The sequence below is a fragment of the Pseudonocardia sp. DSM 110487 genome, from assembly GCF_019468565.1.
GTDB lineage: Bacteria > Actinomycetota > Actinomycetes > Mycobacteriales > Pseudonocardiaceae > Pseudonocardia.
The window spans coordinates 9883247-9996951 of sequence record NZ_CP080521.1; the positions used below are offsets into that span (position 1 = coordinate 9883247).

113 protein-coding genes and 2 tRNA genes (2 of these 115 running past the window's edge) are annotated in these 113705 nt (G+C 72.0%); 51 read left to right on the forward strand and 64 right to left on the reverse strand.

Going from position 1 to position 113705, the window contains the following annotated elements; all coding sequences use genetic code 11:
* The 8 genes from K1T35_RS46155 to K1T35_RS46190 all read right to left on the reverse strand — a co-directional run.
* Positions 1-197: the beginning of a helix-turn-helix domain-containing protein gene (locus K1T35_RS46155; protein WP_220263284.1), read on the reverse strand. 625 nt of this gene lie to the left of the window's left edge; the window shows 197 of its 822 coding nt (coding positions 1-197); it begins with the start codon at positions 195-197; the stop codon falls past the left edge of the window.
* 215 nt (positions 198-412) lie between these two features.
* Positions 413-489: transfer RNA gene (locus K1T35_RS46160), tRNA-Thr, on the reverse strand.
* Complete coding sequence (hpxZ, locus tag K1T35_RS46165) at positions 480-932, reverse strand: oxalurate catabolism protein HpxZ (protein ID WP_220257943.1); 453 nt, start codon at positions 930-932, stop codon at positions 480-482. Before hpxZ ends, K1T35_RS46160 begins: the two co-directional genes overlap by 10 nt.
* Positions 929-2500, reverse strand: coding sequence for a regulator (locus K1T35_RS46170; protein WP_255621382.1), 1572 nt, complete (start codon positions 2498-2500; stop codon positions 929-931). The genes hpxZ and K1T35_RS46170 overlap by 4 nt, the downstream gene beginning before the upstream one ends.
* Complete coding sequence (locus K1T35_RS46175) at positions 2497-3177, reverse strand: cysteine hydrolase family protein (protein WP_220257944.1); 681 nt, start codon at positions 3175-3177, stop codon at positions 2497-2499. Before K1T35_RS46175 ends, K1T35_RS46170 begins: the two co-directional genes overlap by 4 nt.
* A complete protein-coding gene (locus tag K1T35_RS46180; RefSeq protein ID WP_220257945.1) occupies positions 3174-3890 on the reverse strand; it encodes a cysteine hydrolase family protein in 717 nt (238 codons plus the stop codon). Before K1T35_RS46180 ends, K1T35_RS46175 begins: the two co-directional genes overlap by 4 nt.
* On the reverse strand, positions 3887-5236 hold the full coding sequence (gene atzF / locus K1T35_RS46185; protein WP_220257946.1) for an allophanate hydrolase: 1350 nt from the start codon (positions 5234-5236) through the stop codon (positions 3887-3889). Before atzF ends, K1T35_RS46180 begins: the two co-directional genes overlap by 4 nt.
* Positions 5237-5300: 64 nt before the next feature.
* Positions 5301-5993, reverse strand: coding sequence for a GntR family transcriptional regulator (locus K1T35_RS46190; protein WP_220257947.1), 693 nt, complete (start codon positions 5991-5993; stop codon positions 5301-5303).
* 130 nt (positions 5994-6123) lie between these two features.
* On the opposite strand from K1T35_RS46190, the gene K1T35_RS46195 reads away from it, so the two are divergent.
* Positions 6124-6828: a class I SAM-dependent methyltransferase gene (locus K1T35_RS46195; protein WP_220257948.1), complete on the forward strand. Its 705-nt coding sequence runs from the start codon at positions 6124-6126 to the stop codon at positions 6826-6828.
* On the opposite strand, the gene K1T35_RS46200 is transcribed toward K1T35_RS46195, so the two are convergent.
* Complete coding sequence (locus K1T35_RS46200; protein WP_220257949.1) at positions 6819-7943, reverse strand: epoxide hydrolase family protein; 1125 nt, start codon at positions 7941-7943, stop codon at positions 6819-6821. The two genes, K1T35_RS46195 and K1T35_RS46200, sit on opposite strands and share 10 nt — an antisense overlap.
* A gap of 55 nt (positions 7944-7998) precedes the next feature.
* Here K1T35_RS46200 and K1T35_RS46205 point away from each other — a divergent pair, with 55 nt between their 5' ends.
* The gene (locus K1T35_RS46205; RefSeq protein WP_220257950.1) at positions 7999-8970 is read left to right on the forward strand and encodes a YafY family protein; all 972 of its coding nucleotides are present in this window, start codon (positions 7999-8001) and stop codon (positions 8968-8970) included.
* Here K1T35_RS46205 and K1T35_RS46210 read toward each other — a convergent pair.
* The 6 genes from K1T35_RS46210 to K1T35_RS46235 form a co-directional block, all read right to left on the reverse strand.
* Positions 8931-9119, reverse strand: coding sequence for a hypothetical protein (locus K1T35_RS46210; protein ID WP_220257951.1), 189 nt, complete (start codon positions 9117-9119; stop codon positions 8931-8933). The genes K1T35_RS46205 and K1T35_RS46210 overlap by 40 nt on opposite strands.
* A 106-nt stretch (positions 9120-9225) precedes the next feature.
* Positions 9226-11979: a LuxR C-terminal-related transcriptional regulator gene (locus K1T35_RS46215; RefSeq protein WP_220257952.1), complete on the reverse strand. Its 2754-nt coding sequence runs from the start codon at positions 11977-11979 to the stop codon at positions 9226-9228.
* Between the two features lie 32 nt (positions 11980-12011).
* Positions 12012-13163, reverse strand: coding sequence for a DNA polymerase III subunit delta' (locus K1T35_RS46220; RefSeq protein ID WP_220257953.1), 1152 nt, complete (start codon positions 13161-13163; stop codon positions 12012-12014).
* Positions 13160-15184: a dTMP kinase gene (locus tag K1T35_RS46225; RefSeq protein WP_255621383.1), complete on the reverse strand. Its 2025-nt coding sequence runs from the start codon at positions 15182-15184 to the stop codon at positions 13160-13162. The genes K1T35_RS46220 and K1T35_RS46225 overlap by 4 nt, the downstream gene beginning before the upstream one ends.
* A 119-nt stretch (positions 15185-15303) precedes the next feature.
* The gene (locus tag K1T35_RS46230; RefSeq protein ID WP_220257954.1) at positions 15304-15564 is read right to left on the reverse strand and encodes a hypothetical protein; all 261 of its coding nucleotides are present in this window, start codon (positions 15562-15564) and stop codon (positions 15304-15306) included.
* 360 nt (positions 15565-15924) lie between these two features.
* Entirely contained in the window at positions 15925-18288 is a 2364-nt protein-coding gene (locus tag K1T35_RS46235; RefSeq protein ID WP_255621384.1) for a transglycosylase domain-containing protein, read from the reverse strand.
* 150 nt (positions 18289-18438) lie between these two features.
* Here K1T35_RS46235 and K1T35_RS46240 point away from each other — a divergent pair, with 150 nt between their 5' ends.
* The gene (locus K1T35_RS46240; RefSeq protein ID WP_220257955.1) at positions 18439-18798 is read left to right on the forward strand and encodes a WhiB family transcriptional regulator; all 360 of its coding nucleotides are present in this window, start codon (positions 18439-18441) and stop codon (positions 18796-18798) included.
* A gap of 43 nt (positions 18799-18841) precedes the next feature.
* Here the strand turns inward: K1T35_RS46240 and K1T35_RS46245 are convergent, their stop codons facing one another.
* Both K1T35_RS46245 and K1T35_RS46250 read right to left on the reverse strand, forming a co-directional pair.
* Positions 18842-19993, reverse strand: a complete 1152-nt coding sequence (locus tag K1T35_RS46245) for an ArsA family ATPase (RefSeq protein ID WP_220257956.1) — start codon at positions 19991-19993, stop codon at positions 18842-18844.
* Positions 19990-21018 (reverse strand): ArsA-related P-loop ATPase, encoded by a 1029-nt coding sequence (locus K1T35_RS46250; RefSeq protein WP_255621386.1) that lies wholly within the window; start codon positions 21016-21018, stop codon positions 19990-19992. Before K1T35_RS46250 ends, K1T35_RS46245 begins: the two co-directional genes overlap by 4 nt.
* A 157-nt stretch (positions 21019-21175) precedes the next feature.
* On the opposite strand from K1T35_RS46250, the gene K1T35_RS46255 reads away from it, so the two are divergent.
* From K1T35_RS46255 to K1T35_RS46270, 4 genes are read left to right on the forward strand one after another with little or no spacing between them, the layout of a single operon-like run.
* Complete coding sequence (locus tag K1T35_RS46255; protein WP_220257958.1) at positions 21176-21355, forward strand: DUF4177 domain-containing protein; 180 nt, start codon at positions 21176-21178, stop codon at positions 21353-21355.
* A 4-nt stretch (positions 21356-21359) separates the two neighbouring features.
* The gene (locus K1T35_RS46260) at positions 21360-21824 is read left to right on the forward strand and encodes a RidA family protein (protein ID WP_220257959.1); all 465 of its coding nucleotides are present in this window, start codon (positions 21360-21362) and stop codon (positions 21822-21824) included.
* Positions 21821-22387 (forward strand): hypothetical protein, encoded by a 567-nt coding sequence (locus tag K1T35_RS46265; RefSeq protein ID WP_220257960.1) that lies wholly within the window; start codon positions 21821-21823, stop codon positions 22385-22387. Before K1T35_RS46260 ends, K1T35_RS46265 begins: the two co-directional genes overlap by 4 nt.
* Before the next feature lie 32 nt (positions 22388-22419).
* Entirely contained in the window at positions 22420-24507 is a 2088-nt protein-coding gene (locus tag K1T35_RS46270) for a hypothetical protein (protein ID WP_220257961.1), read from the forward strand.
* Positions 24508-24541: 34 nt separating this feature from the next.
* Here K1T35_RS46270 and K1T35_RS46275 read toward each other — a convergent pair whose 3' ends face one another.
* Positions 24542-25048, reverse strand: a complete 507-nt coding sequence (locus K1T35_RS46275; protein ID WP_220257962.1) for a DUF488 domain-containing protein — start codon at positions 25046-25048, stop codon at positions 24542-24544.
* A 64-nt stretch (positions 25049-25112) separates the two neighbouring features.
* Positions 25113-25508 carry a RidA family protein gene (locus K1T35_RS46280; protein WP_220263287.1) on the reverse strand — a complete coding sequence of 132 codons (396 nt, stop codon included), beginning with the start codon at positions 25506-25508 and terminating at the stop codon, positions 25113-25115.
* A gap of 97 nt (positions 25509-25605) precedes the next feature.
* Here K1T35_RS46280 and K1T35_RS46285 point away from each other — a divergent pair, with 97 nt between their 5' ends.
* Positions 25606-26580: a YafY family protein gene (locus tag K1T35_RS46285; RefSeq protein ID WP_220257963.1), complete on the forward strand. Its 975-nt coding sequence runs from the start codon at positions 25606-25608 to the stop codon at positions 26578-26580.
* Between the two features lie 57 nt (positions 26581-26637).
* On the opposite strand, the gene K1T35_RS46290 is transcribed toward K1T35_RS46285, so the two are convergent.
* Positions 26638-27528, reverse strand: a complete 891-nt coding sequence (locus K1T35_RS46290) for a Gfo/Idh/MocA family protein (protein ID WP_220257964.1) — start codon at positions 27526-27528, stop codon at positions 26638-26640.
* A gap of 972 nt (positions 27529-28500) precedes the next feature.
* On the opposite strand from K1T35_RS46290, the gene K1T35_RS46295 reads away from it, so the two are divergent.
* Positions 28501-29289, forward strand: a complete 789-nt coding sequence (locus tag K1T35_RS46295) for an NUDIX hydrolase (RefSeq protein WP_220257965.1) — start codon at positions 28501-28503, stop codon at positions 29287-29289.
* On the forward strand, positions 29286-30074 hold the full coding sequence (locus tag K1T35_RS46300) for an MBL fold metallo-hydrolase (RefSeq protein ID WP_220257966.1): 789 nt from the start codon (positions 29286-29288) through the stop codon (positions 30072-30074). The genes K1T35_RS46295 and K1T35_RS46300 overlap by 4 nt, the downstream gene beginning before the upstream one ends.
* 14 nt (positions 30075-30088) lie before the next feature.
* On the opposite strand, the gene K1T35_RS46305 is transcribed toward K1T35_RS46300, so the two are convergent.
* The 3 genes from K1T35_RS46305 to K1T35_RS46315 all read right to left on the reverse strand — a co-directional run bounded on the left by K1T35_RS46305 (position 30089) and on the right by K1T35_RS46315 (position 32928).
* A complete protein-coding gene (locus K1T35_RS46305) occupies positions 30089-31327 on the reverse strand; it encodes an MFS transporter (protein ID WP_220257967.1) in 1239 nt (412 codons plus the stop codon).
* A 527-nt stretch (positions 31328-31854) separates the two neighbouring features.
* Positions 31855-32529: a Crp/Fnr family transcriptional regulator gene (locus K1T35_RS46310; protein WP_220257968.1), complete on the reverse strand. Its 675-nt coding sequence runs from the start codon at positions 32527-32529 to the stop codon at positions 31855-31857.
* Between the two features lie 147 nt (positions 32530-32676).
* Positions 32677-32928, reverse strand: coding sequence for a hypothetical protein (locus tag K1T35_RS46315; protein ID WP_220257969.1), 252 nt, complete (start codon positions 32926-32928; stop codon positions 32677-32679).
* A gap of 171 nt (positions 32929-33099) precedes the next feature.
* Here K1T35_RS46315 and nth point away from each other — a divergent pair, with 171 nt between their 5' ends.
* Genes nth through K1T35_RS46335 form a run of 4 tightly spaced genes read left to right on the forward strand, consistent with a single transcriptional unit; the run spans position 33100 to position 36488 of the window.
* On the forward strand, positions 33100-33945 hold the full coding sequence (gene nth / locus K1T35_RS46320; protein ID WP_370645546.1) for an endonuclease III: 846 nt from the start codon (positions 33100-33102) through the stop codon (positions 33943-33945).
* On the forward strand, positions 33942-34580 hold the full coding sequence (locus K1T35_RS46325; protein WP_255621388.1) for a TlpA disulfide reductase family protein: 639 nt from the start codon (positions 33942-33944) through the stop codon (positions 34578-34580). The genes nth and K1T35_RS46325 overlap by 4 nt, the downstream gene beginning before the upstream one ends.
* Positions 34577-35272, forward strand: a complete 696-nt coding sequence (locus K1T35_RS46330; RefSeq protein ID WP_220257970.1) for a CoA pyrophosphatase — start codon at positions 34577-34579, stop codon at positions 35270-35272. The genes K1T35_RS46325 and K1T35_RS46330 overlap by 4 nt, the downstream gene beginning before the upstream one ends.
* Before the next feature lie 19 nt (positions 35273-35291).
* Positions 35292-36488, forward strand: a complete 1197-nt coding sequence (locus K1T35_RS46335; protein WP_220257971.1) for a MarP family serine protease — start codon at positions 35292-35294, stop codon at positions 36486-36488.
* A gap of 234 nt (positions 36489-36722) precedes the next feature.
* On the opposite strand, the gene K1T35_RS46340 is transcribed toward K1T35_RS46335, so the two are convergent.
* The 3 genes from K1T35_RS46340 to K1T35_RS46350 all read right to left on the reverse strand — a co-directional run bounded on the left by K1T35_RS46340 (position 36723) and on the right by K1T35_RS46350 (position 39172).
* Complete coding sequence (locus K1T35_RS46340; RefSeq protein ID WP_220257972.1) at positions 36723-36917, reverse strand: DUF397 domain-containing protein; 195 nt, start codon at positions 36915-36917, stop codon at positions 36723-36725.
* Positions 36918-36938: 21 nt separating this feature from the next.
* Positions 36939-37781, reverse strand: coding sequence for a helix-turn-helix transcriptional regulator (locus K1T35_RS46345; protein ID WP_220257973.1), 843 nt, complete (start codon positions 37779-37781; stop codon positions 36939-36941).
* Between the two features lie 110 nt (positions 37782-37891).
* On the reverse strand, positions 37892-39172 hold the full coding sequence (locus tag K1T35_RS46350; protein ID WP_220257974.1) for an adenylosuccinate synthase: 1281 nt from the start codon (positions 39170-39172) through the stop codon (positions 37892-37894).
* Between the two features lie 169 nt (positions 39173-39341).
* Between K1T35_RS46350 and K1T35_RS46355 the strand changes: the two genes are divergently transcribed.
* From K1T35_RS46355 to urtE, 6 genes are all read left to right on the forward strand, one after another.
* Positions 39342-39965 (forward strand): hypothetical protein, encoded by a 624-nt coding sequence (locus tag K1T35_RS46355; protein ID WP_255621389.1) that lies wholly within the window; start codon positions 39342-39344, stop codon positions 39963-39965.
* 137 nt (positions 39966-40102) lie between these two features.
* Entirely contained in the window at positions 40103-41362 is a 1260-nt protein-coding gene (gene urtA / locus K1T35_RS46360) for an urea ABC transporter substrate-binding protein (protein WP_255621390.1), read from the forward strand.
* Between the two features lies 1 nt (position 41363).
* Positions 41364-42248 carry an urea ABC transporter permease subunit UrtB gene (urtB, locus tag K1T35_RS46365; protein ID WP_220257976.1) on the forward strand — a complete coding sequence of 295 codons (885 nt, stop codon included), beginning with the start codon at positions 41364-41366 and terminating at the stop codon, positions 42246-42248.
* Positions 42245-43318 (forward strand): urea ABC transporter permease subunit UrtC, encoded by a 1074-nt coding sequence (urtC, locus tag K1T35_RS46370; RefSeq protein WP_220257977.1) that lies wholly within the window; start codon positions 42245-42247, stop codon positions 43316-43318. The genes urtB and urtC overlap by 4 nt, the downstream gene beginning before the upstream one ends.
* On the forward strand, positions 43318-44094 hold the full coding sequence (urtD, locus tag K1T35_RS46375; protein WP_220257978.1) for an urea ABC transporter ATP-binding protein UrtD: 777 nt from the start codon (positions 43318-43320) through the stop codon (positions 44092-44094). Before urtC ends, urtD begins: the two co-directional genes overlap by 1 nt.
* Positions 44094-44786 carry an urea ABC transporter ATP-binding subunit UrtE gene (urtE, locus tag K1T35_RS46380; protein WP_220257979.1) on the forward strand — a complete coding sequence of 231 codons (693 nt, stop codon included), beginning with the start codon at positions 44094-44096 and terminating at the stop codon, positions 44784-44786. Before urtD ends, urtE begins: the two co-directional genes overlap by 1 nt.
* Positions 44787-44828: 42 nt before the next feature.
* Here the strand turns inward: urtE and K1T35_RS46385 are convergent, their stop codons facing one another.
* Positions 44829-45536 carry a hypothetical protein gene (locus K1T35_RS46385; protein WP_220257980.1) on the reverse strand — a complete coding sequence of 236 codons (708 nt, stop codon included), beginning with the start codon at positions 45534-45536 and terminating at the stop codon, positions 44829-44831.
* A 122-nt stretch (positions 45537-45658) separates the two neighbouring features.
* Between K1T35_RS46385 and K1T35_RS46390 the strand changes: the two genes are divergently transcribed.
* From K1T35_RS46390 to K1T35_RS46430, 9 genes are all read left to right on the forward strand, one after another.
* A complete protein-coding gene (locus K1T35_RS46390; RefSeq protein WP_220257981.1) occupies positions 45659-45961 on the forward strand; it encodes an urease subunit gamma in 303 nt (100 codons plus the stop codon).
* On the forward strand, positions 45961-46305 hold the full coding sequence (locus K1T35_RS46395; protein ID WP_220257982.1) for an urease subunit beta: 345 nt from the start codon (positions 45961-45963) through the stop codon (positions 46303-46305). The genes K1T35_RS46390 and K1T35_RS46395 overlap by 1 nt, the downstream gene beginning before the upstream one ends.
* Entirely contained in the window at positions 46302-48017 is a 1716-nt protein-coding gene (locus tag K1T35_RS46400; protein ID WP_220257983.1) for an urease subunit alpha, read from the forward strand. Before K1T35_RS46395 ends, K1T35_RS46400 begins: the two co-directional genes overlap by 4 nt.
* Positions 48017-48694, forward strand: coding sequence for an urease accessory protein UreF (locus tag K1T35_RS46405; protein ID WP_220257984.1), 678 nt, complete (start codon positions 48017-48019; stop codon positions 48692-48694). The genes K1T35_RS46400 and K1T35_RS46405 overlap by 1 nt, the downstream gene beginning before the upstream one ends.
* Positions 48684-49385: an urease accessory protein UreG gene (ureG, locus tag K1T35_RS46410; RefSeq protein WP_220257985.1), complete on the forward strand. Its 702-nt coding sequence runs from the start codon at positions 48684-48686 to the stop codon at positions 49383-49385. The genes K1T35_RS46405 and ureG overlap by 11 nt, the downstream gene beginning before the upstream one ends.
* The gene (locus tag K1T35_RS46415) at positions 49385-50164 is read left to right on the forward strand and encodes an urease accessory protein UreD (RefSeq protein ID WP_220257986.1); all 780 of its coding nucleotides are present in this window, start codon (positions 49385-49387) and stop codon (positions 50162-50164) included. Before ureG ends, K1T35_RS46415 begins: the two co-directional genes overlap by 1 nt.
* A 4-nt stretch (positions 50165-50168) precedes the next feature.
* A complete protein-coding gene (locus K1T35_RS46420; RefSeq protein WP_220257987.1) occupies positions 50169-50909 on the forward strand; it encodes a GntR family transcriptional regulator in 741 nt (246 codons plus the stop codon).
* 30 nt (positions 50910-50939) lie between these two features.
* Positions 50940-51659: an aspartate/glutamate racemase family protein gene (locus tag K1T35_RS46425; RefSeq protein ID WP_255622789.1), complete on the forward strand. Its 720-nt coding sequence runs from the start codon at positions 50940-50942 to the stop codon at positions 51657-51659.
* A 133-nt stretch (positions 51660-51792) separates the two neighbouring features.
* A complete protein-coding gene (locus K1T35_RS46430; RefSeq protein ID WP_220257989.1) occupies positions 51793-53262 on the forward strand; it encodes an NCS1 family nucleobase:cation symporter-1 in 1470 nt (489 codons plus the stop codon).
* On the opposite strand, the gene K1T35_RS46435 is transcribed toward K1T35_RS46430, so the two are convergent.
* The 4 genes from K1T35_RS46435 to fbaA all read right to left on the reverse strand — a co-directional run bounded on the left by K1T35_RS46435 (position 53241) and on the right by fbaA (position 56608).
* On the reverse strand, positions 53241-53903 hold the full coding sequence (locus K1T35_RS46435; protein WP_220257990.1) for a 1-acyl-sn-glycerol-3-phosphate acyltransferase: 663 nt from the start codon (positions 53901-53903) through the stop codon (positions 53241-53243). The genes K1T35_RS46430 and K1T35_RS46435 overlap by 22 nt on opposite strands.
* A gap of 159 nt (positions 53904-54062) precedes the next feature.
* Positions 54063-55163, reverse strand: a complete 1101-nt coding sequence (locus K1T35_RS46440; RefSeq protein ID WP_255621391.1) for an aromatic acid exporter family protein — start codon at positions 55161-55163, stop codon at positions 54063-54065.
* 3 nt (positions 55164-55166) lie between these two features.
* Complete coding sequence (locus K1T35_RS46445; RefSeq protein WP_220257991.1) at positions 55167-55580, reverse strand: DUF3151 domain-containing protein; 414 nt, start codon at positions 55578-55580, stop codon at positions 55167-55169.
* Entirely contained in the window at positions 55577-56608 is a 1032-nt protein-coding gene (gene fbaA / locus K1T35_RS46450) for a class II fructose-bisphosphate aldolase (protein WP_220257992.1), read from the reverse strand. The genes K1T35_RS46445 and fbaA overlap by 4 nt, the downstream gene beginning before the upstream one ends.
* Positions 56609-56734: 126 nt before the next feature.
* On the opposite strand from fbaA, the gene K1T35_RS46455 reads away from it, so the two are divergent.
* From K1T35_RS46455 to K1T35_RS46470, 4 genes are read left to right on the forward strand one after another with little or no spacing between them, the layout of a single operon-like run.
* Positions 56735-57313 carry a SigE family RNA polymerase sigma factor gene (locus K1T35_RS46455; RefSeq protein WP_255621392.1) on the forward strand — a complete coding sequence of 193 codons (579 nt, stop codon included), beginning with the start codon at positions 56735-56737 and terminating at the stop codon, positions 57311-57313.
* A gap of 24 nt (positions 57314-57337) precedes the next feature.
* Positions 57338-57565: a hypothetical protein gene (locus tag K1T35_RS46460; protein WP_220257994.1), complete on the forward strand. Its 228-nt coding sequence runs from the start codon at positions 57338-57340 to the stop codon at positions 57563-57565.
* An 18-nt stretch (positions 57566-57583) separates the two neighbouring features.
* Positions 57584-58225 (forward strand): DedA family protein, encoded by a 642-nt coding sequence (locus tag K1T35_RS46465; RefSeq protein WP_220257995.1) that lies wholly within the window; start codon positions 57584-57586, stop codon positions 58223-58225.
* Between the two features lie 51 nt (positions 58226-58276).
* Positions 58277-58969, forward strand: a complete 693-nt coding sequence (locus tag K1T35_RS46470; protein WP_255621393.1) for a DedA family protein — start codon at positions 58277-58279, stop codon at positions 58967-58969.
* A gap of 74 nt (positions 58970-59043) precedes the next feature.
* Here K1T35_RS46470 and K1T35_RS46475 read toward each other — a convergent pair whose 3' ends face one another.
* Positions 59044-60108 (reverse strand): glycoside hydrolase family 76 protein, encoded by a 1065-nt coding sequence (locus K1T35_RS46475; RefSeq protein ID WP_220257996.1) that lies wholly within the window; start codon positions 60106-60108, stop codon positions 59044-59046.
* Positions 60109-60722: 614 nt separating this feature from the next.
* Between K1T35_RS46475 and K1T35_RS49550 the strand changes: the two genes are divergently transcribed.
* Together K1T35_RS49550 and K1T35_RS46485 are read left to right on the forward strand one after the other, a co-directional pair.
* Positions 60723-60887, forward strand: coding sequence for a helix-turn-helix domain-containing protein (locus K1T35_RS49550; RefSeq protein WP_255621394.1), 165 nt, complete (start codon positions 60723-60725; stop codon positions 60885-60887).
* Between the two features lie 13 nt (positions 60888-60900).
* Positions 60901-61539: a DJ-1/PfpI family protein gene (locus K1T35_RS46485; RefSeq protein WP_220257997.1), complete on the forward strand. Its 639-nt coding sequence runs from the start codon at positions 60901-60903 to the stop codon at positions 61537-61539.
* Positions 61540-61609: 70 nt separating this feature from the next.
* Here K1T35_RS46485 and K1T35_RS46490 read toward each other — a convergent pair whose 3' ends face one another.
* Together K1T35_RS46490 and K1T35_RS46495 are read right to left on the reverse strand one after the other, a co-directional pair.
* A complete protein-coding gene (locus K1T35_RS46490; protein ID WP_220257998.1) occupies positions 61610-61993 on the reverse strand; it encodes an NUDIX domain-containing protein in 384 nt (127 codons plus the stop codon).
* 104 nt (positions 61994-62097) lie between these two features.
* A complete protein-coding gene (locus tag K1T35_RS46495) occupies positions 62098-62778 on the reverse strand; it encodes an HAD family hydrolase (RefSeq protein ID WP_220257999.1) in 681 nt (226 codons plus the stop codon).
* Between the two features lie 304 nt (positions 62779-63082).
* Here K1T35_RS46495 and K1T35_RS46500 point away from each other — a divergent pair, with 304 nt between their 5' ends.
* Positions 63083-63376, forward strand: a complete 294-nt coding sequence (locus tag K1T35_RS46500; RefSeq protein ID WP_220258000.1) for a hypothetical protein — start codon at positions 63083-63085, stop codon at positions 63374-63376.
* 151 nt (positions 63377-63527) lie between these two features.
* Positions 63528-63935 (forward strand): DUF4262 domain-containing protein, encoded by a 408-nt coding sequence (locus K1T35_RS46505; protein ID WP_220258001.1) that lies wholly within the window; start codon positions 63528-63530, stop codon positions 63933-63935.
* Between the two features lie 38 nt (positions 63936-63973).
* On the opposite strand, the gene K1T35_RS46510 is transcribed toward K1T35_RS46505, so the two are convergent.
* Positions 63974-64642: an RNA methyltransferase gene (locus tag K1T35_RS46510; RefSeq protein ID WP_220258002.1), complete on the reverse strand. Its 669-nt coding sequence runs from the start codon at positions 64640-64642 to the stop codon at positions 63974-63976.
* A gap of 680 nt (positions 64643-65322) precedes the next feature.
* Between K1T35_RS46510 and K1T35_RS46515 the strand changes: the two genes are divergently transcribed.
* From K1T35_RS46515 to K1T35_RS46530, 4 genes are all read left to right on the forward strand, one after another.
* Positions 65323-66648: a ferric reductase-like transmembrane domain-containing protein gene (locus tag K1T35_RS46515; protein WP_220258003.1), complete on the forward strand. Its 1326-nt coding sequence runs from the start codon at positions 65323-65325 to the stop codon at positions 66646-66648.
* A 48-nt stretch (positions 66649-66696) separates the two neighbouring features.
* Entirely contained in the window at positions 66697-67767 is a 1071-nt protein-coding gene (locus K1T35_RS46520) for a DUF4142 domain-containing protein (RefSeq protein WP_220258004.1), read from the forward strand.
* A gap of 148 nt (positions 67768-67915) precedes the next feature.
* Positions 67916-68863 (forward strand): hypothetical protein, encoded by a 948-nt coding sequence (locus tag K1T35_RS46525; protein ID WP_220258005.1) that lies wholly within the window; start codon positions 67916-67918, stop codon positions 68861-68863.
* 205 nt (positions 68864-69068) lie between these two features.
* A complete protein-coding gene (locus K1T35_RS46530) occupies positions 69069-69920 on the forward strand; it encodes a hypothetical protein (RefSeq protein ID WP_220258006.1) in 852 nt (283 codons plus the stop codon).
* Between the two features lie 7 nt (positions 69921-69927).
* On the opposite strand, the gene pyrE is transcribed toward K1T35_RS46530, so the two are convergent.
* From pyrE to clpB, 4 genes are all read right to left on the reverse strand, one after another.
* Positions 69928-70497 carry an orotate phosphoribosyltransferase gene (gene pyrE / locus K1T35_RS46535; RefSeq protein ID WP_220258007.1) on the reverse strand — a complete coding sequence of 190 codons (570 nt, stop codon included), beginning with the start codon at positions 70495-70497 and terminating at the stop codon, positions 69928-69930.
* A complete protein-coding gene (locus K1T35_RS46540) occupies positions 70494-71267 on the reverse strand; it encodes an SDR family oxidoreductase (RefSeq protein ID WP_220258008.1) in 774 nt (257 codons plus the stop codon). The genes pyrE and K1T35_RS46540 overlap by 4 nt, the downstream gene beginning before the upstream one ends.
* A gap of 20 nt (positions 71268-71287) precedes the next feature.
* Complete coding sequence (locus K1T35_RS46545) at positions 71288-71944, reverse strand: hypothetical protein (RefSeq protein WP_220258009.1); 657 nt, start codon at positions 71942-71944, stop codon at positions 71288-71290.
* Between the two features lie 126 nt (positions 71945-72070).
* Positions 72071-74686 carry an ATP-dependent chaperone ClpB gene (gene clpB / locus K1T35_RS46550; RefSeq protein ID WP_220258010.1) on the reverse strand — a complete coding sequence of 872 codons (2616 nt, stop codon included), beginning with the start codon at positions 74684-74686 and terminating at the stop codon, positions 72071-72073.
* 249 nt (positions 74687-74935) lie between these two features.
* On the opposite strand from clpB, the gene K1T35_RS46555 reads away from it, so the two are divergent.
* Together K1T35_RS46555 and K1T35_RS46560 are read left to right on the forward strand one after the other, a co-directional pair.
* Positions 74936-76168 (forward strand): 26S protease regulatory subunit, encoded by a 1233-nt coding sequence (locus tag K1T35_RS46555; protein ID WP_220258011.1) that lies wholly within the window; start codon positions 74936-74938, stop codon positions 76166-76168.
* A 10-nt stretch (positions 76169-76178) separates the two neighbouring features.
* On the forward strand, positions 76179-77204 hold the full coding sequence (locus K1T35_RS46560) for a tetratricopeptide repeat protein (RefSeq protein WP_220258012.1): 1026 nt from the start codon (positions 76179-76181) through the stop codon (positions 77202-77204).
* 52 nt (positions 77205-77256) lie between these two features.
* Here K1T35_RS46560 and K1T35_RS46565 read toward each other — a convergent pair whose 3' ends face one another.
* Positions 77257-78027, reverse strand: a complete 771-nt coding sequence (locus K1T35_RS46565) for a pyridoxamine 5'-phosphate oxidase family protein (protein ID WP_220258013.1) — start codon at positions 78025-78027, stop codon at positions 77257-77259.
* A 120-nt stretch (positions 78028-78147) separates the two neighbouring features.
* Between K1T35_RS46565 and K1T35_RS46570 the strand changes: the two genes are divergently transcribed.
* Positions 78148-79317, forward strand: coding sequence for a globin domain-containing protein (locus tag K1T35_RS46570; protein ID WP_220258014.1), 1170 nt, complete (start codon positions 78148-78150; stop codon positions 79315-79317).
* Positions 79318-79376: 59 nt separating this feature from the next.
* Here K1T35_RS46570 and K1T35_RS46575 read toward each other — a convergent pair whose 3' ends face one another.
* Genes K1T35_RS46575 through K1T35_RS46590 form a run of 4 tightly spaced genes read right to left on the reverse strand, consistent with a single transcriptional unit; the run spans position 79377 to position 83423 of the window.
* Entirely contained in the window at positions 79377-80186 is an 810-nt protein-coding gene (locus tag K1T35_RS46575) for a TauD/TfdA family dioxygenase (protein WP_220258015.1), read from the reverse strand.
* 35 nt (positions 80187-80221) lie between these two features.
* Positions 80222-80995: an ABC transporter permease gene (locus K1T35_RS46580; protein ID WP_220258016.1), complete on the reverse strand. Its 774-nt coding sequence runs from the start codon at positions 80993-80995 to the stop codon at positions 80222-80224.
* On the reverse strand, positions 80992-81927 hold the full coding sequence (locus K1T35_RS46585) for an ABC transporter permease (protein ID WP_220258017.1): 936 nt from the start codon (positions 81925-81927) through the stop codon (positions 80992-80994). The genes K1T35_RS46580 and K1T35_RS46585 overlap by 4 nt, the downstream gene beginning before the upstream one ends.
* A complete protein-coding gene (locus K1T35_RS46590; RefSeq protein ID WP_255621395.1) occupies positions 81924-83423 on the reverse strand; it encodes an ABC transporter substrate-binding protein in 1500 nt (499 codons plus the stop codon). Before K1T35_RS46590 ends, K1T35_RS46585 begins: the two co-directional genes overlap by 4 nt.
* Positions 83424-83605: 182 nt before the next feature.
* Between K1T35_RS46590 and K1T35_RS46595 the strand changes: the two genes are divergently transcribed.
* Positions 83606-84871, forward strand: coding sequence for an MFS transporter (locus tag K1T35_RS46595; protein WP_220258019.1), 1266 nt, complete (start codon positions 83606-83608; stop codon positions 84869-84871).
* 219 nt (positions 84872-85090) lie between these two features.
* Here K1T35_RS46595 and K1T35_RS46600 read toward each other — a convergent pair whose 3' ends face one another.
* The 11 genes from K1T35_RS46600 to K1T35_RS46650 all read right to left on the reverse strand — a co-directional run bounded on the left by K1T35_RS46600 (position 85091) and on the right by K1T35_RS46650 (position 97289).
* Positions 85091-85528 (reverse strand): heat shock protein transcriptional repressor HspR, encoded by a 438-nt coding sequence (locus K1T35_RS46600; RefSeq protein WP_220258020.1) that lies wholly within the window; start codon positions 85526-85528, stop codon positions 85091-85093.
* On the reverse strand, positions 85525-86718 hold the full coding sequence (gene dnaJ, locus K1T35_RS46605; RefSeq protein ID WP_220258021.1) for a molecular chaperone DnaJ: 1194 nt from the start codon (positions 86716-86718) through the stop codon (positions 85525-85527). Before dnaJ ends, K1T35_RS46600 begins: the two co-directional genes overlap by 4 nt.
* Before the next feature lie 32 nt (positions 86719-86750).
* Entirely contained in the window at positions 86751-87440 is a 690-nt protein-coding gene (gene grpE, locus K1T35_RS46610; RefSeq protein ID WP_220258022.1) for a nucleotide exchange factor GrpE, read from the reverse strand.
* Between the two features lie 73 nt (positions 87441-87513).
* Complete coding sequence (gene dnaK, locus K1T35_RS46615) at positions 87514-89379, reverse strand: molecular chaperone DnaK (protein WP_220258023.1); 1866 nt, start codon at positions 89377-89379, stop codon at positions 87514-87516.
* A 156-nt stretch (positions 89380-89535) separates the two neighbouring features.
* A complete protein-coding gene (locus K1T35_RS46620) occupies positions 89536-89964 on the reverse strand; it encodes a hypothetical protein (RefSeq protein WP_220258024.1) in 429 nt (142 codons plus the stop codon).
* Positions 89965-90023: 59 nt separating this feature from the next.
* Complete coding sequence (locus tag K1T35_RS46625) at positions 90024-91043, reverse strand: C40 family peptidase (protein ID WP_220258025.1); 1020 nt, start codon at positions 91041-91043, stop codon at positions 90024-90026.
* 15 nt (positions 91044-91058) lie between these two features.
* The gene (locus K1T35_RS46630; RefSeq protein WP_220258026.1) at positions 91059-91655 is read right to left on the reverse strand and encodes a hypothetical protein; all 597 of its coding nucleotides are present in this window, start codon (positions 91653-91655) and stop codon (positions 91059-91061) included.
* Positions 91645-93585, reverse strand: a complete 1941-nt coding sequence (locus tag K1T35_RS46635) for a hypothetical protein (protein WP_220258027.1) — start codon at positions 93583-93585, stop codon at positions 91645-91647. Before K1T35_RS46635 ends, K1T35_RS46630 begins: the two co-directional genes overlap by 11 nt.
* Complete coding sequence (locus K1T35_RS46640; protein WP_255622791.1) at positions 93585-96431, reverse strand: ATP-binding protein; 2847 nt, start codon at positions 96429-96431, stop codon at positions 93585-93587. The genes K1T35_RS46635 and K1T35_RS46640 overlap by 1 nt, the downstream gene beginning before the upstream one ends.
* Before the next feature lie 145 nt (positions 96432-96576).
* On the reverse strand, positions 96577-97029 hold the full coding sequence (locus tag K1T35_RS46645; protein WP_370645547.1) for a hypothetical protein: 453 nt from the start codon (positions 97027-97029) through the stop codon (positions 96577-96579).
* The gene (locus tag K1T35_RS46650; RefSeq protein ID WP_220258030.1) at positions 97029-97289 is read right to left on the reverse strand and encodes a hypothetical protein; all 261 of its coding nucleotides are present in this window, start codon (positions 97287-97289) and stop codon (positions 97029-97031) included. Before K1T35_RS46650 ends, K1T35_RS46645 begins: the two co-directional genes overlap by 1 nt.
* Before the next feature lie 431 nt (positions 97290-97720).
* Here K1T35_RS46650 and K1T35_RS46655 point away from each other — a divergent pair, with 431 nt between their 5' ends.
* Positions 97721-100150, forward strand: a complete 2430-nt coding sequence (locus K1T35_RS46655; protein ID WP_255621396.1) for a (Fe-S)-binding protein — start codon at positions 97721-97723, stop codon at positions 100148-100150.
* Between the two features lie 577 nt (positions 100151-100727).
* Here the strand turns inward: K1T35_RS46655 and K1T35_RS46660 are convergent.
* Both K1T35_RS46660 and K1T35_RS46665 read right to left on the reverse strand, forming a co-directional pair.
* Positions 100728-101582 carry a hypothetical protein gene (locus tag K1T35_RS46660; RefSeq protein WP_220258031.1) on the reverse strand — a complete coding sequence of 285 codons (855 nt, stop codon included), beginning with the start codon at positions 101580-101582 and terminating at the stop codon, positions 100728-100730.
* 77 nt (positions 101583-101659) lie between these two features.
* Positions 101660-102550 carry an AraC family transcriptional regulator gene (locus K1T35_RS46665; protein ID WP_255621397.1) on the reverse strand — a complete coding sequence of 297 codons (891 nt, stop codon included), beginning with the start codon at positions 102548-102550 and terminating at the stop codon, positions 101660-101662.
* A 146-nt stretch (positions 102551-102696) separates the two neighbouring features.
* Between K1T35_RS46665 and K1T35_RS46670 the strand changes: the two genes are divergently transcribed.
* On the forward strand, positions 102697-103326 hold the full coding sequence (locus tag K1T35_RS46670) for a class I SAM-dependent methyltransferase (RefSeq protein ID WP_220258032.1): 630 nt from the start codon (positions 102697-102699) through the stop codon (positions 103324-103326).
* A 7-nt stretch (positions 103327-103333) separates the two neighbouring features.
* Here K1T35_RS46670 and dcd read toward each other — a convergent pair whose 3' ends face one another.
* A complete protein-coding gene (gene dcd / locus K1T35_RS46675) occupies positions 103334-103915 on the reverse strand; it encodes a dCTP deaminase (RefSeq protein ID WP_220258033.1) in 582 nt (193 codons plus the stop codon).
* 20 nt (positions 103916-103935) lie between these two features.
* On the reverse strand, positions 103936-105054 hold the full coding sequence (locus tag K1T35_RS46680; RefSeq protein ID WP_220258034.1) for a UDP-N-acetylglucosamine 2-epimerase: 1119 nt from the start codon (positions 105052-105054) through the stop codon (positions 103936-103938).
* A gap of 183 nt (positions 105055-105237) precedes the next feature.
* On the opposite strand from K1T35_RS46680, the gene K1T35_RS46685 reads away from it, so the two are divergent.
* A tRNA-Gly gene (locus tag K1T35_RS46685) sits at positions 105238-105308 on the forward strand.
* A 349-nt stretch (positions 105309-105657) separates the two neighbouring features.
* On the opposite strand, the gene K1T35_RS46690 is transcribed toward K1T35_RS46685, so the two are convergent.
* On the reverse strand, positions 105658-106140 hold the full coding sequence (locus K1T35_RS46690; RefSeq protein WP_220258035.1) for a GNAT family N-acetyltransferase: 483 nt from the start codon (positions 106138-106140) through the stop codon (positions 105658-105660).
* 346 nt (positions 106141-106486) lie between these two features.
* Between K1T35_RS46690 and K1T35_RS46695 the strand changes: the two genes are divergently transcribed.
* Positions 106487-107341 (forward strand): IniB N-terminal domain-containing protein, encoded by an 855-nt coding sequence (locus K1T35_RS46695; protein WP_220258036.1) that lies wholly within the window; start codon positions 106487-106489, stop codon positions 107339-107341.
* Positions 107342-107417: 76 nt separating this feature from the next.
* On the opposite strand, the gene dinB is transcribed toward K1T35_RS46695, so the two are convergent.
* Positions 107418-108614, reverse strand: coding sequence for a DNA polymerase IV (gene dinB / locus K1T35_RS46700; RefSeq protein WP_220258037.1), 1197 nt, complete (start codon positions 108612-108614; stop codon positions 107418-107420).
* Between the two features lie 63 nt (positions 108615-108677).
* Between dinB and K1T35_RS46705 the strand changes: the two genes are divergently transcribed.
* Positions 108678-109889, forward strand: a complete 1212-nt coding sequence (locus K1T35_RS46705) for an aminoglycoside phosphotransferase family protein (protein ID WP_220258038.1) — start codon at positions 108678-108680, stop codon at positions 109887-109889.
* Between the two features lie 13 nt (positions 109890-109902).
* Here K1T35_RS46705 and K1T35_RS46710 read toward each other — a convergent pair whose 3' ends face one another.
* From K1T35_RS46710 to K1T35_RS46720, 3 genes are read right to left on the reverse strand one after another with little or no spacing between them, the layout of a single operon-like run.
* The gene (locus K1T35_RS46710; RefSeq protein WP_220258039.1) at positions 109903-110733 is read right to left on the reverse strand and encodes a hypothetical protein; all 831 of its coding nucleotides are present in this window, start codon (positions 110731-110733) and stop codon (positions 109903-109905) included.
* A gap of 40 nt (positions 110734-110773) precedes the next feature.
* Entirely contained in the window at positions 110774-111028 is a 255-nt protein-coding gene (locus K1T35_RS46715; RefSeq protein ID WP_220258040.1) for a hypothetical protein, read from the reverse strand.
* A gap of 46 nt (positions 111029-111074) precedes the next feature.
* The gene (locus K1T35_RS46720) at positions 111075-112973 is read right to left on the reverse strand and encodes an Hsp70 family protein (protein WP_220258041.1); all 1899 of its coding nucleotides are present in this window, start codon (positions 112971-112973) and stop codon (positions 111075-111077) included.
* 433 nt (positions 112974-113406) lie between these two features.
* On the opposite strand from K1T35_RS46720, the gene K1T35_RS46725 reads away from it, so the two are divergent.
* Positions 113407-113705 carry the 5' portion of an IniB N-terminal domain-containing protein gene (locus K1T35_RS46725; RefSeq protein ID WP_220258042.1) on the forward strand. 280 nt of this gene lie beyond the right edge of the window, so only the first 299 of its 579 coding nucleotides appear in the window; its start codon is at positions 113407-113409; the stop codon falls past the right edge of the window.

Below are 113705 nucleotides of genomic sequence, written 5' to 3' on the forward strand. Positions count from 1 at the left end.
GTGGGCATGGTGACCACGCAGCCGTCGGCGTACTCGGCCGTCTCGATGTCGGTGCCGGCGCGGATGCGGAACGGCGCCCCGAGGTTGACGATGAGCAGCGCCGACGGCGCGGGCGGCAGCGTCAGCCGGGCGTACGGCGGCGCACCCTCCAGGTAGTAAAGGTCGTCGATCAGCCCGTCCAGCGGCGGTCGCGGCACTCTGGACACGTACTCCACGCCCACAGCATCCCCCGCCGGCATCGCGCGCCGGAATGGTCCAGCCGCGCTGCCGCCAGCATCGAGCCGGCGCCGATCCCGGACGAGCGCCCGGCCGCGGAATTTGCGCGGGATGCGCGTGCTGCGCGGGAGAGACCAGTTGGCTCCACGTATAGCTCCACGCGCCGGCGCGAAGATCGTCAGAGGTGCCTCTGGCCTGGAGCCGCCTTGGGGAGTCGAACCCCAGACCTACGCATTACGAGTGCGTCGCTCTAACCGACTGAGCTAAGGCGGCGGGTGGTGCGGGCCCAGTGTAGCGGCCGTCGATCCGCGCCCGTCGCCCGTCCCCGTGATCTCGGAGACGTGGGCGGCGACGATCCGCCATCCCTCGGCGAACCGCACCCACGTCTGGCTCTGCCGTCCTTCGACCGCGCCGTCGGGGTAACCGAACAGGGTGGTGACGACGGCGGTCCGGTCGTCGATCGCGAGGATCTGCGTCTCGCGAAGGGCTCGGCCGGGCGGAACGGACGGGTGCGCCACGCGCCAGGCCGCGATCTCGGCGGCGCCGTGCTGCCGATCGGCCACTCCGTAGCGAACGCAGCGCGGGTCGGCCCAGAACAGTTCGGTCAGCACGGCGACGTCGCCGTCGACCAGTGCGCGCTCGTACCGCGTGAACGCCGCCCTGATCTCGGCGACGACGCCGGGTCGGTCGAGGGCGACGGGGTCGTCGAGCCTCATGCCTGCGCGCCCTCCGCCATGACGGGTGCTTGGTCATCCGGCGTCGCTATCGGACGCGTCCGCGTCATCAGCCAGAACGCCAGCAGGATGATTCCCGCGAACGCGTAGCCGAGCGCGATCTGGCCGCCGACGTTCCAGCCCACCTGCTCGGCATGGATCAGCCCGACGAAGCCGAGTACGGCGCCGGCGAAGCAGTACACCGCGGCGGCGAAGAAGTTCTTGTCGATGACGAACGCGACGATCGCGCCCAGCACCAGGCCGGCGAGGATCGCACCGCCGCCGAGCAGAACGGTGCCGTGGTAGACGAGCCCGGCGCCGGTCACGGCCTCGTCGCCGACCTCGGCTGCGGTGGTGCCGGCCGCGGCCAGCGCGTTGTTCATCAGCCCCGTCGCCCAGGACGCGATGTTGGGGATGATCGCGATGACGACGGCGACCGCGTGGGCCTTCGGCACCTCCTGGAACGCCTGCGCCCCGATCAACAGCCCGATGTAGAGCAGGATCGGCACGATGGCCGGCAGCGGCAGCAGGGCGCCGAGCAGCGAGAACATTCCCAGGAAGCACAGCAGCGCCACCACGACCCCGGACGCCAGCGAGTACGTGGTGCGGCCGCCGGCCGCCTTCCAACCGGGGTGGCCGATGTAGACCGCCGGGGGGAACGGACAGCCCATGGCCGAGCCGACGATGGCGCCGGCGCCATCGGCGACCAGGATCGACCGGAGGTTGTACTCGTCGCCTGCCGCCGCGGCGCTCTCGACGTTGGTCATCCCCTCGGTGAAGTTGTAGATGCCGAGGGGGATCGCCGTCGCCAGCAGCGGGCCGATGTCGGTGAGGCCGTCGACGAGGCGTCCGACGTCGAAGGTCGGCAGGGACAGCGCGATGTCGCCTGCGGCCTCGGCGACCGCGGGTGGCGACATGTATCCGCCGATCCAGCCGATCGCGGTGCCTACCAGCAGCGCGGCCAACCCGACGGGGATGTTGCCCGGCAGCTTCAGGTCGGTGAAGAAGCCGATCAGGATGATCACCATGACCGGCAGTGCGATCCAGAGCGCCTCCCACATCTGCGCGGCCGGGCGCATCGAGATGAACGCGATCGAGATGCCTGCGAGCGTGCCGAGCATCGCGGCCGGCGGGGTGTAGCGGCGGATGAACGGCCCGACGAACGCACCGACCAGCACGATCACCCCGATGATGAACGACCACGCGAGCCCGGCGGTCCACGCCGCGATCGGGTCGTTCGTCGCCAGGTAGATCGGCAGCATGATCACGAAGACGACGATGAACATGTGCGGCACGCTCGGGCCGTACGGCATCGCGCAGACGTCGGTGCGGCCCTCGCGGGCTGCCAGCCGCCGAGCGAGGTAGGTGTAGTAGACGTTGCCGATCAGGAGCTGCACGCCGAGCGCCGGCAGGATGACCGCGTACACGTCGGCGCTGGGGATGTTCACCACGCCGAGGCACAGGCCGGACAGCACCAGGACGTTGACCAGGGTGTTGAAACCGAGTCCGAAGAACGCGTTCGTGTCGCCCGCCACCCACCAGGCCGGTTTCGTCGAGGTCGGCTCGCTCATGACGCGATCTCCTGCGGGACGAGGGCGGACAGGAAGGCCTTCGACGGAGCGACCCAGCCGAAGATCCCGCCCTGCGCGGCGATCATGTCCAGGCCGATCCGGTGGAACTCGGGGAAGTACGAGCCGGTGCAGTCGGAGAGGACGAGGCAGTCGTAGCCGCGGTCGTTGGCTTCGCGGACGGTCGTGTGCACGCACACCTCGGTGGTCACGCCGGTGACGACGAGGTGGGTGATGCCGCGTTCCTGCAGCTCGCCGCCGAGGCCCGTGCCGTGGAACGAGCCCTTCCCCGGCTTGTCGATCACGAGCTCGCCGGGCAGCGGCGCGAGCTCGTCGATGATGTCGTGGCCGTACTCGCCGCGGACGAGGATGCGCCCCTTCGGCCCGGGGTCACCGATGCGCAGCGACGGCGCACCCCGGGTGAGCTTCGCCGGCGGGCAGTCCGACAGGTCCGCAACGTGCCCCTCCCGGGTATGGATCACGGTGAGGCCGATGGCGCGCGCCGCCGCCAGCACCGCCTTCAACGGCGGTACGACCGACTGCAGGAGCGAGACGTCGTTGCCCAGCGTCTCGCCGAAGCCGCCGGGCTCGACGAAGTCGCGCTGCATGTCGATGACGACGAGCGCGGTGCTGGCCGGGTCGAAGGTGAACGGGTACGGATCGGCGTCGAGGGTGCTCACGACTCGGTCCCCTCGATCACGGCCGCCGATGTCGCGACCGCACCGAACACCCCGCCCTGCATCGTGACCATGTGCAGGGCGGCATCGTGGTTGCGCGGGTCGGTGGCGCCGGTGCAGTCGGCGAGGATCAGGCACTCGTAGCCGCGATCGTTGGCCTCGCGCATGGTCGTGTGCACGCAGACGTCAGTGGTGATCCCGGTGAGGATCATGTGCGTGATCCCGTGCGTGCGCAGCACCAGGTCGAGGTTGGTGGCGTAGAACGCGCCCTTGCCCGGTTTGTCGACGAGCACTTCACCCGGGATCGGTGCGACCTCCGGCACGATCTCCCACCCCGGCTCGCCGCGCACCAGGATCCGTCCCGCCGGACCGGGAGAGCCGATCTCCGCGCCGATCTGCGCCGAGCGCCAGCGCTTGTTCGCGGGGAGGTCGGACAGGTCGGGCGCGTGTCCTTCCCGGGTGTGGATCACCAACATCCCGGTGGCGCGTGCGTGCGCGAGCATGGCCGCCGTGCCTGGCAGGCCCGCCCTCGTGAGCCCGATGTCGTAGCCCATGCGGTCGACGTAGCCGCCTGGTCCGCAGAAGTCGACCTGCCAGTCGATGCAGATGAGCACGGTGCGCGCGGCGTCGACCGACCCGTCGTACGGCCACGGGTAGGGATTCGCGGCGACCGGTCCGATGCGGACGTCGGCGCGCGTGGCGGGTGCGGTGATCATGCGGCCTCCCGGGAGATCAGTTCGTGCGCTGCTGAGATCAGCCGGGCCTCGGAGAACGCGGGCCCGAGCAGGGTGACGCCGACCGGGCGGCCGTCGGCGGTGGTCCCCGCCGGCACGGCGACGGCGGCGAGATCGAGCAGGTTGGCGAACTGCGTGTACCGGCCAAGGACGAGATTGCGCGCGATCGGCTGCTCGGCGATCTCGGCGCGGGTGAACGTCGTCGGGACGGTGGGCAGCAGGAGCACATCCGCGCGTTCGAACAGCCGGCGCGTCCAGGCCCGCAGTTCCTGCAAACGGTGGCGGGCGCGGAAGGCTGCGACGGCGTCGTACCCGCGGCCGCGCTCGAGCACCGCGCGGGTGACCGGCAGGACGTCGCCGGGGTACTCACGCAGGAACCCGTCGAGCTCGGCCAGCCGCTCGGCCACCCACGGGCCGCCGTAGAGCAGGTCGCCGGCCTCCAGCAGCGGCCCGAGCGGCGTCTCGACGACCGCACCGGCCGACGCGCGGACGTGGGCCACCACGGCGGCGAACGCCGCGGCGTACGCGGTGTCGCCCTCGAAGTCCAGCTCTTCGGCGATCGCCACCCGGACCGGCGGGGACGCGGGCCGGGACCAGGGGCCGTGGCGGGACCACGGGTCGGCCGGGTCGGGAGCGGCGAGCACGTCGAGGACGGTGGCGGCGTCGTCGAGGTCGTTCGCGAAGATCGACACGCGGTCGAGCGAGCGACAGGCCGGGACGACGCCCGCCGTGCTCACCAACCCGCGCGTCGGCTTCAGGCCGACGATGCCGTTCATCGCTGCGGGCACTCGTCCGGAGCCCGCGGTGTCGGTGCCCAGCGCGAACGCGACGAGGCCGGCCGCCACGGCGACGGCGCTGCCGGAGCTCGACCCGCCGGAGACGAGGTCGCCGCCGAAGACGCTCTCGCACGCGCCGTAGGGCGAGCGGACGCCGGTCAGGCCGGTGGCGAACTGGTCGAGGTTGGTCTTGCCGATCGCGATCGCGCCCGCGTCGAGCAGACGCCTCACGGCCGTCGCGTCCGCGGCGGGCGAGTACGCGAACGTCGGACAGGCTGCCGTCGTGGGCAGCCCGGCGACGTCGATGTTGTCCTTGACGGCGAAGGGGATTCCGTACAGCGGCGGGAGCGGTCCGTCGGCGCGCTCCTCCAGCTCGGCCGCCCTGGCGCGCAACACCTCGGGCTCGGCCAGCGAGATCCACACCGCGTCGCCATTGCGATCGGCGATCCGCTCAAGCACGCCGTCGACGACCTCGCGCGGCCGCAATCCTCGTGCGTACGCGTCGCGCAGCGCGGCGACACCGGCCGGACGTGCGGTCGAACCGAGCTGCATTTAGTCGATTGTCGACCGTTTGGTGTCAGCGGCGGTCTTCTCCGGTTACGGGCAGGTGACTCCGTTACTCGGCCTGCAGCTCGGGGGCCAGGTACGTGCGGGTGCCGTGGCCCGCGAGCTCGGCGAGGGCCACGTCGAGGTCGCCGGCACGCACGGCGTCGTACAGCAGCCGGTGCCGCTGCGGCCCGGCGATCGGCGGTCGTTCGCGCGCTTCACGTCGCATGTTCGTGGCCATGTAGAGCTGCAGTTTGAGGATCACCGGTTCGTAGACGCCGAGCAGGTGCCGGTGCCCCGCCACGGTGACGAGCGCGATGTGGAAGTCGCGGTGCCCCGCGGCCTGCGCGAGGGTGTCGCCCACCTCCGTGGCCCGCTCCATCCGCTCCACGGCCTCGGCCATCGCGGCCAATCCGGCGGCCACCGGCGTGGCGCCGGGGGCCAGCGCACACCGGAGCGCGAACTGCTCCAGCACATCGCGGAGGCTGAACAGCTCGTCTATGTCGCGCGGGGACAGCTCGGTGACCCGCACACCCCGGCGGGGCAGGTGCTCGACGAGCCCTTGCTGCCCGAGCAGCCGCAGCGCTTCCCGCAGGGGCGCCCTGCTGGTGCCGAACCGGCGGGTGAGCTGCTCCTCGACCAGCCGTTCCCCGGGGGCGAGCGCACCGTTCAGGATCTCGCTGCGCAGCCGACGCACCGCGAGCTCGACGAGGCTCACCGCCTCCAGCCGGCCGCTCGGGGCTGCTCCCGCGTCCGCGGTCACCGCGCCTCCCCTCCCCTGCCCGTGCCGTACCACCCTGTCAGATCGGGCCAGGTCGTCGCCCGTCCGGTGGCACCGCGAGCGCTGGCTACAGTGATCCGGCGCCCGGTCACAGCTCCTGGAGGTCCGTCCGTTGCAGCCGATCGACCTCGGGTACGTCACCGAGCTGTATCGCGAGTACGCCGGTGATCTCGCCGCGGTGGGGAAGCAGCAGCGGGGGTTCGCGGAGTCGATGGGTTCGCGGATGACCCCGCAGCTCGACGACCTCGAGGCGGAGATCACCTATCTGCTGTTGCGAGCCACCCGGCCTCCGGTCGTGATGGAGCTGGGGACGTTCCACGGCTGGTCGACGTCGTGGATCCTCAGCGCGCTGCGCGACAACGGGGCAGGGGAGCTGCACAGCTTCGACCGGATCGACAACGTCGTGCGCAACGTTCCGGAGGAGCTCTCGGACGGGCGCTGGACGTTCGTGCAGGGCGACATCAAGGAGACCCTCGACCGGGTGCCCGCAGGCACCGGCTACCTCTTCGTCGACGCCGCGCACAGTGGCCGGTTCGCCCGCTGGTACCTGGAGCACCTGTTCCCGCGGGTGCCGGCCGGGATCCCGGTGAGCGTCCACGACGTCTACCACTTCCGCACCACTCTCCCGCTGCACGAGGGGAAGGTCGTCGTGCGCTGGCTCGGCGAGCGGGGCGTGCCGTTCTTCACCCCGTCACGCGCGAAGGCCCGGGGCGTCTACGAGACGCTCACCGGGCTGCGCGCGGAGCTGGGGTTGTCGCCGGTCCGAGGTCCCGGCGACAACCCCATGATCTTCTTCGAGATGCCGTCTCAGGCGTAGAAGGCGCGGATCTCCTCCGCCAGGTCCTGCGGCACCTCCATCGCCGCGAAGTGACCACCGCGCGGGCGCTCGGTCCACGACACGATGTTCGTGTTGTCGCGCTCGGCGAAGGGCCGCATCGACTTGAAGTCGTCGGCGAACACCGTGACGCCGATCGGGCCGTTGTTGACGACGGGCTCGGCGTTCCGCTCGTCGTGGTAGTAGCGCACGGCCGTCGCCGAGGTGTTGGTGAGCCAGTAGAGCGTCACCTGCGTCAGGACCTGGTCCTTGCTGAGCAGGCTCGTGCCGTTGCCGAAGTTCTCGAACAGCTCGTTGTAGGCGAGCTGGCCGACCGGCGAGTCCGACAGCGCGGCCGCGATCGTCTGCGGCCGGGAGGCGTTCATCAGCGCGTACCCGTTGACGGTCTGGAACCAGCCCGCGAACTCCAGCGCCGCGTAGTCGGCCGGCCCCATCTTCTCGAACTCGGCGGGGTCGCCTGACGGGAACGAGAACAGCTGCAGGACGTGCGCGCCGAGGAACCCGGGCTGGTTCAGGATCGCGAGCTCGCGGGAGATGTTCGCTCCCATGTCGCTGCCGTGCGCGGCATAGGAGTCGTACCCGAGACCGCGCATCAGCGCATCCCAGGTGCGGGCGACCCGTGCGGCCGACCACGCCCCCTCGGCCAGCGGCGTGCTGAAGCCGAAGCCCGGGATCGAGGGGATCACGACGTGGAAGGCGTCCTCGGCGCGACCGCCGTGCGCCTCGGGGTCGGTGAGCGGGCCGATCACGTCGAGGAAGTCGGCGAACGAGCCAGGGTAGGTGTGGGTGAGCACGATCGGGGTCGCGCCCTCGACGGCCGAGCGCACGTGGACGAAGTGGACGGTCTGGCCGTCGATCTCGGTGAGGAACTGGGGGAACTCGTTCATCCGCTTCTCCTGCGCCCGCCAGTCGAACGCGCTGCGCCAGTGCTCGACCATCTCGCGCAGGTAGCCCACCGGGGTGCCGTAGGTCCAGTCGTCGCCGGGAGCGGCCTCCGGGAAGCGGGTGATCTCGAGGCGGTGCTGCAGGGCGTCGAGGTCGGCCTGGGGGATCGCGACCTCGAAGGAGCGGAGGGAGAGCGTCTCGGTGTTCGTCATGGTGGCTACGCTATCGGCAGTACCGGCACAGTTCGTTCCTGTACTCGGAGGGGTTGTGCAAGAAACTTCCGGCCGCCTGCTCGCCCTGCTCGGGCTGCTCCAGACACCCCGCACGTGGCCGGCCGAGGACCTGGCCGCCCGGCTCGGCGTCGGTGAGCGGACGGTCCGCAAGGACGTCGAGCGGCTCAGGGCGCTCGACTACCCGATCGACACGATCCGCGGGCCGCGGGGCGGCTACCGGCTCGGTGACCACGGCAAGCTCCCGCCCCTGCTGCTCGACGACGACGAGGCCGTCGCGATCGCGGTCGGCCTGCAGGCCGTCACCGCGGTGCGAGGCATCGAGGAGTCGAGCGCGCTGGCGCTCGCGAAGCTCGAGCACGTACTGCCGTCCCGGCTGCGCCGCCGGGTCAGGGCACTGCACGAGAGCACCTCGACCGGTCCGGCGGACACCGCCACCAACGTGACCGCCGCGCCCGTCGACCCCGCCCTGCTCACCGAGCTCGCGGTGGCCGTGCGCGACTGCACCGGCATCCGCTTCGTCCACCGCGACGACGAGCACGTGGAGGCCGAGCCGTACCGGCTGGTGAGCTGGCAGCAGCGGTGGTACCTGGTGGCGCGAGAACGGCGCACCCGGAAGTGGCGCAGCTACCGGGCCGACTGGATGCGGCTCAAGGTCCCCGGCGGCGCTCGCTTCACCCCCGATCCCCTCCCGGGAGGGGACTACACCGCGTTCGTGCTGCGCGAGGTCGCCTTCACCGGCTGGGCGGTGCACGCGCGGATCGAGGTTGACGCCCCCGCCGAAGAGGTGCTGACCCGGATCAACCCGACGGTCGGCGTGGTGGAGACCGTCGACGAGCACCACAGCGTGCTCGTCACCGGCGGCGACAGCCTGGAGATCGTGGCGGTGTGGATCGGGATGCTCGGCCTCGACTTCCACGTCACCGAGCCGCCAGAGCTGGTCGACCACATCGGCAGGCTCGCGGCGCGCTACGCGGGCGCCCTGCCGGGCCGGAACCGCAGCAGCTGAAGCCAGCCACGACGGCGGGCGGGGCGAGTGCCATCGGTCGACGCGGCGCGCCGGGCCATACGGGCGAGCCGGTAGGCGTCGGCCTCCGCTTCCAGGCTCCGGCGGCGATCGGCGGCGATGTCGACGGCGGTGTGGATCTGGTTCAGCATGCATCAGACGATCGTCCGCAGCCGGCCGCGGAACATCCGTGTGGAGCACGGAGCGACCACGGATTCCGGGTCCGTGCGTGTCACGCGGTGGCGCAGGGCGCCTCCGCTACTCGACCACCACCGCGCCCATCGCGTGCAACGCCGATGCGCCGCGCTCCCGGTCCGGGCCACCGGCGAGGAGCAGGCTGCGGGCCCACTGGTAGCGGCAGCCTGCCGCCTCCAGAGCGTCGGCGGCGGCGAGGATGCCGGCACGGTCGCCGGCCGCGACGGCCGCGGCCCGCTGGACGAGAGCGGCGGTGACGGCGTTCTCGGCGGTGGTGGCCCGGACGGCCGCGATGCGCTCGGCGGCATCCGGCTCCCCGGCGAGCACGGCCGCCTCGGCCCATGCCGCGGCGTACCACGGGCGCCAGATGCCCTGGTACCAGCGTCGCAGCTCATGGGGCGGGACCTCGAGGCTCCGCACGGCGTCCCGGGCGCGGCCCAGGTGCAACAGCTCGAGCGACTCGAAGAACGCGCTGGAGTGCTGGTCGTGGTTCTGGCGCGCGGTGGGCACGAGCGCGTTGAAGATCCGCATCCACTCGTCGTGGGCCGCCGTGTCGCCGCGCATGCCGTGGACCGTTGCCATCGCCCGCGCGGCACGCCGCAGCGTGGGCACGCGCGGGCTCCCCGCGCGCTCCCAGCCCTCCCGGAAGCGATCGCCCGCGGCGATGGCGTGCTGCCAGTCGCCCTCGAGCGAGGACACCACGATCAACCGGGCCACCGCGACGTGGGTGTCCTCGCGGTGCAGCGGGAGGTCGCGCATCCGCTCCGCGAGCCGGCGTGCCTCGGCGAGATCGCCCGCCGCGATCGCCGACTCGACGGACATCACGTGGGCGTCGGACAGCTCGAAACCGACGCACGGGTCGAGGACCTGCGGCGCCAACAGCTCGATGCGGTGCAGCGCGCTCGCCAGTGCGGCCCGGCCCTCCCCGCGGGAGAGCTGGATCGTGGTGAGCCGGTCGAGCGCGGAGCTCTCGGCCATCACATCGCCCGACCGGCGGGCGGCCGCAAGAGCGGCGTGGACGAGCTCGGCACTCGCCTCCGCGGTCTCCGGGACCGCGAACGCCTCGGCCGCCGCGATGCGCGCCCTGGTGACCGGGTGTTCGCCGGCCAGGCGCCATGCCTCGTCGAGCAGGGCGCGGGGCACGAGCTCGTCGGGGCGGGCCGCGATGGTGCCGGCCGCCCGGTTCCACAGCTCGGCCGCCCGCGCGAGGTTCCGGGCCGCCCCCGGGGCGTCACCCGCGCGCAGGCAGCGGTCGGCCGCTGATCGGTGCAGCCGGATCGCATCGTCGCCCGCGAGCCGGTTGGCCGCCACGCCCGCGGCGAGGTGGAGCGCCTCCGCCGCGCGCCGATCGTCCGGCGCCAGCTCGGCCGCCTGCTCGAAGCGCCACTGCGCCTCACTCACGATGCCGCGGCGGTGGCACAGCGTGGCGAGCAGCATCTTGCCCTCGTGGGCGTCCTTCGAACCGCTCTCGACCGCCCAGCCGAGGCCGGCGCGCAGCTCGTCGGCGAGCCGGTCGAACCGGGCCCGCCAGCCGTGAGTCTCGACTGCCTCGTCGGCGAGCAGTTCGGCCGCAGCCTCCCACGCCCACGTCAGGTGGCGGGAGCGGCACTCCACGAGCTCCTCCTCGTCCTCCAGCAGCTCCACGCCGTACTGGCGCACGGTCTCCAGCGCCCGGTAGCGCGTGCCGTCGGACGCCGAGACGGGCACCAGGAGGCTGTGGTCGGCGAGCGCCGCGAGATGCGCGGCGACCTCGCGCGCGGCCGTGCCCGCCACCGCCGATGCGCTCTCGGCCCGGAACGGCCCCGCGAACACGGCCACCCGGCGGAGCACCTCCCTGGCAGGCGGATCGAGCAGCGCGTAGCTCCAGTCGAGCGTCGAGCGCAGGGACCGGTGCCTGCTGTCGACCCGACGGGCCCCGGTGAGCAGCTGCAACCGGTCGGCGAGGCCCGCCTCCAGCCCGTCGACGCCGAGCGCGGGCAGCCGGGCGGCCGCCAGCTCGATCGCCAGCGGCACACCGTCGAGCCCGCGGCAGATCCGGGCGATGCGGGGCCGCTCCTCCGGACCGAGCACGACGCCCGCCGCCGCAGCCCGTTCCTCGAAGAGCGCCACCGCGTCGTCACCGACGGACAGCCCGTCCACCGGGAACGCCCGCTCGAACGGCAGCAGCAGCCGGGCCCGGCTGGTGGTCAGCACGGTGACGCCGTGGCCGTGGGCGAGCAGCCGCTCCACGAGGTCGGCGACGCCGTCGAGGAGGTGCTCGCAGTTGTCCAGCAGCAACAACGCCCGCCGGCCGGTGGCCCACTCGAGCAGCGTCTGCTGCCGGGTGCGGCCCTGCTGCTCGCCGAGTCCGAGCGCGGCCGCGATCGTCGACGCGATCATGGACGAGTCGGTGACCGGGACGAGGTCGACGTACCAGACACCATCGGCGAACCGGGCGCTGAGGTCGGCCGCGACGGCGAGCGCGAGCCGCGTCTTGCCCACCCCGCCGGGACCGACCGCGCTGACCAGCCGCTGCCCGTCGAGTGCCGCCGCCAGCTCCGCGCGTTCCCTCGCCCGGCCGACGAACGACGTGAGCGCGGACGGGAGGGCCGCCGGCAATGGGAGTGGCGGAGCGGCGGCGCGTCCGCCCGCGATCAGGGTGAGCGCCTTGCGGTCGTCCGCGCCGAGCTTGCGCAGCAACGACGAGACGTGGCTCTCGACGGTGCGGACCGAGATGAACAATCGGGCGGCGATCTCGGCGTTGCTCAGGTGCTCACCGACCGCTGCCAGCACCTCGGCCTCACGCGCCGATATGACCGTGTCCGCCGGATGCCCCACTCGGATGATTCTGCCGGACCGCGACGACACTCTCAGCCACGTTGCAGCGTCGCCATCATCGCCTCGACCGCGATCTCCGGCTTCACGTTCTGGTCGAGCGCGGTGCGACAGGCCAGCACGGCCTCCAGCCGGCGCAACACGGACTCGGGGGACCAGTCGGTGGCGGCCCGGCGCACGTCGGCGTCGCGGTCGGGATGGGTGAGCGGCACCTGCGCCTCGCTGCCCACCACCAGCGCGTCGCGGAGGAACCCGGCGAGGTCGACGAGGGCCCTGTCGAGCGCGTCCCGCTGGGTACGCGTGTTGCGCGACTTCTGCTGGCGCTCCAGATCCCGCTCCGCGGCCTTCGCGCCGCGCGCGGCCGCCGCGACGCCCTTGCCCGTGCCTCCCGCCCCCATCGCGACGGCGAGCTCCTCACGCTCGGCCGCGTCGCGGCTCTCGCTGAGCTCGGTGGCCTCGGCCTTGGCATCGCGCACGAGGTCGCCCGCGAAGGTGAACGCGTCGCCGAGGCTGCGCACGCGCATCGGCAGCCCCAGCACCAGCTCCCGGTGGGCCCGCGCAGCGGGGTCGCGCGCCAGCCTGCGGGCCCGCCCGACGTGCCCACCGGCGACGGACGCCGCCCAGCTCGCGGTCTCCGGGTCGATCCCGTCGCGGCGGACCAGCACGTCGGCGATGGCCGCTGCCGACGGCGAACGCAGCGGGATCGGCCGGCACCGCGACCGGATGGTGACGGCGACGTCCTCCGGGTGGTCCGACGGCGCGCAGAGCAGGAAGATCGTCTGGTCCGGCGGCTCCTCGATCGACTTGAGCAGCGCGTTGGCGGCGTTCTCGGTGAGCCGGTCGGCATCGGTGATGATCAGGATCTGGTAGCGGCCCGTTGCCGGCCTCCGCGCGGCGGACTGCACGAGCAGGCGCATCGACCGCACCGAGATCGACAGCCCTTCCGGCACCACTTCGCGCACGTCGGAGTGGGTGCCCGCGAGCACGGTGTGGCAGGACGCGCACTCCCCGCACCCGTGCTGAGGACACTGCAGCGCCGCCGCGAACGCGCGCGCCGCCACCGACCGGCCCGACCCCGGCGGGCCGGTGAAGAGCCACGCGTGGGTCATCGCGGCGGAGTCGGACGCCGCGGCGGACAGCTCGGCGACGGCGGCCGGTTGCCCGACCACCTCATCCCATACGGTCATCGGACCACCGCCGGGTCGGCGTCGCGGGCGGGCGGCTTCGGCAGCACCGGTCGCAGTCCGGCGAAGATGCGCTCGGCCACATCCTCCGGCGAGCCGTCGGCGTCGACCACCACGTAGCGGTGCGGCTCCGCCGCCGCCATCCGCGTGAGCAGCCGCTGCACGCGCACGTGTTCCTCGCCCGCGAGGCCGCCGGCCTGCGGCGCCGCCGACACGGGTGCGCGGTCGAGCAGCACCGAGACGTCCGGGCGCAGCCTGCCGGTGGCCCATGCGGCGAGGCTCTCCAGCTCGCGCGGGTCGAGCTGGGGCTGGGCGCCGTCGGACGAGGCGCGGTCTGCCGCGACCCCGAACTGCACCAGCGGGCTCACCAGGAACCTGTCGACCACCACCACCGCTCCCTCGGCCAGCGCGGGCCGGATCACGCGTTCCACCTGGTCTGCCTGCACAGCCGCGGCAGCGAGAGCCCGGGCCCGCGGGCCGGAGAGCGACGCCTCCCGCGTTGCGGCCGTCCAGCGCTCGCGATCGCGCTCCCCGCCGTCCGGCTCCACGACGAGGTAGCCGGCGGCCCGCAGCCGCTGCGCCAGCCGGGTGGCCTGCTCGGTGGTCTCCTCCGCGGGGGCGCCCTCCACCGCGATCAGCACGCCCGCGCCGTGGCGCGGCTCGCCGCGGCGCAACGCGGCGAGCAGGTCCGGCAGGATCGGCTCGGTGCGGCGGTCGTCCATCTGCCGGTAGGCGAGCATCCCGACCACCGCGGCCACGGCCCCGCCCGCCAGCATCACCACGCGGGTGCCGTCGACGAGGACCGGGTAGCCGAACACGTCGACCCAGCGCGCGCTCACGAGCCCGACGATCACCGGGACCAGCGCCATCGAGCCGAGCAGCGTGAGCCGCACGATCGACTGCACGAACGCGACGATCCGGCCGCGCACCTCGTCGGCGACCTGCGATCCGATGATCGTGAGACCGGTGAGGAAGGCGATGCCCGCGAAGCCGCCGACCAGCATCACGGCGCCGATCGCCAGGAACAGGTGCGGGGCGATCGACACCAGCACCAGCGCCACGCCTGCCGCGACGATCGCCGCGCCGAACAGGCGGTTGTGCGGGATGCGGCGCGCCATCCGCGGCGCCGCCCCCATGCCGAACGCGAGCCCGACGAACACCGACGCGAACAGCACGCCGTATGCGGCGTTGCCGCCGCCGAGGCTGGCCGCGTAGAGGGTGGCCGAGCCGACGACGGTGCCACCCGCGGCGAACGCGCCGATGATCCCGATCACGAGCCCGCGCAGCAGCGGTGTGCGCACGACGAACGACGCGCCGTCGCGCAGCATGGCGATCAGGCTCGGGCCCGCCTCCCTGCGCTCGGTGGCACGTCCGGAGATCTCCGGGATGCGGAACCAGACCGTGAGCGCGATGACGAGGTACGCGATCCCACTCATGACGAGGGCGACGAACACGGTGGGCAGCGCCGACCCCTCGCCGCCGAGGAACGCGCCGGCACGGGAGAGGACGGCGAACAGGCCGGCCGCCGTGATCACCGCGACGCCGTAGGTCATCACGAGGTTGAGCTGGTTGGCCGTCTCCACCTGGTCGGGCCTGCGCAGCAGGTTGGGCACCGACGCGTCCTTGGCCGGGATCCAGAACAGCGCGCAGATCTCGATCAGGAACGTGGCGACGAAGAGCCACCACAGCGAGCCGACGAGCGGGATCGACACGAAGAGGACGAACCGGAGCAGGTCGCAGACCACCATCACGCGGCGGCGGTCGAACTTGTCGGCAAGCGCCCCGGCGAGCGGCCCCAGTACCAGCGCGGGGAACAGCTTGGTGGCCACCACCCCACCGAGCGCGAAGCTCTGCGCCGTGTAGCCGCTGGTGAGCTGGGTGGCGAGCGCGGAGAGCGCGAGCAGGCTCATCCAGTCGCAGACACCCGCGACGGACGTGACGAGCCACAACCGGCGGAACGCCGGGATGGCGAGGACGCTGCGCACGCGGTGCGACGTGGGGGCGGACAGCTGCGGCGCCCCCACCGCGGGGCGGGTCGGAGCGGACTCGGTGGCGATCGCTCCTCACCTCCTCCGCGCTGGGCGCTGTCGTCGGCCAGGGTAGCCGGGCACGCCCACGTGGTGTTCCCCGTACTCGCGGGCTCTCACCAGGAGTTGTCGAGGATCGCCGAGATCATCTGGATCAGGATCACGGTGAACACCAACAGGAAGAAAAGGTTGAACATCCGCGAGCCGAACCGGCCACGTGTCAGCCGGGACAGCCCGAGGATCCCGGGCTCGTCGACGATCCGCGGCCGCGGGGGCGGACCGGACGGCCACTTGGGTGCAGTCCTGTGCTCCGCGGGCGGGCCGTCGGCAGGCACGTCTCGCGCGGACGACGATCCATCATCCGAGCAGGCGGTCACGTCGGCGGATGGTAGGCGCGGGTGGCGCCCCGATCGAGGAAGCGCCGGACGCGCCGCCACGACGCTCACCCTGACGGGTGAACCGGCCGCCACCCACCCGCTAGCAGAGAGGCGGAGATGCAGTCTCGATACGGGCCGGCCCGACTCGACCACAGGGGCGCGCGCCGCCCACCCGATACCCGAAATGGCAGCTTGATCAGTAGTTCGGCGCGTTCCCGGGTCGTTTCGCCCGTTTCCGCGCCGAAGCCTCGATCATGTCCGCCTGAATCGGGAGGGGCGACCCCGCACACTGCGCGGCGCCACCGGAGGCCCTGCGACCTGCCGGTTTGATGAGGACCCCGCCCGACCAGACCCGGCGAACTAGTCGCCGTCTCCACCATCTCCGTCGTCATCGTCGTCATCGTCGCCGGGCGCGTCGGGAGCAGGCGGCGCCTCGCCGCTCGACACGCTGATCTCCACGGTCTCGCCGGGCAACGCCGACCCACTCGGGCTCTGTCCGACCACCGTGCCCCGGTCGGCCGCGTTGTCGACCTCACGCACCGACACCTTCCAGCCCTCGTCCTCGAGCTCATCGCGCGCCTCGTTCTCGGAATCGCCGATCACGTCGGGGACCCTGGACTCCTCGCCTCCCTCGAGGAACCGGTCCTCCACGGACGGGAGCGCCAGCGGTGGCAGCGGGTCGAGCAGCGGTTTCATCGCGCCGAACCAGGTCTGCGCGGGTGTCTTGCCGCCGAAGATGTTGCCGCTGCGACACGGGAACGGCGATCCGGCGCCGTCGCAGAGCGGGCGGGGCGAGCGGGAATTGTCGAACGTGATCACCGCGCCGGCCAGCTGCGGGACGAAACCGAGGAACGCGGCCGACTTGTTCTGCTGGGTGGTGCCGGTCTTACCGGCCATCGGCCGGTTCCAGCCCGCCTGGCTCGCGGCGCCCGCCGCGGTGCCGCCCGGCAGGTCGTCCTTGCCGAGCGCGTTGAACATCGCGTTGGCCAGCCCTGGCTCGACGGCCTGCTCACAGGGGGCCTCAGTGATCGGGACGGGCTTGCCGGTGACGTCGGTGATCGACTCGATCGGGCTGGGCGGGCACCACTTGCCGGCGCTGGCGAGCGTTGCACCGACGTTGGCCAGTTCGAGCCCACTCGTCGGGCTGACGCCGAGAGTGAACGAGGCCAGATTCTGAGCCTTGGTGACCTCGGCAATCGAGCGGTCGGTGGGGCGGCCGGAACGCGGGTCGACGAACGGCGTGGTGGCCAGCGAGCGCATGCCCAGCCGCACCGCCATGTCCACAACGGGTGGGACGCCGGTGAACTCCTCCAACTTGATGAACGCGGTGTTCGGCGACTGAGCCAGCGCGTCGGTGAGCGTCATGCGGTCGGGCATGTTCTCGTTGGAGTTCCGGACCGGAATCGGGCGACCCGACCCGTCGATGTAGATCGGTGAGGCGTACCCGCTCGACGGAACCGAGAGCTCGTAGTTGATGCCCATGCCCTTCTCGAGGGCCGTGGCGGCGGTGAAGACCTTGTACACCGAGCCTGCACCCAGGTTGACCGGCTCGTACGGCAGCCCGTAGCTCGTCTCCATCTCCTCGGCGTCGAGCCCGAACGTGCGGCTGGACGCCATCCCGAGCACGCGGTGCTTCTCGGTGCCCGGCTGCACCACCGACATCACGTTGGCGACGTTCGGCTGCTTCGGCGGAACATGCGAGTCGAGAGAGGCCTTCATGCTGTCGAGGACCTTGCGGTCGAGGGTGCTCTTGATCGTGTAACCGCCCCGGTTGAGCTGCTCGAGCGAGAAGCCGGCCTCGGTGAGGTACTCGACGACGTACTTGCAGAAGAATCCGGCGTCGCCCGCACCGATGCAGCCGTTGGGCTGGGTGTTGAGCGGGGTGGCCACGCCGAGCGGGCTGGCCAGCGCCGCCTCTGCCTGTGCATCGTCGATCATCTGCTGTTCGCGCATCTGGTTGATGACGAGGTTGCGCCGCTCCAGCGCCGCCTGCGGGTTGGCGACCGGGTCGAACGCCGACGTGCTGTTGACCATCCCGGCGAGCAGCGCGGCCTGGGGCACCGTGAGCTGGTCGGGTGTGGTGCCGAAGTAGGTGCGCGCCGCCGCGGAGATCCCGGCCGCCCCGTTGCCGAACGAGACGATGTTGAGGTAGCGGGTGAGGATCTCGTCCTTGGAGAGCTGCTGCTCCATCTGGAGCGCGATCTGCGCCTCCTTGAGCTTGCGCGCGGGGGTCTGCTCGGTGGCCTTGAGCCGCTCCGTCTCGGTCTCGGCCGCGACGTAGAGCATGTAGTTCTTGACGTACTGCTGGGTGAGCGTCGACGCGCCCTGCACGACCGTGCCCGATGCCGAGTTGGCCGCGAGCGCACGCAGCGTGCCTTGCCAGTCAACGCCTTGGTGCTGGTAGAACCGCCGGTCCTCGATCGCGACGATGGCCGCCTTCATCGCGGGCGAGACCTGGTCGGCCGTGACGGCGTGGCGGTTCTGGCCCTGCTCGAAGAACCGTGCGATCGGGACACCCGCCGAGTCGGTGACCGTCGTGGTCTGCGGGAGCGGGCCCTCCACGAGGTCGGCCGACACCGTGTTGACGCTGTCGCCCGTATCGCTCGCGACCAGCCCGAGCCCTGCGGTGACGGGGAAGGCCATCCCCGCGACCACGACACCGGCGAGTAGCCCGAGCCCGAGCAGCAGGCCGATCGGCCGGGCGAGATGGCGCGGGAAGCTCACGAAGCGCCAGGGTACGCGGGCGTCCGGATGGAGTAGGGGAGATCACCCGACCGCGATTGAGTAGTTTTGCTCGGTTTCCGCTGGAACCCAGGGCTCCGAGAATCCGTCTGTGCTGGTCATGACGAGCACGGGGATCCGGGGAGGGCGACCATGACGGGCCAGTGGAACTGGCGGGGGGCTGCGCGGTGCCGGACGGCCGACGCCGAAGACCTCTTCGTCACGGGGGCGCGGCAGCGGGAGGCGAAGCTGTTCTGCCGCGCCTGCCCGGTACGCACCGAGTGCCTCGCCCACTCCCTTGACCAGCGCATCGAGTTCGGTGTCTGGGGCGGGATGACGGAACGGGAGCGCCGTGCGTTGCTGCGCGCCCGGCCGGACGTCTCCTCGTGGGCCGACCTGCTGCACGACGCCCGCACCGCCCACTACGAGTCGGTGGCTGAGGAGACGGCCGAGCAGCTGGCGAGGGCCACGGAGCACGAACGCCGACAGCACGGCCTGGACGAGACTGCGTGACAATCCACCGTCGGTCGAGGCCTACTCGACCACCGGGAAGCGGCTAGCGGGCGGAGCGGAGGGGCTGGGCGCCGGAGTCGGCCGGCCCTGCCATGCGCTCGCCGACCTCACGCAGGCCGTCAAGGTCGGCGATGTCGCCTGCGATCGCGGGCACCCTGGCCACGGCGACGCCCGGGTGGGCGCCGGTGAACCGGGAGAGCAGGCGTTCCTCGCGGTCGGCGAGGTCCACCCGGTCGGCGTGCAGCCGCAGCACGGCCGCCGCGAGCGGCGCCGAGCGCAGTCCCTCGGCCGCGGCGCGCGCCTTCGTGGCCGACAGGTCGGCCAGCACCGGGTGGGTGCGGTTGAGAACGAGGCCCCCGAGCGGCATGTCGTCCGCGGCCAGGCGGTCGACGAAGTAGGCGGCCTCGCGCAGCGCGTCCGGCTCGGGGGCGGCGACCACGAGGAAGGCCGTGCCGGGCGAGCGCAGCAGCGCGTAGGTGGCCGTCGCCCGCTCCCGGAACCCGCCGAACATCGTGTCGAAGGCCTGCACGAACGCCGACGCGTCGGCCAGCATCTGCCCGCCGAGGATCGTCGAAACGCCCTTCGCGAACAGCGAGAAGCCCGCACCGACGATCTTGCGCAGCCCCCGCCCTCCTGCCCGCGCGGGGGCCGACAGCAGCCGGATCATCCGGCCGTCGAGGAAGGTGGACATGCGCTGCGGTGCGTCGAGGAAGTCGAGCGCCGAACGCGATGGCGGCGTGTCGACCACGATGAGGTCCCACTCGCCCGTTGCCGCGAGCTGCCCCAGCTTCTCCATCGCCATGTACTCCTGCGTTCCCGAGAACGAGGAGGAGATGGTCTGGTAGAAGGGATTGGCGATGATCGCCGCCGCCCGCCCGGGCTCGGCGTGCGTGTGGACCATCTCGTCGAAGGTCCGGCGCATGTCCAGCATCATCGCGTGCAGGTCACCCCGCGCCGCGGCCACGCGGCCGGGTTCGTTGCCGAGCGCCTCGAGGCCGAGGGCCTGTGCCAGCCGGCGCGCGGGGTCGATGGTGAGCACCACCGTGCGCCTGCCGCGTTCCGCCGCGCGGATCGCCAGCGCCGCCGACGTGGTGGTCTTGCCGACGCCGCCGGAGCCGCAGCACACGACGATGCGGGTGTCCGGGTCGTCCAGCAGCGTGTCGACCTCGAGCGCCGGCGCCGAGCGGGGGCTCACGAACTCACCTCGCTCACCGCGGGTTCGCCGACACCCTGGTCTGTGAGCGCCTCGGCCAGCTCGTAGAGCGAGCCGAGGTCCACGCCCTCCACGAGCTGGGGCAGCTCCAGCCGCGGCAGTGCCGTTGCCTCCTCCAGCCGGGTCAGCGCCGCGGCCTCGCCGTACACCCGCACCGCGTGCTCGACGGTCTCGGCGACGAGCCCGTCGATCACGTCGGCGGGCAGGTCGAGGCCCGCGGACGCCAGACCGGAGCGGATGCGGCCGGAATCGACGCGGCCACCGGCCGCGGCGGCGACCGAGCGGTCGGGGAGCCACTGCTGGCGCACCCGATTGACGATCACCGCGCCCACCGGGAAGCCGGTGGCGGTGAGCTCGTCGACGGTTTCGAGGGTCTCGGTGACGGGCAGGTCCTCGAGGAGCGTGACCATGTGCACCGCGGTGAGCGGGGAGTGCAGCACTTTCACCACGCCTGCGGCCTGGCTGTGGATCGGGCCGGTGCGCGCCAGGTCGGCCATCGCCTTGGTGACGTCGAGGAACTTCACCACGCGGCCGGTGGGCGGCGCGTCGAGCACCACGGCGTCGTACACCGGGCGCCCGTTCGCGTCGCGCCGGTTGACGCACTCCTTGACCTTGCCGGTGAGCAACACGTCTCGCAGCCCGGGGGCGAGGGTGGTGGCGAACTCGACCGCGCCCATCCTGCGCAGCGTGCGCCCCGCCATCCCGAGACGGTAGAACAGCTCGAAGTACTCCAGGAGCGCCGCCTCCACGTCCACGGCCAGCGCCTTGACCTCGCCGCCGCCAGGGGCGATCGCGATCCGGCGTTCCTCGTACGGGAGCGGGGGCGTGTCGAACAGCTGCGCGATGCCCTGCCGGCCCTCGACCTCGACGAGCAGGGTGCGCCTGCCTCCGGAGGCCAGCGCGAGCGCCAGCGCGGCGGCAACGGTGGTCTTGCCCGTGCCACCCTTGCCGGACACGACGTGCAGGCGGGCCGCCGACAGGGCCGCTGGCCAACCGGATGAACTCACCGTCCGCCCTCGCTGACGCTCGGGCGACCGCTTCGCGGACACGCTGTGCTGATGGTTCGCTCGCTCCGCAAGCTCCGCTCGCTCACTGTTCCAGGTTACGGAGGCGCGGCGCGACCGGCCGTCCGAGCGGGTGAGGCGCTGGCTACAGTGACCTGTCATGACCTCCCCCGGTTCGTCGGACGTCAAGTGGGAATACCTCACCGCTCCCGTGCTCATCCACAGCACCCAGGCCATCCTCAACAACTTCGGGCGGGACGGCTGGGAGCTCGTCACCGTCACCACCGGCGCCAACCCCGAGCAGCTCGTGGCGTGGTTCAAGCGCCCGGTACGGGGCTGACGCCGTGACCACGCCGAGCGAGCGCCTCGCCGAGCTGGGAATCGCGCTGCCCACCGTGCCCGCCCCCGCGGGCTCCTACATCCCCGCCCGCCGCTCCGGCTCCCTGGTGTTCACCGCGGGCCAGGTGCCGCTCGTCGACGGGAAGCCGGCCGCGCTGGGCAAGGTGGGCGCCGAGATCAGCGCCGAGGAGGCCTCCGGGCTGGCCGGCATCTGCGCGCTCAACGCACTCGCCGCCATCGACGCGCTCGTGGGCATCGACGCGGTCGCCGGCGTCGTCAAGGTCGTCGGGTTCGTCGCGTCGGCGCCCGGGTTCACCGAGCAGCCGAAAGTGATCAACGGCGCGTCCAACCTGCTCGGCGAGATCTTCGGCGACGCGGGCAGGCACGCGCGGTCCGCCGTCGGGGTGGCCGAGCTGCCGCTCGGGGTCCCGGTCGAGGTCGAGCTGGTCGTGGAGCTGGCAGGCCCATGAGCGCCGACGCCGCAAGCCACGAGCTGCTCATGCGGCTGGCAGGGCGACTTCCCGACGAGCTGTTGTGGCGGATGCGCGACTGGCTCGCCGATGGCGGGCGGGAGGTACTCGCGTCCACCCTGCCCCGCGAGCTGCTGCGCCACCGGGTCGGCATCACCGACGCCGAGCGCGAGCTGCTTGAGACGGCCGTCGGCTCGGCCCACCCCTTGCTCGACGCGGTGCTGCCCGTGGCGGAACCGCCATCCACCCGCGCCACGTTCCAGCCGGGAGACGGTGCGGTCGACACGCCTGCGCTCGCGCTGCTCGCGGTCGTCCGCGGCCACCCGGGGTGCGTCGAGGTCCGCCAGTCGTGGCGCGAATCGCAACGCATCGTGCTGGTGCTCGGCGCCGAACGGCCGTGGGAGCTCGCCGGCACGCTCCAGCGGGTGATGCGCGCCCACGGCGACCGCACACCGTGCGTGGAGGTGCTCCCACCGCACGGGGAGCGCTCGTCCTACCACCAGGCAGCCATCATCGGGTCCAGGCCGCTGTGGCGATCCGCCACGGCGCTGGTCGGCGCGTGAGGGGAGCGACCGACTCTAGGGGAGGAGGCCAGGTGGAGGACCCGACGTCGGGCACGACGCACGACCTGCTGCTTGCACTGGCCGGTCGGGTCGACGACGACCTGTTGCGCTGGGCACGCGAGCTGGTCGCCCTCGGCGAGGACGCCCGTGCCGTCGAGATGCTCACCGCGAGCCTCGTCGCCGCGAGAGCGGTGATGCCGCCACAGGTGCGATCCGCGCTCGTCGCGGCGGCCCGCAGCGCCCGCACCGACCTCGGACCCGCCGCCGCGCTCCCGCCGCCCCACCCGGAGACCGGCACCGAGCACCTCTTCGCCGCCCCCGGCGGCGGTGACCCCGTCGCCGTCGCCGTGCTCGAGTTCCCGGCCCGTCCGCTCACCGGGTGCAGCGTGCTGCTCGCGCGCCGCCTCACGCCGGCCGGCACGGCGCCCGGACCGCTCCCGCACCCCGTCGTGCTCGTCCGGGTCCACGACCACACCCGCCGCGCCGACGTACTCGCCTACCAGCTCGGCGCGGCCCTCGAGCGGGCCGGTGCCCCCGCGTCGGTCGAGGTGCTGCCGGCCGACGGGCCGGTGCAGGGCTACCACGCCGCGGCGCTCGCCGCCGCCGTGGAGCTACGCACGGAGGTGACCGACGACCGGCCGTGGCGTCCTCCGCCGCCGCCCGTGCCCCCGGTGGAACGGCACGCGCTCGCGCCGCCCGTCGGCCGCCCGCCCCGCAGGCTCGCCCCGGATCCGCACCCGCTCGCACCCGAGCCGCCCGCGCCGGCGTCGCGGTACCGCCCCGAGCCGGTCGTCACCGACGGGCCGGAGTCCCGCGACGACGACCACGCCGCCGCGGAGGACTCCGCCGCCGCCACCGCGCGACTCCAGCCGGCGAGTGAGCGGGAGCCGGAGGGGATCGAGTCCGCCACCGCCCGGCTCGTCTCCGAACCGGGCCGCCGCTTCGACGACCACGAGCACGACGACGAACACGACCAGGACGACGAGGACGACGCGCAGGACGACGAGGACGACCTCGAGGACGGCCGTTTCGCCGACGACCACGACGCCGACGAGGACGACCAGGACGAGGTCGCGGACGAGGACCCGGCGGCCCGTGCCGAGGAGGCGTTCCCCGAACCGCCGTCGCCGCACCCGCTCGCGGCACCGCGCCCGCTTCCCCTGCGCGACGATTCCCGCCCTGGCCGGGCGACACCGCTGCCGTCACCTCCGTCCCCGCCGCCGCCCACGCCGCTGCCGTCGCGCGACAACCGGCCTCGGCCCACCGTCACCCCGATCTCGCGGGCCATGCCGAACCCGATCCCGCTCCGGCGCAGCGGCGGCCCCAACCCGATCCCCCGCCCGCTGCCGGCGGCGGAGTCACGGCCGTCCCTCCGGCGCGTCGACGACGACCGGGACAGGTTCGAACCGTCCGTCGACGAGCGTGCGGAGCCTCCCCAGGAGGAGCAGCCGACCGCGCGGCGCGACACGCCGGCCTTCGAGTCGCTGAGCGATCCGCTGAACGGTCCGCTGCACCAGCCCCTGCTCGCGCCGCTGCTGGATCCGACGAGGCCCGAGGACGACCCCCTCGGCTCCGCCGACCGGCGCCGAGACGAGCAGCGCCCAGCCGCCCGGCGCACTGACGACCAGCGCGCTGACGACCGGCGCGCGGAGCCGGCCGCCCCCCAGAACGACGACGAGTGGTCGAAGGACTGGCTCTCCGGTACCTGGGCGATGGCCCCCTCGGCCCTCGAAGAGCCCGCCGCTCCGCGGCCGGAGCCGGAACCCGAGCCGGAGCCCGTCGAGGACGCCGAACCCGGCCGTCCCGCCCCGCGCCCGGTGCCCCGCTCCCCGGCCCGGCACCGCTTCCCGGACGAGCCGCCTTCGAACGGCTCCCGCGCCTATCACGAGCGGTCGGAGGACGGCGACGACGAGCCGTCCGAAGGGGATGACGATGACCGGGAGGAGCTCGGGCTGCGCCCCGAGTCGATCGCCCGGCTGAGCGACGCCGACCGCCAGTTGCTGGCCCGCCTGCAGGCCGAGCTCCTCGAGGGGCGCCGGCAGCGGATCGGCCGCCGCATCATCAACGGTGCGCCGACGAACGGCAGCCGCCGCGGCCACCCGCCCGACTACACCAACTGACACCCATCCGCCCTCGGGCGAGCACCCAGGACGGCTACGAGTGGTGGTTCCCCGTCCTCGACGGGCGCAGGTGCTCGATCGTCACGCGGTGCCGCTCCGTCAGTCGCTGGGCGATCAAGGAGCGGTGACAGGCTTCCGGGTCGCGCTCGACGCAGAGCAGCGCCGCGGTCCCGCTGCTCTGCAGCGCCGACACGATCGACGTGAGATCGGCGCTGTCGAGGATCTCGGTGGTGTAGCGGCGGGTGTACTCGGCGGCGAGCTCGCGGCGCGAGCGCTTGCCGACCCCTCGACGGTCGTCCTCGGCGTACTGGAGCCGGCGTAGTTCGGTGGTCGGGGCGAGCTCGGGGTGGTGCTCGTAGGCGATCCGGGCACGGGCGAGGGCAGCCTGTAGCCGCAGTGAGTTGGCCCATGCGTACTCGGGTCCGCGGACACCGCGGCGCTGGCGTACGTCGAGTAGCAGGCGGACGTCCGCGTGCCGCAGTCGTTGCAGGAAGGACTCGTCGTCGAAGCCGTAGACGCCGATCGTCACCATTCTGAGCATCGAGACGGTCACCTTCCCGCTGCTCGCCGCCTCCGGCATCCCCACCGGAGGCGGCGAGCAGGCATCACGCGACGGCGGTCCCCTCGAGCTCGACCATCTGGCCGGGGATCGCGAGCCGAGTCACTCCGAGCATCGTGGTGGTGGGTGCCACCCCGGCTACGCCCAACCGCGACGCCAGCACGCCGTAGTGCTGGAAGAGCAGGTCGACGTCGGTGGTGTAGACGTTGAGCCGGACGAGGTTCGCGAGAGACATGTCGGCCTCGCCGAGCACGGCCTCGAGGTTGTCGAGGCTCAGCGCCAACTGCCCCGCCATGTCGCCGTCATGCTGGGGCTTGCCGTCGCCGCTCATCGCGGTCTGCCCGGAGCAGTACAGGGTCCGGGTGTGCCCTGAGACGATCTCCCCCTGGTTGAATCCCATCTCCACCGACCACGTCACCGGGTTGACCACAGTTCGTTCTATTGCCACATCAGCTCCATCCGGTAACCACGGCCTTTGGTGGGCTGAGCCTCCCAAGCAATCACGACATCCTGTGTCGTGTATTCGATAGAGTTCGTGTGTGCGCGCCGACCGGTTGGTGTCGCTGGTGCTGCTGCTGCGCCGGCACGGTCGGCTGTCCGCGGCCGCGCTGGCCCGCGAGCTGGAGGTATCCACCCGCACCGTGCTGCGCGACATCGACGCCCTGTCCGCGGCAGGAGTCCCGGTCTACGCCGAACGCGGCCGGCACGGCGGTTTCGCGTTGCTGCCCGGTTTCCATACCGAGCTGACCGGGCTGAACTACGACGAAGCACTTGCCTTGCTGGTCGCCGGATCACGGCGCGGCGCGCAGGCGTTCGGCCTCGGCTCGGCGCTCGCTTCGGCCATGCGCAAGGTGGTCGACGCTCTCCCCGAAAGCCATCGGGCCATCGCGGCCGGCGCGGCCGAGCGACTGCTCATCGACCCGGAGACCGACCTGCTGTCGCGCCGGGAGGTCGCCGAGGAGGTGCCCGACACGATCGTGACCGAGATCCGGCGGGCGGTGTTCGCCGGACACAAGCTGCGCATCCACTACGCGGCCGTGGACCAGACCCCGAAGTGGCGCACGGTGGACCCGATCGGCCTGGTCACCGTACGCGGCCAGGGCTACTTGCTGGCCACGAAGTCCGGCACGGACCGCACCTACCGGCTGTCCCGGGTCCTGGCAGCGGAGGAACTCGCCGAACCCGCCCAACGACCGGACCGGGTCGATCTGGACCGGGCATGGCAGGAACGCAGCACGCGATTTCGAACCGGGGGCGACCAGGTCACCGTGCTGGCACGGGTGAACCCGGCGCGGCGGGAGGAGCTGCTGCGCACCGCGCTGGCCGTCCGTGCCGAGGAACCCGACGCGGACGGCTGGCTGCGGCTGGAGGTGACCTTCAGCGATCAGCGACACGCCGAATGGGCACTGTGGCAGCTCGCCACGAGTGCGGAAGCCCTGGCCCCGCAGTGGTTGCGCACCGCATTGCGTGACCGCGCCGCCGCGATCGCCGCCTGCTATGGAGTGTCGTCCTGAGAGTTGTCGCCTCCTGCGGGCAACTGCCGGCGCACGCCACTGCGCGCGAGTCGCGCGTCAGACCACGGCGGCGCGTACGGCCTCCACCAGTTCCTGCAGGCGCAGGCCGCGCGTGACGTCGAGTGCGGGCGGCGGGCCCGAGCCTTCGACTGCGGCGACGAGCTCGTCGAGCAGGGCCGCGTAGCAGGTGGGGGCGTCGGCGCCGCGACCGGAGAGCCGGTGCCGCCCGGCACCGCCGAGCACCGTGAACTCGATGTCCGACGGGTCGACGGGCACGCGCATGGACAGCGTCACGGAGCTCTGCGCGCCTCCGGCGTGCAGCAGGCCGAAGCGCCAGAGATCGGGCTCCCCGTACCGTGCCCACGGCACCTCGACGACCGGACCGACCGCTGCGTCGAGGAGATCGATCACGTGCGGTCCGAGGTCGGACAGCGCGCCCTCCTCGGCCCGCCACGGCGACGTGCAATACAGCCCGCCCAGCAGCGAGCCCGAGATCCAGCGGGCGAACGCCACGGTGTCCGGCCCTGCAGGCTCCGCCGGCATCTCGGCGAGCCAGTCCCGCACGGCCGGTGCGTGCCGCATCGTCAGCACCATCGACGAGTGCACGCCGGCCCGCTCGACAGCTTCGACCACCGCGCGGGCATCCTCGACCGTGCCCGCAAGCGGCTTCTCGCAGATCAGGTGCTTGCCGGCGGCCGCGGCGAAGAGCGCGAGCCTGCCCTGCGCCTGCGGCGGCACGGCCAACGCGACCGCGTCGACGGCGTCGAGCAGCACCTCGAGGTCGGCGAAGGGGCGCGCACCGAACTCGGCGGCGAGCTCGGTCGCGGCCTCCGGTCTACGGGTCCAGACGCCCGCGAGCTCGGTGCCGGAGTGCGCCACGATGCCCGGCGCGTGCACCGTGCGGGCCCACGGGCCGCCACCGACCAGACCCACCCGCAGCCGATCCATGGCGCACATCCTGCCTCGGACGGGCGTCGAAGACCCAAAGTGTCCTCTAGCCCTACAGCCGGATTTTGTGATCACGGGTGTTCGGCGCTGCTGCCGGGTCCCGTTCGGCGGTGGCCGCGCCCATGATCGGCAGTATCTTCGCGTCCATGATCTGGAGTTTCGGGTGCTCATGGTCGTGAGAGCAGCCGTGGACAACCGATAGTTCGGATCTTGCCCGCCGCCGGCCCGGGCGCCAGGACGGTCGGGGCGCGATCGTGTCGATCCATCGGGTCGGTCTGGTCGAGTGCCTGTCGGTGGGCGCGCCGTTCCCGGCCCGGGCCGCCTGGCGCTCGCCTCGTGGTCCGGGCTTCGCGTGTGGTTCTGCCGGTTGCTGCCGGGTGCCACGCGACTGGCTGTGGTCCCGACCCTCCACCCCAGCCCCGCTCCTGGATGATCATAGCCAGACCACCCCCAAGGGACATGGCCCCACGCGCAGGTCCATGATCAGCAGGACCGGGACACCAACTGCAGGGGTGCCTCCGCGGTCAGAACACGCAGGCTGCCGGGATGCGGCTCAGGTCCCGATTCCGCGGATCGCACCCCAGATTCCAGGTGTGGCCAGGGGCGGCGACGGGACCACAGCCAGATGCGTAGCACCCAAACCGCGGCGGTCTCGTCGAGGACGGGCGTGCCCCCGCGTCGGGGACGGCCGCCCGAGCAACCACATGATTCGGTAGTGCACCCAACCCGGCCACCCCGACAGGGTGACGCGGTTGAGGTGAACCGGTGAGGGCACGACGGCAGCCGGGGGCTGCGGGAGCCCGGCGCGCTCGTTCTCGGCCGGCGCACCCGGTCGACGGGGTGCCTGACCTACGACGGGCTGCGTCGACGGACACGGGATGCGCCGACAGCTCCGCCGTGCCGAGCGGCCGCCCGAGCGCCGGCGATCAGAGGAATGATCACGAAGTCCGGCGGAGTACTAGCCTCGCCCACATGCCCTCCGCACCGGTGATCCCACGGCCTGCCGCGACCGTGCTCATCGTGCGAGACCATCCCCACCCGCCACCTGGCCGGTCGCCGCTGCAGGTCTTCCTGCAGCAGCGCGTCGCGGGGATGGCGTTCGCGGGTGGGATGACCGTGTTCCCCGGTGGCGGGGTGGACGCGAGCGACCGCCCCGACCCGGACCGCTGGGTAGGCCCCGAGCCGCGCTGGTGGGCCGAGCGCCTCGGGGTCGACGCCGACCTCGCGGGCGCCCTCGTCCACGCCGCGGTCCGCGAGACCTTCGAGGAGTGCGGCGTGCTGCTGGCTGGGCCGGGCGCTCTCCCGGACCTGCACCGGCACCGCGCCGATGTCGTCGCCCGCCGCCGGACGTTCGCCGACGTGCTGGCCGCCACCGGTCTGGTGCTGCGCGCCGACCTGTTGCACGCCTGGGCGCGGTGGATCACGCCTCTCGGCTCGCCCCGCCGCTACGACACGGCGTTCTTCGTCGCGCGGGTGCCGGACGGCCAGCAGGCGGACGCCCACACCAGCGAGGCCGTCGCGGCCATCTGGTGGCATCCCGACGAAGCCCTCGAACGCTGGCAGGACGAGGAGATTCAGCTGATGGCGCCGACCGTGCGCACCCTGCAGGAGATCGCGGAGTTCGGCGAGAGCGCCGCCGTGCTCGCCGCGGCGCCGGAGCGGGTGATCCGTCCGATCGTGCCAGTGGTGCGCAGGGACGGCGACCGCCTCGTCTCCGTGCTGCCCGACGACACGGCGTACCCCGCGATCGGCCTCGCATGACCGGCCCCGCGTACGGCGTGCTGCGGCCGGTCACGCCGCTGGCGTCGGTGCTGCTCGCCGAGAACCCCTCCCCGATGACCCTCGACGGCACGAACACCTGGGTGCTGCGGGCGCCGGGTGAGGAGGCGTGCGTCGTGGTCGACCCCGGCGAGGAGGACGAGGTGCACCTGCGGCGGGTGGCCGCGCAGGGCCGGGTCGCGCTGGTGCTGCTCACCCACCGCCATCACGACCACGCAGGCGGCGCGCGCCGGTTCGCCGAGCTCACGGGCGCGCCCGTGCGGGCCCTCGATCCCTCGCTCGTGCTCGGGTCGGAGGCCCTCGGCGACGGCGAGGTCGTCACGGCCGCGGGCGTCGAGCTGCGGGTGGTCGCCACGCCGGGCCACACATCGGACTCGCTGTCGTTCCTGCTCGACGGGCCGGGCTCCGACCAGGCCGTACTCACCGGCGACACCATCCTCGGCCGCGGTACCACCGTGATCGCCCACCCCGACGGCGCGCTCGGGCCCTACCTCGACTCGCTGCGCCGGCTCGCCGACCTCGCCCCCGCCACCGCCGTGCTCCCCGGCCACGGTCCCGAGCTCCCGGACGCTCCCGCCGTGGCCACGGCGTACCTCGCCCACCGCGAGGAGCGCCTGGACCAGGTGCGGGCGGCGATCGCGCGGCTCGGCCCGGACGCGACCCCTCGCCAGGTGGTGGAGGTGGTCTACGCCGATGTCGACCAGGTGTTGTGGCCGGCGGCGGAACTCTCGGTGCGGGCCCAGCTGGACCACCTCCGCACCCCCTGAGCCCGTTGCGGCAATCAGGCCACTGGGGCCGGCGCCTCCGCCGGGCGCGGCAGCAGCGTTGCGCGGCGCAGCCACAGCACCGCCGCCAGCACCACACCCGCCGCGCCGCCGGACAAGAAGGCCGCGGGCGGGCCGAACGCCTCCACGACGATCCCCGCGCTGGACTGGCCGGTGGCGATGCCGAGCGTGGCGGCCGTGACCAGCCATCCGAACGCCTCGGTGGCCGTGCCGGGCGGAGCCGCGATGTCGAGGGCGAGGGAGTGGCCGGTGACCTGCGGTGTGATCAGCGCGCCCGACACGATCATCGTGAGGATGAGCACCGCCATCGACCCGGTAGGCCCGACGAGCGCCATCGCGGCCACCAGCACCGCGAACCCGCCGAGCAACGCCGGCATCCGCAGGTGCAGCGGCCGCGGCCAGGGACGCATCCCGTAGAGCACGCCGGCGAGCACCGAGGAGATCGACCACACCGACAGGAGCACGCCGCCCAGCGTGGGTGACTCCGCCGCAGCGGTGACCGCGGGCAGCCCGACCTCCACGGATCCGATCACCAGCCCGAATCCGAGCGCGGCGACGGCCACCGTGCGCATCCCGGGCCGGGCGAGCGCACCCAGCAGGGAGACGCTGTGGTGAGCGGGGGCACGTCCGACGCGGCGAGCCGGGCGGCTCAGCGCGAACCCGCCCGCCCCGAGCACCATCGCGGCGCCGGCCACCGTGAGACCGAGGCCGGGCCATGGCGCCGCGACCAGGAAGGCGGCGATCGCCGGGCCGAGGATGAAGAAGACCTCCAGGCTGATGGCCTCGTACGTCAGTGCGGCTGACCGCGCGGGCCCGGCCGGCACGAGCGTGGTCCACAACGATCGGGACGCGCCCTCCACGGCCGGCCGGACGATCCCCGCGACCGTGGCCAGCGCCACCAGCACGGCCAGCGGCTGCCCGGTCTCGACCGCGGTCACCAGCGCGGTGACCGACAGCGCGAACACCGCGACGACCATCAGAAGCGGCCGGCTCGGCCCCAGCCGGTCGATCACCCGGCCCTGCGCAACGGAGCCCGCGGCCACGCCGATCATCTGGCCTGCGGAGACAAGCCCAGCCGCGGCGAACGATCCGGTCTCCCGCTGCACGTAGAGCAGCGTCGCCAGCGGCAGCATCGCGATGGGGAACCGGCCGACGGCGGAGGCGAGTACGGGCACCGCCGCACCAGGAGCTGTCAGGGCGGCGCGGTAGTCGGCGAGCGACGCTGAGGACGACATGGGTCCAGGGTTGCACATTCTGGTACGGCGGTACCAGAAATTTCGGCCGAGCATGGATGAACGGCACCGCCAAGGTGGCTGGTGTCATTCGCGTGGCGGCCCGGCCACCGGTAGCGGTCTTCGGTAGGGCCTCCGGTAGCGCCGCGCATCGCGCGGGCCGCCCCTCCGGGCAAACCACGCGGGCAGGCCCAAGGGCCTACCCCGGAGGGCGCGCGGCGCCACCGAAGGCGGTCCCACGGACATGATCAAGGCTTCGACGCGGCGGAATCGGCCGGCACCGAGTCACTGCTGGACCGTGATCACCGCGAGTGGTGCCAGGACGACAGATCTGTCGTCCCGACACCATTTCCGACGATCACGAGCCACTCGCGGGCACGTGGGCCGACAACGCCAGGCCCCGGCCTGCCCCACAGGCATGCGCGAGGGGCGGCCCCGCACACTGCGCGGCGCCGCCAGGAGGCCCGTTCAGGCCCAGGACACCAACCACCGAAAGACACTAGGAGCGGTGCCGTTCGAAAAGCCCCGAGCTACCGAGCGCGGCGGGCGAGCCGCTCGGGCTCGAGGATCAGCACGCTCTTGCCCTCCAGCCGCAGCCAGCCGCGGTGGGCGAAGTCGGCGAGCGCCTTGTTGACGGTCTCGCGGCTCGCCCCGACGAGCTGGGCGATCTCCTCCTGCGTGAGGTCGTGCGTGACGCGCAGCAGGCCGGACTCCTGCGAACCGAACTGGCGCGCCAGCTGCAGCAGCGCCTTCGCCACCCGCCCGGGGACGTCGGTGAAGATGAGGTCGGCGAGCGCGTTGTTGGTGCGGCGCAGGCGCCGCGCGAGCACCCGCAGCAGCTGCTCGGCGATCTCGGGGCGCTTGCCGATCCACTCCCGCAGCGCCGGCCGGTCCATTGTGAACGTGCGGACCTCGGTGACGGCGGTGGCCGACGACGTTCGCGGGCCCGGGTCGAAGATGGACAGCTCGCCGAACATGTCCGACGGTCCGGCCACCATGAGCAGGTTCTCCCGGCCGTCGGGTGACTTGCGCCCGATCTTGACCTTGCCGCTGCCCACGATGTACAGCCTGTCGCCCGGCTCGCCCTCAGCGAAGATCACGTGGCCACGCGGGAACTCCGCGGGTTCGAGCGCCTGGGCCAGCGCCTCGGCCGCGTGGGGCTCAACACCCTGGAAGATCCCTGCGCGGATCAGTACGTCGTCCACTGCGTCGCTCCTCGTCCCAGGCCGCTGCCCCGCGGCCGGATCACCGGCCGGTCAGTCTAGGGGTTGCGCGCACACTGTGTGACGCCGCAGCCGTCGAATCCCTGCACAACCGGGCGACTTTCACCCGGTTTCGCCCTCGTAGTCCGGTCAAGCCGCCCTGTTGCGCCGCGAGGACTTGCGCCCTCGCGAGCCACGGTTGCGCAGGCGGAAGAGCTCCAGCGCGCGGCCGGAACCCTGCCGGAAGAGGGCACGTACCTCGTCCGGCCGGGGCCGTTCGAGGAGCTCTTCGACCTCTTCAGGACGCACGGTCGCCTCCCGCAGCCGGGACTCCACGCGCTCCATGCCGAGAGCGAAGAACATCACCAGCAACGGTACGAGGACGGACAGCCAGGCAGTCATGTTGGCTCCGATGGTCTCGCACCGCGTCGAGCGACTTGCGGCGGGGGTCGGCGAGTTCCCATCCCGTTATGATTTCGTGACCTCGACCGGCACTCTGCGTGACGATCCGCAGGCCCGCCCCGGCGGCATCACCGACTGTCGGAGGCCTTCCGTACGCTCTTTTCCGTGACCATCGCCTCTCGGAGCACGCCCACAGCGTCCGCGACGGCACGCAGCGCGGCCCGGCTCGCCAAGCGGGTCGCCGCGGGCGAACCGGCGCTCGGCCGCTCCCGGCGCGTCGGGCGCATGCTGCGCACGCTGGCCGCCACCCACCCCGACGCCCACTGCGAGCTCGACTTCACCACACCGCTCGAGCTCGCCGTGGCCACGATCCTGTCGGCGCAGTCCACCGACAAGTTGGTCAACTCCGTCACACCGGCGCTCTTCCGGCGCTACCCCACCGCGCTCGACTACGCGCAGGCCGACCGCGCCGAGCTGGAGGAGATGATCCACAGCACCGGCTTCTTCCGGAACAAGGCCAACTCGCTGATCGGGATGGGCAGTGCCGTCGTCGAGAAGCACGACGGCGTACTCCCGCACACGCTCGAGGAGCTCGTCGCACTCCCTGGGATCGGCCGCAAGACCGCCAACGTGATCCTCGGCAACGCGTACGGCATCCCCGGCATCACGGTCGACACCCACTTCGGTCGCCTGGTGCGGCGCTGGGGCTGGACCCAGGAAGACGACCCGGTCAAGGTCGAGCACGCGATCGGCGCGATGGTGCCCAAGCGCGACTGGACGATGGTGTCCCACTACGTGATCTTCCATGGCAGGCGCGTGTGCCATGCCCGCAAGCCGGCGTGCGGCGCGTGCACGCTCTCCGCCGACTGCCCCACGTTCGGCGCAGGCCCCATGGATCCCGTGCAGGCCGCCGCCCTCGTGAAGGGCCCCTCACGCACCCACCTGCTCGCCATGGTCGGCATCCCCGACGACGACGCACCTCCCGCCGCAGGCGGCGAGGACGCCGACGCACCGTGACCCACGAGCTCCGGGTGCGCCGCTCGGAGATCATCGCCACCGTGCTGGTCGCGCTGCTCGCGGCGGTGGCGGTATTCGCGCTGTGGCCGCGAGATCGCGACCCTGCCACGCGGGCTACTGGGACCATGGAACAGGTGCAGGTCTCCGACGCCGACCTCGCCGCGGCCCGGGCGGCGGCGGGAGCCATTCCGTGCCCCGCCCCCACCGGCGCGGCGCCGGCAGGTCCGCTCGCGGGAGTCACGGCCCCGTGCCTCGGCGCCCCGGGCTCCGTCGATGTCGGAGCCGCGCTCGCGGGCCGTCCGGCACTGATCAACGTGTGGGCGTCGTGGTGCGTGCCCTGCCGCGAGGAGCTGCCGGCGCTCGCCGAGTACGCGGCGCGGCCGGGAGCGGTCCCGGTGCTGACGATCGACACCCGCGACGACCCGCGTGCCGCGCTCTCGCTGCTCGGCGAGCTCGGCGTCGAGCTGCCGTCCGTCATCGACACCGACGGCGCCCTGCGGGCCGCGCTCGACGTGCCCCCCGCGTTGCCCGCGTCGTACGTCGTGCGCGCCGACGGAACGGTCACCCGCGTCGATCCACCCATCCCGTTCCGCACGGCCGACGACGTCGCCGCCGCCGTGGAGCGGCTGTCGTGAGCGCATCCCTGCGGCCGGAGCGGGCCCCGGAGTGGCTGCGGCCGCTGCTGTCCGGCGTCCGCGGGGTCGACGCCGCCGAGCTGGTGCGCCACCGCCTGCCGCCGCCTGCCGACGGGCGCCGCGCTTCCGTGCTGGTGCTCTTCGGCGACGACGCCGACCACGGCCCCGACGTACTGCTCGTCGAGCGCGCCAGCACGCTGCGCGAGCACGCCGGGCAGGTCGCATTCCCGGGTGGGGGCGCCGACGACACCGACGTCGACGTCGTGGCCACGGCCCTGCGGGAGGCGGAGGAGGAGGCGGGTGTCGAGCCGGAAGGGGTGCTGCCGCTCGCGCTGCTCCCCGACCTGTTCGTGCCGCCCTCCGGGTTCATCGTCACGCCCGTGCTCGCCCACTGGGTGCGGCCGGTGGCAGTGCACGCGGTCGATCCGCGTGAAACGGCCAGCGTCGTGCGGGTGCCGATCGCCGCGCTCGCCGATCCGGAGCACCGCATCCTGGTTCGTCACCCGTCCGGGTTCACCGGTCCGGCCTTCGTCACGGCGGGGTTGCTCGTGTGGGGTTTCACCGGGGGCCTATTGTCCGCGCTGTTGGATAGGGGCGGATGGGCGCGTCCGTGGGACACCACTCGGGTGATGGACCTCGACGCAGCGTGGTCGGCGGCCAGGGCCGGCCAGCAGGAGGTCGCGGGATCGTGAGGGTGGGGGCAGGGGCGACGTGAGCTGGGTTGATCTCGTCGTCGTCCTGCTCGCCCTGATCGCCGCCGTCTCGGGCTGGCGCCACGGCATGGCCGTGGCGCTGCTGTCGTTCGTGGGCGTTCTCACCGGCGCGGTGCTCGGCGTTCGGCTGGCGCCGCTGCTGGCCGCAGGCGTCGAGGCACCCACCACGCGCGTGATCGTCAGCATCGTCGTCGTGGTGCTGCTGGTGGCGCTCGGCGAGACCACCGGCGTCTTCTTCGGCAGGCGCATCCGCGACCGCATCACCGGGCAACGGTCGCTGCAGGTCGACTCCACGCTCGGCTCGGTGCTGCAGGCCATCACGGTCGTGGTGGCGGCGTGGCTCGTCGCGCTCCCGCTCGCATCGGCCAGCTTCCCCGGCCTCGCCGCGGGCGTCCGAGGCTCCGAGGTCCTGCGCGCGGTCGACAACGTGATGCCCGAGGCGGCCAAGGCGCTCCCCGAGGAGCTGCGGCAGCTGCTCAACAACTCCGGCTTCCCGGACGTGCTGAGCCCGTTCGCCGAGACCCCGATCACCGAGGTCGGCGCCCCCGACCCCGCGCTCGCGCAGAGCCCGATCGTCGCCGATGTCGCGAGCAGCGTCCTCAAGGTCCGCGGCCGCGCCCCGTCGTGCGCCCGGCAGCTCGAGGGCACCGGGTTCGTGATCGCGCCTGAGCTGGTGATGACCAACGCGCACGTCGTCGCGGGCACGGCCGAGACCGGCGTCGAGGTGATCGGCCGCCGCGGCCGCGTGCAGGAGCTCGACGCCGAGGTGGTGCTCTACGACCCCGCCGTGGACGTCGCCGTGCTCCGCGTGCCCGACCTCAACGCCGACCCGCTCGAGTTCGACGGTCAGCCCGCCGCCGCGGGCGACGACGCGATCATCGTCGGCTACCCGCTCGACGGCCCGTACACGGCCACGGCCGCAAAGGTCCGGTCGCTGATCCGGCTCAAGGGTCCCGACATCTACGACGACGGCGAGGTCACCCGCGAGGTGTACACGGTGCGGGCCGTGGTCCGCTCTGGCAACTCCGGCGGCCCCATGATCGCACCGGACGGCCGAGTGATCGGGGTCGTGTTCGGCGCCGCGCTCGACGACCAGGAGACCGGCTTCGTCCTCACCGTCGAGCAGGTGAACGGCGCGGTGCAGGCGGCAGGCAACCTGCGGCGCGAGGTCGACACGGGCAACTGCGCGGCCTGAGGGGGCCGGGCGAGGGGTATGCGGTAGCGGCCGCGCCGACACACACCAACTTCGGTGCTGGCACACGAACCGCAGTTACTGCGTGAGCGCCAATGTTGGTGTATGAGTGGCGAGTTTGGTCATTCTCGCCCGCCCGGAGCTCGACCGCGCAGCCCGCTCACACACCAAGATTCGCGTTCGCACAGCAAGTGCAGTTGGTGTGCGAACGCGGAAGTCCGTGTGTGAGCAGGCCGCCTACTCGAACTCGCCCGCTCGCACGCCTGCGAGGAAGGCCGTCCAGTCGGCAGCCGCGTAGCGGTGCGGGGGCAAGGCGCGGTCCTTGGTGTCGCGCACCGCGACCGCACCGGGCCGGAACGCCACCTCGACGCAGTTCTCGCCGTTGCCACCGCTGAAGCTGCTCGTGAACCAGCGGAGCTCGTCGTCGCGCACGGCCTTCTCCTTCGGACGGGCTCACCCTCCGGCCAGCCGATGGATCAGCGCCATCGACTCGGCCGGATCGAGCGCATTGGACAACACGCGCTCGAATGCCACCTTAGCCCGAGCGACCTCCGCCACCTTGTCGAGTATCAGAGCGCCGATGGTGTGCTCGACGTGAGCCATGTCCGGCTCACCCAACTCACCGAAGCTGAGGATCGTGAAGCTGGAGGCCAGGCCTGCGTGGGCGCCGACCGCGCTGGGCAGAACCCTCAGCGTCACCGTGTCCAGCTCGTCGAGCACGGCGATCTGCTCGAGTTGCTGCCGCAGGACCGCCGGGCCGCCCACCGGTCGGTACAGGGCCGACTCGTCGACCACCGTCACGAGCTCCAGCGGGTTCTCGGCAGCGCTCAGCCGCCGTTGGCGATACATCCGGGCTGCGACCTCGTTGTCCAGCTCCTCGTCCGTGCGCCGGACCGGTACCGCGCGCATCAGGGCGCGGGCATAGTCCGCTGTCTGCAACAGGCCAGGTACGTAGCCCAGGGTGAAGACCTGGACTCGGCGCGCCTCGGTCTCGAAGGCGATATAGCTGTTATTGCCGAGGCCGTAGGCCCGCCACCATCCTGGCTGCTGAGCCTCCCGAGCCAGCTCGATCAACTCGTGCCACCGGAGCCCGCCCACGTCATAGACGTCGAGCATGCTCTTCACCCAGTGCACGTCGATGATGACCTGTGCGTTCTCGATCCGGCTGAGCTTGCTCACCGAGAAGTCCAGCTTCGGCGCCGCCTGCTCCAGGGTGAGGCCGGACTGCTCGCGCAGCAGCTTCAGCTGCCGGGCCAGCACCCTCCGTCGGATCATCGATCCCTCGTGCCGCGTCACGTGACCCCCCGCTCCGTCCTGATCACGGATCGTGGCACAGGGGAACGCGGGACCGGGATTTTCACCGCGACCTGGCACGCACCGCCGAACGCGCGCCCGCAACGGGGCGCTCAGACGTCGCGCGTGATCGTCTGTTCGCGGCCGGGCCCGACGCCGATCGCGCTGACGGGCGCTCCGGTCAGCTCCTCGATGCGCTCGACGTACGCGCGCGCGTTCGCCGGGAGGTCGTCGAAGGTGTGGCAGGCCGAGAGGTCCTCGAACCAGCCGGGTAGCTCCTCGTAGACCGGCTGCGCGTGGTGCACGTCGGTCTGGGTCATCGGCATGTCGTCGACCCGGCGCCCGTCGACCTCGTAGCCGACGCAGATCGGCACCGTCTCCAGGCCGGACAGCACGTCGAGCTTGGTGAGGAAGAAGTCGGTGATGCCGTTGACGCGCACGGCGTAGCGGCCGATCACCGCGTCGAACCAGCCGCAGCGGCGCGGGCGCCCGGTGGTGACGCCCACCTCTCCGCCGGCCTTGCGCAGGTGCTCGCCCATGGCGTCGAGCAGCTCGGTGGGGAACGGGCCCGAGCCGACGCGGGTGGTGTAGGCCTTGAGGATCCCGATCACCCGCGTGATCCGGCTGGGCCCGATGCCGGAACCGACCGCCGCGCCGCCCGCCGTCGGGTTCGAGCTGGTGACGAACGGGTAGGTGCCGTGGTCGACGTCGAGCAGGGTGCCCTGGGAGCCTTCCAGGAGGATCGTCTCGCCCGCTTCGAGGGCCTTGTTGAGCAGGAGCCGGGTGTCGGCGATCCGGTCGGCGAACCGCCGCCCGTGCGCCAGCACGGAGTCGACGACCTCGTCGACGGAGAGCGCCCGCCGGTTGTAGACCTTGACGAGCACCTGGTTCTTGTAGTCGAGGGCGGCCTCGACCTTCTGGTGCAGGATCTTCTCGTCGAGCACGTCGGCCACGCGGACCCCGACGCGGGCGACCTTGTCCTGGTAGGCGGGGCCGATCCCCCGACCGGTGGTGCCGATCTTGGCCTTGCCCAGGAACCGCTCGGTGACCTTGTCGATCGCCACGTGGTACGGCATGATCAAATGCGCGTCCGCGCTGATCATCAGGTTGCTCGTGTCCACGCCCCGCGCCTCGAGGCCGGCGAGCTCGTCGAGCAGCACGCCGGGGTCCACCACCACGCCGTTGCCGATCACGTTCTTGACGCCTGGCGTGAGGATCCCCGACGGGATGAGGTGGAGCGCGAAGTCCTGGCCGTTCGGCAACACCACTGTGTGGCCGGCGTTGTTGCCGCCCTGGTAACGAACCACCCACTGGACCTGGCTGCCGAGAATGTCGGTGGCCTTGCCCTTGCCCTCGTCGCCCCATTGGGCACCGATCAGCACGATCGCCGGCATGTGAAACTCCAGTCCTGGCCGCACCTCAACCGCGGCGGGGAAGGGTAACCGATCAGTGAGCCCGATCGATTCGGACGTGGTGCTGCTGACCTGCTCCGATCAGGGGCAGGCCCGGCGGCTCCCCGTGCACGGTAGTCGCCATGGTGGCCCGCTCGCTGCACTGAGGGTCGTGGCCCACTCTGTGGACCTGCCCGCTCGTCCCGGGCGCACCGACCTCGACCCCGTACTCGCCGAGCTCGCTCCCCGCCGGGTGGTGGTCGCCGGCACCGACGCCGACCTCGCCGCCGTGCTGCTGCGGCTGCTGCGCACCGAGCGCCTCGACGTCGAGGTCGCGTACCTCCCGGGGAAGCGCTCGCCCGCGACCGCGGCGTGGGGCCTGCCCACCGGGGCCGCGGCGGCGGCACTGGCCGTCGCGGGAACCGCGTCCGGAGTGCCGCTCGTGCGCGACGACACCGGCGGCGTGCTCGTGGGCCGCGGGGAGATCCGCGACGTCCGTGGCGAGTGCTACTGCGACGAGACCCTTGTGCTGCGCGGGCACGCGCGCAGGCTCGTCGTCGTCCCGGGCCCGGACGGCGTCGCCGTGCGGGCGGGGTGGGGTGGCCGGGCGCCGGACGGGCGCATGCGGCCGGTCCCGGTCCGTGCTCCGAAGGGCACCGGTTCCGCGGTGGGGCGGGCGGTGCAGGTGGGCTGCGAGCCCGCGATCGTGTTGGCCGACGGCGTACCGCACCCGCGTCCGGTTCCGCGAAGGACCTGGTATCGGCACACGGCCGACTGGCTGCTCGTGCGCGCCTGAACGGGCGATCAGCGTCACAGCGCGTGAGGCCAGGACACACCGTGTTCACCTGATCAGATCACGCGCGAAACATGGCGTTCCTACGTTCGGCCGAGGGCCGGAGCACGGCGGCCCGTCGTCCTCGGAAAGGTTCGCCTGTGACCACCTCTCGATCTCGCCGAGCCATCAGGGCCGCGGCCCTGCTGACAGCCGGCCTGATGCTGTCCGCCTGCGGCGCGCGCGTCGACGCCGCCGGATCCGGTGCCGCGACCGCCGCACCGTCCTGTGTCGACACGTCGGGTAGCGAGATCAAGGTCGGGTTCCTGAACTCGCGCTCCGGCACGATGGCGATCAGCGAGAACACGGTGTTCGACTCGCTCTCCCTCGCCGCGGAGCAGATCAACGCCGCGGGCGGGGTGCTGGGCAAGCAGCTGAGCATCGTGGCGGAGGACGGCGCTTCCGAGCCCACGATCTTCGCCGAGAAGGCGCAGAAGCTGATCCGCAGCGACTGCGTATCCGCCGTGTTCGGCGGCTGGACGTCCTCGTCGCGCAAGGCGATGCTGCCGGTGTTCGAGAGCAACAACTCGCTGCTCTTCTACCCGGTGCAGTACGAGGGCCTCGAGTCGTCGAAGAACATCTTCTACACCGGCGCCACCACGAACCAGCAGATCATCCCGGCGCTGGACTACCTGAAGGAGCAGGGCGTCACGAGCCTGTTCCTCGTGGGCAGTGACTACGTCTTCCCGCAGACCGCCAACAAGATCATCAAGGCGTACGCGGCCGCGAACGGCATCGAGATCAAGGGCGAGGAGTACGCCCCGCTCGGACACACCGACTTCGCCACGATCGTCGCCAAGGTCCGTGACGCTGGCGCGGGCGCGGTGTTCAACACCCTCAACGGCGACTCGAACGTCGCGTTCTTCAAGGAGTACAAGAACCTCGGCCTGACGCCCGCCGCCATGCCGGTGATCAGCGTGTCGATCGCCGAGGAGGAGGTCGGCGGCATCGGCGTCGACAACATCATCGGCCAGCCGGTGGCCTGGAACTACTACCAGACGATCGACACGCCCACGAACCAGCAGTTCGTCGAGGCGTTCAAGGCGAAGTACGGCGCCACCCGCGTGACGTCCGACCCGATGGAGGCGGCGTACACGTCGCTGTTCCTCTGGAAGGGCATGGTCGAGAAGGCCGGCTCGTTCGACGTCGCCGCGGTGCAGGCGGCGGCGGGCGGGGTCAGCTACGACGCCCCGGAGGGCACGGTCACCGTCAACGGCGAGAACCACCACATCGCCAAGACCGCCCTGATCGGCAAGATCGGCGCCGACGGCCTCATCCACACCGAGTGGTCGTCGGGCGCGCCGATCGAGCCCGACCCGTACCTCAAGACGTACCCGTGGGCCGGCGGGCTGGCCGGCTGACGTGGAAGCCCTCGTCACGCAGGTCTTCAACGGCCTGTCCGGCGGCTCGATCCTGCTGCTCGCGGCGCTCGGCCTCGCCCTGACGTTCGGTCAGATGGGCGTGATCAACATGGCGCACGGCGAGTTCATCATGGCTGGCGCCTACACCGCCTACGTCACGCAGAACGTGCTGGGCTCGGCCGGGTTGTCGCTGCTGGTGTCGCTGCCGATCGCGTTCGCGGTCGGCGGCGTGCTCGGGGTGGTGCTCGAGGCCACGCTGCTGCGCCGGATGTACCACCGCCCGCTGGACACCCTGCTCGTCACGTGGGGCGTCTCGCTGGTGCTGCAGCAGCTCGCCCGGGACGTCTTCGGCACCGCAGGGGTCGACGTGCCGGCGCCGGGCTGGCTGTCCGGCCCGGTCGAGGTGCTCGGGTTCGCCTTCCCGCGCACGCGGCTGTTCATCCTGCTGCTCGCGGTGGCGGCGTTCGTCGTGCTCGCCGCGGCGCTGCGCTACACCGCGCTCGGGCGGCGGATCCGGGCCACCGTGCAGAACCGGCCACTCGCCGAGACCTCGGGGATCTCCACCCGCGCCACCGACCGCCTGACCTTCTTCATCGGGTCCGGGCTGGCGGGCGTCGCGGGCGTGGCGCTCACGCTGATGGGCTCGATCTCGCCCAACCTCGGCACGTCCTACATCGTCGACGCGTTCCTCGTGGTGGTCGTCGGCGGGATCGGCCAGATCAGGGGCGCGGTGATCGCCGCGTTCCTGCTCGGCGTGGCGCAGAGCTGGATCGAGTACTCCACGACGGCGTCAATCGCGAAGGTGCTGGTGTTCGCCCTGATCGTCGCGTTCTTGCAGGTACGGCCACAGGGGATCTTCACGGTGCGCACGAGGAGCCTGGCATGAGCCGCCGCTGGGCCGTCCCCGCCGCGTTCGCCGTGGCGGCCGTGCTGCTCTTCGCCGTGGCCCCGCTGGCACTCAGCCCGTTCCGGCTCGACCAGCTCGGGCGCTACCTCTGTTTCGCGATCGTCGCGGTCGGGATCGGGCTGGCGTGGGGCCGGGGCGGGATGCTGGCCCTCGGCCAGGGCGTGTTCTTCGGGATGGGCGCCTACCTGATGGCGATGCACCTGAAGCTCGCCGACGCGGGCCCTGGCGGCACGCCCGACTTCATGGCGCTGATCTCGTCGGACGGCGTTCCGTGGTGGTGGGAGCCGTTCCGCTCCGAGATCATCACGCTGCTCGCGATCCTGCTGCTGCCCGCCGCCGTGGCCGCCGTACTCGGGCTCGCGACGTTCCGGCGCAGGGTCCGGGGGGCGTACTTCGCGATCCTGTCCCAGGCGCTCGCCGCGGCGTTCGCGATCCTGCTGGTCGGCAACCCGACCGGCACCGGCGGCTCAACCGGCCTGTCCGGCTTCCGCGGCTTCTTCGGCTTCGCGCTCTCTGACCCGGCCAACCGGCTCGTGCTGTTCTTCACGGCGGCGGGCGTGCTGCTGGTCATGCTCGCCCTGGTCCGCCAGCTCATGGTGAGCCGCTACGGCGAGCTGCTCGTGGCCTGCCGCGACGCGGAGGAGCGGGTGCGCTTCCTCGGCTACGACCCGGCCAACGTCAAGACCGTCGCGTTCGTGATCGCGGCGTTCATGGCCGGGATCGCGGGGGCGCTGTTCGTTCCGATCGTCGGCATCGTCTCGCCGAACGACGTCGGCATCGTGCCGTCGATCGGGATGCTCATCGGCGTCGCGATCGGCGGGCGCACCACGCTCTTCGGGCCGGCGCTGGGCGCGATCGCAGTGACCTGGGCGGGCAGCACCCTGTCCGAGCAGTTCCCGTCGGGCTGGACCTATGCCCAGGGCCTGCTGTTCATGCTGGTGATCGCCTTCCTGCCGGGTGGCCTCGCGTCGCTGGCGTGGCGGCGGACGCGCACTGCTGCGCCCGCGCCGTCGGCGCAGCCGGTGCCTGCCCCGTCGGGAGGGAACTGATGCAGCAGGACTATCTCGAGGTCACGGGTCTCACCGTCAGCTTCGACGGGTTCGTGGCCGTCGACGGGGTCGACCTCTCGGTGCTGCCCGGCGACCTGCGCTTCCTCATCGGGCCCAACGGCGCAGGCAAGACCACGCTGATCGACGCCGTGTCCGGGCTCGTGCCGGCCACGGGCTCGGTCCGCTACGGCGGGCACGAGCTGACGGGCCGCAAGGTGCACCGGATCGCGCGGCTGGGCGTGGGGCGGACGTTCCAGACCGCCACCGTGTTCGAGGAGCTCACGGTGCTGCAGAACCTCGACATCGCCGCGGGCCACCGCCGCGGCCCGCTCACGCTCGTGCGGCGCAGGAAGGGCATCCCCGAGGAGGTCGAGCAGGCCCTCGACACGGTCGGTCTCACGGAGCTGGTCGACGCCCCCGCCGGGGTGCTGGCGCACGGCCAGAAGCAGTGGCTCGAGATCGGCATGCTGCTCGTCCAGAACGCCCGGCTGCTGATGCTCGACGAGCCCGTCGCGGGCATGAGCGCGGAGGAGAAGGACGAGACGGGGAAGCTGCTGCAGCGCATCGGGGCCGACCGCACGGTCGTGGTCGTGGAGCACGACATGGACTTCATGCGCTCGTTCGCGAACTCGGTGACCGTGCTGCACGCCGGCAAGGTGCTCGCCGAGGGCAGCGTGCGCGATGTGCAAGCCGACCCGCGCGTGCAGGAGGTCTACCTCGGGCCCGGCCACCACTCGCAGGCCGAGGTCGAGACCGTCCTCGGGGAGGTTTCCTGATGCTCACCATGACCGATGTCGAGGTCGGCTACGGCCGCACCTCGGTGATCCACGGCGTCACGATCGAGGTACCCGCCGACGAGGTGGTCGCCGTGATGGGCCACAACGGCGCCGGAAAAACCACCCTGCTGCGCGCGGCGGTCGGGCTGCTTCCGACGCGGTCGGGCCGGATCACGCTGGACGGCGAGGACGTCACCGGCACCCAGCCCCACCAGCGCGTGCGCCGCGGCCTCGCGTACGTGCCGCAGGGGCAACAGTCGTTCGGGCAGCTGACGACGCTGGAGAACCTGCAGGTCGTCGCCGACACGAAGCAGGGCGGCAAGGCCCTGATCGACGAGGCGCTCGACCTGTTCCCCGCGCTGAAGGACCTGCTCGGCCGTCGAGCCGGGCTGCTGTCAGGCGGCCAGCGCCAGCAGCTCGCGATCGCCCGCGCGCTGATCACGCAGCCCAGGATGCTCATCCTCGACGAGCCGACCGAGGGCATCCAGCCATCGGTGGTCGCGGAGATCGAGGAGGCCATCCTCGGGCTCACCCGCCGCGGCGGGCTGTCGGTGCTGCTGGTCGAGCAGCACGTCGGCTTCGCCCTGGACGCCGCGCACCACTACTACGTGCTCGCCTCGGGCCGGGTGACGGCGGACGGGCGTGGCGGCACCGACTCGGTCACCGACGTGCGGTCGGCGATGGCGATTTGACAGCTCGTGAGCGGATAGGCGCGCTGGAGCACGCGTATCCACTCACGACCCCACGGCCGACCTGATCAGGTCGCGCACCGGCCCGGCGTCGAGCCCACGGTTCTCCAACTCCTTGACCACGGCGTCGGCGACCGCGGCAGCGCCCTGCGCCGCGACCTCGGGGCCCGCCTGCGCGATGTCGCTCTCGACGTTCTGCCGCAGTACCGAGCCGCCGTACCAGACACCCATCACGAGCGCGGCCACCGGCAGCAGCAGCGACGCGGCGAGCCCGAGCCCGGCAAGCGCCTTCGGCCGGGCGATCGCGAGCGCGATCACGGCGAGCACGAACACCACGAGGGCGCCGAACAGGACCGTGCCGAGGCTCATCACCTGGCCGCCGGCACCACCGAGCGCGTCGCCGGAGGTGATGCGGATCGACGCGAGCGTCTGGTAGGTCAGGTAGTAGGTCGCCGCCGACACGGCCAGCGCCAGCAGCAGCACGAGGCCGGAGAAGACCTGGCCGCGCCTGCGCGGGCGCCCGGACGAGTAGTCGTCGTCGTAGTCGTCGTCGGCGGGGCGGGAGCGCGGCGCTGGGCTTCGGGGGATCTCCGCCCGCACGGTCGGGATCGGCGCTGTGGGGAGGAATGCCGTCCTGTCCTGCGCCGCCGGGGGCGGAACCGCGGGTCGGCGGCCTGCCGGGTGGGGAGCGGTCGGGTAAGGAGCAGTCGGTCGGGGAGCCGCAGGCGGGCCCCACTGAGATGGCTCGCTCATCACGGCACCATCTCACGATCGGGTGACGGCCGCCGGGTGCGGGTTGATGCACTGCGTCACGGGGGCCGCTGCGGAAACATGATCGAAGCATCCGAGTAACAAACCGCGGTGAGGATGGCGCCATGCACCTGAGCCCCCAGGAGCGCGACAAGCTGCTCGTTCACGTCGCGGCCGACGTCGCGCGGGCCCGCAAGGCGCGCGGGCTGCGGATGAACTACCCCGAGGCGGTCGCGCTGATCACGGACCACGTCCTGGAGGGCGCCCGCGACGGGCGCACCGTCGGGGAGCTCATGTCGAGCGGACGAGAAGTACTCACCAAGGACGACGTGCTCGACGGGGTGGGCGAGATGCTCGACTCGGTGCAGGTCGAGGCCACCTTCCCGGACGGCACCAAGCTCGTCACCGTCCACAGCCCGATCGTCTGATGGCCGGCTCAGCAGGGCGGGGCGGCCCCGGCGAGATCATTCCCGGCGAGGGGGCCGTGCCTCTGAACCCCGGCCGGGACCGCGTCACCGTGGTCGTCACGAACGCGGCCGACCGGCCCGTGCAGGTCGGCTCGCACTACCACTTCGCAGCGGTGAATCCCGGGCTGGAGTTCGACCGGGCCGCCGCGTGGGGCCGCCACCTGGACATCCCCGCCGGCACGTCCGTGCGGTTCGAACCGGGCGTCGAGCGGGAGGTCGTGCTCGTGCCGCTCGCCGGTGCCCGCCGGGTGCCCGGGCTGCGCCCCGAGTACGCCGGTTCGCTCGACGAGAGGGGCCCGGAGTGACGTCCATCGAACGCTCCCGCTACATCGACCTGTTCGGCCCCACCGTCGGCGACCGGGTCCGGCTCGCCGACACCAACCTCTTGATCGAGGTCACCGAGGACCGCAGCCGCGGCGCAGCTTCCGGCGACGAGGTGCTGTTCGGCGGCGGCAAGGTGATCCGCGAGTCGATGGGCCAGTCCAACCGCACCAGCGCCGAGGGCGCCCCCGACCTCGTGATCACGGGCGCCGTCGTCCTCGACCACTGGGGCGTGGTCAAGGCCGACGTCGGCATCAGCGACGGGCGGATCGTCGGCATCGGCAAGGCCGGCAACCCCGACACGATGGACGGCGTCGACGATGCGCTCGTCATCGGGCCGTCCACCGAGGTGATCGCCGGGAACGGGAAGATCCTCACCGCGGGCGCGATCGACTCGCACGTCCACTTCATCTGCCCGCAGCTGGTCGACACCGCGCTCGCCGCCGGCGTCACCACGCTCGCGGGTGGCGGAACCGGCCCCGCGGAGGGCTCGAAGGCCACCACCGTCAGCCCAGGGCCGCGCGCCATCGGCCGGATGCTGCAGGCGATGGACCACCTGCCGATCAACGTGCTGCTGCTCGGGAAGGGCAACACCACCAGCGAAGATGCGATGTGGGAGCAGCTGCGCGCCGGCGCGGGCGGGTTCAAGCTGCACGAGGACTGGGGCACCACCCCCGCGGCGATCGACGCCTGCCTCCGCGTGGCCGACGCCTCGGGCGTGCAGGTGGCCCTGCACAGCGACACGCTCAACGAGGCGGGCTTCCTCGAGTCCACGGTGGCGGCGATCGCGGGACGGTCGATCAACGCCTACCACACGGAAGGGGCCGGCGGCGGACACGCGCCGGACATCATCGAGGTCGTCGGCACCCCGAACATCCTCCCGGCGTCCACCAACCCCACCCGGCCGCACACGGTCAACACGGTGGACGAGCACCTCGACATGCTCATGGTCTGCCACCACCTCAACCCCGGCGTGCCGGAGGACCTGGCCTTCGCGGAGAGCCGCATCCGGCCCAGCACGATCGCGGCCGAGGACTTCCTGCACGACATGGGCGCGATCTCGATGATGAGCTCGGACTCGCAGGCCATGGGCCGCATCGGCGAGGTGATCATCCGGACCTGGCAGACCGCGCACGTCATGAAGGCCGCCCGCGGCGCGTTGCCCGGCGACGGCCGCGCCGACAACCTGCGGGCCCAGCGCTACATCGCGAAGTACACGATCAACCCTGCGATCGCGCACGGCATGGCGGACGAGATCGGCTCCGTCGAGGTGGGCAAGCTCGCCGACCTCGTGCTGTGGGAGCCGAAGTTCTTCGGGGTGCGCCCCGAGCTGGTGATCAAGGGCGGGTTCATCGCGTGGGCGCAGATGGGCGACGCCAACGCATCGATCCCCACCCCGCAGCCGGTGCTGCCGCGCCCGATGTTCGGGGCAGCGCCACTGGTCGCGGCCGAGACCAGCCGGAACTTCGTGTCCGCCGCGGCCATCGACGCCGGGCTCGACCACCTGCGGCTCACCAAGCACGCGCTCGCGGTCACCGACACCCGTTCGGTGTTCAAGGCGGACATGATCGCCAACGACGCCACCCCCGAGGTGAAGGTCGACCCGGACTCGTTCGCCGTGCGCATCGACGGCGAGCTGGTCGAACCCGCCCCGGTGTCCGAGCTGCCGATGGCGCAGCGCTACTTCCTGTTCTGATGGCCTCGCTCGCCGCCCTCACCCTCGCCGACGCCCGCTTCCCCGGCGGCGGGCACGTCCACTCCGGCGGGCTGGAGGAGGCCGTGGCCCGCGGGCTCGTCACCGGGGTGGGCGACCTGGGGCCGTTCCTGGCCGGGCGGCTGCGGACGGCGGGGCTCGTGGCGGCCGCGTTCGCCGCGGCGGCCGTGGAGACGGCGAACGGGCGCGGCGCGCCATGGCCGGTCCTCGACGCCGAGCTCGACGCCCGCACGCCCGCCGCCGCGCAGCGCGAGGCGTCCCGCGCACAGGGCCGGGCCGCCCTGCGCGCGGCCCGCGTGGCATGGCCGTCGCCCGTGCTGGACGCGCTGGTGGCCGCTTCCCCCCGGCCGCACCACCCGTTGCTGGTCGGCGCCGTGATCGGGATCGACGGCGGCAGCCAGGCGGAGGCCGCGCAGTGCGCCGCCTACCTCGCCGTGAGCGGGCCGGCATCGGCCGCTGTGCGGCTGCTCGGGCTGGACCCGTTCGCCGTGAACGCCGCTGTCGTCGCACTGCGGCCCGTGCTCGACGCAGTGGTCGCGGCGGCCACCGCGCCCCGCTCGGCCGACCGGCTGCCGGCGCCCGGCGCCCCGGTGCTCGACCTCATGGCCCAGGCCCACGTCCGTCACCACCGAGAGCAGGTGCGTCTCTTTGTCAGCTAGTCACGGCCACGGTCACGGCCACTTGATCAGTTTCGACCCGACGGAGTCGGATCCGGATCTGCACGAACCCGTCGAGCCGCGGGGCCGGGCGGTGCGGATCGGCATCGGCGGTCCGGTCGGCAGCGGCAAGACGGCGCTGGTCGCGGCGCTGGCGCGCACATTGGGCGACCGGCTGAACCTCGCCGTGGTCACCAACGACATCTACACCACGGAGGACGCCGACTTCCTGCGCCGCAACGCGGTGCTCGCACCCGAGCGGATCGAGGCCGTCCAGACCGGCTGCTGCCCGCACACGGCGATCCGCGACGACATCACCGCCAACCTCGACGCGATCGAGCTCCTGGAAGAGCGGTTCGGCGACCTCGACCTGGTGCTCGTCGAGAGCGGCGGCGACAACCTCACCGCGGTGTTCAGCCGCGGGCTCGTCGACCGGCAGATCTTCGTGGTCGACGTCGCCGGTGGCGACAAGGTGCCGCGCAAGGGCGGCCCCGGCGTCACGACGGCCGACATGCTCGTCATCAACAAGATCGACCTCGCCTCGCTCGTCGGCGCCGACCTGGACGTCATGACCTCCGACGCGCACCGGATGCGCGGCCGGCTGCCGGTGATCGCGCAGTCGCTGGTGAACGACCCGGCCGCCACGGACGTGGCCACCTGGGTGCTCGCGCAGGTCGCGGCCGTGCACGTCTGATGCGCGGGAGGGCGCGGGTCGTCGTCGAGCGCGGACCGGACCGGCGCAGCATCGTGCGCGAGCTGCGCTCACAGCCACCGCTGGCGCTGCTGCCACAGCGCGGAGCCGCGGCAGCGCGTTCGGTGGCGGCCACCGTGCACATGGTCGGGTCGGCCACGAGCCCGCTCGGTGGCGACGACGTGGGCCTCGACGTCGAGGTCGGGCCGGGCGCCGACCTCGTGCTCACCGGAGTGGCCGCCACGCTGGCGCTGCCCGGGCAGGCGGGCGGGTCCAGCCACCTCGCGATCCGGCTGCTGGTGGCCGACGGCGCGAGCCTGCAGTTCCTCCCGGAGCCGACGGTGGTCACGCGGCGGGCGGACCACCACGGCGAGCTGCATGCCACGCTCGGCGCCGGCTCGCGGCTGCGGTGCCGGGAGGTGCTGGTGGCGGGCCGCAACGGCGAGTCGTCCGGGCGGTTCCGCGGGCTCGTCCGCGTGACGGACGGGACACGGCCGCTGCTCGTGCAGGAACAGGAGCTGGGCGACCTCGAGCTCCAGTCCTCCGCCGCGCACCTGGCCGGACGCCGCGTGCTGGGCACCGAGGTGCTGGTCTGGGGCGAGGACCCCGCCGAGGCGGTGGCGGGCGACTGGTGGTCGCTCAGCCCGCTGCCGGGTCGGGGCTGCCTTGCCACGGCGGTCGGGAGCGACGCCGTCTCCGCGCAGCGGGCGCTGGCCGATGCCGTGGCCGCCCACCCGGGGTGGTCGGCCGACGTGCTCGGTACCGCGGTGGCCGTACGGTGAGGCGATGACCGGTTACGGGCCCCGGCGCAGGCTGCCGGACGACGCCGCCACATTCGTCGCGGAGCTGGCCCGGTCCCGCCGCATCGGCGCACCGCAGGCGGTGCTCGGCGAGCTGCGCAGGGTGATCCTCGCCGGCGACGCTCCTCCGGGCCTCGCGATCCCCTGCGACGAGGTGGCGGCGCAGTTCGAGGTCAGCGTGATCCCGGTGCGCGAGGCGCTGAAGACGCTGGTGGGCGAGGGTCTTGTCGAGCACAGGCGGCGCGGTGGCTACACGGTGGCGTGTCTGACCCCCGCCGAGCTCGACGAGCTGTACGTGGTGCGCGGAGTGCTCGAACAGGCCGCGCTGGCCGCGGCCGTCACGCTGGCAGACGATGCGGACCACGCACGGGCCCTCGAGGCCCACGAGGCGCTCGCGGCCGCCGTCGCGGACGGTGATGCTCGGCGCTACAACCGGGAGAGCCGCCGGTTCCACCTCGCGCTGGTTGCCCCCGCCGGGATGCAGCGCTTGCAGGCGATGCTGGAGTCGGCCTGGAATCTCACCGAGCCGTACCAGCCGATGACCCAGGTGCCGTCCGCGGAGCGCAGGGCCCTGCACGAGGAGCACGAGCAGATGCTGGGAGCCTTCGTGACGGGGGACGCCGAGGCACTCCGAGAGCAAGCCGCGGCCCACCACGAGCACCTGCGCCGCACGATCTCCGACGGCAGATCCGAGGTATCGGGTTCCGGCGACGACGCATCCCCGTAAATTGCGGTCGTGGAGTGCGCCCGAATCCTTGTGATCAATCCGAATACCACCGCCGCGATGACCGCGGCGATCGGGAAATGCGCGGCAGCCGCGGCGAGCAATGGCACCATCATCACGGCGGTGTCGCCGTCGATGGGGCCTGCATCGATCGAGAGCCACTACGACGAGGCCCTCGCCGTGCCCGGCCTGCTCGCCGAGATCGCCGATGCCGAGGAGGAGGGGTCGGCCGACGGCTACGTGATCGCGTGCTTCGGCGACCCGGGGCTGGACGCCGCACGCGAGCTGGCCAGCGGCCCCGTGGTCGGCATCGCCGAGGCCGCGATGCGCACGGCCGCCTATCTCGGCCGCGGGTTCAGCGTGGTCACCACCCTGGACCGCACCAGGGGACGGGCCGAGGACCTCGCCGCGCACTACGGGCTCGCCCGCTTCTGCCGCGGCGTACGGGCGTGCGAGATCGGGGTGCTCTCGCTCGAGGAGCCCGGCGCACGGGATGCGGTGCTGGCCGAATGCAGGCGGGCCGTTGCCGAGGACGGCTCGGACGCCGTGGTGCTGGGCTGCGCGGGGATGGCCGACCTGTGCAAGGAGTTCACCGCCGAGCTCGGCGTGCCCGTCGTGGACGGGGTGGCGGCCGCGACGCGGACCGTCGAGACGCTCGTGTCGCTGGGCCTGCGCACCGGGGACCGGGGCGAGTTCGCCCGCCCGCCCGCGAAGCCGTACACCGGCCTGCTGCGCGATTTCCAGGTCCGGTAGCCAATTATAAGTTGAGATTTGTTTCCTCCGGCGTACGAGGGCGTGAATCATCGAGCGTGGCTCGCTGACGCGCCGGGAGGTCGCTTACCGTCCCGAGCGGGATCGAATCCGGACCACTGCTACGGGAGGCGCGATGACCGATTCCCTCACCCACTCAGAGGCGACTCGGCCCGATTCACCAGGCCGCCCTCCCTACGACGACCGGCTCACGAACGAGGACCTCGCCCCGCTGCGCGAGCAGCGCTGGGGCTCCTACAACTTCTTCGCGTTCTGGATGTCCGACGTCCACAGCGTCGGCGGGTACGTCACGGCGGGCAGCCTGTTCGCCCTCGGGCTCGCCGCGTGGCAGGTGCTGGTGGCGCTGCTGATCGGGATCTCGATCGTCTACCTGCTGTGCAACCTGGTGGCGCGGCCGAGCCAGGCCACCGGCACCCCGTACCCGGTGATCTCCCGCGTGGCGTTCGGCGTGCTCGGCGCGAACGTCCCGGCGATCATCCGCGGGCTCATCGCCGTGGCCTGGTACGGGATCCAGACCTACCTCGCCTCGGCGTCGCTCGTCGTCGTCGCCTTGAAGCTGTGGCCGGGCCTCGCGCCCTACGCCGACGTCGAGGCGTACGGGTTCACGGGCCTCTCGCTGCTCGGCTGGGCCGCGTTCCTCGCGATGTGGGTGATGCAGGCCGCCGTGTTCTGGAACGGCATGGAGGCCATCCGCAAGTTCATCGACTTCTGCGGGCCCGCCGTCTACGTGGTGATGTTCCTGCTCGCCGGCTACCTCGTGGCACAGGCGGGCTGGGGCGCCATCGACCTGAACCTGGTGGACGTCACCATCACCGGCTGGGCCTCGGTCCCGGTGATGCTCACCGCGATCGCGCTCGTGGTGAGCTACTTCTCGGGACCGATGCTCAACTACGGCGACTTCGCCCGCTACGGCCGCACGTTCGCCGCCGTCAAGCGGGGCAACTTCCTCGGGCTCCCGGTGAACTTCCTGGCGTTCGCCCTGCTCACGGTCATCACCACGGCGGCGACACTGCCCGTCTTCGGTGAGCTCATCACCGACCCCGTCGAGACCGTGGCGCGGCTGGACAACACCTATGCCGTGGTGCTCGGCGCGCTGACCTTCATGATCGCGACGATCGGCATCAACATCGTCGCGAACTTCGTCTCGCCCGCCTTCGACTTCTCCAACGTCGCGCCGCAGCGGATCAGCTGGCGGGCAGGCGGAATGATCGCCGCCGTCGGCTCGGTCCTCATCACGCCGTGGAACCTCTACTCCAGCCCGGAGGTCATCCACTACACGCTCGACACGCTCGGCGCCTTCATCGGCCCGCTGTACGGCGTGCTCATCGCCGACTACTACCTGGTCAAGAAGCGCCAGGTAGTAGTCGACGACCTGTACACGATGCGCCCGGACGGCGCCTACCACTACCGGAAGGGCTACAACCCGGCGGCGATCGTCGCCACCGTGGTGGGGGCCACCATCGCGATGCTCGTGGTGTTCCTCGGCTCCGCCGACGCGGCGGCGTTCAGCTGGTTCATCGGTGCCGGGCTCGCGTTCGCCCTGCACATGGCGATCTCCCGGCGTCAGGCGGCAGGGCGCTCGTGATAGGTGTCGACGTACTCCTGGTGGGACAGCCGCGCGATCGCGTCCATCACCTCGTCGGTGGCGGCGCGGCGGATGGCGCTTGAGCCCTCCAGGCCCTCGTACCGGCTGAAGTCGAGCGGCTGCCCGAACCGCACGACCACCCGGCGCGGCCGGGGGAACCGCTTGCCCACCGGCTGCACCCGCTCGGTGCCGATCAACCCGACCGGCACGACCGGGGCGCCGGTGGACAGCGCCAGGCTGGCCACGCCGGTGTGCCCGCGGTGCAACCGGCCGTCGAGGGAGCGCGTGCCCTCGGGGTAGATCGCGAACGCGCCACCCGAGTCGAGGACCTTGCGCGCCGCGTGCAGTGCCGCCAGCCCCGCCTTCGCGTTCGCGCGGTCGACGGGCACGTACCCCAGCGCCGAGAGGAACGACGCCAGCGCGCGGCCGCGCAGGCCGGTGCCGACGAAGTACTCAGCCTTGCCGAGGAATGACACCGACCGACCGGCCGTCAACGCGATCAGCGCCGTGTCGACGGCGGCTCGGTGGTTGGCCGCGAGGATCACCGGACCCTCGCGTGGCACGAACTCCGCGCCGTGCACCACTGGGCGGTAGATGAACCGGGCGAGCGGGGCGAGCAACCAGCGCACGAGCAGATGCACGGGCTAGGAACGCTGATCAAGTCCCGCGGGTTCCCGGATCAAGAAGATCCCGGCGTCGGACCACCCGGACGGCCGCAGCTTGCACCCACTCCCACCCGACAACTGCAGGCTGGATCTCCCCGCCCAGGCGACAACCGTCGCTTCGCGCGACGGAACGAGTCAGTCCTCGTCCGGGTCGCCGCGCATCGCGGCGAGGGCTTCCGGCCGAGACATCCCGGTGGCCTGCAGCAGGTCGAGCGCGATCGAGCGCGCCTGCGCCACGATCACGACCTCCGACGGGCCGGGCTCGAACGTGCCGGCAAGCGCCCGGGCGTGCCGCACGACGTCGATCACGGGTTCGCGGGCGAGCACCCGGTCCCCGTCCCGACCCAGCTGCGCGGTGATCGCCCGCACCGCGGTGGCGAGCTCACTCAGCACGTCGGCGAGCTCGGGCGCGGCGGGCTCGTCGTCGCAGAGCGCGGTGTACGTGCGGCGCACCAACACCCTGGTGTTGCGCATGGCGTAGTCGGCGCGTTTGGCCAGCTCCTCGTAGGGGCGCAGCACCCGCCGGTGGCGGCGCAGCATGGGCGAGACGCGGGTGACCTCGTGACCGCCACGCAACGCCGCGCGCAGCTCGTCGATCAGCGGCTGGCTCGCCCTGGCCCGCGCCAGCGCGGCCGATGCGGCCTCGGCGTCGCGTTTCCGCAGCGCCGCCGCGGTGTCGGAGAGTACGGCGGCGAGCTCGTCCAGCAGGGTGCGTGACTCGCGGCGCACCGGGGCGACCGGGTCCGACGGCAGCACGGCCGCCACGAGGAGACCGAGGGCGCCGCCGATCAGGGCGTCGATGCAGCGGTCGAAGCCGCCTGCCCCGCCGGGCGGGAGGAGGGTGGCCACCAGCACCGCCGACGCCCCGGCCTGCGCGACGAGCAGCGTGGCCCCGTCCGTGAACACGGCCGCGGCCATGGCGAGCGCGACGACGAGCATGATCTGCCACGTCCCGCTGCCGATCACGGAGATCAGCAGGTCCCCGATGAGCACGCCGAGACTGACGCCGACGACCAGCTCGGCGACCCGACGCAACCGGCTGCCGAGCGACACGCCGAGGCTGATCACGGCGGCGATCGGCGCGAAGAACGGGCGGGCGTGCCCGATCACGTCGCTCGCCACGAACCAGGCGAGGCCGGCTGCGACGGCGCACTGCGCGATCGGCAGCGCGGACAGCTGCAGCCTGCGGCTTCCGGCCGCGAGCCGGCTCTGCAGCCGGTTGGCCGCGGGGGCCACTTGTCAGCCGACGCCGAGCGCGGCCGCAGCCGCCGGGTCGGAGTCGGAGAGGAAGACGCGGCAGCGCTCCGCCTCGTCCGTCTCCTCGATCGCCGCCGCGGCCTTGTGGAGTGCGGCCAGTGCCCGCAGGAAGCCCCGGTTCGGCTCGTGCGACCACGGCACCGGGCCGAAACCCTTCCACCCCGAGCGGCGCAGCTGGTCGAGCCCCCGGTGGTAGCCGGTGCGGGCGTAGGCGTACCCGGCGATCGTCTCCCCGCCGTCGAGCGCGGCCTCGGCGAGCACCGCCCATGCGAGGCTGGACGTCGGATGCGCCGCGGCCACCTCGGCCGCCGCGGTGCCCCGGTCGAGCTCGCCGGCGGCCGGGTCGACGGGCAGCAGCGTCGGCTCCGGCCCGAGGAGGTTCCCTTGCAGACTCATCGCAGAGTGGTACCCGTCGACTTGAGGTTCTCGCAGGCGTGCGCAACCCGCTCGGCCATGCCGGCCTCGGCGGCCTTCATGTACGAGCGCGGGTCGTAGACCTTCTTGTTGCCCACCTCGCCGTCCACCTTCAGCACACCGTTGTAGTTGCTGAACATGTGCGCCGCGATCGGGCGCGTGAAGGCGTACTGGGTGTCGGTGTCGATGTTCATCTTGACGACGCCGTAGCTCACGGCTTCGTGGATCTCCTCGAGCAGCGAGCCGGACCCGCCGTGGAAGACCAGGTCGAGCGGCTTCGAGCCCTCCGGCAGCCCCAGCTTCGCGGTGGCCACCTCCTGGCCCGTCCTGAGGATCTCCGGGCGGAGCTTGACGTTGCCCGGCTTGTAGACGCCGTGCACGTTGCCGAAGGTGGCCGCGAGCAGGTAGCGGCCCTTCTCCCCGCCACCGAGGGCCTCGACCGTGGCCTCGTAGTCGCCGGGGGCGGTGTAGAGCTTCTCGTTGATGTCGTTGGCGACGCCGTCCTCCTCGCCACCGACGACGCCGATCTCCACCTCGAGGATGATCTTCGCTTTGACGGCGCTGTCGAGGAGCTCCGCGGCGATCCGCAGGTTCTCGTGCAGCTCGGTGGCCGACCCGTCCCACATGTGCGACTGGAACAACGGGTTCTCGCCCCTCGCGACCCGCTCCTGGCTGATGGCGATCAGCGGGCGGACGTAGGTGTCGAGCTTGTCCTTGGGGCAGTGGTCGGTGTGCAGCGCGATGTTGACCGGGTACTTCTTCGCGACCACGTGCGCGAACTCGGCGAGCGCCACCGCACCCGTGACCATGTCCTTGACCTTGCCGCCGGACGCGAACTCCGCCCCACCGGTGGAGAACTGGACGATGCCGTCGCTCTCCGCCTCGGCGAAGCCCCGCAGCGCGGCGTTCAGCGTCTCCGAGCTCGTGACATTGATGGCCGGATAGGCGAACTCCCCACTCTTCGCCTTGTCCAGCATCTCGTTGTAGATCTCGGGGGTGGCGATCGGCACGACTGACCCTCCTCGACTCGCGGCTTTCGGTGGCAGTATCCCGCACTGGCCGCTCGTCGTCTGTGTCGGCAGCGCCCACAAGTGCCCCGGCCCGACCTCCCTGGCCGGGGCACTAGGGTTGGTGGGGTGCTGCGGGATGGCGGGGGAAATGCCGTCGAGGCCACGCTGTCGCGACTGCGACGCCTCGACGCGCGGCCCGAGCATGCGCACGCGCCGGGCGCCCCGCTCACGATCTCCGACCTGTACCGCGACCACCGCATGCGGATGATCCGCCTGGCCATTCTCCTCGTCGACGACCCGAGCACGGCGGAGGACGTCGTGCAGGAGGCGTTCGCCGGGTTGCACCGGCACTGGTCGGGGCTGCGCGACGAGGCCGCAGCGGTCGGCTACCTGCGCACCGCGGTCGTGAACGGCTCGCGCTCGGTGCTGCGGCGGCGGCGCACCGCCCGCGACTACGTGCCCCCGCACCAGGTCAACGCCCGCTCGGCCGAATCGCTCGCGCTGCTCTCCGCCGAGCACCAGGCCGTGGTCGACGCGCTGTCCACGCTGCCGCCCCGGCAGCGCGAGGTGCTGGTGCTCCGGTACTACGGCGGCCTCTCGGAAGCCGAGATCGCCGAGGCCACCGGCATCAGCCGTGGCACGGTGAAATCCACGGCCAGCCGGGCCCTCGACGCCGTCGCGCGGGTGATGGGTTCGCGTACCTAGCAGGCGTACGGCACGATGGGCCTCGTGACCGCGACCGACGAGTCCGAGCGGCGGCTCGCCGAAGCGCTGCAGGCCAGAGCGACCGGCGCAGGCGGCCGGGGCCGCACACGCGCGGCGTCCCGCGTACGCGGGCGGGCCGGCACGAGCACCGGCACCGCCCTGCTGCTCGCCCTGCTCGGGGGTGCCGCGCTGGGCACGGTGCTCGCGCTGGTGTCCCTGCTCGCCCCGGGCGTGCTGCCCCCGCTGGGCTGACCGGTACCGTCTGTTGTCGTGACGCTCGCACTCGGCCCGGAGTGGCTGCAACCCGACACGATCATCTCGTGGCTCGGGCCATGGGCGCTCGTCGGGCTCGCCCTGATCATCTTCGCCGAGTGCGGCCTGCTGCTCGGCTTCTTCCTGCCCGGTGACTCGCTGCTGTTCACCGCCGGTCTGTTCGTCGCGCAGGGCGCGATCGACACACCGCTGTGGCTGGTGTGCGCGATCCTGGTGGCCGCGGCCGTCATCGGCAACGCCACCGGCTACTGGGTGGGTTACAAGGCGGGGCCTGCCATCTTCGACAAGCCGCAGTCCCGGCTGTTCAAGCCCGAGCACGTCGCCAAGACCCAGGGCTTCTTCGACAAGTACGGCAACCGCGCCATCGTGCTCGCGCGGTTCGTCCCGATCGTGCGCACCTTCATCACGGTGATGGCCGGCGTCGGGCGGATGGACGCGCGCCGCTACTTCACCTACTCGGTGATCGGCGGCGTCGTGTGGGCGGCCGGTGTCACCGTCCTCGGGTTCTGGCTCGGCCAGTTCGCGTTCGTGCGCGCGAACATCGAGCTGATGCTGATCCTCATCGTCGCGATCTCGGTGCTGCCGATCGTCGTCGAGGTGGTGCGCGCGCGGCGCAAGCCGCGGAGGCAGGCGGCGTAACGCTCCGCGGCGCCCCTGCGAGGGTCTGGGAAGCGCCTACTCTGGAGTCCCGTGACCGTGGCCTTGCCGCAGCTCGCCCTCGCCGGCCCGCTCGACCAGGCGGGCCCGATCACGGTGTGGGCGGTCGTCCTCGTCTTCGTCTTCTTCGAATGCGCCTTCATCATCGGGATGTTCCTTCCCGGTGACTCGCTCCTGCTCGCGGCCGGCGTCGTGCTCGCCCACGGCGCGCACGAGACGAGCGCGTGGACGCTCGGGTTCGTGGCAGCGGCCGTCGCGGTCGCGGGGAACCAGGTGGGCTACCTCGTGGGCCGCTACGCCGGCACCCGCATGCTCGCCCGCCGCGAGGGCCGCATCCTCAATCGCGCCAACCTCGAACGTGCCGCCGCGTTCTTCGACCGATGGGGGTTCTGGGCCATCGTGGTGGCCCGCTGGCTGCCGTGGGTGCGCACCCTCGCGCCGATGATCGCCGGCGCCGCCCGGATGGACAACCGGCGCTACATCGTGGCCAACGCCGTCGGCGCGCTCCTGTGGGTGCCCACGCTGATCATGCTCGGCTACTACGGTGCCGGTCTGCTCGACACGCTCCCGTGGCTCAAGGAGGCGGCCACGATCCTCGCCATCGGCTTCTTCGTCGTCGGCAGCGGCTACGGGCTCTACCGGTACCTGCAGGACGTGCGCAAGCCCGTGGACGAGGCCGCCCCGCACCCCGAGGACAAGCCCGACGACCTGCGCGACGCCGCCTGACGCGAGTCGCGGTCTGGATGCGCGCGAGTCGCGGTCTGGATGCACAGATGTCGCGGGCGGTGGGCGGCCGGGCCTCAGGCTTCCTGGAGGCGGGCGGCGGCCTCCAGGAGCATCCAGCCGGACAGCTGCACCGACAGGTCGGCCTCCGGCACCCGGGCCCGCGGTTCCGAGGCCAGGTCGCGCCACTCCGCAGAGAAGATCGGCCCGCCGCCGATCTCGGCCCGCCCCTTCCAGACGGCCTCGGCGTTGGCGAACACCAGCTCACGGGTGGCATCGGCCAGTTCGGGCAGGCGCAGGGCGGCATCGGCGAGGTAGCGGGCCGTGATGCCGGCGAAGAGACCACCGTCGCCCCCGCCCGACCCCGGCAGCACGCCGTCCGGCCCCGCCAGCCGATGCCGCACCGCGTCGACGATGGCGAGCGCCCGGTCGGTCCAGCGCTGATGACCGTCGCGGGCGGCCAGCTCCACGCACGCTCCCAGGTAGACGCCCTGGTTGTAGGTGTAGATGTACGGCTCGACGGCGCGCACGGTGCCATCGGGCGCGATCCGGACGCCGTCGCGGACCAGCCCGGAGTCGGGGTCCACGAGCGTCTCGGCGATCCAGTCGGTGATGGCCGCGGCGAACGCGCACTGCCCGTCGCGCGCCAGCAGGATGGCGGCCGGGCCGTTGGCCGGGGCGGCCTTGAAGTCGTCGTGGCGGCGCCACCAGATCCCGCCGCCACCGGCCTCGGACCACCCGTCGTGCAGCCGGATCATGATCCTGGGCAACGCCGAGGGGCCGGCCCGCCCGACCAGGGTGCCCCCGCGCTGCAGCGCAAGGCCGAGCCATGCGATGTCGTCGTAGTAGCGACCCAGCCACGACCAGCCGTTGCGCAGCCGCACGCTGCGCGCGAACGCCGCGATCGCCTTGGCCCGCGCCCGGTCGGGGGCGCGCAGCTGCGCGTCGATCAGGCAGTCGAGCAGGTGCGCCTGCCACCAGTAGTGCCACGGCACGAGCGGGGCGGGCAGCCGGCGGGGCCAGCGGATCCGACCGATCCGGGTGCCCGGCAGCACGCCGCCGACGCGGCGCACGTGCCGGCGGACGACAGCGCGCTCGGCGACGCCAGCCCGTTCCCTCCAGTCGACGTCCGCGGCAGCCATCTGGCCAGTCTGCACGATGTCCTGAAGCGAGGGATCCGCGTCGTTGACGCCAAGATCGCGCCAGGTGAGGCTGGTTCGGTGCCCGACCACGACGTCCTGATCCCGCTGTTCGACGGCATCCGGCCGCTCGACGTGGCCGGGCCGAACGAAGTGCTGGCGGGTGCCGGGCGGCTGCTCGGACACCAGGGAAGCGGGCCCGGCTACCGGGTTTCCCTGGTGGCGGCGAACCCCGGCCCGGTCCGCGGGCTCAGCGGCCTGCAGCTGGTGGCCGAGGGCCCGCTGCCCGAGTCCGGACCGATCGGCACCCTGCTCGTGCCCGGCGGCGATACCGGCAAGGGCGGATCTGGACGTCGGCGGGCGTCACCGCGGGCATCGATCTCGCGCTCGCGCTGGTCGAGGCCGACCACGGCGCCGAGGTCGCCCAGCAGGTCGCCCGCCACTCGTGGTGTTCCTGCGCAGGCCGGGCGGGCAGAGCCAGTTCGCGGGCCCGGTGTGGACGCCGCCCGCGCGCCGGCCCGGCGTCCGCGAGGCCCAGGACCTCATCCACGGCAACCCCAGCGCCCGGGAGTTTCACCCGCGCGCTGGGCCGCCCGCCGGGAGACTACGTCGAGCAGGTGCGCGTCGAGGCCGCCCGCCGGCTGCTGGAGACCGAACGCGTGCTCGTCACGGTGGCCGCCTCGCGCGCCGGTTTCGGTTCCGCCGAGACGATGCGCCGCGCCTTCCTGCGCCGCCTCGGCGTCCCACCAGACCACTACCGCCGCCGCTTCGCGGTGCAATAGAGAGGACCCGACCGTGCAGATCGCCATTGCCCTGTTCCCCCGAGTCACCGCGCTGGACGCCATCGGGCCCTACGAGGTGCTGCAACGCATCCCCGAGCTGGATGTCGTGTTCACCGGTGAGCGGCGCGGCGAGATCCGCACCGACAACGGCTTCCTCGGGCTCACCGTCGACGCCTCGTTCGACGACGTGCCCGCACCGGACGTCGTCGTGGTACCCGGCGGGGTCGGGACGGGCGATCTGCTCGCAGGCGGCCCCTACCTGGACTGGCTGCGCGCGGTGCACCCCGGCAACCGGTTCACGACGTCGGTCTGCAGCGGCTCGCTCGCGCTGGCCGCCGCCGGACTGCTCGACGGTCTCACCGCCACCTCGCACTGGAGCGTCGCCGAGCACCTGCGCACCTTCGGGGCGGTTCCAGTGCAGGAGCGGGTCGTGGCGCACCTCGACCGGCGGATCATCACCGCCGCCGGCGTCTCGGCCGGCATCGACATGGCGATCCGGCTCGTCTCGCTCCTCGTCGACGACGTCGCGGCCAAGGCCGCGCAGGTGTACATCGAGTACGACCCGCAGCCGCCCTTCGACGCCGGGCACCCGAGCAAGGTGGATGCCGCGGTGATGGACCGGGTGGGCGAGTACACGCAGCTCCGCCCCTGAGGCCCGACGGCGGGGGGCACGGCAGCCTCTGATCGCTGCCTGCCGAACTACGATGTGCGGCTCGCAGCGATCAGGTCACTCCCGCCCACTCCCGGAACAGGTCGACGGTAGCGGGCAGCTGCGAGTGCAGCGGTGCGGGTAATGCCTCGAGCGCGAACCAGCCCAGCTCGTCGAACTTGTGCGGCTCCCCGATCGCCACCGCCTCCGGGTCAACGCGCACGGCGTTGACGATGGCGACCCAGTGCGAGTCGCCACGCAGGATGTTGCGGACGCCGATCGTCTCGATGTCCAGCGCCTCGGCGGTGTACTCCTCGCGCACCTCCCGCCGGACGGCGTCGGCGAACGACTCGCCGTGTTCGAGGGCTCCGGCGCCGGAGTCCCAGGTGCCCGGCTCGTCCCGGGCGCCCGCGCCGCGCCGGGCGAGCAGCACCCGCCCATGTCCGTCCCAACGCATGTCTGAGGTCTGCGCGCGCCGCGAAGCAAGCGCGAAGACCTCAGTGGAGTCACAGCAGATGAAGACGCAGGAAACCGCAGGAGCGATCCGCGGGTCGACGGGCATTAGAAGTGCTCGGCGAGCTCGCGGAAGTGCTCGAGGTGCAGCACCCCTCGGTCGGCGTGGTCGAGCTCGTCGTGCTCCAGCACCCACGTGTGCGGGCTCGGGATGAACACAGCGTTCAGTCCCGCGGCACGGGCGGGAAGGATGTCCGAGCGCGGCGAGTTGCCGATCATCCACGTCACGCCCGGCTCGAGGCGCCGCTCGGCGACGAGTGACCGGTAGGTGCCGGCGTGCTTCTCCGCCACGATGTGCGTGCTCGCGAAGTGGTGCGCGAGGTTCGAGGCGTCGATCTTTCGCTGCTGCTCGGCCGGATCGCCCTTGGTGAGCAGCAACAGGTCGTGCCGGGCGCCGAGATCCGTGAGCGTCTCCGCGACGCCGGGCACGAGCTCCACCTCGTTGAACACGAGCGCGGAGGCCAACTGCTCGATCTCCCGTGCCTCGGCGGGAGATGCAGGCCGCTCGCTCAGCCGCTCGAAGCAGTCGTGCAGGCTGCGCAGGAAGCCCGCGGTGCCGTACCCGTGCACGACGACGTTGGCGCGCTCCACCTCGTCGAGCACGGCCCGGGTGGCGGCGCGGTCGAGCGTGGGGTGGGCGAGCCAGTCGAGGTACGCGTCGATGACGCGCTCGAACAGGACGTTGTTCTCCCAGAGGGTGTCGTCGGCGTCGAAGATTAGACAAGCCATCGATGACCTGCGCTTACTACCCGAGGTGACTGAGGAATTCGACGCACGGCGATCAAGGATAGTTGCCGATCCGCGACCTCACGACCAACTTTCGCAACAAGGCTCCCCGGCCGGAGTTGACCAGAGGGCCGCTCTGCCATGGTGATCTAGCTCAGGCAGCGAACTCGCCTGCACGCACGCCGTGCAGCCAGGCGCGGATCTCCGCCTCCGTGACCTGGCCGTTGTCCGTGCGGTCAGTTGCGCTCGGTCTGACGTGCTCGCTCGGCGGGTACTGCCTTGCGGCGGCGAGGCGACGGAGTGGTTGATGTTCACGCGCGACGATTCGCTCCCGGGCAGCGTCGTATTCACCAACGAGGCGTCAGGGCGGGACCTGAACCGCAACCCGCGTGTCGGCGAGGAGATCATCACCGACACCTACAGGCCGACCAACTTCGACGTGTGGGGGATCGACCGGGCCAGGGTGAACAACGGCCAGGCCACGGACCTCAACAGCGTGGGCAGCGGGCTCTTCGTGACGGCCGAAGGCGACCGGCTCGAGACCGTCTTCACCAGCGTCGGATCCGCGCCCGTCGTCTGGACCCTCACCCGCGTGCGATAGCCGTAGGCGGTGCACACCTCCGGGCCACCGTGCACACGTCCCGCCGTGGGCACGGTGGCCGCTTGGTGTGCACGGTCGACCAGATCCGTCGACGAATCCCGCCAGCGCGAGCCTCACCGGTTCTGTCGGTGCTCGAATGTATGTTCGACACATGGAGCCCATCGCATCCACCCACCAGGCCGACCAGTACGGCGCCTGGCAGCGCGACACGATCCGTCGCCACGGCTGGGCGCTGCAGCCGATGCCCGGTGACGAGGACGGACCGCCGTACGTCTACACGGTTGGGCTGTCCGGCTACGACCACCCCGAACTCATCCTGTTCGCCACCGCTCCCGCCGTCGCGGCCAGGGTGCTCAACGACCTGGGGGAGCTGGTCCGCCTCGGGCGCGGGTTCGCGCCGGGCGAGCGGGTGCGGCTGCGCAGCGGCGACGTCCACCTGCTCACGTTCCCCGAATCGGCCGATTGGCTCTTCGCGGCCAACGACCTCTACCGCGCGCCCGGTGCGGCCCCGGTTCCGGCGCTGCTCGTGGTGCCCGCCGACGAGCTGGCGCCGGGCTGAGCGGCCGCGGCGGGTCCGGCGACGGAGGCCGCGCCCGTTCACCAGGCGGCGTCGAGATCTGCGTGCTGCCGGATCCAGGCGTGCATCGCGATACCTGCGGCCACGCCCGCGTTGATCGACCGGGTGGAGCCGAACTGGGCGATCGAAACGGTCAGCGCGGCCGCGGCCCTTGCCTCACCGGTCACACCGGGGCCCTCCTGACCGAAGAGCAGCATGCAGTCACGCGGCAGCCGCGCGGTCTCGATCCGCGCGGCCCCCGGCGTGTTGTCCACGGCCACCACGGTGAGGCCGTGGCCGTTCGCGAACTCCGCGAGGCCGGCCACGTCATCGTGGTGATGAACCCGCAGGTAGCGGTCGGTCACCATCGCCCCACGCCGGTTCCAGCGCCTGCGACCGACGATGTGGACGCCCGCAGCGGCGAACGCGTTGGCCGTGCGCACCACCGTGCCGATGTTGTGGTCATGGCCGAAGTTCTCGATGGCGACGTGGAACGGGTGGGCCCGCAGCTCGAGGTCAGCGGCCACCGCGTCGCGGCGCCAGTACCGGTAAGCGTCCACGACGTTGCGCGCGTCACCGCGCTCGAGCAGGTCCGGGTCGTACCGCTCGTCGCTCGGCCACGCCATCGACCCACCCGGCCACGGGCCCACACCCACCTGGCCGGCAACCGCCCACTCGCTCGGCCCGGCCGCGTCAGCCTCCACATCCATGGGCCGATGATGCCCGGGCGCGACGCCGGCCCGCCGCGGGGAGCTTCCGCCGCCGTCGCGATCGCGGTGGCCGGCTTCGCGCGGCCCGCGGCCGCGCCACGAGGATGCGGTTGCGCACCGACGCGGGCTCGGCGGCGGGCCACCGGAGAGAGTGCCCCCTTGACCGCGGGAACCCTTAAGGTACGTGTGGTCTGCGGAATTGGTGACGTAGCAGCACTCTCCAGGAGCCCCACAGGCGGCAAGGACGGCCACCCCAGCACGAGGAACAGGGGCCCGGCGAGGCGGCCGGAGGGCCTGCCATCTGAACCTTCGGCCGTGACCTGGCCGTGACCTCTGGGAATGCGTCACGCTCCCGGCCTGGGAATGCGCCGAACGGTTGCGCGGCATTTCGTCTCAGGACGATCACGATTCGCCCGGTCACCGACCCGTCCGGCGACTCGCCGAGCCCGCTCGCGCACGGAGAGGTCATCGTGCGGTACAGCGCCGTCGGCGAGCGGCAGGATGCCTCCGGAACGCAAGGGTGAGCGGTCACCGCCTGAAGGTGTTACGTCGCGTTCGGTCCAACCATTACGGCAAACGGTGCAATACGCCGCCATTCGTCGCGCCGGTGAACGCTTCCGGCCCACTGCACTCTCAGCTTCGCAACCACAAAGCCGCGCCACCTCATACCGTCACCGGCCATGGACCAACGGCTACTGCGCGCAACCTGGTTGGGCGGCCTCGGGGTGATCGTAAGCGCCCCCTCGCTCGTCTACCTCGCGCTGCCGTCGTCCGGTGGGCTCTGGCACCGGCTCTCGGTCCTCACCGGTCTGCTCGCGCTGTCGGCACTCGTCTCAGCGGCCGTGCTGCCGTCGCGGCTGCGCTCGCTCAATCGCGCCTTCGGCATCGAGTCCGTCATCGACCTGCACCGCTTCCTCGGTGTTGCCACCGCGTCGCTCGTGTTCGCCCACCTCGCCTGCGTGGTGGCCGCCGAGCCGGCCAACATCACCTTGCTCGACCTGACCACCGCCCCCGGTCGGGCGAAGGCGGCCACGATCTCGACGCTCGCGCTGGTCGCGCTGGCCGGGCTCACGGTGCTGCGGAACCAGGCGCGGCTGTCCTACGAGCTGTGGAAGTTGTCGCACGTCACGCTCGCGGCCACCGCGCTCCTCGCCGCGGCCCTGCACGTCTTGCTGCTCGACCAGCTCGTGCGCAACGCCGTGATCGGCACCATGTTCGTGTTGTTCGCGCTGATGCTGGCGATCGTTTTCGGGCACCGCTGGGTGTGGCGCCCGATGTTCGACCCGTCCACCCAGTTCGTCGTCCACGACATCCGGCGCGAGAACCCCACCGTGAGCACGCTGGTACTCGCCCCCTGCAGCCGGGACGGCGGGCCGGCGACGACCTGGGCATTCTCCCCCGGGCAGTTTGCCTGGATCCGCCTGGACCGCTCGGTGATAGCCCAGGAGCACCCGTTCACGATCGCGTCGAGCGCCCACTCCGACGCCACCGAGTTCACGATCCGCCACACCGGCGACTTCACCAAGGCACTGCGCCGCCTCCCCATCGGCGCCTCGGTCTGGGTTGACGGTCCGCACGGTGCCTTCACCAACGACATCGAGACGTCGGCAGGCTTCGTCATGATCGCCGGCGGCGTCGGCATCACCCCGATGATGAGCATGCTGCGCACCGCCGCCCACCGGTGCGACCCCCGCCCGTACCGGCTCATCGTCGTTGCCAGCGCCCCGGAGGACCTGCTGTTCCGGGCGGAGCTCGCGCAGCTGCGGCGCATCATCGACCTCGAGGTCACTGAGGTGCTGCGCCGGCCCGTGGAGGGCTGGTCGGGTCCCACCGGCGACGTCAACGCCGAACTGCTATCCGCGGTTCTCGGCGGAACCCCGCCCCCAGCGGAGGTGGACTGCTTCATCTGCGGTCCGCCGGCCCTCGTCACCGATGCCCTCGGCGCCCTGGAGCTCCTGGGCGCCACTCCCGACCGCATCTACACCGAACAGTTCGACATGGCTTGAGCGAGCGCTCCCCCAGCTCCCCCCTCGCTCCCCAAGAGGAAGGCCCCCATGCTCCGCCGGATCCCCCGAATACTCCGCGGTGCCGTCGTCATCACGGTGCTGCTCGCCGTCTCGGCCTCGGTGTACCAGTCCTGGGCCACCGGGGCGCCCGGCACGAGCGGCTGGACACAAACCCAGTGGGGCCCACTCGGGCCCGCCGACCGTGACCTGCTCATCAAGGTGCGGCTCGCCGGGCTCTGGGAAGGCCCCACCGGGCAGCAGGCCGAGCAGATGGCCACCAGCGCTGATGTGCGTGAGGTCGGCCGCAAGCTCGCCGAGGAACACGCCCAGCTCGACGAGGAGGTGCGCAGCGTCGCCGACCAGCTCGGCGTTCCGCTGCCCAGCGGGCCCACCGCCCAGCAGATGGGTTGGATGGCCGACATCTCGTCGAGGACCGGCTCGGACTACGACCGCACGTTCGTCCAGGTCGTGCGCGAGGCCCACGGCATGATCCTCCCGGCGATCTCCGAGGTGCGCAGCAGCACCCAGAACGACCTCGTCCGGGAGTTCGCCGAAACCGGCAACGAGTTCGTCACCCGCCATCACCAGTACCTGGAGAGCACCGGGCTCGTGGACTACACCGCGCTGCCGCACCACGGCCCCGGCCTGCTCGGCGGCGGCACCGACATGAGCGACCTGCTCGTGCCGTTCCTCGTGTTCATCGCCGCGCTGCTCGCCGCGGTCGCCCTGGTCTGGGGCCTGCGCAACAAGTCGGCTCCCAACCGCCGCCAGCGCGTCACCGTCCCCCAGCCCCCCATCTCGCATGCCGCCACGCGCCTCCCGGAGCTCTCCGCTGTGGCGGCGATCCCCGCACCGCGCGCCGTGGGCATCGACGACACCGGCCCCATCCCTGTCATCAACGACGTTCCTGTGGCCGTGGTTACGGACAGCGGCGCATATCGCCTGTCCCCGGACTCCGGCACACACGCGGCCGTCCCGAGGAGGCGCAGCACCACCACGCTGGCCGACACCGGCTCCCACCGGGCCGTCGACGACACCGACACCAACCGATCCGTCTCCACGTCCGGTTCCCACCGGATGCCGCGCTCCCGGCGAGCGCGGCACTCAACGCGGCGCTAGCTCCCCGCTTTCCGCGCCGCGGCGCCGGCGGCCATCCGCCGGTGTACCTGTCTCCGATCCCCGAACGGAGGACCCCATGTCCCCGATCAGTACAGCCCGATATTTCTCGACTCGGCGGAAGATCGGTCTCTGCGCCGCCGCTCTCGTAGTGACCCTGTTACCCACCGCGTGCGGCGCCGCTTACGCGTCCGACGAGGCCCCGGAGGTCGTCGAGGTCGGTGGTGTCTCGGCAGCCGAGGCGCTCCCCGACGAAGGCGACGCCGCGGCGGAGGAAGGCGCCGCGGAGCAAGGCGCCGAACAACAGGGCGAGGAGCCGCCCGACGCCGCTGCCGAGGAACCGCCGCCCGCGGAGGGCGAGGTAGCTCAGCTGCGCGGCCGGAACGACGGCCGGAACAACGACGGCCGCAACAACGATGGCCGGGGCGGCGGCCGGGACATCGGCGACGGTCGCGGCGAGGAGGGCGGCCAGGCCGGCGGCCGACCCGGCAAGCCGGACGGCGGAGTGGAACCGCCTCCCCCGGCCAACGAAGGTGGCAACGAGGGCAACAACGGGCTCGACGTCCTCGGTACGGACTGCACCAACAGCCAGCTGGAACCGCACACCGGGTTCGAGGTGGCACCGGCCTGCGTCGACACCTCGTTCGGTGAGGTCGCGGCGGAGGAGAACAGCCCGTCGCTGCTCATCACGGAGGCCCCGCAGACCGTGGCCGTCGGCGAGGACTTCACGATCGCGGTGAGCACCCGCAACCTCGTCCGTGACCGGTTCCTCGGCGCTGCCGCGGGTGGCTACTACCTGGAGAGCTCCTTCCTGAATGCGGACGGCCTGCAGCGCGGCCACTTCCACACGGCGTGCCGGGTGCTCGAGAGCGTTGCTGAGGCGCCCGACGCGGAACCGGCCCCGGAGTTCTTCGTCGCCACGCAGGACAACGGTGGCGGCGCGGCCCCGGACACGGTGGAGATCACGGTGCCCGGCATCGACGCGGCGGGCACCGTCCAGTGCTCGTCGTGGGCGGGTGACGGGTCGCACCGGACCCCGATGATGCAGCGGGCGAACCAGACCCCGGCATTCGACGCGGTCCGCATCACCGTTCAGTAGCAGATATCCACATCGGGGCGCGGCGGCCGTGCTTCCCCGCCGGCCGCCGCGTCCCGGACCCCGAACTTGAGGACCTATGTCCCGGAACAGCCCCGCCCGGCGTCCCTCGACCACTCGCAAGATCGCTCTCTGCGCCGCCGCTCTCGTCGTGACGCTCCTACCCACCGCGTGCGGCGCGGCCTACGCGGACGACGATGCGCCCGAAGTGGTGGAGGTCGGTGGTGCGTCCGCGGCTGAACCGAACCGCGACGAGGACGGCGCCGACGCGGAGGACGGGGCCGAAGAGAACGACGAGCAGCCCGGCGACTCCGGCGGCGACGATGAACCTGCCGAGGAGGGAAATGCCGCGGAGGACGAGGCGCCGGCGCAGGGCGAGCAGAACGACGGCGACAACGCGGGCGACAACGCCGATAACGACGCGGGGAACGGCCGTGACGAAGAGGAGAAGCCGCCTCCCGCCGACGGTGAGGACGGGAAAGACGAGGAAGACGGCAACAAGGACGAAGACGACGACGAGCTCGACGTCCTCGGCACGGACTGCACCAACAGCCGGCTGGAACCGCACACCGGCTTCGAAGTGGCGCCGGCCTGCGTCGACACCTCGTTCGGCGAGGTCGCGGACGAGGATGAAAGCCCGTCGCTGCTCATCACGGATGCACCCGAGAACGTGGCTGCCGACCAGGAGTTCACACTGTCGGTGAGCACCCGCAACCTCATCCGCGACCGCTTCCTCGGCGCCGCCGCGGGCGGCTACTACCGGGAGAGCTCGTTCCTCAATCAGGACGGCATCCAGCGCGGCCACTTCCACACGGCCTGCCGCATGCTCGAGAGCACTGACGAGGCGCCCGACGCGGCGCCGGCCCCGGAATTCTTCCTGGCCACCCAGGACAACGGCGGCGGCGAGAACCCGGACACCGTGAACATCACGGTGAGCGGCCTACCTGCCGGCACCGCTCAGTGCGCCGTGTGGGCCGGCGACGGCTCGCACCGCATCCCGATGATGCAGCGCGCGAACCAAACACCGGCATTCGACGCGGTCCGGATCACCGTCGAGTAGATGCCGCTCAGGCGAGGCCGATGTCGGCAAGCCCGAGCAGCGCCCGGTAGGGCACGCCCTCGGCCTCGATGGCCTCGCGGGCGCCGGTGTCGCGGTCCACGACGGTCACGACGCCGGCTACCTCGGCTCCGGCGTCCCGCACCGCACGAACTGCGGTGAGCACGGAGGCACCGGTCGTCGAGGTGTCCTCCACGACGAGCACCCGGCGGCCTGCGACGTCCGGTCCCTCGATGAGCCGCTGCATCCCGTGCTGCTTCGTCGACTTGCGGACGACGAACGCATCCACCGGCGGCGTCTCGGGCGAGATGGCGCGCTCGGCGGCCGCGGCGTGCAGCACGGCGTCGGCGACCGGGTCGGCGCCGAGGGTGAGCCCGCCGACGGCGGAGTACTCCCAGTCGGCGGTGAGCACGCGCAGCAGCCTCCCGACGAGCGGGGCGGCCCGGTGCTCGAGCGTGACCCGGCGCAGGTCCACGTAGTAGTCGGCCTCCGCGCCGGACGACAGCGTGACCCGCTCGTGCACGACCCCCAGCTCGCGGACCAGCGCCGCCAGCTGTTCGCGCTCGGTGTCCGCGCTCATCGATTCCTCCGCCGCTCGCCCACCGCGAACAGCCGGCGCAACACCGGCCGCGGCATCAGATCCATCCACGCGGCGATCGCCTTGTACTGCGGGCTCGGCACGGACACCACCTTCCCCCTCGCCAGGTCGGCGAGGCACTCCTCGACGACGCGTTCCGCGTCCAGCCACATCAGGCCCTTCGGCTCGCCCATCTCGAGGCCGGCGCGCTCGTGGAACTCGGTGCGCACGAAGCCGGGGCACAGCACGAGTGCCCGTACACCGGTGCCGGCGAGCGTGCCCGCGAGACCTTCGGTGAAGACCGTGACCCAGGCCTTCTCCGCGACGTAGGTGGAGCTGCTCCCCGTGGCGAACCCGAGCATGCTCGACACGTTCACCACGGCCCCGCGCCCGCGCTCCACCATGCCGGGCAGGGCGGCCCGCGTCAGCTGCAGCACGGCGGTGACGTTCAGATCGTGCTGGGCCAGCAGTGCGGCGGGGTCGGCCTCCAGGAACCGATGACGCTGCGTGGCGCCCGCGTTGTTGACGAGCAGGTCCACGGGTGCATCGGGATCGGTCAACCGCGCCACGACCCGGTCCCGGCCGTCTGCCGTGCTGAGGTCGGCCACCAGCACGTCCGCCGACACCCCGTGCTCGCGGTGCCCGGAGGCAGCCGCCTCGAGCCGCTCGCCGTCACGAGCGACGAGCACGAGGTCACGGCCGTCCCGGGCGAGCCGGGCGGCGAACGCCGCACCGATCCCCGACGTCGCCCCTGTGATCAGCGCGGTGGGCACCCCTCGACCCTACTGACCGGTCACGACTCCTTGCGGAGGCGGACCCCCAGCCCCTGCTCCAGTGCGGTGGCGAACTCGGCGAGGTCGGCGAGCAGGTCCTGCACCCGCTCGGCGTTGGAGCTCAGCGGCGCCGTGGCCAGCACCCAGGACTCCTCGGCCCACAACAGCTCGACGTCGTCGCCGAGCGAGTCTGCCGCGGTGGCGAGCCGGGGCGTCAGCAGCGGGCGCACCGCCGCGGCGTCCGACACGAACGCGTACCGCTCGCCGACCGGCTGCAGCAGGTCGAGCCCGGCGTCGTCGGGCAGCGGGGCCGACGGGAGGCGCAGCTCGACGGCGGCCGGCAGCGGCTCCTGCAGCTGCACCGCCACCAGGATCGAGGTCAGCCTCCCGGCCTGCTCGTGGTCGAACACGTACGCCATCCGCGGCCCGTCCGGGGTGGGCACGTCACCGCTGATCAGGTTGCGCGCCACGCCAGGGCCGCCCTGGTGGATGGTGCCGTAGCGCCAGCGGCTGGGAAGCACCGGATCGGTGTCCAAGAACTCCCAGCCGCGCAGCGCGGCCCATCGCTTCCGGTCCTTCGACCCGGAGCCGCGACGGCTGTCGGCAAACAGCAAGGCGGCGCCGATCAACAGCGCGATCACGGCTATGACGAACCACACCGTCGACGAGAGACCCACGATCGAGCAGCGTAGCGGCGCAGAGCCCCGACGACCGGGAACGCCACGGGCCTAGCGCCCTGCGCCGAAGATCCAGCATCTATCTCGACGGCCCGCCGATACACGCACCGGACCTCCGGCGCGGGGCTAGATCATGGTTACCGGAAGACCCCGTCCCACGATCAACGCACCGGTGCCGCCCTCCGCCATGGGGTCGAGGTCGACGCGCACCATGTCGCCCTCGCGGATCTCCCCGCCCAGCAGCTCCCTGGCCAGCTGGTCACCGATCGAGGACTGGACCAGCCTGCGCAGCGGCCGCGCCCCGTAGACCGGGTCGAAGCCGTTCATCGCCAGCCACTCCCGCCCCGCGTCGGTGACCTCCAGGCTGAGCCTGCGCTTCGCCAGCCGCTCGCGCAGCCGGTCGAGCTGGATGTCGACGATCGCGGTGAGCTCCTCCGTGGACAGCGCGTGGAAGACCACGACGTCGTCGAGCCGGTTCAGGAACTCCGGCTTGAAGTGCTGCCGGACGATCGTCATGACGGCGTCCTTGCGGCCGCGGTCGTCGAGCGCCGGGTCGGCGATGGCCTGCGAGCCCAGGTTCGAGGTGAGCACGAGGATCGTGTTGCGGAAGTCGACCGTGCGCCCCTGCCCGTCGGTGAGCCGGCCGTCGTCGAGCACCTGCAGAAGCGTGTCGAACACGTCCGAGTGCGCCTTCTCGACCTCGTCGAACAGCACCACCGAGTACGGGCGCCTGCGCACCGCCTCGGTGAGCTGGCCGCCCTGGTCGTAGCCGACGTAGCCGGGCGGGGCACCGACGAGCCGGGCCACCGAATGCTTCTCGGAGTACTCGCTCATGTCGATGCGGATCATGGCCCGCTCGTCGTCGAACAGGAATTCGGCGAGCGCCTTGGCCAGCTCCGTCTTGCCGACGCCGGTGGGGCCGAGGAACAGGAACGACCCGGTGGGCCGGTTCTCGTCCGAGATACCGGCGCGGGCCCTCCGTACGGCGTCGGACACCGCGCGAACTGCCTCGGCCTGGCCGACCACCCGCCTGCCGAGATCGTCCTCCATGCGCAGCAGCTTGGCGGTCTCACCCTCGAGCAGCCGCCCTGCGGGGATGCCGGTCCACGCGGACACGACGTCGGCGACGTCGTCCGGGCCGACCTCCTCCTTGAGCATCACGTCTGCTTCGGGCGCGGTGACGGCCGTGGCCTCGGCCAGCTTCTTCTCGAGCGCCGGGATGCGTCCGTAGCGCAGCTCGGCGGCCTTGCCGAGGTCGCCGTCGCGCTCGGCGCGCTCCGACTCCCCGCGCAGCCCCTCCAGCTGCTCCTTCAGCTCCCGCACGGACTCGATGGCGTGCTTCTCGTTCTGCCAGCGGGCCGTGAGCGCCGACAGCTTCTCGCGCTGCTCGGCCAGCTCCCCGCGCAGCACGGCCAGCCGCTCGACGGACGCGGCGTCGGACTCCTTCTCCAGCGCCATCTCCTCGATCTCCAGCCTGCGCACGGCGCGCTCGACGCTGTCGATCTCGACCGGCCGGGAGTCGATCTCCATCCGGAGCCGGGACGCGGCCTCGTCGACGAGGTCGATCGCCTTGTCCGGCAGGAACCGGGCGGTGATGTAGCGGTCGGACAGCGAGGCGGCGGCCACGAGCGCGGCGTCGGTGATCCGGACGCCGTGGTGCACCTCGTAGCGCTCCTTGAGCCCGCGCAGGATGCCGACCGTGTCCTCGACGGACGGCTCGCCGACCAGCACCTGCTGGAACCGGCGCTCCAGTGCGGGGTCCTTCTCGATGCGCTGGCGGTACTCGTCGAGCGTGGTGGCGCCGACCATCCGCAGCTCGCCGCGTGCGAGCATCGGCTTGATCATGTTGCCGGCGTCCATCGCGCCCTCGCCGGTGGCGCCGGCGCCGACGATCGTGTGTAGCTCGTCGATGAAGGTGATGACCTGACCGGCGCTGTCGGTGATCTCCTTGAGCACGGCCTTGAGCCGCTCCTCGAACTCGCCGCGGTACTTCGCGCCCGCGACCATGGCGCCGAGGTCGAGCGCCACCACCCGCTTGCCGCGCAGCGACTCCGGCACATCACCGGCCACGATGCGCTGGGCGAGTCCCTCGACGATGGCGGTCTTGCCGACACCGGGCTCGCCGATCAGGACCGGGTTGTTCTTGGTGCGCCGCGACAGCACCTGCACGACCCGGCGGATCTCGGTGTCGCGCCCGATCACCGGGTCGAGCTCGCCCTTGCGCGCCCGCTCGGTGAGGTCGACGCCGTACTTGTCGAGTGCCTGGTAGGTGCCCTCCGGGTCAGGGCTGGTGACCCGGCTCGACCCGCGAACCTTCGCGAAGGCCTCCCTCAGGGCGTCGGGCGTGGCACCGTGGCGGCGCAGCAGGTCGGCGACCTGGCTACGGGCGGACGCGAGCCCGACCAGCAGGTGCTCCGTGGAGACGTACTCGTCGCCCATCTCCGTGGCGAGCTGCTGAGCAGCGTTGATCGCGGCGAGCGCCTCGCGGGACAGCTGCGGCGCGCTCACCGTGGACCCCGACGCCGACGGCAGCCGGTTGCCGAGCTGGGTGAGCTCACCGCGCACGGCGGCCGCGTCAGCGCCTACCGCGGCGAGCAACGGCGCCGCGATACCGTCGGTCTGGGCCAGCAGCGCGCCGAGCAGGTGCGTGGGCCCCACGTCCGGGTTGCCGGCGAGGGCCGCCGCCTGCGCCGCGGCCGAGATGGCCTGCTGCGTCTTGGTGGTGGGGTTGAAGGAATCCATCCCCTCGGTTCCTCCTGCACGTGGTCGGTCAGGGCACCATCGTGCCCGTCGAGAGGAACAACGTCAGGAAAGTTGAGCGTGTTCCACTCAAGGGTCACTCTTCGGCGTCTGATTGCCTCCGCTTCGCTCCGGCGGGCTTGCGGGCCCTGGTGACGCCGTCTTGCTCCTCCGGTGCTCGGTCGCTCGTTCCTCGCTCCCTGCGCGCCTCCCCCGCAAAACGGCGTCGGCCCGCAAGCGATACTCGGAACGATGTCTGACGACGTACTCCTCACCAGTCTGCTCACCGCGGTCGACGCCGCTCCCGACGACGTCCCGTTGCGGCTGCACGTGGCGGGCCTCCTCGCCGAACGCGGCCGGCCGGCCGACGCGCTGCAGCACTGCAGCCAGGCGCTCGCCCGCGACCCGGGCAACGCCGAAGCGCTCGCCATGCTGCAGCGGCTCACGACCGCGATGGCCCCGCCGCCTCCCGCCCCGCACCATCCCGAGCCCCAGCATCCCGAACCACAGCGGCTGCAGGGGTTCGACTGGACACAGGCCGAGGACGAGGTGGCCGGCATCGCGGAACCCGTCCCCGCGGACGACGACGCCCCATCCCCTGTGGTCGAGGACATCGAGCAGCCGGGCACCCGCCTTGCCGACGTCGGCGGCATGCAGCAGGTCAAGGAGCGCCTCGAGCTCGCCTTCCTCGGCCCCATGCGCAACCCGCAGCTCGCCAAGGCGTTCGGCAAGAGCCTGAGCGGCGGCCTCCTGCTCTACGGCCCACCCGGATGCGGCAAGACGTTCATCGCCCGGGCGGTGGCGGGCGAGCTCGGGGCGAGCTTCTTCGCCGTCGGGATCTCCGACGTCCTCGACATGTACACGGGGCAGAGCGAACGCAACCTCGCCCGGATCTTCGCCGAGGCCCGCCGTCGCGCCCCCTGCGTGCTGTTCTTCGACGAGCTCGACGCGCTCGGCCAGAAGCGCTCCCACCTCGCGCACTCCACCAGCATGCGCAACACCGTCAACCAGCTGCTCTCCGAGATGGACTCCGTCACGGCCGACAACGACGGCGTGTTCGTGCTCGGCGCCACCAACCACCCGTGGGACATCGACAGCGCGCTGCGCCGGCCCGGCCGGTTCGACCGCATGGTGCTCGTGCTCCCGCCCGACGCGCCCGCCCGCGCCGCGATCCTGCACTACCACCTGCGGGATCGGCCGGTGGCGGACGTGAGCCTCGACCGGATCGTCAAGCTCACCGAGCACTTCTCCGGCGCCGATCTCGCGCACGTCTGCACCACGGCCGCCGAGCGCGCGCTCGCACTGTCGATGCGCGACGGCCGGCTGCACGCGCTCACCACGAAGGACCTCGAGGCGGCCGTCAAGGAGATCCGCCCGAGCACGGGGCCGTGGTTCGCCACCGCCCGCAACGTGGTGGCGTTCGCCAACACCGACGGCGAGTACGACGACCTGTCGGCGTACCTGCGAAAGAACAAGAAGCTTTGAGCAGCGCCTCGTGAGTTCTGCGGCCCTGGAGCGCGCCGAGAACCTGCGCCTGCTCGGACGGCTCGACGATGCGGAACGGACCCTCCGTGAGGCGCTGACCGCCGCTCCGAACGAGCCCGGGTTGCTGAGCGAGCTGGCGTGGGTGCTCGATCTCGCCGACCGGCAGGCGGAGGGGCTCGCGGCCGCGGAGGCGGCGATCGCCCTCGATCCCCAGGAGGCCCGCCACCACCAGATCAGGGCCTCGCTGCTCTCCGGACTGAAACGCCACGACGAGGCCGTGCAGGCCGCGCTCACGGCGCGGTCGCTCCGGCCCCACGAGCCCAAGATCGCGCGAACCTGCGCGCGCGTGCTCTCCGCCGCCGGCAGGCTGCCCGAGGCGTACGAGGCCGCGCGGCACGCCGTGGCCCTCGACCCGGAGTCGGCGACCGCGCACCTCATGGTCGCCGACATCGCCGACGACCTCCGCGACCGGCACACCGCCCGCCGGGCCTACGAGGAGGCACTGCGGCTGGACCCGCAGAACGCACTGGCCCGCCACGACCTGGCCGTACTCGACGTCAACACCGGCCACCCGATGCGCGGGCTCCGCGGCCTCGTCGAGGCCGGCGGGATCGATCCCACGATGCCGATCGTGCTGCGGACCATCGCGGTCGTGCTCTGGAAGCTGTCGTGGCGGCTGCGGATGCTGTTCGTCCCGGCGACGATCGCCTGCGTGGTTGCCTCGGGCGCCGAGCCGGGCGACGCGACGTGGTCGGCCCGGGTCACCGCCGCCGTCTCGCTCTTGGCGATCGGGCTGCTGACCTGGTGGACCGTGCGCGACCTGCCCGCAGCGACCCGGCCCGCGGTGCTGGCCTCCCTGCGCACCGACGGCCCGCTGCGCCTCACCTATCTCGGGATGGCCGCGTGCGTGCTCCTCTTCCTCGCGGTGGCGGTCACGGGTGTCGGCGTCTTCGCCGGGTTCGTGTGGCTGGTGCTCGGCATGCTCGGGCTGCTGGCGCTGGTCGTCGGGGCGATGCGCAGGTTGCGCGGGCGCTGATCCGGCCGGCACCGACCCGCTCGCCGGTTCCACGTGAAACTCCTGCGTGCCCTCAGCGCGGCCGCAGCAGCCGCGCGCTTCCGCCCCCGAGGTGCGTGGTGCTCGGGAACCGCCTGCGGCCCGCGTTCGGGCGCGGACGCCACCGTGGTGTCTCCTTCGCCCGGAAGTAGTCGCCGCCCTTGCGTCCGGGGTCGTCGGTGCCCCACTCGCGCTTCTCGTGCACGCGCGTCATCCGCGGGATGTGCTTGCGGCAGTGGACGTAGGCCTCCTCGACCCCGACGACGACCCACCGCTCGGCCCGCCTTCCGTGCTCCTCGTCGGCTGCGACCGGCGGGTACACCGCCTCGAACTCCGCCGCCTCCGCGATCCGGGCCGTGCCGTTGACGTGCAGGCCGATGAGGTCCTGGACGAAGTCCACCATCAACAGGCCGAGGTGCCCGTTCTCCGAGAGGTTGCCGAGGCTCGCGTGCACGCCGTTGCCGCGGTACTCCGGGTACGCGAGCGTGCGGGCGTCGAGCACGCGGATGAACCCGGGAGGCCCGGCGCGCAGCGACGCGTCGCACTCACCACGCGCATCCGCCGAGGCCACGAACACCATCTCCATCCGCTGGACGAACGCCACCATGGTCGGCAGCAGTCGATCCCTGACCTGCTCGGCATAGAAGCGGTGAGCGCGCGCTTCCGTGCCGTAAGCGCACTGGAGGGCGTGCTCACCCGCCGACCCGGGCAACGGATCGCACTCGACGGACGGCGACGACACCTCCACCGTGCGCTGGACGGTCGTCGGGCCGGTCTGGGCGAGAGGTCGAGTGCGGGGAGCCACCCTTTCACCGTGCCATCCGAGTGCTGAAGAGTCACCGAGAAGCGTCGCGCGCGATAAGCTGTCGCGCCAGGACCCCGGTCCGTGCTCCCCGTACCGACGAGCAGGAAGAAGCCGGCCTTCATGACCGCTGAACAGTTGCTCACCGATCTGCCCAGCATCGGTGAGCCGCGCGGCGAAGAGCACGGGCTGGCGCAGCTCATCAGGGACAGCTGGGCCGAGGTCGAGCCGCACGCCGAGGAGATGGGGCGCCTCTTCTACGCCACCCTGTTCCAGAACGCGCCGGAGAGCCGCGACCTGTTCCCCGTCAACATGGAGGTGCAGCGCAGCCGCCTCATGCGCGCGCTCGTGCACGTCGTGCAGATGGTCGACCAGCCCGACGAGCTCGTGCCCTTCCTCGAGCAGCTCGGGCGCGACCACCGCAAGTTCGGCGTGGTCGCCCAGCACTACGAGGCCGTCGGGAACGCGCTGATCACCGCGATCGCCACCACCGCGGGCCCGGCCTGGACACCCTCCGTGCGCGACGCGTGGACCGACGCCTACGCCGTGGTGTCCGAGGCCATGCGCACCGCGGCCCAGGCCGAGCGCGGGCCCGCGTCATGGCTCGGCCGGGTGGTCGGGCACGAGCGTCTCGGCTGGGACCTCGCCCTCATCACCGTCCAGGCGAGCGAGCCGATCCCGTACCGCGCGGGCCAGTACGTGAGCATCGAGACCCCGCAGCGCCCGCGGCTGTGGCGCTACCTCTCGCCCGCCAACGCCCCCCGTGAGGACGGCATCCTCGAGTTCCACGTTCGCGCCGTCGACGGCGGCTGGGTGAGCCGGGCCATCGTCGCCCACTCCCGCATCGGCGACACCTGGCGCATCGGCCCCCCGATGGGACGCATGCACGTCGACCCCACCACAGGGCGTGACCTGCTGATGATCAGCGGCGGCACCGGCCTGGCCCCCCTCAAGGCCCTGCTCGAGGACATCGCGGAGCGGCCGGAGCAACCCCGCACCCAGGTGTTCGTCGGCGGCCGCACATGGGACGACCTCTACGACTTCACCAGCCTCCGCAAGTTCTCCTACAGCAACACATGGCTGGACGTCATCCCCGTCGTGGAGGAGGACGAGGGCTCATCAGGGGCCGAGCACGGCACCCTCGCCGACGTCGTCACCCGGTACGGGGCGTGGGTCGACCACGACGTCCTGGTCTGCGGCTCGCCCGCCATGATCCGTTCCACGGTCTCCCGGATGCTGGTCGCAGGCACGCCGCTGGACCGGATCAAGTACGACCCGTTCACGATGGACTGAGCTTCTCGCTCGTCGAGCAGGCGACGCTCCAGGTGGTCGACCTGCGGGTGAGCGAACCGCTACCAGGCGTCCGCAGAACGGACGGCGAGGACGTGTAGCTCCCGCGTTCCGCGGAACGCGTCGCGACCGTGCAGGAAGCGGTAGTTGTCCACCGCCATGAGGTCGCCCGCCTCGAGGCGGAAACGCGGGGCGCAGTCGAACGCGGTGGCGAGCACGTCGGCGTACTCGTCGAGGAAGACCATGTGCTCGTCCCAGCGCGGTTCGCGGGGCACCGGGGCGGCGTAGTCGCTCGCCCGCACGACGCGCCTGCCGCCGCGGGTCCACTCGACGAGCCTGCGGACGAGCGGCGTCGCCGGCACCCCCCGGGCCGGCGTGCGCCATCCGCCGAAGTAGTCGACGTCGCATCGGGTGAGGAACGCGTGCAGCTCCGGTGCGGCCTCGCCGAGCCGGTCGACGAGGGCGTACCCGTCGATCAGCACCGAGTCGCCACCGGACGGCGCGGGGGACGAGCAGAGCATGTAGAGGTAGTCCTCGTCCGGCTCCCGCATGAGCACGCGGCGGCCGTGGACCTCGACCACCACGTTGGCGCCGTCCGAGTGCAGTCCGAGCGCCGGGCTGTCGGTGCCGCCCTGGGGACGGATGCCCGTCAGCGCTCGCAGCCTGCCACCGAGGGTCCGGCCGGCGGCGATCACCAGCTCGTCGGGCTCGGTCGGCGTGTTCGGCACGATCACCACGCCGTCCCGCTCGAACACGGCGCGGCTCTGCGGCACGCCGGCCCGTGCCGGCACGACACCGACCGCGCCGAGCGCCTCCTTCAGATCGGGCCGAACGAGGCCCAGCCTGCGGCCACTCACCTCTCTGGTCGCCACGTGCACTCCTGTCGCCAATAAACTGCAACAGCACCTTATGTGCTGTCCCAGCGGCGCTCCAACCGGCGCCCGAGCACGGTGACGCACGTCGCTGCGACCACGATCGCCGCGGCCGGCACCAGCACCAGCTGCGGGGCGAGGAACATGAACTGCCGCCCCTCGGCCAGCATCACCCCCCACTCGGGCGTCGGAGGCTGGACGCCGAGGCCGAGGAACGACAGGCCTGCGATCGACAGCAGGACGTTGGCGAACCGCATGCAGGCGTGGGCCACGAGGGGGCGCAGCGCGTTCGGCAGGACGTGCCGCACCGCGATGCGGACCGGTCCGGCACCGATCGCCACCGCGCCTTCGACGTACTCCCTCGCGCGCTCGCGCAGGGTGAGGTGGTGCGCGAGCCGCGCGAAGGGCGACCACCCGGTGACCAGAACGGCGAGCAGCAGCGTGGCGGTGCCCGGCTCGCGCACGGCCGCGATGACCAGCCCGACGATGATCGTGGGGATGGCGGCGAGGACGTCGACACCCCGTTGCACGAACCCGGCCGCCACACCGCCTCCGTATCCGGACAGCAACCCCGCGGCCGTGCCCAGCACCGCGCAGACGGCCAGGGCGATGGCCGTGAGCCCGACCGAGATCCACGCGCCGTCGGCCAGCCGGGCGAACACGTCCCGGCCGAGGTGGTCGGTGCCCAGCGGATGGGCGAACGACGGGGCCGCAAAGCGGTCGGTGAGGTCGGTCGCCACCGGGTCCAGCGGAAGGAGCCACGCGATCGCGGCCCCGGCCACCACGAGAACGACCCACACCCGCTTCATCGCTGCGCCGCCGCCCTTGCGACCGGGTCGAGCGCCAGCTGCAGCATCTCGGCCGCCAGCGCGGCCAGCACCGCGATCACCACGACGGCGAGCAGCCCGGCCTGGACCATCGGCAGGTCCTGGCCGATCACCGCGTCGTAGAGCAACCGGCCCAGCCCCGGCACCGCGAACACGACCTCGACGACGACGGCCCCGCTGAGCAGGCCCGCGAAGAACAACCCGGAGAGCGACGCCACCGCGGTGAGCGCCAGCCGGGCCCCGTGGCGCCACAGCACGGCGCCGGCGGCGAGGCCCTTCGCCCGCGCCAGCACCACATGCGGGCGGGACAGCACGTCGGCCGTCTCGGCGCGGGTGAGCTGGGCGGCGAGCGCGGCCGGGAACGCCGCGAGCGTCAGCGCGGGGAGTACGGCCTGTGCCGGGCTGCCCCACCCCAGCGCCGGCAGCAGCGGGATCGCCACCGCGAGCAGCAGGACCAGCACCGGCGCGAGGATGAACTCGGGCACGGCGACCCCCAGCACCGACGTCACCGTCACGATCCGGTCCACCAGCCCTCGCGGGCGGCGGGCAGCGTGCACACCCGCCGGGATCCCGATCACCGCAGCGAGCACGAGCGCCAGCACCGCCAGCACCGCCGACACGCCGAGCGCAGACGCGAGTTGCGGGGCGACCGGCGTCCGGGTCGCGTACGACAGTCCGAGGTCACCGGTGAGAACGTGCCAGAACCAGCGGAGGAACTGCTCAGGGAGCGGCCGGTCCAGCCCGAGTTCGGCGGCCACGCGCGCGGCCGCCATCGGGTCGGGCTCGGCCTCCGCCACCCGGCTTCGCAGCACGGCACGGACGGCGTCCACGCCGGCCAGCCGGGGCAGCAGGAAGATCAGTACGGATGCCGCGAGGACGACCGCGGGCAACGCCACGAGCCGCCGGGTGATCATCCGGTGACGGCGAGCTGAGGCGTCACCAGCTGCTTGGTCATCGGGTCGAGCGTGTAGCCGACGACGTTGTGGGAGACCCCGTTCTCCAGCGAGTGCACCAGCGGAACACCGACCGCGTCGTCGACGAGCATGCTGGCGGCCGCACGGAAGACGTCCTGGCGCGCCGCGACGTCAGTGGTTGTGTCGAGCGTTCCGACCAGCGAGTCGAACGCGGCCGAGCAGTAGTGGTTGATGTTGTAGGACCCGTCACACGTGTAGTCGCTCCGCAGCGTCGCACCCGCGTCCGGGACGTCGGTGAGGTAGCTGCGGGAGAGCAGGAACATGTCGTAGCGGCCGGCGAGCACCTCCGGCTCCTGCGTGCCGTACTCACCGATCTGGATCTCGGCGTCGATACCGGCCTCGCGCAGCATCGCCTGCACCGCGGTGGCGAGGGTGGGCAGCTCCGGCCGGTTCTGGTAGGTCCAGAGCCGGACGCGCAGCGGGTTGTCGGGACCATGCCCTGCCTCGGTGAGCAGCGCCCTCGCCCCCGCGACGTCCGGCGCGGGGGCCGGACCCTGCGCACCCCACGCGACCGCAGGGCCGAACAGCTCGGACGCCGGTACCGCCGACCCGGCGAGGGCCTGCTCGGCGAGCGCCGTGCGGTCGACGGCCCGGGTGACCGCCTGCCGGATCCGCGCGTCGTCGAACGGGGCGGCGGACTGGTTCATGAGGAGCGAGACGGTGCGCGGGGCGGCGACCGTCTGGTCGTCGAATCCCGAACCGGCGGAGAACTCCAGCAGGGTCGACTCGGGCAGCCCCTGCGCGATGTCGACGTCACCGGCCCGGAGCGCGAGCGCCCGTGCGGACGGGTCGTCGACGAACGTTGCGCTCACCCGCGCGAGCGCAGGCCGGCCGCCCCAGTAGCCGTCGAACCGCTCCAGCACCGCTTGCTGCGTGCCCTCCACGGCGGTGAGCCTCATCGGGCCGGTACCCGTCCCGATCACCGACGGCGCGCCCCCTGCGTAGGCCGACGGGGCGAGGATCACAGCGTTCGGGCTGCTCATCCGCAGCGGGAGGATCGGGTCGGGATGCGCCGTCGCGATCCGCACGGCGTCGGCGCCGTCCTCGACCGCGGCCAGGCCGAGCCCGCGCAGCGCGCGTGGCGGCGCCGCCACCCCGGCCACGTAGCCGAGCGCCGTGACGACCGCCGCGGGCGTCAATGGAGTGCCGTCGTGGAACGTCACTCCAGAACGCAGCACGAACCGCCACGTGAGCGGATCGATCTGCGACCAGGATTCCGCGAGGGCCGGTCGCACCTGACCGTCGGCGCTCGCGGCGGTCAGCGCCTCGGTGGCGCCGAGCTGGGTGAGGATGTACGCGTCGTCGGTGTCGATCGCGTAGCCCGAGCGCGGGGAGAACTGCGCGGCGATCCGCAGCTCGCCGTCCGGCACCGGCGTGCCGCCCTCCCCGCCACCGCCCCGACCGCAGGCGGCGAGGAGCGCGAGCACCGCGATCACGGTTGCGACGGCGGAGCGATGCCGGGCATGGCGGTGCATCGAGGGCCTTTCGGGGGCACGGAACGGGCGAACGGATCATCTGTAGGTATGCACAACCTGTCAACTATGTGCGCTGATGTGCATAGATGTATCCGAACCCGGCGTTGTCACCGAACTGCTGCAGATGCTAGTACTTGGCAATAATGACGACCATCGAGAAGACGACGGCGCGCCGCCGGTTCGGCGTGCTCCGTGACTTCGGGCGCCTCCCCCGCGTGATGCGGCTGCTCGTGCTCACCCAGCTGGCCTTCAACATCGGCTTCTACATGGTGCTGCCCTACCTGGCCATGCACCTCACCGAGGACCTCGCGCTCGCAGGCGCGGTGGTCGGACTCGTGCTCGGCCTGCGCACGTTCAGCCAGCAGGGCCTGTTCGTCGTCGGCGGCACGCTCACCGACCGTTTCGGCGCGAAGCCGGTCGTCCTCGCGGGTTGCACGCTCCGCGTGGCCGGGTTCGTCCTGCTCGGGCTGGCCGAGGGTCTGCCGGCCGTGCTCGCAGGCGCCGTTCTCACCGGGTTCGCCGCCGCGCTGTTCTCACCGGCCGTGGAGTCGTCGCTCGCCCGGGAGGCCGGTGAGCGGGCGAAGGCGGGTGGGCCGGGGCGAGCGGACGTGTTCGCGATGCTCGCGATCAGCGGCCAGGTCGGAACGGTCGTCGGGCCGCTCGTCGGAACGGCGCTGCTCGTCGTCGGGTTCCAGCTGTCCTGCCTTGTCGCCGCGGCGGTGTTCGTGCTGATCGGCATCGCCCACCTGCGTTGGCTGCCACGCAGGCCCGCGCAGCACGCAGGCGAGCCGCTGCTCGCCGGGTGGGCCGAGGTGGTGCGCAACCGGCGCTTCATGGTGTTCGCGGCGGGCTACTCGGGCTACCTGCTCTGCTACAACCAGCTCTACCTGGCGTTGCCCACCGAGCTGCGCAGGGCCACCGGCGACCAGGCCGCCCTCGGGTGGCTCTTCGTGCTCGCCTCCGTGATGGTGATCACCGGTCAGATGGCGGCCACCCGCTGGGGTCGCCGGATCGGAGCGGCCCGCGCGATCGTGCTGGGCTTCGGGCTCATGGCCGTGTCATTTCTCACGGTCGCGGTCGCGGTACTGCTGCCCGGATCCACTGACCAGGTGCCGCTCTGGCCTGCCGTGACGATGGTCGCGCTGCTCACCGCCGGGGAGATGCTCGCCGTTCCCGTCGCCCAGGACCTCGTGCCACGCCTGGCCGGTGAGCGCCGACTCGGCGTCTACTTCGGGGTGCTCTCCTCGGCCGGAGGGCTCGCCGTGCTCGTCTGCAGCACGGCGGTGGGCGCGCTGCTCGATCCGGCGGTTGCCGCTCCCGTTGTTCCGTGGCTGGTCCTCGCCTGCGTGCCCGTGGTCAGCGCCGTGATCATCGGCCTACTGGCCCGGCGCGGGTCCTTGATCAGCTGAACGGCGCGGAGGCGGCCGGATGCGGCCGCGTGTGCGCCCAGCCGATGATCTAGTGTCCCGAACCGGAAGTCCGGTGCATAAATCGGCGGATCCAGGTTTCCGCTGGGCGTGCCGGCGAGCCGGCCTCGTACCGGGCGTACTCGGCCGGATCGCCGGTGCGCCCAGCGGGAAGCTGGGCCGTCGAGTTATGTGGTGGACTTCCGGTTCGGGACACTAGGCCTATTTGCGCGGCTTCGGCCGCCAGACGACGAGGGCCTGGCGGCGGTCGACCGGGACGAGGTCGCGGCGGTACGACGCGTGCACCGCGGCCGCGGCGTGCTCGGCCGCGGCGCGGGCGGCGGCCAGCTCCTGCTCGAGCTCCTCCAGGCGGTTGCGCAGCTCGTCGGTCACCTGCTCCAGCTCGATGATCCGCTTGATGCCCGCGAGGTTGACGCCTTCCTCCTGGGAGAGCCGCTGCACCTCGCGGAGCAGCGCGATGTCGCGCGGTGAGTAGCGGCGCCCTCCGCCTGCGGCCCGGCCGGGGCTGACCAGCCCCAGCCGGTCGTAACTGCGCAACGTCTGGGCGTGCAGGCCGGCGAGCTCGGCCGCCACGGAGATCACGAAGATGGGGCTGTCCATGTTCGTGCCGGGCGGCAGCCCGTGGCCACCAGTGGTCATCGCGCACCTCCGAGCAGGTCAGCCCGCGGGTCGAACTCCTTCATGGCCTCGGCGTAGGTCTGCAATGCCTCGGTGGCCTTGTCGTCGAGCCGGGCCGGCACCGCCACCTCGACGGTGACGAGCAGGTCGCCCGTCTTGCCCTTGCCCTGCACCCCGCGCCCGCGCACCCGGAAGGTCCGCCCGGTCGCCGTCCCGGGCGGGATCCGCAGCGACACGGTGGAATCCAGCGTGGGCACGGTGACGGTGCTGCCGAGCACCAGCTCCGGATAGGTGACCGGAACGGTGAGCGTGAGGTCGTCCGGGTTTCGCTCCGAACGGCCGAAGAGCCGGTGGGGCGTGACGTGCACCTTCACGTACAGGTCGCCGGCCGGCGCGCCGCCGCGGCCCGGTTCGCCCTGGCCCTTGAGCCGGATCTGCTGACCGTCGGCCACCCCTGCCGGGATACGCACGGTGATCGTGCGGGTGCGGGTGCTCACGCCGTCGCCGCCGCAGTCGGGGCACGGGTTGTCGATGATCCGGCCGGTACCGCGGCAGTCACGGCACGGCTCGGAGAACGCGAACGCGCCCTGGCTGCGACTCACCAGGCCGACGCCGCCGCACGTCGGACACGTGCGCGGCGTGCTCCCGGGCCGCGACCCGGTGCCGCCGCAGCGCTCGCACCGGCCCGGCGAGCTGAGGCGCAGCTGCACCTCGGCTCCCCGCACGGCGTCGAGGAAGTCGATGCGCAGCTCGCTCTCGACGTCGGCGCCCCGCTGGGTGCGTGTGGTGGTCGGGCCGGCTCCCCGGTTGCCGAAGAGGCCACCGAAGAGGTCACCGAGCCCGCCGGCACCGGGTGCACCGGGTGCACCCCCGGTGCCGGCCCTGGCGAACAGATCGTTCAGGTCGAAACCCTCGCCGGGGGCGCCGGACCCGAAGCCACCGGGGAAGCCCCCGCCTCCGAATCCGCCGCCACCGGCGAAGAGCGCACGAGTCTCGTCGTACTCGCGACGCTTCTTCTCGTCGGACAGCACCCCGTACGCCTCGGACACGGCCTTGAACCGCGCCTCTGCCTTGGCGTCACCGGGGTTGGCGTCCGGGTGCAGCTCGCGTGCCAGCTTCCGGTACGCCTTCTTGATCTCGTCCGCCGAGGCGCCGGAGGCGACACCCAGCTCGCGGTAGAAGTCCTTCTCGATCCAGTCCCGCTGGGTCACTTCGCCTCCTCTGCGTCTCTAGGTCCGGGGCACTATGGCTCTACGGCCGGATCGGGTGCTGTCGTGGTGGTGCCGTTCTCGTAAGGATCGGCCGCGAAGTCGTCGGCCCGGTCGGCCACCGTGACCATCGCCGGCCGCAGCACGCGGTCGGCGATGCGGTAGCCACGGCGCAGCACCGCGGAGACGACGGTGACCGTCGGCCCCTCGACCGTGCCCGCCTCGTGCTGGACGGCCTCGTGCACGGACGGGTCGAACGGCTCGCCCACCATCCCGAACGGCTCGAGCCCGAGCTTCTGCGTGACGGCCACCACCTTGTCGGCGACGGACTTGAACGGGCCGGTGAGGTCGCCGTGGGCTTCCGCGCGGTCGAGGTCGTCGAGGACGGTGAGCAGTTCGGAGACGAACTGCACCCGCGCCCCGACGAGCACGCTCTCCCGGTCGCGATCCACCCGCCGCCGGTAGTTGGCGTACTCGGCGCTGACCCGCTGCAGGTCGGCGGTGCGCTCGGCGACCTGGGCGACGAGCTCGGCGGCCGCGACGGCGTCCGGGCCGGCCACCTGCTCAGCGGCCTGCTCGGGCGCGGCGTCCGGGCCTGCCCCGGCAGACTGCTCGGCCGGGGACCGCACCTCGCCGGTGACGGGGTCGATCCGGCGCCGGTCCCGGACCACGACCCGCTCCCCGTCGCCGTTCTCGGCGCCTTCGTTGCGGTCGTGCCGGCTCATGAGACCTCCTCGCTGACGCTCGTCGGCCGCATTCGCGGCGCTGCTGTGTCGAATGGTGAGCTCGCAAGCTCGCTCACTTCTTGTCCTTCTCCTCGTCGACGATCTCGGCGTCCACCACGTCGTCGGCCCCGCCCGCCTGCTGGCCACCGGCCGCGCCTGTGTCACCGGGGTTGGCCCCGGCCGCACTCTCGGCACCCGGCTGCTGGTAGAGGGCCGAACCCATCTTCTGGGACTCGGTGGCGAGCTTCTCCATCGCCGCCTTGATGGCGTCGGTGTCGGTGCCCTTCAGCGCGGTCTGCGCCTCGCCGAGCGCGGCGTTCACCGAGTCCTTGACGTCCGCGGGCAGCTTCTCGTCGTTCTCCTTGACGAACTTCTCCGTCTGGTAGACGAGCGACTCGGCCTGGTTGCGGACCTCGGCCTCCTCACGCCGCTTCTTGTCCTCCTCGGCGTGCTGCTCGGCCTCGCGCATCATCCGGTCGATCTCGTCCTTGCCCAGCGCGGACCCACCGGTGATCTGCATCGACTGTTCCTTGCCCGTGCCCAGGTCCTTCGCGGACACGTGCACGATGCCGTTGGCGTCGATGTCGAACGAGACCTCGATCTGCGGCACGCCGCGCGGCGCCGGCGGAAGGCCGGTGAGCTCGAACATGCCGAGCTTCTTGTTGTAGGCCGCGATCTCGCGCTCACCCTGGAAGACCTGGATCTGCACGGACGGCTGGTTGTCGTCGGCCGTGGTGAAGATCTCCGACCGCTTGGTGGGGATCGTGGTGTTGCGCTCGATGAGCTTGGTCATCACGCCGCCCTTGGTCTCGATGCCAAGGGACAGCGGGGTGACGTCGAGCAGCAGGACGTCCTTGACCTCACCGCGCAGGACACCGGCCTGCAGGGCGGCGCCGACGGCGACGACCTCGTCCGGGTTGACGCCCTTGTTGGGCTCCTTGCCGCCGGTGAGCTCCTTGACCAGCTCGGTGACGGCCGGCATGCGGGTGGAACCGCCGACGAGCACGACGTGGTCGATCTGGCCGACCGAGATGCCGGCGTCCTTGATCACCTGGTTGAAGGGTGCGCGGGTGCGGTCGAGCAGGTCCGACGTGATCCGCTGGAACTCGGCGCGCGACAGCGTCTCGTCCAGGAACAGCGGGTTCTTGTCGGCGTCGACCGTGATGTAGGGGAGGTTGATCGTGGCGGTCGACTGGCTCGACAGCTCGATCTTCGCCTTCTCCGCGGCTTCACGCAGGCGCTGCAGGGCCATCCGGTCCTTGGTGAGGTCGATGCCCTGGGCGCTCTTGAACTTGTCGACGAGCCACGTGATGACCCGCTCGTCCCAGTCGTCGCCGCCGAGGTGGTTGTCGCCGTTGGTGGCCTTGACCTCGACGACACCCTCACCGATCTCGAGCAGCGACACGTCGAACGTGCCACCACCGAGGTCGAAGACCAGGATGGTCTGCTCCTTCTCGCCCTTGTCGAGCCCGTAGGCCAGCGCGGCCGCGGTGGGCTCGTTGACGATGCGGAGCACGTTGAGGCCCGCGATCTGGCCGGCCTCCTTGGTGGCCTGGCGCTGCGCGTCCTCGAAGTACGCGGGGACGGTGATCACGGCGTCGGTGATCTCCTCGCCCAGGTAGGACTCGGCGTCGCGCTTGAGCTTCTGCAGCACGCGGGCGCTGATCTCCTGCGCGGAGTAGGTCTTGCCGTCGACGTCGCCGGTCTTCCAGTCGGTGCCGATGTGGCGCTTGACCGAGCGGATCGTCCGGTCGACGTTGGTGACGGCCTGGTTCTTCGCCGACTGCCCGACGAGCACCTCTCCGTTGCGCGCGAACGCGACGACCGACGGAGTGGTGCGCGCACCCTCCGAGTTGGCAATGACCGTCGGCTCGCCACCTTCGAGGACGGCGACGACGGAGTTGGTGGTCCCGAGGTCGATGCCGACCGCACGAGCCATGGTGTGTGCCTCCGATGTGGGTAGCTTGAGCTGCCTTCACTCAAGTCTGCCATGGACCGGCCGCGGGCATCTCCGATGCCTTGAGCCAGCCACGCTCAACTTGCTCGTCCGCTCCAACGCACGACACGACGATCGTGTTCCCGAGACCCGGTGGGATCAGAGAGGCGCCGCGGGGCGCGGTTCCACCCGGCCGGCGGAGGCGGGCGGAAGCGGGTCGTCCACCGGGGCGAGCACGCGGTGGTGCTCCGGGTCCTCCACCACGTTCTCGTCCGCGTCGACGTACTCCAGCTGTCCGTCCGCACCGAGGTCGGCGTGGTAGCCGGCGGCGGCGAGCTGCTGCTCGTCGAGATCGACCAGCAGCTCCCAGCGGCTCGGCACCACCTTGTAGTCGGGCCACGGCAGGTGTCCGTACGCGTCGTGCAGGTCGGCGAGGAGCCCCACGAACACCTGCTGCCAGCGCAGCGGCATCGACTGCGCGAGCGCGCGCGGTACCACGAGGTGGTCCGGCGTCGCGCCGGGTGCCGGCCGGTCGAGGTAGTCCTGCACCGGCGTGGTGGATGCCGGGACGGCGCTGTCGGGGGGCATTACTACTCCTGCACTACTCCTGCCGTGGCGGATTGCCGAGCGCGACAGTATCGATACCGCTATGCGGTGTTCGGCGTGGTGCCCGGGCGCGTGGCGAGCGGCACGAGCTCCTTGAAGTTCCACGGCACCGGCCGCACCCGCACTTGCTCGCCGGTGTACGGCGCCTCCACCATCTGGTCGTTGCCCAGGTAGATGGTGACGTGGTGGATCGTGGCGGGGTCGGTCGGGTCGGTGGCGTAGAACAGCAGGTCGCCCGCCTGCGCCTGCTCGATCGGCACGTGTCCACCCGCGAAGAACTGCTGGCGGGAGACGCGCGGCAGGTTGATGCCGGCGCTCTGGAATGCGCGCAGGGTGAGCCCGGAGCAGTCGTAGGTGTTCGGGCCCGTCGCCCCCCACACGTACGGCTTGCCGACCTCGCCGAGCGCGAACGCGATCGCTGCGCCCGCCACGCCCTCCGGCAGCACCGCCGTCCGCCCGCAGCCCGTCGGATCGGCGATGTCCGCGAGCTCCTGCACGAGCTCGCCTGCAAGGCCCTCCCACTTCGCGTATGCGTCCGGGAACGCGGACCGCTGCACGGTCTGCGCCGCCACCGTGACCGGCATGGTCTCCCAGGCGGGGACCTCCAGCAGGCGCTCGATGAAGATCCGCGTGGAGTAGACGGGGTCGGTGACCTGAGCGGGCGACCCCCATCCCTGTGAGGGTCGCTGCTGGAAGAGCCCGAGAGAGTCGCGGTCCCCGTAGTTGATGTTGCGGAGGGTCGACTCCTGCATCGCCGTGGCGAGCGCGATCAGCCACGCCCTCGGCGGCGCCCCCATGTCGCGGGCCACCCCGATGATCGTGGCCGCGTTCCCGCGCTGCTCGTCGCTCAGGTCACCGATCCGGGTGCCGGCACGGCTGCCGGCCAGCGGGCCGACCGGGGCGCGCACACTCGGGTCGCAGACGCCGTAGCTGGGCGTCCCGCCGCCGAATCCGCCGGTGCTCGCCATGAAGGCCATGAAGCCGACACCGAGGAAGAGGCCGAGCGCCGCGACGAGGACGACGACCGGAACGAGCAGCCGCAACGGACGCAGGGCACGCATCTGATGTCCCCAGCGTCATTCCCGGTCGTAGCCGGCGACCCGCCAGCCGGACTCGTCGCGCACGACCAGCACGATCAGCTTGAGCGTGTCGGTCGGCACCTCCACCTGCACCGAACGCGGGGCGACGCGCACGGGGCGCGGCTTGCCGGTGACCCGCGTCGCGGGGATGTTGTCCGGGTCGACCGCGGACAGCACCCCGAGGTACTCGTCGGTGGTCGTGTTCCGCAGGCCGTCCAGCCACTCCCGCGGGGTGGTGCCCTGCCGCGGGCGCACCCACGCGGCTGCCCAGCGGCCGGCCACCTCGACGGCAGCGGCGGGCGCGGCGGACAGGGGCAGCTGAGACGGAGTGAGCTCGGGCACCGGCGGCAGGATCGTCGGCGTCGGGGAGCTGGGGACGCCGGGCCTGCGACCGGCCGACGCCGCCCCGCCGGGCACGTCGGCGGGCCCGCTTCCCGGGCGCACCGGCGCGAGCGCCGCGATCGCGAGCGTCGAACCGACCACCACGGCGATCACGACGGCGGTCGTGAACGCGAGCCGCAGCGGTGACCGCAGCGGCCACGCCCAGATCGCCCGGTACGCCGCGCCCCTGCCGTGCGGGGTCCTAATCGGCACGGCCGCCGCCGGGGAAGAACGAGGTCTGGTCCGACCGCGGCCGGTAGATGCGGTAGACCGGCACGCCGTCGACGATCTCCGCCTGCACGGTGCGGACGCCGCCGGGGCGCAGCGGCACGGTATCGGGCCTGCGGTAGATCACCCGGTCGTCAACGTCGCCGGAGTCGCTCCAGCTCGGCATGCCACCGGGGGTCACCGCGTCGTCGGGAGGCGCGGGCAACGCGGCGCGGCGCGCGGTGGGAACGAGCGCAGGCGGCGCCGATTCCGGCCCCGTGCTCCGAGGCGATGGCACGCCCGCAGCGGGCGCGGACACCCGGATTCCGGGCTCCGACTCCGGCCGCGCGCCCCCGGGCCGGCCCGCGCCCGCCATCGCGCCGCGCCGCTCGTCCCACCACCGGGTCTGGCGGTCGTCCGTGTCGGTGTCGGTGCCCCGCACCCGCTGCCACACCCGCGACATCGGCCCGGTGCCTGCGCCAGGGACGATGCCCCCGAACTGCTCGCGCGTGAGCGACACCATCGACACCAGCCGCCGGAACGGCCGCGCGACGGCCCACAGGACCACGGTGACCACACCCGTGACGAGCAGCGCCAACCACAGGTCGATCCCGGAACCGGGCCGGAAGAGCGACACGACCAGCAGCGCGTGCAGACCCGCGAGCGCCCCGACCACGAGGGTGTTGACGATCGCCGCGCCCGCGACGCGCAGCAGCGCGGGCATGATGTCCGGCTTGAGGATCGCGATGACGGCGACGGCCGGCGCCGTCATCACCATCAGCCGCAGCACCAGCATCGCCACCAGTACGAGCACCTTGGACAGGAGCTGGAACAGCGCGATGCACATCGCCTGCACGACCGCGAGGATGCCCGCGCCGACGCGGCTGCCTGCCTCCCCCTGGAAGTACGGGTACCGGTCGCCCATGCGCGCGGCGATGGCAGCGAATTCGGCCTTCTTCTGCTCGGCCAGCTGCAGCGTGTCCTGGCGCTGGTCGACCTCGTCGATGGTGAACGTCTGCGCCCGCAGCAGGTCGCGGCCCAGCTCCTGGGCCTGCGGCACCTCCGGCGCGCCGAACTCGCCGCGCAGCCAGTTCTGGTAGACGACCTGGTCGACGAGCACCGTCGGCAGGGTGTCCCTGCTACCGAGCCCGATCTGCCCCAGAAAGCCCTCCTGCATCTGGGTGACGCCGTCGAGCAGCAGGGGGTCGGCAGCCTTCGCCCAGTCGACGGGCGCGAGGTAGGCGGCGGAACCGACCACGAGCGCCACCACCGCGAGTGCGGCGCGCTGGGTCTGGCGCGCGAGATCTCCGCGCAGCGCGAGCACCAGCAGGAGGACCGCGAGCAGCAACAGCACCGGGCCGATGAAGGTGGTGAACACCGCGTCGTACATCGCACGGGTGCCCTGGCCGATCAGCTGGTCCAGCGGGGAGAGCAGCTCACCGCCGTCCGCGATCAGGTAATGCGCCCAGTTGACGCCGCCGACCACGAACTTCGCGAGGTTCAGGGCCTGGTTGCCCAGCCAGGTGTCGGTGGTGGACGACGGGTTGAACGCCGCTCCGGCGCAGCCGATGTCGTAGTTGTGCCAGACGAGGCCGGCGTAGCCGACCTCGCGGTACACGCTTCCCTCGATCCCACCGGACGCCCGGGGCGGGTCGAGCGACCCGACGAGCCCGGTGCCGGGCCGGTCCGGCTCCGGCGACTCCTTGCAGTCGAACCCCTGCCCGAACGCGGGCTGCCCGAGCAGGACGGAGCCACCGACGAGCCCGGCGACGATCAGCATCGCCATGCGCCTGCCCGCCCGGGCTCCGGCATCCGGCTCGTGGCGTCGTGCGCGGCGACGCCGTGCCCGACCGCGGACGAGGGCAACCGCGACCGCCGCCGCGATCACCAGGGCGACCGGCAGCCAGCCTGCGGCTGCCGGGGTGCCTCCGGGCATCACCGACGGGCCTCCCCGGCCGCGGGCACGCGGCCACCGGCGGAGGTGTGGGTGTCGTCGACGACGGCGGGCTCGTCCACGTCGTCGCCGGGGTCGATGTCACCCAACAGGTCGAAGTCCTCGTCATGGCGCAGATGAGGGCGGTCGCCGTTCCGGGCGGAGGTCAGGCCATTCGGACCCGTGCCGAGCACGCCGTCCGGATCGTCGAGGTCGTCGTACTCGTCGTCCCCTTCGATGTCGTCGCCGAGGTCGATGCCCAGATCGAAGGCGGGTGCGACCGGCCTGCCGAGCACAACGGGACGAGACGGCGCCGGCTCGTCCGGTGCGTGCACCGCCTTCTGGGTGACGACCGGCACGCCGCTCACGGAGATCCGGTTCGCGTCCGGGTTGGTGTCGAGGGCCTCCCGGACGTGCTCCAGGTGCGGTGCCTCGAGGTCGATCCGGATCTTCTCGACGCCGCCATGGCCGTCGGCGAAGATGAACTGGCGCGGCGTGTCGTCGGGCCGGTCGTCGTTGCGCGGGCGCGGCGACAGGGTGCCGAGCATCTGCTCGTAGCCCACTCCGGTGGGGACCTTCAGCAGCCGCAGCGCGTCCCGCTGCGCCTCCTCGTCGTCGGTGCGGCCCACGAACACGGCGTTGACCAGCGACGCGAACCCGGAGACGCGCAGGAGGTCACCGGCGAGCTGCGAGGCGAAGAGCGCACGCACGTTGAACTTGCGGGAGTCACGGGCGAGCCGGTCGATGAGCACCTTGCCCGTGGGCACCTGCGACAGGAAGTGCGTCTCGTCCAGCGCCACGCCCTTGCGCAGGTTGCGGTCGGCGTCGTAGATCGTGCGCTGGGTGAGCCAGGACGCCAGGTTCAGCAGCTCGACGGCGAGCGCCTCCGCGTCGGTCCACTCCTCGCGCGGGCTGCCGGGCCGGGGCAGCGTCATGCCCTGCATCGTGAGCACCGTGAGGCGGTAGTCGCGGTCGGCCTGCCACGGGTCGTCGCGGGAGGTGTCCGGGAAGAGCAGCGCGGCCTGCGGCAGCTCCCGCCGCTCGGAGAGGAAGTCGGCCACGACGCCCGCGTGGTCCTCTCCGTCGCGGGCGTGCCGGCGCAGCACGTCGATGACCTGGCCGGGGTGGCGGTCCGGGGATCCGCCGACCTCGCGCACTGCGCGCAGCAGCACGATCCGGGTGTGCGGGATCCGCGCGACGTCGAAGGGCAGCAGCCCGGTGAGGACGTCGAGGACGAGCCTGCGGCGGGTGGCCGCGGCGAGCGACCGCTCCCGGCGCCACGACCGCTCCGGGTCCTCCTCGTCGGCGAAGTGCTCCGGACGCGGCTCGGCGACCACCCGGTAGGGGTTGAGGATGCCCGGGTCGGCCCGCAACAGGTTGATGTGGCGGGAGAACGGCGCCAGCTCGGGCAGGCGGGTGAGCTGCGCGAGCGGGCCGGACGGGTCCAGCAGGGTCCAGCGCGCGCCCGCCCGCAGCGTCTTGTAGGTGATCAGGCCGGTCAGGAACGACTTCCCGGACCCGAGGCCACCGACCACCGCCGTGAGCCCTGACGCCCGGCGCACCTCCTGCGCGAGCCATGGGTCCCACGCCACCGGTCGCCGGGTGGCCGTGCAGGTCTCGCCGATCATGATGCCGCGCCGGTCGCCGACGGACGCGGTGGCCGCGGGTACCGCGGAGGCCGCCCACGTGACCGAACCGCGCCTGCGGTACGCGGTGGATGCGAGCGGCTCACCCGGGATGAACTCGCGCGCGTAGCGGTACTGGGCCTCGGGGTGCTCGACCTGCACCTTCGGCCGGTAGACGTCGAGCACCTGCTGCGCGCGGCTGACGGCCTCGGCCTCGTCCTTGCCCGAGACCGCGATCCGCCACCAGCCGTACAGCCGCGTGTTGAGCTGGGTGAGGCCGCTGGTCAGCTCGTCCTCGACCTCGAGGACGCGGTCGGCCTGGCGGGCGAGCGACATCGGCGGATCGAGGTCGTGGTCGTGGGTGTAGTGCCGGATCTGGCTGCGCACCTTCCCCATCTGCCGCTGCAGCTCGCCCGCGACCTCCTCGGCCTTGCGCACGTAGATGCGCGCGGACCACTCCACCGGAAAGGGCAGCCGGTCCGAATGCTGCATCCACGGGTCGTCGACCTCGGGGATGCGCAGACCCTCCATCAGGCCGAGCGAGAGCACGGCGACGTTGCGGCTCACCGTCTGCGCGCGCAGCCGCCCGACCACCTGCACGGTGGGGGCGTAGGGCTCCTGGTGCATCTCGACGCCGTCGGTGAACGCGGCGAGATCCTCGGTCTCCCAGCGGTGCGACCCACCTGGAACGACGTTGAGCGTGCGAGGGGCGGGCAGGCCGAGCGCGCAGGACCGGTGCATCAGCCATGCGATGTCGTCGGACGAGGCCGGCACGGCGTCCAGCCCGGTCCCCGCGACGAGCGCGTCCAGGTGGGCGACCTCCGACGACAGCGCCGCGATCTCGGCGCGGACCGCGGCGGGCGCCACCTTGCCCAGCACCGGCGCCGCGCGCTCGACCCAGCGGTCGAGGGTGCTGCGCCCGGACACCTCGATGCCGAGGAACACCTCCTTGTCCGACATCGAGAGACCCATGAGGTGGCGCTGCTCGCCCTCGAGGAAGCCGTCCCAGCCGAGGGCGCCCGCGACGTCCGGCATCCGGCCGAGCGCGTTGTGGTCGAACGACTCCGCCCACAGGTGCACCGGATAGGGCCGCGTCGTGACCCGCAGGTGCAACCAGCGCCCCTGTAGCTCGCCGAGCTGAGCCGCGATCTGGCGGATCAGCACCTCGCGCTGGGAGTCGCTGCGGAAGCTCCAGGCCTGCGCCGCGAGCCGGTACCAGGCCATGACCTGCGTGCCGGTGCGGGTGATGTGCCCCTCGATCGAGCGCAGCGCGATGTTCGGCTCGTACGTGGGCAGCCCGCCGTCCCCCGCGAGCGCGCGACCGCGTTTGCGGCCCGCGCGCTCCCTGGGTCTCTGCTCTCGGCCCGCGTCACTTCGTGACACGCGAACGCCCCTCCCAAAGGCCGGGCTGCACCCGGCGTCCTGCCTGCTGCTGCGGCTTCCCACGGCGAGCCTTGCGCGGCCCGACCACCGGCCCGACGCGTACGTGGCTCGAGCGGATGACGCCACCGGTCCCGGTGGTGCGTCGGCGAGGTCCGGTGATCTCGTGCCGGAAGAGCCCGACGACCTGGCCGAGTGGGCGCTCGTAGTTGATCCGCTGGCCGATGAAGCGCGTGACCACCACGGTGAGCACGAGCGCCCACGCGACCGAGAAGAAGTCGAGACCGATCCCGACCCGCCGCTGCACGAACATGATCAAGATCATGACAAGGAGGCCGAGCCCGTAGCTCACGTACCTCGCCCGCCAGGGGAACGTGGCGCGCGGGGGCCCGAGCCAGACGGAGTCGACGCGATAGATCTCGTCGTCGGTGCGGACGAGCATCACCCGATGAGGAGACCGGCCAGGAAATTGCCGATCTCCGGGCCGTTGCCGGACACCGCGATACCGAGGGCGACGAGGCCGACGATCAGGCCGACGCTGCGGCGCGCGACGCCCGCGTTGTCACCCTTCCCCCCTATCCACAGGAGGATGATCGCGATGCTGAGCAGGATGAGCGGGATCACATTGTCCTGGATCCACCCTTGGAGACCGCTGGTGCTCAGGGCCTGCGCATGCAGTACGAGCACCTGTGGTCCGGTCATGACGGCTCCTCCTCGTGGCGCTGCCAACCCGAGTTCGCCGCGTACCCGACCACCTCGGGCTGGTGGACGCCCGACCTGGTCTGCTCGGGCATTCGCGCACGAGTAGACCATGCTGACCAGGGCGAGCATAGAGGGTCGCCCGCGCGTCAGAGCCGAGTGACACGGACAGCAATTCGGCGGGGCGCAGGGGTGAACGTCGAGATCACGAACGCCCGATCTGGACCGGTTGAGTGACGAAATACGGACCCGTACCCGGAGGTGCGACCCCCGACGGCGGGTTAGGGTCACATCGCGCTCCGCTGTTACTGGCGAGTAGGTTGCGGCCTGATCAGCCGGAACGACGCCGCCGACCGGCGGAGAGCACGGGTCTACCCTGCTCCGCAACGGCCCGCGGTCCACCACCCGCGGCGCCAGCCCTGGGAGGAAAAGCCGTGGTTGTCAGACTCGTCATCGGACTGGCGATGACAGTTCTCGCCCTGGCGGTGTCGGGCCGCCGCGCCTACTGGCTCTACACGCTGATCAAGTCGGGACAACCGGCGAACGACCGGCTCCAGCAGCTGAACGAGCGGGTCAAAGCGCAGTTCGTCGAGGTGTTCGGCCAGCGGAAGCTGCTGCGGTGGTCGGTGCCCGGACTCGCGCACTTCTTCACGTTCTGGGCCTTCGTGATCTTGATCACGGTGTACCTGGAGGCGTACGGGGCGCTGTTCGACCACGACTTCCACATCCCGCTGATCGGCCGTTGGCCGCTGCTCGGGTTCCTGCAGGACTTCATCGCCTCCGCCGCGCTGATCTCGCTGGGCGTGTTCTCGGTGATCCGCATCCGCAACGCCCCGGACCGGCTGGCCCGGGCGTCGCGGTTCTACGGCTCGCACACCGGCGGCGCGTGGCTGATCCTGTTCATGATCTTCAACGTGCTGTGGACGATGTTCTTCTTCCGCGGCGCATCGGCTGCGCTGGGCGTGTTCCCCTACGAGTCCGGCGCGTTCGTCTCACTGGCCGTCGGGCAGCTGTTCTCCGCGCTGGGTCTTTCGGAGGGCACGCTGTTCGTGCTGGAGAGCGTTGGCCTCCTGCTGCACATCGGCGTGATGCTGGTGTTCACCGTGATCATCGCCTACTCGAAGCACCTGCACATCTTCACCGCCCCGCTCAACGTGTCGGCCAAGCGGCTGCCCAAGGCGTTGGGTCCGCTGCAGCCGATCGAGCACGAGGGCAAGCCGATCGACTTCGAGGACCCGCCGGACGAGGCGGCGTTCGGCCGCGGCAAGGTCGAGGACTTCACCTGGAAGGGCATGCTCGACTTCGCGACCTGCACCGAGTGCGGTCGCTGCCAGAGCCAGTGCCCGGCCTGGAACACCGGCAAGCCACTGTCCCCCAAGCTCGTGATCATGGACCTGCGGGACCACCTGCTCGCCAAGGCGCCCTACATCATCGGCGGCCAGGACGCCCCGGAAGAAGGTTCGATCGACTTCTCCGCCGGCCTGACCGCGCACCCCGGCCACGGGGTCCCCGAGTCCGGGTTCGAGCGCGTACCCGGCTCCGGCCCCGAGCAGGCCGCGCGGCCGCTGGTGGGAACCCTCGAGGCCGGCGGGGTGATCGACCCCGACGTGCTGTGGTCGTGCACCACCTGCGGGGCGTGCGTGGAGCAGTGCCCTGTGGACATCGAGCACGTCGACCACATCGTCGACATGCGCCGCCACCAGGTGCTGATCGAGTCGGAGTTCCCCTCCGAGCTCGGCGTGCTGTTCCGCAACCTGGAGAACAAGGGCAACCCATGGGGGCAGAACGCCAAGGACCGCCTGGAGTGGACCAAGAACCTCGACTTCGAGGTGCCGGTCTTCGACGGCGAGCTGTCCGCCGACACCGAGTACCTGTTCTGGGTCGGCTGCGCCGGCGCGTTCGACGACAACGCGAAGAAGACCGTGCGGGCCACCGCGGAGCTGCTGCACCGGGCCGGCGTTGGCTACGTCGTGCTCGGCCCCGAGGAGACCTGCACCGGTGACCCGGCGCGCCGCTCGGGCAACGAGTTCCTGTTCCAGATGCTCGCCCAGCAGAACGTCGAGGTCCTCAACACGGTCTTCGAGGGACGGGAGCCGGGCACCCGCAAGATCGTCACCACGTGCCCGCACTGCCTCAACACCCTTGGCCGCGAGTACCCGCAGCTGGACGGGCAGTACGAGGTGGTGCACCACACCCAGCTGCTCAACAAGCTGGTGCGCGAGGGCAAGCTGGTGCCGGTCGCGACTCCGGACGCGATGACCGACGTGACCTACCACGACCCGTGCTACCTGGGCCGGCACAACGAGGTCTACGCCGAACCCCGCGAGCTGGTCGGCGCCGCCGGGGTGAAGCTGGCCGAGATGCCCCGCCACGCCGACCGCTCCTTCTGCTGCGGCGCCGGCGGCGCCCGCATGTGGATGGAGGAGAAGATCGGCAAGCGGGTCAACCTCGAACGCGTCGACGAGGCGCTTGGCACCGGCGCCGAGAAGATCGCCACGGGGTGCCCGTTCTGCCGCGTGATGTTCTCCGACGGCCTCACCCAGCGCCAGAGCGAGGACAAGGGCACCGGCGTGGAGATCCTCGACGTCTCACAGATGCTGCTCGCCGCGGTCAAGCGCGGTGACGCCACCGAGAACGGCCACGTCACGGACGCGGTGGACGCGCTCGGCGCAGGGGCGCCGCACACCGCGGACACGACCCCGGCCAGCGGCACGCGCGCGAGCGGCGCGGGGGACGAGTCCGCCGTCCAGGCCGATCCGGCGGGCGATGTCTCCGTCGGCGGCGCGAGCACCGGCGGCGCAGAGCCGAAGGGGGCTCGTCCCGAGGGAGCGGCATCGGACGAGGAGCGCCCTACGGGTCGGTGAGCGCGGCCGCGTCGCTAGGTGGCTGGTGTCTTTCGGTGGTTGGTGGTTGGTGTCCTGGGCCTGAACCGGCTTCCTGACGGCGCCGCGCACTGTGCGGGGCCGCCCCTCGCACGGATCTCCCCCGTGCCGTCCCGCACCCGCTCTGCGGTCGCGCACCCCTTGTCGGTCCAGGCAACTCGTCGATGGGTCGCGTGGGCGGAGAAGGGGTGCGCCAGGGGTGGAGATCATTCCGAGCGCGACCCGGCGTTGTCCGAGGCCATGATCCGCTGGGCCGCGATCAACAGCATGACCCGAAGGATCGCCCGCGGCGGACCGGCCACCAGACAGCAGCGAGGCGAATTCCAAACCGTAAGTTGATCTTCTCGGAGTCCCTACGAGAGCCGTTCGGTCATCTGTACGACTGGACGGTCGACCACGCCGAGGAGATCCGGAAGTGCCAGCAGCGCTACGACCGGCGTCCTCACGCTGAACAGTCGTAGTCCGCCGCCCGGCGCGGCGCGACCCCACCCCTTTCGACCGCTACCGGAGGCCCTTGCGCACCGCGACGCCGCGCGGTTCTTTGGCCAGACGCAGGCCTTCAGGGCGCTCCTAGGACCGCGCAGGGGGCGAAGCCGCGCACGGCGAAGCGCTGGACGGACGGATCGGTCTGCATGATCAGGATGCGCCCGAGCTCCCGGCCTGCAGCGCTCGACCACGCCGTCGAGCACGCGTCGACGACCCAGCCGTCCGCGGACGGCTGCGGTTGGGGCAGGCTCTTCTCGTCCTGGCCGGGCGCACCGGACGCCCGGCGGTGCAGCTCCGCCACGGCATCGGGGCAACTCGCCGTACGGACCGCTCCGATCAGCTGAGCCTCCGCCTGGGGTGTGAGGAGCCGGCAGACCGGGGCGGCGTCGTCCTGCTGCACGGCGCTGAGGAGTGCCGGCAGGACGCGAGCGGCACGGGTCTCACCCAGCTGCACGCGCATCGGATCGCCTGCCCTGGCCTGCGTCTGCTCCAGCTCGACGCGGTCCTGGTGGAACGACAGGCCGAAGCCGATGCCGCTCACCACGCACAGCACCGCCCCGACCGCCGCCAGCCGCCACCACGGCAGCTGGGCAAGGCCGGCCAGCAGGACGCCGATGCTCGCCGCGAGCGCCCACGCCCACGGTCCGGTGCTCACCATCAGCCCGACGACGACGGCGAGGCCGGCGAGCGGGATGTCCCAGCCGCGGAGCAGACCGTCGAGCCGCAGCAACCGCAGCACGACGAGCGCGGCGATCCCGATCAGCCACGGGATCCACGAGAAGCCGGCGAACGGCCAGAGCAGCAGGGCAGCCGCCATGACGGCGAGGCCTGCTGCGCCGCGGGGCGATCGGGAGAAGCGGCGCCAGTCGAACCGCGGGCGGGGCGGACGTGGGCCGTTGCCCGAGGCCGGACCGGGCGGGACCGGCACGGGGGGCGGGTACGCCGGACGCGCCTCGGGAAGCCACGGGGGGCCGGGTTCGCGCGGCGGTTCCACGCGGCCCGAGGTTACTGGGTTTCGGACACGGCGTTGGCTCCGGCGCGGCGCCACTCGAGCGGTGAAGCGCCGTGGGCGCGCCGGAACCGCCGGGAGAAATAGCCGGGGTCGCGGTAGCCGACGCGGGCGCCGACGGCCTCGACGGTCAGCTCGGTATCGGCGAGCAGCCGCCGCGCCTCCACCATCCGGCGCTCGGTGATCCACTGCTGCACCGTGCGTCCGGTCTTGCGGCCCACAACGGTGGTGAGGTGGCCGGGGGTGAGCCCGACCCTCGCGGCGACGTCCGTGAGGGTCAACGGCCCGCGGAAGCCCGCCTCGATCGCATCGAAGACGGCCGCGAGCCGCGGCTCGTCACGAAGGACGAGGTCGTCGGATATGTGGGCCGCGAGCCGTGAGACCGCGACGAGCAGCAGGGTGAGGTGCGCGATCGCGGCCTCGTTGCACCCGTCGCGCCGTTCCAGCACCTCCCGCTCAACGGCGGCGATGTGCGCGACGAACGCGGAACGCTGCTCCGGTGGGACGTGCAGCCGCTGCGCCCCGCCCGCCACCCCCCTCACGAACGGGAAGAGCAGCGGATGGGCCCGCCACGACAGGAACGCGCCGAGGTCGCCCGGCTCGATCACGTCCGGCGGAAAGTACAGCGACCAGCCGTCGGCGTGGTGCAGCTCGGGATCGACGAACGTGACCACCTCGCCCGGAGCGACCAGCAGCACGTCACCGGTCTCGACCCGCCACTCGCGGTCGTCGAGCCGCACCCGGCCACCGCCGCGCTCGAGGTACATGAGCACGAGGAAGTCGTGGGCGTGCGGGAGTGGAGGCACGACGTCCGGTCGCATGTGGCCGTCGTGGACGCGCACCACGCCGACCGGCGGAACGCCGGGGACCCGACGGTAGCCGTACACCGGCGCGCCATTCCTCCTCGCCGTCCGGACCAGAACCGAAGATGGTCCTGGTATGCCCGACGAACGTCCCTTGGCGGCCGGTTCCTGCCTCTCCAGCCTGGAGTCCGACACCCGAATATCGTCGCATTCGAGATGGGAACACGGCCATGCCCCACCGCCACCACGAGCACGACTACCTACCCGCCATGACCAAGGACTGGTTGCTGCCGCTCTACGACCCGATGACCCGGCTGCTCGGCGTGCAGCGGATCCACCGGCGCCTCATCGAGCTGGCCGCCGTCGAGCAGGGGCACCGCGTGCTCGAGATCGGCTGCGGCCCCGGCGGTCTCGTGCTCCGGGCGCAGCGCATGCATCCGGACGCGGAGGTGGTGGGCCTCGACCCCGACCCGCTCGCCCTCGCGAGGGCCCGGCGCAAGGCGGAACGCGCGGGCCTGCCCGTGCGCTTCGACCAGGGGAAAGCCGGTGAGCTGCCCTATCCGGACGAGAGCATCGACCGGGTGCTCTCGTCGTTCATGTTCCACCACCTCGACGACGCCGAGAAGCGGCGCGCGCTCGCCGAGGTGCGCCGCGTGCTGCGCCCCGGCGGGCGACTCCACCTGGTCGATATCGCAGGCCACCACCACGGCCCGTTCGGCCGCCGGATGCAGCGCAACGAACATCTGCGGGACAACGCGGGCGACGGCATCCCGGACCGCATGCGCGAAGCCGGCCTCAGCGACGTCCGTACCGGTGAACGCGGCAGGCTCCGGACCACCTTCTACCGGGCGAGCCGCTAGCCGGGGACTATCGGCGGGTGTCGGCCCGGTGGAAGTTCCGGTAGGCCCGGGACGGCGTCGGGCCCCGCTGCCCCTGGTAGCGGGAGCCGACACCCTGGCTGCCGTAGGGCCGCTCGGCCGGGTTGGAGAGGCGGAGCAGGCACAGCTGGCCGATCTTCATCCCCGGCCACAGCGTGATCGGCAGGTTCGCGACGTTGGAGAACTCCAGCGTGATGTGCCCGCTGAAGCCCGGGTCGATGAAGCCGGCCGTCGAGTGGGTGAGCAGGCCGAGCCGCCCGAGACTCGATTTGCCTTCGAGGCGGCCCGCGAGGTCGTCGGGCAGCGACACCACCTCGAACGTCGAGCCGAGCACGAACTCGCCGGGGTGCAGCACGAACGGGTCGTCGGCCGCCGGCTCGACGAGCGAGGTCAGCTCGTCCTGCTGCTGGGCGGGGTCGATATGGGTGTAGCGGGAGTTCTGGAACACGCGGAAGAAGCGGTCAAGACGCACGTCGATGCTCGACGGCTGGAGCATCGCCTCGTCCCACGGGTCGAGCACCAGCCGGCCGGCGTCGATCTCCTTGCGCAGGTCACCGTCCGACAGCAGCACCGCGTCAGGGTACGAGGGACTCAGACCTGCGTGTTCGTCGGGGACGGCGAGCCGAGGTACGGCGAAGGGCACAGCCCGAACATCCACGCGACCGCCTGCTCGACGCGCGCGGCCGCGAGCCCGTCCGACGGCGTGACCGGGGTGATCCCGGCAGTGGCGAGGATCTGGCGCACCGTGGTCATGACGGCCGGGCTCAAGATGCTGCGGATGGAATCGCCCGGTTGCGGGATGTTCGGTCCGTCGACGAGCACCGCGGGTGTGCCGAGGCCCGGCGCGTCGGACACCAGCTCGGGATCGTCGGAGACGAGCACGGCGCTCGCCGCCACGAGCTGCACCAGCTCCGCGAGCGGCACGCTGCGTACCACCCTGGCCCGCTCGTGCTCCACCAGCGAATAGGCGGCCCCGTGGCCCGCCAGCTCACCGAACAGGACGATCTCGATGTCGGGCTCCCGCTCCAGCAGGTCGGGGAGCCCGGCCAGTACGCCGAGCGAGTCGGGGCGGTCGAGCCCGACCAGCACCAGCCGCGGCCCGCCCGCCCACACCCGGCGCACGAGGCGCGAGAACAGCAGGTCAGCGGGCTGGGGGTTGGCCGTGAGGGTCTCGCCGACCGTGATCGCGTTCGGACCGACCGCGCTGCCGACCGCTGACTGCGCCGTGACAAGGAACAGCGACGCGAGCTGGCCGATGATGCGCCGATTGGCCTCCTGCGGGAAGGGGCACAGCAGGTCGTCGGTGGCCACGCCGCTCTGCAGGTGCACCACCGGGATCTGCCGCCAGAACGCGACCTGCGCGGCCACCGCCGCCGTCATCCCGCCACCGTGGACCATGACGGCGGACGGGTCGAGGTCGACGAGCACCTCGTCGAGGCGCGCCATCAGGGTGGCCGCGATCGCGGCCGGCTGTGGGGCAGGCGGCTCCCGCAGCAGCACGGTGACATCCGCGGGTACCCCGAGCGCCTCGAAGGCCTCGTGCACCGACATCGGGTCGGGACCGGTGGCCACCGTGAGGGCACGGATCCGATCGGCCTGGCCGAACGCCGTGGCTACCGGGGCGAGCCGAGCCACCTCGGGAAGGCTGCCCGCGACGAGCAGAACGTCATGGTCGTGCTCGGGGCCGGGGAACGCGTCGAACTCGGTCATGCTGGATCCTTGGGCCGGGGGAGCTGGCCTGGCGGGGTCCCTGGAGTCTGAACCTGGCACGGACCGGGAGTCGAGAGCTTGCCTCAACTACTGGTTCCGGAAGAGTGAGAACCACCCTGATGGGCGTACGGCGCGGTGCTTGCCGGTGACGCAGCGTGAGATGCTAGGCTGCGATCGCGCCATGCGGATGTAGTTCAATGGTAGAACATCAGCTTCCCAAGCTGAGAACGCGGGTTCGATTCCCGTCATCCGCTCTCAGCCAAAGGCCCAGCTCAGACGGTGTCCACACCGGAGCTGGGCCTTCGTCGTAGTGACGCGAGCTTGCTCCCGCACACACCTCCACGCCTTCACACACACACCTCCGGACGTGTGCGCCGAAGCCGCCCGGTGTGTGCGACGGCCGCAGCGGCCGCCACGTGCTACTGCCCAGCGGGTTCGCAGAGGCTCGCCTGTCAAGGGTCGCGCAGCGATCGCGAAGCGACGCGCAGCGCCCTTGACAGGGGAGGGGCGACCTCGCACCCTGCGCGGCGCCACCGGAGGCCCGGCGGCTTGGCGGCTTGATGGGGGCTCAGTGCCAACACCTGTTCGAGCCAACGCGACGGTCTACCCGAGCACCTTGGACATCTGCATCGTCGAGACGGCGTAACCGCTCTTGCGGTACAGGGCGATCGCCGCCAGGTTCGTCGCGACGACGTTGAGGCCGAGCCGGGTCATGCCGTCGCGCGCGACCAGCGCCTCGACCTCGGCGAGGATCGCCGAGCCGTACCCGTTGCGGCGCGCGTGCGGGTAGACGTTGATGTCGTACAGCCACGCTGCGTCGGAGCCCTCGGCGCGATGCGGGTCCGGCCCGACCCACGCGTTCCCGACGGGCTCACCTGCCGCATCCTCGGCGATCACGAGGATGTGCCGCGGGGTGGCAGCCCCCTGCGGCAGGTACTGCGCGATGCCACCCGCCGCCGTAGCGCGCGCCTCATCCTCGGACATGGTCGCGACCAACTCCCGGACTACCGCGCCCTGCACCTCGTCGACGTACGAGCGGTACTCGTCCTCGGTCATCTCGCGCAGCGTCACGCGTGGTCGATCCATACCCCCATGGTGTCCAGGGGCCGGCTTGGGGATCAACGCAGTCACGGCGGTTCCGACCGGTGGGACTACCTCCCCCGCTCGCGGAGCTCGCCGGCCCCGACATCCACAGGGATTACGCCTAGCGTGGACACCGACCCGCCACGTTCCCCCTAATGGACGCTTGTGACGTGCGGGGACACGCCCCATCCCCCTAATGGGGGGTGTCCTCGACCCCCGAACCGGCGCAGACCGGGACCCGGTCCGCACCCCGATGGCGATCAGTCCCCTTGCTCCTAGATTTCACCTCAGCAGCCGGCGGAGCCCCGCCAGGCTCGTTCCCCAACATTTGACGGAGCTGATCTTCATCATGGCCGACCAGTCCCTGTGGGAGTTCCTGCTCAACCTGCTCAGCGACCCCGAGGCCCGCGCGGAGTTCAACGAGGACCCGGAGGGCACGCTCAGGGACGCCGGGTTCGAGGACGTCTCCCCGCATGACCTCAAGGACGCCATCGACCTGGTCAACGACCAGAGCGACGTCACCTACGAGGCCCCCGAGGTGACCAACGACGACGTGACGGCCAAGGAGTACATCCAGACGGTCGTCAACAACGTCGAGAACAACAGCTACACCGAGATCGACAACTCGACGAGCATCGAGGCCGGCGGCGACGTCACCATCGACAACAGCGTCGACGACCACTCCATCCACGGCGACGGCAACGCCAGCTTCGACGGCGACATCAGCGACTCCAACGTCGCCGCTGGTGAGGACAGCATCGCCGGCGAGGACATCACGAGCTCCGAGGGTGACGGCAACACCTTCGGTGACGGCAACACCACCATCAACGGCGACGGCGACAACACCGTCGTCGGCGACGACAGCAACTACGTCGGCGAGGACGCCAACGCCTCCTTCGGCGGCGGCGACGTCTCCTCCACCGAGTTCAACGGCGACGTCAACGTGGGCGACGGCTCGTCGTTCGCGGCCGGCGGCAGCAGCTCCTCGGTCTCGTCCGACGACGACTACACCGACAACAGCGTCAGCGACTCGGGCAACACCACCACCGAGTACGAGGACTCGTTCAACTCGTCGAGCGACGACGACAGCTACAGCTCCTCGAGCGACGACGACAGCTACAGCTCGTCGAGCGACGACGACAACTACAACAACGAGGACAGCAGCAGCAGCGTCTCCGCCGGCCACGATGTCGACATCTCCTGATCTCACGCACTGACGAAACCCGCCACCGGCGCTGCCGGTGGCGGGTTTCTTCTGTTCGGGCCGCGGCGCACTCGTCTCAGTCGGGTAGGAGTGGCACCGCGAAGCCCTGGTCGCGCCCCAACAACACCGCACGGGTGACGGCCGACGTGCCGAACCGGCGGTGCACCTCGTCGAGGGCCGTGTCGAGCGCGTCCGCATCGCCCTCGTCGAACGGCAGCTCGAGCTGCATCGTGGCGTCGTCGTCGAGGTTGCCGACGGCGATGCCGACGAGGGTGCACCCGCGCTCCCGGATGAGCGGCTGCGCCCTGGCCATGAGAGCCCGCACGGCGGCGAGCACCTCGATGGTGCCGGACGTCGGCTGGGCAAGGGTGTGGGAGCGGGAGATGCGGGAAAAGTCGGCGAACCGCAGCCGCAGCATCACCGTGCGGCCCACCCGGTGGGCCTTGCGCATTCGGCGCGTGACGCGGTCGGCCAGCCCGACGACCACGGCGTCGATGCTCTCCGGTGTGTGCGGCCCCCGCCCGATGGCCCGCTGAGAGCCGATCGACCCGCGCCGGCGGCCGACGACGACCGGGCGCGGGTCGCGGTTGTGGGCGAGAGCGTGCAGGTGGCGCCCCAGCGCGCGGCCCAGCGTCGACACGAGCACCGACTCGGGGAGCGCCGCGACCTCGCCCACGCTCGAGATGCCGTACTCGTGCAGCTTCGCGGCCGTGATCCGCCCGACGCCCCACAGCCGCTCCACGGCGAGCGGGTGCAGGAACGCCAGCTCCCTGTCGGGCGGGACGACCAGTAGCCCGTCCGGCTTGGCCACCCCGCTCGCGACCTTGGCCAGGAACTTCGTGCGGGCGACGCCGACGGTGATCGGCAGGCCGACGCGCTCGCGAACCTCCGCCCGCAGCCGCACGGCGATGTCGATCGGCGAGCCGGAGATCCGGCGCAGGCCGCCGACATCGAGGAACGCCTCGTCGATGGAGAGGCCCTCCACCAGCGGCGTGGTGTCCCGGAATACCTCGAACACCGCCTTGCTCGCATCCGCGTACGCCGACATCCGCGGCGGGACCACGATCGCGTGCGGGCACAGGGCGAGGGCCTGTCTGCCGCCCATGGCGGTGGCCACCCCACACGCCTTGGCCTCGTAGCTGGCCGCGAGCACCACGCCCCCACCGACGATCACCGGTCGCCCCCGCAGCCGGGGGTCGTCGCGCTGCTCGACCGAGGCGTAGAACGCGTCGAGGTCGGCGTGGAGGATGGAGGCCTCACCGGGCACGAACATATGTTCGCATCGGTCACCGACAACTGCGAGAACCCGTTGGACCCACCGGGGAGGATCGAGCGCGTGGAGCAGACCGGTCGCCGGGTTCGCGCGCTCGTGGTGCACGACGGCGCCCTGCTCGGCGCGCTGCCCCCGTTCGACGTGACGAGCCCCTGGTGGCCGGACGTCGAGCCGGTCGTGGCCGAGCTGGACCGGCGGCTCGGAGCCCGCACGGCGGTGCTCCGCATGGTCACGGCGGTCGGCAGGTCGATGCGGGGCGGCGAGGTCACCTACCTCGCCGAGGCGCTGACCCCACCGCCATCGGCACCCGAATGGGACGGTGCTCCCGATCCGGGTGTTCTCACGCCGCAGGAGCACCGGATGCGCTGGGCCGAGCCGGGCGGACCGGCGCGGGTGCTGGACTGGGCGACGGCCGAGCTGCACGCGCTGGACCGATCGCTCACCGGCCCGCCGGTGCAGGTCAAGTCCTGGAACCTCTCCTGCCTCTACCGGCTGCCCACGACGGCCGGAACCGTCTGGATCAAGTGCACGCCGCCGTTCCTCGCACCCGAGGCGCTGGCCGCCGGCTACGTGGCCGAGCACGACCCGGACCTCGTTCCCACGGTGCTCGCCGCCACCACCGACGGCGGGTGCACGCTGATGGCCGAGGTACCCGGCAACGACTGCTGGAACGCCGACGCCGCCACGGTCCGCGAGGTGCTGCCCCGGTACGTCGCCGTGCAGGCCGCGCTCGCCGGACGCGAATTGCCCGGGCTGCCCGACCGCCGCGTGTCCACGCTCGCCTCCCGCGCCGAACGGCTGCTCGCGCCGGACGTGACCGGAGAGCTCGACCCAGCCGAGCGGCAGGCGCTCGCCCGTTTCGTCGCCGAGCTGCCGGACCGCGCGGCCACGATCGTCGCCACGGGGTTGCCCGAGACCCTCGTGCACGGCGACTTCCATCCGGGCAACTGGCGCTCCGACGGTCACCGCCGCGTGGTCTTCGACTGGTGCGAAGGCAGTCGTGGCCACCCCGCTTGCGACGTGCTGCGACTCACCGAATGGCTACCGGCCCCGCTCGCCGCGGTGGCGACGGAATGCTGGGCGGCCGAGTGGCGCACCGCAGTGCCCGGGTGCGACCCCGGCCGGGCCGCGGAGCTGGTACGACCCGTTCAGCACCTCGAGGCCGCGCTCACCTACCAGCAGTTCCTCGACGGGATCGAGCCGGACGAGCGGCCCTACCACGAGGGCGACCCGGCGGAGCAGATCCGCATGGCGCTGGCTCACCTCGGCACATAGTGTCCGGCTTGGGTCATCTCGTGCGGCGTGGCCGCAATGGCGGAGCCTTCGCGATCAAGACGGTGCCCGCGAGTGCCGCTGCGAGCCCTACGGCGAGCACCCAGCCCCAGCCGGGCCGGACCGGGTCGCCGAGCAGCCAGATCCCGACCATCCCCGGCACCAGCACCTCTGTGACGGTGAAGACCGCCATGACAGCGCCGACCTCGCCGCGGGAGAGCGCCGCGGTGTAGCCCACCATCCCGACCAGCCAGAACCCGACCACCAGGTACGTGGAGGGCTGGCCGAGCAGGAGCACGAGGTCGAGCCCTTCACCGGTCTGGACGTGCGCGGCGCGTACCGACACCGCGCCACCGCCGAAGCCGAGGCCCGACACCACGGCGAGGGGCCACGCGTGCTTGCCCTGCCGGAGTATGAGCACGCCGACCGCCAGCAGAAGAACGGACGCCAGCAGCACCACGTCGACACCCGCCCGGTGCACAGGAGGCTGCTCGCTGCCTGCGCTCGCGGCCACGAGCACCAGCCCGGCGAGGCAACCCGTGACGGCCAGCCGCGTGGTCATCGGCAGCCGGGCGCCGATCAACCGGGCGCTCACCAGCGCCGTGAGCGCGATGGTGCCGCCGATCACGGCTTGAACGGCGAACACGGGCAGCACCCGCAGTGCCATCACGGCGCATCCCCACGCCACCAGGTCCAGCAACATCCCGGCGAGATAGCGCGGCTGAATTGCCGCGGGTCTGGTCCGGGTGGCCCGCCGGGCACCCGCCGCCTGCAGCAGCGCGCCGCAGCTGTTGAGGACCATCGCAACAGCGGCGAACAGGATCCCCACCAGCACGACGTTCAGCATGCCTCACGGGGCCACGACAGGTTCCGGTGAGGCCCGCCCGTCAGGGCCGCTGGCGCTGCTTCGAGACCTCGAAGAAGCCGCTCATCAGGCCGCCCGGCAGCGCGGCATTCGGGTCCCAGCGGGACGCGCGGTGCTCATGCAGCATCCGGCGCGGCGCTTCGGAGGCGCGGACGACCAGGAGCGCGACGAGCGTAAGGACGATCACGGGCACCCCGATCACCAGGATCGGCCACCCGAAGTACCCGTACGCCACGAGCACGGCCGCCAGTTCGAGGCCGACGACCAGGACTCCCATCCGCAGCACAGCGGTATTCCCTTCTCGGTGTTCGGTGTAGCAGCGCTCAGAGGCTCGGCGCCGCGGGCGCACCCGCGGGCTCTACCTCTTCTACATCGCCGACGGGGCCCGCCGCGTTGCTGTCGCCCTCGCTGCCACCCGACTCGGAGTCGGAGTCGCCGCTCGAGTCGCTCTCGGAGTCGCTGCTCGAGTCGGGGTTCTTGGTCGAGTTGCCGCCGCCCTTCGTGGGCTCGCTCGCCTTCGTCGTCGTCTTGGTCGCGGCCGGGGGTTCCTCGGCGGCGGAGGTCGCCGGAGCGCTCGTCGCCTCGCCGGCAGGGGGCGCTACCGGGGCAGGCTCGCCCCCACCACCGGAGCCGCGGCCGCCACCGCCGCTACCGCTTCCGCCCGACTCGGACGGCGCGGAGGTCACCCCGAGCGTGCTCTCGTTGCCCGCGGGGTCCGTCGGCGTTCCGGACATGTTCTGCCACAGAACGATCGCCAGCACCACGGCGCCGACGGCCAGCACCGCGCCCAGCCCGATGGCCATGACATTGGGCCGGCGCCGCTCCGGCAGATCCGGCTCGCGGTCGTCGTCGTAATCCCACTCCGGCTCCGGCCGCTGGTGGGCGTGGCGGGCCTGGCGCGGAGCCGGCTCGGTGAGCATCGCGGCGGCAGGTTCGGGTGCGGGACGGGCCGGAGCGCCGTAGTGGCCGGGGCCAGGTCGGTCGCCGTGGGGCGGGGTGCCCGGGCCGTCGTTGTAGGGGCCCTCGTTGTACGGCCCGCTGTAGGGCATGCCCGGCATCCCGGGAGGCGGCGGGGCCATCCGCGGCGGACGGGCAGGCGGCGGCCCAGGAGGCATCCCGGGGGCGGGGGCCCCTGCCGGCATGGCCGCGGGCTGCGGGGCCAATGAAAGAGCGGCACCCTTTGCGATGGCGTTCTTCGGGTCGGCGTCGACCGCGACCGGCCGGCCGAGCTGCTCGGAGACGAGCTGTGCGACGAGCGGGATCCGCGAGGAGCCGCCGACGAGCAGCACGGCGCTGAGCTGGTCCGGAGCGAAGCCCGCCGAGATCACCGCTGAACGCAGCGCCGCGACGGTGTCCTCCACCTGCGGCCCGATCATCGCCTCGAACTCGCTGCGGTGCAGCCGAACGGAACCGCGCGAAGACGGGAGCAGCACCGGGATCGACACCTCGGTGTCGCTGGAGAGGGCCTCCTTGGCCTCGGTGCACTCGCGCCGGATGCGCGCCACGGCCGACAGCACAGCCGGATCGCTGTCGTCGAGCTCGGCGAAGGCGTCGGGCATGCCCTCGAGCACGTGCTCGAACACGGCCTGGTCGAAGTCGATGCCGCCGAGCCGCTCGAGGCCCTCCGGCCGGCCGACCATCCGGAAGTCAGTGTCGCCCTTGCGCACGACCGCGGCGTCGAACGTGCCGCCGCCGAAGTCGTACACCGCGATGGTGGAGCCGGCGCCCACGCGCTCGTTGGCGGCATAGCTCATGGCAGCCGCCTGGGGCTCCGCCAGGAACGTGACGGTGAGGCCCTGGTTGGCGAGAGCGGTGGACAGCAGCTCCTTCTTGTGCTGTCCCCACGCGGCGGGGTGGGTGACCGCGATCCGCTCGGCGGGGCCGCCCTCGCGCTCGGCGACCCGGTCGACCACCCAGCGGACGAGCCATGCGGACAGATCCTGCGGGGCCCACGGCCTGCCCGCGACCATCACCGGGGTCGGGTCGCCGATGCGGCGCTTGAACTCGCGAACCACGCAGTCCGGGTCGGTCAAGGCCCTGCGCTCGGCGGCCTCGCCGACGACGATGGAATGGTCCTGCCCGACGAAGACGACCGACGGAACGGTCGCACCGCGGCTACCGAGGGTGACGACTTCCGGTTCTCCCCAGCGGTTGCCCGAGGAGCGACACACTGCGGCGCAGGTGAACGTCGTCCCCAGGTCGATCCCGAGCTGGTACGCCATGCCTTTCCCCTCACCCCGACAACCGGCCTGTAGACCGGTCCCACCATCGCATCGCGGGCTCCCGGCCTGTCGTTAGCCCCCTCCAGGGGCCCCATTGGACCAAGGACCACGCCCCCCTCACCCAATCGGGGGTCCCCCTAATCCCCCGAACGGGGGTTCCCACACTGTGGGGGATCCCCGAGGGCCGAGCAACCCCTGGCCCAACGTTCTGCACAACGCGGCCGCCCCGGCCTCGGACACGCACCACGGGGACAACGAGATCAAGGCGACAGTGCACGTGCCGGTGGAACTCCACGACGACGGCGGCTCCAACCACCCCGTGGGCCGGTTCCCCTAACGCCGGATCGATGGACGGTGCCGCATCCCCGATGGCCGTGAGCCGTCCCGGATCTACCGTTCTTTCCGATCCCGCGAGCACCGGAGAGACGAGTCGATGGCCGAGACGCTGTCCCTGATGGAGTTCCTGCAGGCGCTCCTCGCCGACGCGGGGCTGCGCGGCGCATTCGGGGACGACCCACAGGGCACTCTCGCCGCCCACGGCCTCGCCGATCTCACCCCCGCCGACGTGCACGACGCGCTCGTGCTCGTGCAGGACACCCAGACCGTCGACTACTCCCTCGACGCGGCGAGCACCGCGCCGCAACCCCCGCCGCCTGCCGGCGACGGCCACGAGGCCGCGGTGGAGTACCTGGCCCGCTACCTCGCCGGCCCGGAGCAGACCGATCCGGCCCA

Coding starts and splice junctions, on each gene's coding strand:
- grpE (WP_220258022.1), bottom strand. CDS start 87,440: ATGAGCCGGCACGACCGCAACGAAGGCGCCGAGAACGGCGACGGGGAG.
- K1T35_RS46275 (WP_220257962.1), bottom strand. CDS start 25,048: ATGCTCAGAATGGTGACGATCGGCGTCTACGGCTTCGACGACGAGTCC.
- K1T35_RS46385 (WP_220257980.1), bottom strand. CDS start 45,536: ATGAGCGAGCCATCTCAGTGGGGCCCGCCTGCGGCTCCCCGACCGACT.
- dinB (WP_220258037.1), bottom strand. CDS start 108,614: ATGTTCGTGCCCGGTGAGGCCTCCATCCTCCACGCCGACCTCGACGCG.
- K1T35_RS46180 (WP_220257945.1), bottom strand. CDS start 3,890: ATGATCACCGCACCCGCCACGCGCGCCGACGTCCGCATCGGACCGGTC.
- K1T35_RS46430 (WP_220257989.1), top strand. CDS start 51,793: ATGACCGATTCCCTCACCCACTCAGAGGCGACTCGGCCCGATTCACCA.
- K1T35_RS46570 (WP_220258014.1), top strand. CDS start 78,148: ATGACCGCTGAACAGTTGCTCACCGATCTGCCCAGCATCGGTGAGCCG.
- K1T35_RS46420 (WP_220257987.1), top strand. CDS start 50,169: ATGACCGGTTACGGGCCCCGGCGCAGGCTGCCGGACGACGCCGCCACA.
- K1T35_RS46505 (WP_220258001.1), top strand. CDS start 63,528: ATGGAGCCCATCGCATCCACCCACCAGGCCGACCAGTACGGCGCCTGG.
- K1T35_RS46680 (WP_220258034.1), bottom strand. CDS start 105,054: ATGACCGAGTTCGACGCGTTCCCCGGCCCCGAGCACGACCATGACGTT.
- K1T35_RS46500 (WP_220258000.1), top strand. CDS start 63,083: ATGTTCACGCGCGACGATTCGCTCCCGGGCAGCGTCGTATTCACCAAC.
- K1T35_RS46555 (WP_220258011.1), top strand. CDS start 74,936: ATGTCTGACGACGTACTCCTCACCAGTCTGCTCACCGCGGTCGACGCC.
- urtE (WP_220257979.1), top strand. CDS start 44,094: ATGCTCACCATGACCGATGTCGAGGTCGGCTACGGCCGCACCTCGGTG.
- K1T35_RS46510 (WP_220258002.1), bottom strand. CDS start 64,642: ATGGATGTGGAGGCTGACGCGGCCGGGCCGAGCGAGTGGGCGGTTGCC.
- K1T35_RS46585 (WP_220258017.1), bottom strand. CDS start 81,927: ATGATCACCCGGCGGCTCGTGGCGTTGCCCGCGGTCGTCCTCGCGGCA.
- K1T35_RS46625 (WP_220258025.1), bottom strand. CDS start 91,043: ATGCGTGCCCTGCGTCCGTTGCGGCTGCTCGTTCCGGTCGTCGTCCTC.
- K1T35_RS46305 (WP_220257967.1), bottom strand. CDS start 31,327: ATGTCGTCCTCAGCGTCGCTCGCCGACTACCGCGCCGCCCTGACAGCT.
- K1T35_RS46635 (WP_220258027.1), bottom strand. CDS start 93,585: ATGCCCGGAGGCACCCCGGCAGCCGCAGGCTGGCTGCCGGTCGCCCTG.
- K1T35_RS46475 (WP_220257996.1), bottom strand. CDS start 60,108: ATGGCTGCCGCGGACGTCGACTGGAGGGAACGGGCTGGCGTCGCCGAG.
- K1T35_RS46255 (WP_220257958.1), top strand. CDS start 21,176: ATGACCTCCCCCGGTTCGTCGGACGTCAAGTGGGAATACCTCACCGCT.
- atzF (WP_220257946.1), bottom strand. CDS start 5,236: ATGCAGCTCGGTTCGACCGCACGTCCGGCCGGTGTCGCCGCGCTGCGC.
- urtC (WP_220257977.1), top strand. CDS start 42,245: ATGAGCCGCCGCTGGGCCGTCCCCGCCGCGTTCGCCGTGGCGGCCGTG.
- K1T35_RS46315 (WP_220257969.1), bottom strand. CDS start 32,928: ATGACTGCCTGGCTGTCCGTCCTCGTACCGTTGCTGGTGATGTTCTTC.
- K1T35_RS46350 (WP_220257974.1), bottom strand. CDS start 39,172: ATGCCGGCGATCGTGCTGATCGGTGCCCAATGGGGCGACGAGGGCAAG.
- K1T35_RS46445 (WP_220257991.1), bottom strand. CDS start 55,580: ATGAGTCTGCAAGGGAACCTCCTCGGGCCGGAGCCGACGCTGCTGCCC.
- K1T35_RS46595 (WP_220258019.1), top strand. CDS start 83,606: ATGACGACCATCGAGAAGACGACGGCGCGCCGCCGGTTCGGCGTGCTC.
- K1T35_RS46495 (WP_220257999.1), bottom strand. CDS start 62,778: ATGGCTTGTCTAATCTTCGACGCCGACGACACCCTCTGGGAGAACAAC.
- K1T35_RS46295 (WP_220257965.1), top strand. CDS start 28,501: ATGCCCTCCGCACCGGTGATCCCACGGCCTGCCGCGACCGTGCTCATC.
- K1T35_RS46715 (WP_220258040.1), bottom strand. CDS start 111,028: ATGGGAGTCCTGGTCGTCGGCCTCGAACTGGCGGCCGTGCTCGTGGCG.
- K1T35_RS46640 (WP_255622791.1), bottom strand. CDS start 96,431: ATGGCCTGGTACCGGCTCGCGGCGCAGGCCTGGAGCTTCCGCAGCGAC.
- pyrE (WP_220258007.1), bottom strand. CDS start 70,497: ATGAGCGCGGACACCGAGCGCGAACAGCTGGCGGCGCTGGTCCGCGAG.
- K1T35_RS46415 (WP_220257986.1), top strand. CDS start 49,385: ATGCGCGGGAGGGCGCGGGTCGTCGTCGAGCGCGGACCGGACCGGCGC.
- K1T35_RS46600 (WP_220258020.1), bottom strand. CDS start 85,528: ATGACCACTGGTGGCCACGGGCTGCCGCCCGGCACGAACATGGACAGC.
- K1T35_RS46515 (WP_220258003.1), top strand. CDS start 65,323: ATGGACCAACGGCTACTGCGCGCAACCTGGTTGGGCGGCCTCGGGGTG.
- K1T35_RS46390 (WP_220257981.1), top strand. CDS start 45,659: ATGCACCTGAGCCCCCAGGAGCGCGACAAGCTGCTCGTTCACGTCGCG.
- K1T35_RS46695 (WP_220258036.1), top strand. CDS start 106,487: ATGGCCGACCAGTCCCTGTGGGAGTTCCTGCTCAACCTGCTCAGCGAC.
- clpB (WP_220258010.1), bottom strand. CDS start 74,686: ATGGATTCCTTCAACCCCACCACCAAGACGCAGCAGGCCATCTCGGCC.
- K1T35_RS46490 (WP_220257998.1), bottom strand. CDS start 61,993: ATGCGTTGGGACGGACATGGGCGGGTGCTGCTCGCCCGGCGCGGCGCG.
- K1T35_RS46520 (WP_220258004.1), top strand. CDS start 66,697: ATGCTCCGCCGGATCCCCCGAATACTCCGCGGTGCCGTCGTCATCACG.
- K1T35_RS46290 (WP_220257964.1), bottom strand. CDS start 27,528: ATGGATCGGCTGCGGGTGGGTCTGGTCGGTGGCGGCCCGTGGGCCCGC.
- K1T35_RS46620 (WP_220258024.1), bottom strand. CDS start 89,964: ATGCCCCCCGACAGCGCCGTCCCGGCATCCACCACGCCGGTGCAGGAC.
- K1T35_RS46690 (WP_220258035.1), bottom strand. CDS start 106,140: ATGGATCGACCACGCGTGACGCTGCGCGAGATGACCGAGGACGAGTAC.
- urtD (WP_220257978.1), top strand. CDS start 43,318: ATGCAGCAGGACTATCTCGAGGTCACGGGTCTCACCGTCAGCTTCGAC.
- K1T35_RS46580 (WP_220258016.1), bottom strand. CDS start 80,995: ATGAAGCGGGTGTGGGTCGTTCTCGTGGTGGCCGGGGCCGCGATCGCG.
- K1T35_RS46395 (WP_220257982.1), top strand. CDS start 45,961: ATGGCCGGCTCAGCAGGGCGGGGCGGCCCCGGCGAGATCATTCCCGGC.
- K1T35_RS46200 (WP_220257949.1), bottom strand. CDS start 7,943: ATGACGAACACCGAGACGCTCTCCCTCCGCTCCTTCGAGGTCGCGATC.
- K1T35_RS46645 (WP_370645547.1), bottom strand. CDS start 97,029: ATGCTCGTCCGCACCGACGACGAGATCTATCGCGTCGACTCCGTCTGG.
- K1T35_RS46170 (WP_255621382.1), bottom strand. CDS start 2,500: ATGAGCGAGCCGACCTCGACGAAACCGGCCTGGTGGGTGGCGGGCGAC.
- K1T35_RS46220 (WP_220257953.1), bottom strand. CDS start 13,163: ATGACCGTATGGGATGAGGTGGTCGGGCAACCGGCCGCCGTCGCCGAG.
- K1T35_RS46210 (WP_220257951.1), bottom strand. CDS start 9,119: ATGCTGAACCAGATCCACACCGCCGTCGACATCGCCGCCGATCGCCGC.
- dnaK (WP_220258023.1), bottom strand. CDS start 89,379: ATGGCTCGTGCGGTCGGCATCGACCTCGGGACCACCAACTCCGTCGTC.
- K1T35_RS46670 (WP_220258032.1), top strand. CDS start 102,697: ATGCCCCACCGCCACCACGAGCACGACTACCTACCCGCCATGACCAAG.
- K1T35_RS46240 (WP_220257955.1), top strand. CDS start 18,439: ATGACGGGCCAGTGGAACTGGCGGGGGGCTGCGCGGTGCCGGACGGCC.
- hpxZ (WP_220257943.1), bottom strand. CDS start 932: ATGAGGCTCGACGACCCCGTCGCCCTCGACCGACCCGGCGTCGTCGCC.
- K1T35_RS46710 (WP_220258039.1), bottom strand. CDS start 110,733: ATGCTGAACGTCGTGCTGGTGGGGATCCTGTTCGCCGCTGTTGCGATG.
- K1T35_RS46300 (WP_220257966.1), top strand. CDS start 29,286: ATGACCGGCCCCGCGTACGGCGTGCTGCGGCCGGTCACGCCGCTGGCG.
- K1T35_RS46720 (WP_220258041.1), bottom strand. CDS start 112,973: ATGGCGTACCAGCTCGGGATCGACCTGGGGACGACGTTCACCTGCGCC.
- K1T35_RS46265 (WP_220257960.1), top strand. CDS start 21,821: ATGAGCGCCGACGCCGCAAGCCACGAGCTGCTCATGCGGCTGGCAGGG.
- K1T35_RS46650 (WP_220258030.1), bottom strand. CDS start 97,289: ATGACCGGACCACAGGTGCTCGTACTGCATGCGCAGGCCCTGAGCACC.
- K1T35_RS46405 (WP_220257984.1), top strand. CDS start 48,017: ATGGCCTCGCTCGCCGCCCTCACCCTCGCCGACGCCCGCTTCCCCGGC.